We start from the raw sequence: 115,343 nt of genomic DNA on the forward strand, positions 1-115,343 counted from the left end.
ACCAGCCTAATTTAACTCCGTTATCGATATATTCCTGCATTTTCGCTTGCGTTTCTCGCAAACTATCGCTTGGTGACATTAACTCTAAAACAAAATCTGGTGCGATCGGCGGGAACTTTTCTTGTTCTTCGGGTGTGAGTGCATTCCATCTCTCTTTTCTGATCCAAGCTACATTAGAAGAACGGTTTGCACCATTGGGAAGTTTAAAGCAGGTGGAAGAATCGAAGCCAACTCCAAGTTTAGTTTGGCGATTCCAAATTACAAAATCTGCCGCAATTTCAAAATTGCGATTTCCAGTTTCTCCGCCTGTAGGTGGCATTATCAGTAGTTTTCCCTCTGCATTGCGTTCAAATTTGACTTCTGGGTTTTCCCGACAGAGTTGATAAAATTGGTTGTCGGTGAGTTGGATGATGGGGTTCAAGTTGACGGTGATAGCTGTCATGGGGATTATTTTGAAGATGACATTTTTAAACCAGTAGAGTAGCTTTTTCTTAAATTCTACTAACCAAGCAAATAACCGTGTTTGATTACCATTTCCCAAACACTGGCAATACTTAAGCAATTATCATTATTTTCAATTTGGTTTTGCAAGTTATTACTAATTCTTGGGTGCTTTCAGCCGCGCTAGTAGCGACTGTCAAATTTCAGAGTCAAGCGTTGGCTAGCAAATACCCCAGGCATCGCTCTTTGATGCCATTTTTTCAGATTAGCTGTGCGATCGCTTAATTATAAAAACTCATTGCCACCAAAGCAATCTCTGAGCGTTGCGTTGGCTAGCAAATACCGCAAGCATCGCTGTTTGATGCCATCTTTTCAGATTAAATGCAGAGTTGACGGGAGTGACTACAGGGTTGACGAAAGCCACTACAGGGTTAACGAGAGTGACTACAGGGTTGACGAAAGTGACTACAGGGTTGACGAAAGTGACTACAGAGTTGACGGGAGTGACTACAGGGTTGACGAAAGTCACTACAGAGTTGACGAAAGTCACTACAAAGTTGACGGGAGTGACTACAGGGTTGATGAAAGTCACTACAGGGTTAACGAGAGTGACTTCAGGGTTGACGAAAGTCACTACAGGGTTAACGAGAGTGACTTCAGGGTTGGTTTTTGTTTGGTGCGATCGCCTAATTATAAAAACTCATTGCCAGCAAAGCAATCCCCGGAAAAAGCGATCGCTATTTGATACCATTTTTTTAGATTAGCTCTGCGATCGCTTAATTATCAAACTCATTGCCAGCAATGTTCACTTAGCTGGTTCTGGTGATAACCCAAGTTTGGCACGAAAATCCTCGTCATATATTGCCTTCTCCCAATTTTTAGCAGCTTTCACTTGCTCAGAGGTCAGGTTTCTGATACTGCGGAAGTCGGCATCTTGGAGGTTAGCACCACTGAGGTTAGTATTGCTGAGGTCAGCATTGACGAGGTAGGCATTGCTAAGATTGACATAGCTGAGATTGGTCTGGCGGAGTTCAGCATCGCTAAGGTTGACATAGCTGAGGTCAGCATAGCTGAGGTCAACACCGTTGAGGTAACTAGTACTTCTGAGGTTGGTACCTCTGAGGTTGATACCCTTAAGGTTGGTATTATTATCAATTAGATACATTTGTTTGTCAGCAGGATTGAAATCGTCGCTAAACTTAGTTGACTTAGTATAAACAGCACGTATAAGGTAAGCACCACTGAGGTTAGCACCAATGAGGTAAGCACCACTGAGGTTAGCACCAATGAGGTCAGCATTGCTGAGATGAGCACCACCGAGGTTAGCACCATCGAGGTTAGCAAAGCTGAGGTCGGCAGCTTCGAGGTTAGCAAAGCTGAGGTCAGCACCACCGAGGTCAGCACCACTGAGGTCAGCATTAGAATCAATCAAATACATTGTTTTATTAGCAGGATTGAAATTCTTAGGAAACTTAGTTTCCTTAGTATAAGAGGCACGAATAAGTTCAGTATTGCTGAGGTTAGCGTTGCTGAGGTTAGCACCACCGAGGTTAGCAGCTTCGAGGTTAGCGTTGCTGAGGTTAGCACCTTCGAGGTTGACCCCCCAGAGACATGCACCAGCCAGTCTAACTCCAATGAGGTTGGCATGACTGAAGTTGGCATAGTTCAAGTTCTGGGGGAGGTTGGCATGGCTGAGGTTGGCATGACTGAAGTTGGCAAATTCCAGGTCAGCATCACTGAGGTTAGCACCACTGAGGTTAGCACCACTGAGGTTAGCACCACTGAGGTTAGCACCACTGAGGTAGGTACGGCTGAGGTTGGTATTGCTAAAATCTCGGTTAGTTAGACTCTCACCAGCTTTTACCAGCTTTTCAAGTGCTTGATTTCTGGCTTGACTATACTCTTTACCCTTATTAGCATCGACGGTTTGCCAAAGTTCCCTTACCCTAATCTCTTTCTCCGCTACAATGCCTAAATATATCGATAAACCTAGCGGAATAATTGAGAAAAAAACTATTGATTTAAAGCGATTACTCCACCTTTGCCTGATGCTTACTTGAATAAAATTAATAGCTAGGTTGGATAATATCAAATTTTTAGATTGTTCTTTCTGAAAAACCTTTGCTTCTGTTAAACGTTTTCCCTGAAGCAAATAATCTTTTACCTTTCTCCTATCTCGCCATTCAATAGCTGCCGCTTCAATTTTCCGCTTTTGTCGCAGTATGTCCCGACTTTCCTCAATCCATTTGCGTAATAGTGGCCAATGGCGAATTAGTGCTTCATGTGCCACATCCACCACAGCAATTTGATTAGATAAGGTACTGGTGACAATTAATTTCTCATCAGCTAACCGTTGAATTATTCTATCAATCACAACTTCTGGATGCTGTGAACTAACTAAATCTTGTTGCACAACCTGTCTACGCGTATCTTCTGTTCCTTCTCCCAACTGCGTCAGTTCTAAAAAAATTTGCTTTGTTGCTTGCTGTTCCTCTAGTGATAATGACTCATAAACTTCTGTAGCGCGTGTTTGCAGGGTTCCCCTGACTCCACCTAGTTTGCTATAGGTAGTCAGGGTTAACCGTTCTTCAGTTCTTTGCTGCCATAGTTCTGTCAGCGTGTACTGCAATAACGGTAAACTCCCCGGTGAATCTTCTACATCTGCAATCATCTGAGAAACTAATTCCGGTTCTACGGCTAAGTTCACCTGTTGGGCAGGTTTGATAATTGCTGTTTCTAATTCCTCCCGAATCATCGGTGTTACTGTTACTAAATGCTCTTGAATTTTCTTAGCTAGTCCGCCATACTCTTGTTCCAGACATTTGCCAAAGAAATCAGCCCGCATTGTGATTATTAGGCAGAGTTTATTATCATTACGCTGCAAAGCACCTAGCACACATTCAAAAAACTCCTGTCGTTTTGTAATGTCTTGACATTGAGTAAAAGCTTCCTCAAACTGGTCTACCACTAGCACTAGGCGCTGAGTTTGACTAGCACTAATCAACTGTCCTAAACCAACTGCGCCTTTAGCAATTAATTCTTCAGCTTTCGCTAATTGAGATGCGCGTTCAATATCTGATAATTCTGATTCTACAAATGTCAGTGCTAAATTTTGTAAGGGGTTAATCCCTGGTCGAAATATTTTAAACTGCCAAGTTTCACTACCCGATAACCTGCGTCCTAACTGTAATTGATAAAGTAAACCGGCTCTGACAACACTAGATTTACCACTTCCTGATGCTCCCAACACAGCGAGGAAATTACCCGATCGCACTTTTTCTAATAATTCATCAGTTAACGCTGTTCTGCCATAAAATAAGTTGGCATCTGCTTCTGTGCAATCAAAATAAGACAACCCTTTGTAAGGACAAATTGCTGATACTTGTACTGTGGGGTTAACAACAGAGGAATTCCATTTGCGGGTGAGATTAATTGCTTCACCAGAGTTAGCAAAAATGGGACGCTGGGGGAACGGGTGATGTTCTTGATTGAGCAAGTCTACTAAAGTGTAGTTACTCACCCAACGGTCTTGTTTTGGTTCCAAACCTTGAAGCAGTGCAGCAGTGAGAACGCTGTGTTGGCTGTTAATATCTTCAAAAGCAACTTCAAAATCACGAGAAGCCGCAATAAAACACCTGTCTCTGCCTTTACCGCGATCGCCTGGATCTGCCTCTGCAAAATTTAGCACTTCTCCGCTATAGCAGCAATCCAAAATCACAATTTGTTGTCTTACTTCACTTTCTTGCAACAGTCGCCGCAGCCATTGCAAAGATAATCCCCAATTACCTGTGTCAGGGTTGACTTCACTTGTCGCTAAAAAACCTTCCTGAATCCCTAGATTTTTCCGCAATCCATGACCAGAAAAATACAGCAGTGCTGTGTCTGGTGGCTTACCGTCTGGCTTAAACAATTGGACGATCGCTCTTTCTAACTGAGTTAAACTAACTTTAGTTTGCTTACCAATGCGAATTGTCTGGTTTTCCTTATCTTTGACCGCTGGTAGCCGCGTTACCCGAAATTCACCATATTGTTGTAAGATTTGAGCGATCGCTTCACCATCGGCAGCAGGCGCATTAAGACTCTTTAAGCGGTCATACGTATTAATTCCCACCACCAAAGCGTCTCGACTCATCCTGCAAAGCCCTATGATAGTTGTGCCGAATTATTTCCAGCTTCTACAAGAAATTTACTGCATTTTCCGTAAAATTTTGTAGATAAGCACTGCTGGACTACCCTAGACGCAATTCTTTTAGGCGAGATTTATCCCATGACTCAACTCACACCTATTTATTTAGAAGATGGCACGATTATTTACATCGAAGCCACAAATAATATAGATGTACCACCAGTTAACATCGAAGTTTCCCCAGAGGGAGAAGAAGCACTAATTGATAAGGGATGGGATGCTGATACTGCACAAAAACAGATAGTGCAAAATTTTCAAGCAATTGAAGGTACAATTCGGGCTTACACTGTTTATTCACTTAATGCTTTTAAAAGAATCCCTGTTGCTAATATTGATAAAGTCACTTTAGAATTTGGCATCAAAGTTGGCGGTGAAGCAGGTATACCTTACATAACTAAAGGCACGGCTGAAAGTAATCTTAAGGTAACGGTAGAGTGTTCGTTTTCTGACCAACCGGAAAATAAAACTCAGCAATCATGAGTGAGAGTACTGGTGCTGCCAAAATTTCTATTATTATTCCGGCTATTAATGAAGCGGGGAATATTAAAAAAGCCATTGCTACTACTCAAGCCAATCTACATATAGAAGTCATTGTAGTTGATGGTGGCTCTAGTGATGATACTGTAGCGATCGCTCAGTCTTTAGGTGTCAAAATTATCTCATCATCTCCCGGTCGTGCTGTGCAAATGAATAGGGGTGCTGTAGCTGCTAGCGGCGAGATTCTGCTGTTTCTCCATGCAGATACCTGTTTACCGACTGGGTTTGATGACATGGTTCGCACGGCACTACAACAGCCTGAGACTGTAGCTGGTGCATTTAAGTTGCAGATTGATGCATCACTTTTAAGTTTACGATGGGTGGAGTTGGGTGTAAATTTGCGATCGCATTTTTACCAAATGCCTTATGGCGACCAAGCAATTTTTTTAACAAAAGCAGCATTTCAGCAAATTGGCGGTTTTCCTGAATTGTTTATCATGGAAGACTTTGAACTCATGCGTCGTTTAAAACGCATCGGACGGATTGTAATTATTCCCACACCAGTTGTTACCTCAGCCCGGAGATGGTTAAAAAAGGGAGTGTTTAAAACCACGCTGCTTAATCAAATAGTAATTATTGCTTATTTACTTGGCGTTTCACCTAAGCGAATTCGTTGCTGGTATCGCCAAGAAAAATTTAAGAGAATTTAAGCTGTTTCTAATATGGCTAGTATATCTTAGGGGCAATTGGATTTAAGGTGTAAGTTACAACGTCGAGCCTCAGAAGGTCAAAGTTGAGCCTCAGAAGGTCAAAGTTGAGCCTCAGAGGGTCAAAGTTGAGCCTCAAAAGGTCAACATCGAGCCTCAGAAGGTCAACATCGAGCCTCAGAAGGTCAAACTCATAAAAATGAAGAAGCGTTTGTTAAATTCCAAACTCAAACTATTACTCTTAAGTTGCCTAATTGTCACTCTGATAATTGTCGCTAAACAATTCAACTTTCAGGGACTTTTACAAACCTTAGTGATTTGGGTTAAGAGCCTTGGCGTTTTAGGGCCTATCGCCTACATAGTAATTTACAACTTGGCAACATTACTGTTTATACCCGGTTCCCTCCTAACGTTCGCAGGTGGTTGGCTGTTTGGAGTATTTTGGGGGTCAATATATGTGCTAATTGCTGCAACAGCCGGAGCAACCTTGGCTTTTATCATTGGACGCTACCTTTCACGGGATTGGGTTTCTCGACAAATGGAAAAACATCCTAAATTTAAAGCGATTGATTTAGCAGTTGCCAAAGAGGGATGGAAAATTGTCTTGTTGACTCGCCTATCTCCCATTTTTCCTTTCAATTTATTGAATTATGCTTTTGGAGTAACACAGGTTTCTCTCAACGATTATATATTGGGTTCCTTTGGCATTATTCCCGGTACTGTGATGTACGTTTATATTGGTTCGTTAGCTGGTAATCTTGCCATGATTAACACCTTTTATCAACCAACTACTCCAGAAACTCAAGTCTGGCAATGGGTAATGCGAATAATTGGGTTGATTGCTACCGTTGCTGTGACTGTGTATATCACAAAAGTTGCTCAAAAAGCATTAGCTCAAAGTGTGGCATTAGAAGAAATAACAACCCATGACAAAATTAACAATAATTCAGATATTTAAAAGTATTAATACTAGAAAATTACAGAAGTTTTTTAGGCTAACTGGATTAATATTACTAATATTAGCGAGTGTTTTCGCATTAAACACAGACCCAGCTTTAGCACAAGAATCTACAAATCCAAATTCTTTCAATCCCCAAGCCATTTTACGAGACTCGTTGCAATGGATTGATAGTCTGGATGCGCTGGGAGCCATAGCTTTTATTGCTCTTTACATTATCGCTAGCATCGCTTTTTTCCCAGGTTCTATTCTCACCTTGGGGGCTGGTGTGATTTTTGGTGTAGTTTGGGGTTCTCTCTACGTGTTTATCGGTGCAACCCTTGGCGCTACTGCTGCTTTCCTTGTGGGACGCTATTTAGCAAGGGGCTGGGTTGCTCGGAAAATTGCAGATAACAAAAAATTTGCCGCCATTGACCAAGCGGTTGGTAGAGAAGGATTAAAAATTGTCCTGTTAACGCGACTGTCCCCAATATTTCCTTTCAATTTATTAAACTATGCCTTTGGTATCACAGGAGTTTCACTTAAAGATTACTTCATCGGCTCTGTAGGCATGATTCCTGGAACTATTATGTACGTTTATATTGGTTCCCTTGCAGGTAATCTTGCCATGATTGGTACTGAAACTCAACCTACTAATCCAACTTTACAATGGGCAATTCGGATTTTGGGTTTGATGGCTACAGTAGCTGTGACAGTTTATGTCACCCGGATTGCACGCAAAGCTTTAGAAGAGGAATTGTAGAGACGTACAACAACTGTGCATCCTGACCAAAGAGGCTCTTGAGCAAGCAGCGCTTTGTAGGGGGAGAAAAATTCTGGAATTACCCTAGCTTTTAGGGTTTCAGAGCAAATAAATTTATTTATGGGGTTCTCCTCCCTGCCCCCCGCCCCCTGCCCCTTGTCCTCTTCTTTGACTGTGGTCTATTTAACTGCAAGTTGCTCTAAATTATCAATTGTTGAAATGTTTATACAGGAAAGCTTCAATTGTATCTGTCAATTCCCAAACGGACAAAATAATTCAAAGGCTGTATTCCTTATTAAACAAGCATAAAAAATAAAAGACTGAGCCGCCTAAATTCATTAGGATTCTTAATTTTTAATTTTGAATTTCCCTAAAAGCCAATTGAATTTAGTATTTTCAATTCTTAAAAGAGGTTTTGCTAATGACCAATTCAGATTTAGAGAGAGTTACAGTTCGCCCAACGGATGAGTATAACCAAAAGTTGGTGTCTTACGTTCATCCACCAAATTGGGTTAATCCTCAACCCGCAGATGTTTACGATTTGGTAGTAATTGGGGCTGGTACGGCGGGATTAGTAGTGGCTGCGGGTGCTGCGGGTCTGGATTTGGGTTTAAAAGTGGCGATAATTGAAAAGCATCTCATGGGTGGAGATTGCTTAAATGTTGGTTGCGTACCATCTAAAACTATTATTCGGTCTGCTCGCGTTGTTGGCGAAATTTGGAATGCTCAAAACTTGGGTGTTAATATTCCCCAACATAATATTGATGTTGATTTTCCCAAAGTCATGGCAAGGATGCGGCGGATAAGAGCTGGTATCAGCCCTAATGACTCGGCGGAACGGTTTCAAAACTTGGGTGTTGATGTCTTTTTGGGTAGCGGCCGATTTGCGAGTAAAAATACTGTAGAAGTTGGCGACAAAACCCTCCGGTTTAAAAAAGCTGTAATTGCTACTGGCGCAAGAGCCGCGCAATTGGCGATTCCGGGAATTGAAAAGGCGGGTTATCTAACTAATGAGACGGTTTTTTCACTGATTCAACGACCGGAACGTTTAGCGGTGATTGGTGGCGGCCCTATTGGTTGCGAATTGGCGCAAGTTTTCCGGCGCTTAGGTTCTGAGGTAGTACTTATCCATAGCGGTTCTCATCTTCTGAATAAAGAAGATGCTGAGGCTGCTCAAATTCTCCAAAAGGTTTTGATTAGCGAAGGAATTCGTGTGGTGCTGAATTCTAAGTTGGAAGAAGTGGTAACTGTTACCGAGGGAAAACGACTTTACTTTTCCTCTAATGGTCATCGAGATTCGGTGACAGTAGATGAAATTTTAGTCGGTGCGGGGCGATCGCCAAATGTTGAAGGTCTAAATTTAGAAGCAGTGGGTGTAGAATATGACAAGCGCCAAGGTATAAAGGTAAATGATTATCTCCAGACGACGAATCCCAAAATTTATGCAGCTGGCGATATCTGCATGAACTGGAAGTTTACCCATGCTGCTGATGCTGCGGCGCGAATTGTGATTAAAAATACGCTGTTTTCTCCCTTTGGCATAGGACGCTCGAAACTCAGTAGTCTGGTGATGCCGTGGGTAACTTATACTAATCCAGAAATTGCCCATGTAGGCTTGTACGAGCACGAGGCGCAGAAATTGGGTATTGAGGTGACGACAATTAACATACCTTTTAGTAGTGTAGACCGAGCGATCGCAGATGGTGAAGAATCAGGATTTCTCAAAATCCACCATAAAAAAGGGTCTGATGAAATTATCGGTGCAACTATTGTCGCTAGTCACGCAGGTGAGATGATTTCAGAAGTAACTACAGCAATGGTGAATAAAATCGGTTTGAGTAAGTTAAGCAGTGTAATTCATCCTTACCCCACTCAAGCCGAAGCGATTAAAAAAGCTGCTGATGCTTATCGTCGAACTCTCCTGACATCAAATACTAAAAAATTGTTGGGATTTTTAACAAAGTTATCCTGAATTGGGCATGGGAAAGAGGACTTGGGGACAAGGGGACAAGGGGACAAGGGGATGGGAAAAGAATCTATCAAGAGTCATGAAGATTTAGAGGTTTATCAACTGGCGTTCTCCGCAGCAATGAAAATCTTTGAAATCTCGAAAAAATTTCCTGTTGAGGAGCGATATTCCTTAACTGACCAAATTCGCAGATCATCTCGCCCCGTGTGTGCTAATTTAGCTGTTCGCGCAGCGTTCCCGAAGGGTAGCTTGGCGCAAGCGAAGATATGAGGCAGCCTTTATCGCTAAACTAAGTGATTGTGTTCGCGGAACGTGTCGTAGACAAGCAGAGGCGGCAGAAACTCAAGTCTGGCTAAAGTTTGCGGTTAAATGTAATTATTTAGATTTAGAACAAGGCCGAGAATTGTATGGACTTTATAACCGAGTCCTTGGAGGATTGGTGAGCATGATTAATAACCCTTCTGTTTGGGTAATTCGGCGATAAAGCATACTCCCCTTGTCACCTTGTCCCCCTGTCCCCCTGTCCCCTTGTCCCCTCTGCTTCCCTCACTCCCCCTACTTTCCCACTCTAAACAGGTCGGAAGCGATCGATCTCACCCCCGGTCAAGTTTGCATAGTACAAATTACCATCCTTTCCAGTGGTAATTTGTACAGGAACTCCTAAATTTGGTCTGTCTGCTTCAGAAGCAAACCGCTTAACTGAGACAATTTTGCCCTGATTATCGAATTTCAAAGCATCAATAGTTCCTTGACTGAAATCACCAACGAATAAAGCACCTTGATAGATTGAGGGAAAAGTATTGCCTGTGTAAAAGTCACCCATAGTAATCGAATTAGAACTAAAATGCTTATAAGTGTAAGCTGGTGCTGTAACAGTTTTGTCACTACTATAGAAGGCTTTCGCTGCATCTAAAGTAGAATACTTTGGTTGTTTCAGATTGACGATATTGCCATTTGCATCAAGACCACCTTCATAGAATGGCCAGCCAAAGTTAGCTCCTGGTTTTCCGATATTGACCTCCTCGTAAGAATCGAAGCCAACATCACCAATTACAGGGGTATTGGTGTTTTTATCAATTGTAAAACGGAAAGGGTTACGCAAACCTAAGTTATAAACTTTGGAACGATTGCTATCAGGATCGCCGTTATAAAAAGGATTACTTGATAAGCCTTGACCAGTAATTGCATCAATCCGCAGAATCTTGCCGGACAGATTATTGACATCCTGAACACGAATTGCTCGTGGATCTATCCCATTGTAAGAAGTACCATCTCCGAAGCTCACAAACAAAGAACCATCGGTGCCAAAGCGCACAGAACCAACTGAGTGAGATTCACTATCATTAGCTATAAAGTTTTGGACATTTTGGACTTTATCAATATTATTGAGATAATCCTGTAAGCTGGTAAACGGCTTACCAGTATCTTTGTTGAGAATTCCTGATGGTGCCAAGCCAAGTGAGACACTTGTGCTATTTCCATCTGGGTGGCTAATATTCTCCCAAGTGCCATTAGTACCTAGCAGCACAACTTCACTGCCAGCAATAGCAGTAGTGTAATTAGTCTTGGGGTCAGCTTCTACCCTAATTAGCCGTGCAGTCCGATTCCCATTCTGATCTGGATTGTCTAATGTGGTATTGGGATTGTTTTTAGAATTGTTTGGATTGGTTTCTGGTGGATCGTAGGTATACAACAGGTAAACATAGTTTTTGGGGTTTGTGGCTTTGCCAAAATCTGGATGTACGGCAATGCCTAAAAGACCGCGATCGCGCGTATCATTAACCTGTCCAGAGATGTTGATGAATGGTGTTGATAATAGAGTGCCATTGTTCAAGACTCGCACCACCCCATTTTTCTGGGCAATGAACATGCTTTTACCGTCAGATGTCCAGTCAAAAGCTGTAGGTTGATTTAAACCAGAAGCTATAGTTTCTAAAGCAAAGTTACCAGCGTCATCATCAATAATAGTGATAGTTGTCTGTTGAGTATTTAACTGTACTCCAACTGCGTTACTGAACTTCAAAGTAAATGTTTCATTTTCCTCGCTAACAGTGTCATTCTTAAGGGCGATAGAAATGGTTTTACTGGCTTGTCCTGCTGCAAAGGACAAGGTTCCAGATACAGCCTGGTAGTCAGATCCAGCTTTAGCAGTCCCATCCCAGGTTATGTAGTCTAGGCTAGCAGCCCCTGAACTGTTACCCCGTGTAACTGTCACTGTAGCAGTACCGTCATTCTCATTAACTACTGGCTTACTGAAATCGAGGCTAGAGTGATCGTTATCTTGAATTGTAATTCCCAGAGTTCTTTGAAGTCCTAATGTTGCTCCCTCTGTCTGATCGATGACAAAACTAAAGGTTTCATCTGCTTCTACTAAGGAATCGTCATTAATTGGAATGGATATCTGTCTGCTGCTTTGTCCTGGGGCAAAAATAAGTGTTCCAGCGCTTTCGGTGCCTTCACTTCCGTAGTCAACTCCTGCTGTGGCTGTACCAGCTAAGGTTGCATACTTGACTGAAGATGTGCTGCTTAAATCACCAGTTCTCAACAACGTTAAGGTCACATTATCAGCACCTTCGTTGACTGTCATGGAAGATGATCCTAATGTGATAGCGGTTTGAATATTTGGTGAATATAGTTGTGATTGAGGAATAATTTCTTTGGTCTGAGAAGAACTTGACCAAGATAGTTGAGAAACTGCATAGCGTGTATTGTCGTAGTACTCAAGTTTAATATCGTACTTCTGACCTGCAACCAGTGCGATCGCGCCACTGTATTCTGTAGCAGATTGATTGACAAATTTATTGATGATTTGCTGACCATTCACCCACAGTCGCACACCATCATCACTTGTGGTGTAGAAGTTGTAAGTCTCACTGTACTTGGCTTGCACCTGACCCGTCCAACGCACTGAGAAAGTATCTGCACCGATAGATGGATCTGGAGACCTCTCACCCCAGTTAAAGTTGACTGTCGGATCTGTGCGAGTTTGCTTCAAGTTAGTGAAGTCGATGTTGTCGTAGTACTCTGCTTTGAGTCCGTTGCCATTACCAACTGTGCTGACATTACTATAGAGTTGCGATTGGGGAATGATTTCTTTGGTCTGAGAAGAACTTGACCAAGATAGTTGAGAAACTGCATCGTATTTATTTTCGTAGTACTCAAGTTTAATATCGTACTTTTGACCTGCAACCAGTGCGATCGCGCCACTGTATTCTGTAGCAGATTGATTGACAAATTTATTGATGATTTGCTGACCATTTACCCACAGTCGTACACCATCATCACTTGTGGTGTAGAAGTTGTAAGTCTCACTGTACTTGGCTTGCACCTGACCCGTCCAACGCACTGAGAAGGTATCTGCATCAATAGATGGATCTGGAGACCTCTCACCCCAGTTAAAGTTGACTGTCGAATCTGTGCGAGTTTGCTTCAAATTGGTGAAGTCGATGTTGTCGTAGTACTCTGCTTTGAGTCCGTTGCCATTACCAACTGTGCTGACATTACTATAGAGTTGCGATTGAGGAATGATTTCTTTGGTTTGAGAAGAACTTGACCAAGATAGTTGAGAAACTGCATCGTATTTATTTTCGTAGTACTCAAGTTTAATATCGTACTTCTGCCCTGCAACCAGTGCGATCGCACCACTGTATTCTGTAGCAGATTGATTAACAAATTTATTGATGATTTGTTGACCATTCACCCACAGTCGCACACCATCATCACTTTTGGTGTAGAAGTTGTAAGTCTCACTGTACTTGGCTTCTACCTGACCCGTCCAACGCACTGAGAAGGTATCTCCATCAACAGATGGATCTGGAGACCTCTCACCCCAGTTAAAGTTGACTGTCGGATCTGTGCGAGTTTGCTTCAAGTTGGTGAAGTCGATGTTGTCGTAATACTCTGCTTTGAGTCCATTCCCTTGAGATAATACGCGATCAATGCTTTGTAGAGATGATTGAGGAGTTATTGGACTTAAAGATGTTGACAAAAGTTGATTTTGTGAATCAGTCATTGAGATATATGCCTCACAATAGTACTAAAAGTAATTCCATAACAAATGTTCTAGAATCAGCTTGATATTGAATATTTTTTAAAAATATATACCTTTTTTAGATATCAATATTATTAGCGCAAATATATAATTAGCTGATTAATATACTTTTTAATTTCAATCTTTTTCCATTTAATTACTGATACAACTTTTTCTTACCTATCTAGTGTTTTGCTAAGTTACTTTATTAGCATCTATACTGTTTATTGAGATAAAACTTATAACAAGACAGTATAAAGTTATATACCTTGCTTTATCTTCCTTAAAAGCAGATATATATAAAAATGTGTATGACAAAAAAATCAAAGATTACTTTAAGGATGTATTAGTTCTTACAAATCTTTGTTTTATTTCGACAATTTCCTAACTTTTGATAGATGGAAATATAAGTTTGATGAATTTAATCAAAAATTATAGATCACCTCCCTGAGAGCTTCTAATCTCACTTATATACAGGTGTATGAAGTTGAGATCAAGCAACCCTAATCGCGGCGGATACCCATCTAACTAGCTAAACTAATATCTTTACATATTATTACTTAAGTATTTTTATGGAATCAATTAATTTACCATTTGACAATAGTTTAGGGGCTTCTGTCCATCTTCTTCATGGAACCTTGTTTAAAGATTCATATTGATTTATCTTTTTTAAAGGAATATAAAAGTTTTGATGATCTTAAAATAAAAATTCCTGATCTACCGGATGAAGTTTTTGTTTTGTATTTACATAGTTTTTACTTACATAAAATTTAGATAAAGAAGATATTTAATATTTAAAGATTTGAAGAGGTCTTGTTTATCTATGCTTCATAATTGAGTGTTAATTCATATCTTTGTTATAAAACCCAGCAGAGAATAAGCTAATCAGCATTCAGTTGCATAATCAGGATGGGCAAGATACCAACTCTACAAAATATTGATAAAATTTTGATATGCGAATTAGATGTGTTTTAACTTAGTATTAAACGTCCAGTAGAGAATAGTACTAACAAGTAAAAAAGTGATTTTGCAAAAGCTTTACCACTCTATGTATTTAAGATAGAAAACACAATCTGTTGGAATTAAGAGATTATCGTACTTTTCGAGTAAGCTTGTTGTCGGTGGACTATCCAGGGAATAGTTACACGACAACTTCTCTACGTTCCCTGCGGGACGCTGACGCGTAGCTTGCTTCCTTGGAGGAGTACGCGTAGCGTGTCGTAAACTAGACGCTTTGCGTAGCACAATCCCCTACAGAGTAGGTTGAACGTAAGGAATTATCAGCGTTTGAAACTCTGATTATTTACTTATTTACAAAAGTTTTCAATTTATTTAAAGTCAGAAAATCACAAGTTTAGCCCTGCACATTCCCACTTTCCCCTAGACTAAGGGCAGCAACCTTGTTCAAACTGGCTAAGGAAAGTGGACTTTGACTGAGACTAACAATTTTAACTCTACCATTCAGAATGTCTCACGCAGGGAATTGCGAGATTTAGTGCGGACTCAGCTGCAAATGCTCCTAGAAGCGGGAGACTTGCAGGGAGCAAAAGCTATTCTCGTGCCTGTGCAGCCTGCCGATATTGCTGAAGCGATTGAGGGTTTGCCAGAAGCGATGCACGCTTTGGCTTTTCGCTTGCTTTCTAAAGATGAGGCTATCGAGGTTTATGAATATCTCGACTACAGTGTTCAAGAACGCTTAATTGAGGAACTTAAAAGTCAGGAAGTCCGCGATATTGTCGATGAAATGTCGCCGGATGACCGAGCTAAGTTATTTGATGAATTACCGGCAAAAGTCGTTAATCGTTTGCTAGAACAACTGAGTCCAGCAGAACGCCAAGCTACAGCCCAACTATTGGGTTATGAAGCTGATACTGCTGGGCGAATTATGACGCTAGAGTTAATCTCGCTGAAAGAAAACTTTACAGTGTCTCAAGCTCTAGAGCGAATTCGCAACCTAGCTAATGCTAGTGAGATGATTTATTATCTTTATGTCATGGATGCCCAAAGGCGTTTAACGGGGATTGTATCGTTGCGGGAGTTAGTTACATCTCAGCCTGAGCAAATTATTGGCGAAATTATGACCCGTGATGTGGTGTTTGTCCACACTGATACAGACCAAGAAGAAGTTGCTAGATTAATCCAAAGATATGACTTTCTAGCTGTGCCAGTGGTAGATCGAGAACAGCTTCTAGTAGGTATTGTTACCGTCGATGATGTAATTGATATTCTGCAACGCGAAACCACCGAAGATATCTACGCCTTGGGTGGTGGTGTGCAGTCGGGGGGCGACAACTATTTTCAGATGAATTTACTGGAAATCGCTCGGAAGCGGGTTGTATGGTTGTTGGTTTTACTTGTAACTAATACTATTACAGGAACGATTATTAAGTCACAAGAAAACCTTTTGGCACAAGTGGTGACACTGACGGCGTTTATCCCTTTACTGACTGGTACTGGTGGTAACGTGGGTGCCCAGTCTTCCACAGTGGTGATTCGCGGGATGAATACCGATGAAATCCGATCGCTTGGTGCATTTCAGGTAATTGGCCGAGAGGCGATCGCAGGGGTATTATTAGGAGGAATGTTAGGTACGATCGCTACTGTCTGGGCTTATTTTCTGCAAGGACGATTAGAAGTAGCGATCGCTGTTGGCACTAGTCTGGTAGCTATTTCTCTTTTAGCTTCTATCTCCGGTTCAGCACTGCCATTTCTATTTCGCTACCTCCGTTTAGATCCGGCATTAATGTCAGCACCATTCATCACTACAGCAGTTGATGTCGTGGGCGTTTTGATTTACTTCAATTTGGCACGGGTAATTTTAAAGTTATGAAAAAAGTTATTAGTCATTAGTCATTAGTGAAGAATAAAGTACAAATGACTAACTTTTACAATTCTGTTTCTGTATCTGGAGCAACAATTTCGCCAGTACCTAATTGCAATATCGAGTCCTGGTCAGTAATCAATCCACTAAGTTCTTTTACTTGTAAATTCATGTCTTCACAAGCTTGTCTAAGTTCTTTGGCAAATTTGTTGAGGTCTTGACCATAGCCACATTGATAAGCAGCAGTTTCAATTCCTTGCTGGGCATTTGCTCTAGCACAATCTACTAGTTCTGTGCCATTCAGTGGTGTAGGAGATGCCATAGACGTACTTATTATTTCTTAAATGTTTGCTGCTAGATAGAGTATCAATATTCCCGCATTTACTCATCCCTCCAATGGAAGACCATCAGGGTAGAGTTACAAGTAATTATTTTTTGTCATTAGTCATTAGTCCTTTATCCAAAGTGAACAACCAATGACCAATAATTAACTATTTCACTTAACCATTGACAACATCTCCACCATTGACGTGTAACACTTGTCCAGAGACATAAGAAGCATCATCAGAGGCTAAATATACATAGCTAGGAGCAACTTCTTCTGGTTGTCCGGCTCGTTGCATCGGTACTTGTTTACCAAACGTTTCAACTTTTTCTTCAGGGAAAGTTGAGGGAATTAAAGGTGTCCAAATTGGGCCGGGCGCGACAGCATTAACGCGAATTCCTTTAGATACTAAATTTTTTGATAAGGAACGAGTAAAAGCAACGATCGCACCTTTTGTAGAGGAATAATCTAGTAACTGTGGACTACCTTTATAAGCTGTTACCGATGTGGTATTGACGATAGAACTGCCTGCTTGTAGATGCTTGAGTGCAGCTTTAGTCATGAAAAACATCGAGAATATATTAGTGCGAAAAGTTCGCTCTAGTTGTTCTTCGGTAATTTCTTCGATACTTTCTTTGGGATGTTGTTCGGCGGCGTTGTTTATAAGAATATCCAGTTTGCCAAATTCCCCAACTGTTTGTTGAATAGCTTGCTGACAAAAACTTTCATTGCCAATATCACCTGCAATGGTTACTGCACGACGCCCTTGTTTTTCTACCAACTGTTTTGTTTCTTTGGCATCATCGTGTTCATTGAGATAAAGAATTGCTACATCTGCACCTTCTTTAGCAAATGCGATCGCTACAGCACGACCAATACCACTATCTGCACCTGTAATCAATGCCACTTTATCTTGTAACTTGCCACTACCCCGATACTGGGCATCATCTGCCTTGGGTTTTGGCGTCATTTCTGATTCAACACCTGGTGCTTCTTGCTGCTGTGGCGGTTGTAATTTTTGCTCTTTTTGGTCTTTTTTCTCTTTTGATTTAGCCATAGGTTTTGTCTCGCTAGTTTAATATTGATTGAATGTAATTGGATATCGGGAAAAGCCGTTTCCAATCATCTACTTCCCATTTCAAAACTAAACCTTGGATCGAAACTTCAACCCAAGGTTTAATTTTTGTTTTGGCTTCTACTAGCCATTGCAACTTTAGGCGTTTATACCCACGACGCTTACCAAACTTACTTATAACTGGCAATTGTACGCGGCTGACATTATTTCTCCTCACACCTGACTCACACTATTCACCGACCACGAAAACCAAGTACATAACTCTCAATACAATGAAGAATTTCTGCTTCTCATGTGCTTTTAAGTTAACTATTATGTCGCTGTCCTTTATCACTCCATAGAGGTAAAACAAGCTGAAATTTGCTCAACCTTAAGACATAGAATAAATTAAATAAATTAGAGTTACTGAAGTAGTCTATAATTAATAGACATTTATTGTGCCTCAATAATTAAGCCATTTTCGCTAAATGAAAATTAAGATTTATACTTGATCACTTAGTGGTTAACAAAAATACTTACATAAATACCATCCATTTTTGTTAATGTTAATATTTATTTAGACTGATATTTGCATAGTTGCTTTCTTGCAGACTAAAAGGTATCTGACGACTAGTTTGCATAATAGCCCAAAAGCCTGCATGGTGCGCTACATTGAGATTATTAGAGGGTAGGGGTTATGGCAACACTAAATATTTCTGAGTCAGAGCAGGTTGAAAAGTTTCACCACTTACAATTAACCCTGAGCGATCGCTGGAAAACGAGCGAGTCATTTGACAATAATGAAGCGGATATTTTAATTATTCCCTCCCTGAGTCTCGACCAGCGCGAACTCCGAAAGATTGAAGGCTGCGAACATTATGAAGAAAGATTACTATTTTCCTTAATTCGGTTGCAAAATCCCCGGACTCGGCTGGTTTATGTAACATCAGTACCATTGCATCCTAGTATCATTGATTATTACTTGCAACTGTTGCCAGGAATTCCCTTTTCTCATGCTCGCAATCGGTTGCTGCTACTTTCTACTTACGATTCCTCTCTTAAACCCCTGAGTCAAAAGATTTTAGAACGTCCCCGCCTGCTTAAGCGGATTCATGAAGCTTTGAGGCTAGATAAATCATTTATGATCTGCTACAACTCTTCGCATTGGGAAGGCGAATTGTCTGTAAAATTGGGTGTACCTTTGTATGCTGCCGCACCAGATTTACAAATTTGGGGGACAAAAAGTGGCAGTCGGCAAATCTTCGCTGAAAGTGGAGTACCGCATCCAGATGGCAGTGAAAAAATTTGGAACCATACAGATTTAGCAGAAGCTACCAGCGATTTGTGGGAACGACAACCCACATTAAAACGGGTAGTAGTGAAACTCAACGAAGGCATTTCGGGAGAGGGAAATGCATTGCTGGATCTTAGACCAATTGAGAATCTAGCACCGGGTAAAGGTACTCATGACGAAAGGGTAGCAGCAATTAGCGATCGCTTCTCAACAATGCGCTTTCAAGCAAAGCAAGAAACTTGGGATAATTTTTCGGGAAGAATCCCTGAGTTGGGAGCAATTACCGAAGCATTTGTAGAAGGGGAAATTAAGCGATCGCCCAGCGTCCAAGGAAGGATCACACCCACTGGTGAGGTGGAAATCCTTTCAACCCACGACCAAATTCTTGGAGGCCCAGACGGTCAGATTTATCTTGGTTGTAGCTTTCCGGCTGATGAAAGATATCGATTGCAATTACAGCAATTGGGGTTACAAGTTGGCAGAAAGTTAGCAGAAAAAGGCACTTTAGAGCGATTTGGTGTAGATTTTATCGCCGTTGACAAAGGTAATGGAGATTGGGATATTCAGGCGATTGAAATTAACCTGCGTAAAGGCGGTACAACTCATCCATTCATGACCTTGAAATTATTAACGAATGGTCGCTATGACCTTTCCACGGGTTTATTTTATAGTCAACAAGGTCGTCCAAAATATTACATTGCCACTGATAATCTGCAAAAAGAGCGCTATCAAGGATTATTACCAAATGATTTGATGGATATCATTGCTCATCACAGACTGCACTTTGACAGTGGTACTGAAACAGGTACAGTGTTTCATCTGATGGGTTGCCTTTCCCAGTTTGGCAAATTGGGATTAACCAGCATCGGAGATTCTCCACAACAAGCACAAGATATTTATAACAAAGTCGTCAAAGTTCTGGATGAAGAAACCCGTAGCGAAAATCGTGATTTATCGGCGATTTCAGATTATTCTTTTCCCGTGGCTTGGGATGAGTATAGTTAAAGAATATTGTTTGCAATATTCTTTTATATTATGTCCGGGTAATTAGTTCTGATTCCTGTAGTCATTGCACCCTACCCCGCCAAAGCTATGCTTTATTTCCTCTAAGAGCAGGCGGGTAGGGCGATCGCGTTTCAATATGTATTCTTTTGCCGTTAACCTGACTTGCTCAATTTCTTACAGAGAAATTGAGCAAGTCAAAATGTAAAGTCTTGTAAAAATAATTCATTTTTGCATAAAACTCGCCTAATTAAACCAGAGATAAAAATAGAGGGAAAGTAAACTTCTGGAGTGCTAAACATCCTTTCAAGCATTCAAGTTTGACTTCAAACAGCATTAACAGCAACTTGAGAATTGAATTGACTGTAAAAGTAGTGAAATTGATTTAGTTAGGTAAAAGTTATGGCAAATATCATTGGAACCAACGGTAATGATCGCTTGGATGTTGGAGGTTCATCTGACAATAACCTGCTCGATGGTGGCGATGGCAATGATGCTCTCTTAACCCTTGGCGACAACGCCTATTATTACTTTTATCCCTCTTTAGGCAATAATACCCTCAACGGTGGCGCTGGTGATGATTACTTGAATATTGACTTTTCAACAGGCAATAACCTGCTCAATGGCGGCACTGGTGATGATAGCTTGGATGCTAAAGGTTCAGAAGGCGATAACCTGCTTAATGGTGGCGCTGGTGACGATACTCTTGACGCCAGTTACAAAATCATAGGCGATAGCGGTCCACAGGCTATTCCCTCCGAAGGTAATAACACCCTCAACGGTGGCGTTGGTGATGATCGCTTGAATATTAACCTTTCATCAGGCAATAACCTGCTCAATGGTGACGATGGTGACGATTCTCTCTTTAGTTATACCTCCTTTGATAGCCTGTATTACTATTACTATTCACATAACGTTCCTGGCAATAACACACTCAACGGTGGCGCTGGTAATGATACGTTAGATATTGAGTATTCAACAGGTAATAACCTACTCTCTGGAGGCGATGGTAAGGATACGTTGGATATTGGCTATTCAACAGGTAATAACCTACTCTCTGGAGGCGAGGGCAATGATTCTCTTAGTGCCTCTGGCTACTACGAAGACGACAACTACCAACTATATCTTAGGGCATCTGGCAATAACATCCTCGACGGTGGCGCTGGTAATGATACGTTGAATATTGACAATTCAACAGGCAATAACGTACTTTCTGGAGGAAATGGTAATGATTATCTTAGTGCCTCTGATGCGTTAGGCAATAACACCTTCAACGGTGGTACTGGGAATGACACCCTAATTGGAGGATCTGGTACTGATACCTTTGTTTTCAATAATTTCAATGAAGGCATTGATAGTCTTTATGGCTTCAACGCTACTAATGAAGTTATTAAAGTATCGGCTACTGGTTTTGATTGCAGATTATCAATCGGTTCACTTAAAGCAAGTCAGTTTACGATTGGAACATCTGCAACCACTTGCACTCAACGATTTATCTATGACTTCACCACAGGTGCGCTGTACTTTGACCGAGATGGTAGTGAGGGTAGTTTTACTCAAATACAATTTGCACAACTGTTTGGTGGAGTTTCACTAACTGAAAACAATTTTGTGGTTGTTTAATTACAGCAAAATTTAGAATTCAGAAGTTAGCACAACTTGAAGCGTTTCTTGCCAACCTAACTGCAACTTTGAGTAAGCATTGCCACTATTAATGGCAATTTCTATCCATCCGTGACTACCAACTAAAGCTATTATCTCTCCCACCTTGACATCACTGTAAGTTTCACAGCCTGGTATACTCAATCCAGCAGCTTGCACAGACCAAGTTTTGCCTTGTACATAACTTCCTGCAATGTTGCTCACTAAGTTGCCAAAGTGGTCAATATATTGAATGCAACCCACTACACCAGTGGTTGTTTGCTGGCACTCGCCTATATGCAGTTTTACCAAACTTGCTGGATCAATTTCTTTTCCTAGCTCTTTAAGGGAGACACCACTAGCAAGATTAGCTCCCACTGGTGCAAAGATATCTCTACCGTGAAAAGTCTTGCTTGGTTGAGGACGCCAATAGTTAAGATTTGTAAGTTCAACAGCTGCGATCGCTGGACTTTGACTGAGTACGCCGCTAAAAATACCATTATCTGGGCCTACGAGAAACCCTTGAGCAAATTCTACTGCGATCGCTCGTCGCTTGCTTCCCACACCCGGATCTACTACTGCCACATGTACTGTCCCAATTGGGAAATAGGGGTAAGCATTCATCAAAGAAAATCTGGCTGCGGCTATGTCTTGCGGCAGAATTTGGTGCGTTAAGTCTACTACCGTAAGTCTGGGGTTGATTTGGGCTATGACACCCTTCATTATGCCTACATAAACATCGCGATCGCCAAAATCGCTCAGTAAAGTTAGGAGTTGTTGTTGGCTTATCTGCTTCTTAGACATATTTTTGATAAAATATATATTAAGTTAGAAATTTCTGTAGCAACAGCTACAAAAATTGTGTTATGTTAAGAATGTAAGACATAAAGCAAAAAATTAAAGAAGGTAATCACTATGAATCAAAATAGACTACAAAGTGGCAGAAAAGCACAAGAAGCTCACAGAGAGAATATTCAAAAAAGCCTAGAACATCGCTTGCAAGTAGCCAGAGCAAAGGGTGACGAACAGCTGATTCGTCAACTGGAAGCTGAAATGAGGTATTCCAGCTAAATCAAGTTTTCAATGTTCTTAGTTTGTTGTGTAACCCGCTATGGCGGGTTTTTTTTGTTTTGAGGAGGTTTCCTAGCAATTTCGTTCTTACAGCGTTTTTCAATTAATTGAATTAGCCCACTCCCCACCCTCATACTTCTGGCTCAACACCCAAGGCTCGTAACTGTGCCGCCAAGCGTTCAGATCGTTGCAGAGCAGTTTCTTTATTAGCTTCTCGCTCAAGTTCGGCTCGTAAACGTTCTTGTTCAGCTCGTTCTGCACCAGTAGGAATTACATTACCCGTAGTGTCACACCACCTCAGCCAAACATCCCGCTTACCTTCATACGCACCTTCCCACAAACATAAACCTAGCTCAACTTCAGTCAGCCATTGCTCACTCATGGGTATATATTGCCGCCCACGCAACTCGTATATCTGTAAAACTTCACCACCAAGTTGTCGAGTTGGATCAAAGATAATGTAGTATATTACCCGCATCCTGGCATACTCTAAGATTTTTCGTCCTGTTTCATTGCCTTCTCGATTTGAAACAATTTCAATCACTACCTCTGGCGGTTTACCAAAATCCCAGAAAAAATAAGAGCGATGCCGTCTTTCCCACCAGTTATCAGCTACTTGTACATCCAGGCTCAAAAATACATCAGGTACAATCGGCGGTTGTTTGTTACTGGGAAACAACCCTACATTGGACAGCCACAAGAAACCCTTGGGCATTACTAGGCCCGTTCCAAGAACTGTAAAGTGTTTCTGCCAGCAGGCGTTGTTGTTTTTCAGATGGCAGATTATCCAAGGGTTCATCGTCCTCTGTCACCAGATGGCTAACATCTGGTAACAAATCTTCTGGTAATAAGCCAGCGTCTGTCAAGATGATAGATTCACTCATAAATAATTCTGGAGGTAGCAGCTTAATTCTATTGTGACAGCAGCATTAATCCCTTTCATCCTACCAGTAGATTTTCTACACCTATTGTTGTCGTAGTTGCTACCTGAATAATCTACCTTATTGCGATCACTACTGTAATGCATTAGAAATTGTTAGATAGCCAATTTCTGGCAGTTGCTGCAAAATGGAGAAAAAGAACACTTAGAGTGTTTAGAGCTTCCCTTAGAATACAGTCCATCAATTAATGAAAGGCAAAGGGAGCATAATAAACAGAACAGAAAAGTTAAAAAGGAATTGAGCTATAAAAGCTTACTTTAACTGTCTGTACTCCCCTTGCGCTTTGTTAAGACTTTGGTTTATAAGTTGAAGCAACGTGCAATTCTTTCAACTGTTTAGCATCTACACTCGAAGGTGCATCTGTTAACAAACAACGTGCTTGTTGTGTCTTCGGAAAAGCAATTACATCTCGAATAGATTCTTCTCCAGCTAGCAACATTACCAAACGATCTAAACCGTAGGCGATGCCACCATGCGGTGGTGTACCATATTCAAATGCTTCTAAGAGAAAGCCAAATTTACTTTGTGCTTCTTCAGGAGATAAACCAATCGCTTCAAATACTTGCTGTTGAACTTCTCGCTGATAAATCCGCAGACTTCCGCCGCCAACTTCTACGCCGTTGAGTACTAAGTCGTAAGCTTGAGCGCGTGCAGTTTTTAAATCGCTCAAATCATCAGGATGTGGTGCTGTAAATGGGTGGTGCAGTGCTTCTAAACGTTTTTCGTCAGCATTCCACTCGAACATCGGGAAATCTGTAATCCAGAGTAAGTTGATTTTTTCTGGATCAATTAAGTTAAATTCTCTAGCGATCGCTTGCCGTAATCTATCTAATGTTTTATTAACTGTAGCAGCTTCCCCTGCCCCAAATAACAGCAAATGTCCAGAAGAAGCACCTGTGCGGCGTAAAATTTCTCCTTTTTGTTCCTCACTTAGGTTATCTTTAATCGCGCCAATGGTGTCAATTTCGCCATCATCTCTGACGCGGATAAAAGCTAAACCCCTTGCACCGGCTTCACTGGCTTCTTTAAATAAATCACCGCCTGGTTTAATACGGACATTAGAAATTACATCGTTACCGTTGGGAATGGGCAGGATTTTGACGATACCGCCATTGGTAACAGTGTCTCGAAAGACTTTGAAACCAGAGTCTTTGACAATATCTGATACATCAACTAATTCCAAACCATAGCGAGTATCTGGTTTATCACTCCCGTAGCGTTCCATCCCTTCTGCGTAAGTTAGCCGGGGGAAAGGACGCTGTAATTCAATGCCTTTAACTGTTTTGAAGATATGGCAAACTAAGTTTTCATTCAGTTCGATAATTTCTTCTTGAGACATGAAGCTCATTTCCATGTCCAACTGAGTAAATTCTGGTTGTCTGTCGGCGCGTAAGTCTTCGTCACGAAAGCAACGGGCAATCTGATAATATCTATCTAAGCCGGATACCATCAGCAATTGTTTAAATAGCTGGGGTGATTGCGGCAAAGCATACCACTCCCCAGGATTGACGCGGCTTGGTAGAACATAATCCCGCGCCCCTTCTGGGGTAGAACGGGTAAGTATTGGGGTTTCGACTTCAATAAAACCTTCCAAATCTTCCAGATAACGACGCATGGCTTTGACAATTTGATGACGCAGTTGCAAATTTTGCGCCATGCGTTCGCGTCGCAAATCCAAATAGCGATATTTCAACCGCAAATCTTCCCGCACTGTCTCGGTGTCAGCTACAGAAACTTGGAAAGGTAACTGTTTGCGAACAGCATTCAGGAGTTGAATTTTATCGGCGTAGATTTCTACCTCGCCTGTTGGGATGCGGGTATTCAACGATTCATCGGGACGTTGCGTTACCCTACCAGTGATTTCGACAACATATTCATTTCGTAGGGCATTCGCCTGTTCGTAAGAATCTGGGGTGCGTTGCGGATCGCTGACGATTTGGACAATTCCAGAGCGATCGCGTAAATCTAAAAATATCACACCACCGTGATCGCGGCGACGGTCTATCCATCCGTAAAAGGTAACAGTTTCTCCAATATGTTCTTTTCGGAGTTCGCCGCAATAGTGAGTTCGCATAAGTCTTAGTTATTGTTTCCGGGCTAGATTGGCAAGCAAATGTCAAAGCTTTCCCATTATCTAGCATCAATAGTAATTGTAGTAGTTCTACTTGAAGAAAAAATGGAATAATCTCATATTATATATAGGAGAATCCATGACATCAGAAGGGTAAATTTTACCTATTTTTACAATAGTTCCCGGAATTCATCACGGCTGATCTGACAGTCACGGAGTATCTGTGCTAACAAACCAGAACCAATTGTTTCACCAGAATGCACTGGAACAACAGTTCGACGACCATCACTGTGTATCAAAAAATGGTGACTACCTCGGATTCTTGCTACCTCAAAACCTGCTTTTTTTAAAGCTGTAATTACTTACCGTCCAGTCAAACTCGGTAGCTTGCTCATACTTGAACAGAAACCCTCTGCACACCAATAAACTCTAGTGCTTCGGCGTTTTCTTGTTCAACCTCTAAACAAAGTTCAATAGCTTCTTTAATCCGCTCTATAAGTTCGTCTAGAGATTTGGCTTGGGTGTGACATCCAGCAAGATTAGGCACGGAGGCAACAAAATACCCCTCAGAGTCGCGTTCTATAATGACGTTAAATTCTCTGGTCATCTGGAGGTTGTTGTTTGGTGGGGTAATCTAATTTTAGAGTAATTGAGTAGCTGCGAGCAATTATCGCTGATGCAACCCACAACTTTAATCAATAAATGACCGTTTCTCTGACTTTCCCATGCTTTCTAATTCTAAAAGCAAATGCTCCCAATCTATATCATTAAAACGATGTTCTTTAATCTGCTCAATAAGGCTTTCTCGCCACAGATTAAAATCTCGTTCGTACAGTTGATTGTTCATATATAGCAATCCTCAAAAAGGAAACGGTAAACAGGAAACTTTAATCAGGCTTTTAGCGGTAATTTTGCTCTTGAGTTTAACAATTCTTTAGCGCATAGTCTGACGAACACCGTCTTAATCTTGAGCAATCATTTTAGTTAGAGTTCTAGAGTTAAAACCTTTTAATAGCATACATAAACTGGGTGTTAGTGAGTAACATTGTAAGGGAAACCGCTCCCATGAACCCGAAGACCGCTACAGTTGTAATATTGATACCGACAGCTTAAATATGGTGTGCAGCAAGTCGTTGGAATGCCGACGGTGCTGGAATATCTGCGAGGTGCTTGCGTATCACCTCGGCACATGCACCAGGGCTTAATAACGAGGTATCGACTTCAAGATCATAGATGCCAGGGATGTGGACTTCACGTTGCCATAACTCAACCGGATGTGGCATTAACAAGTCGGCTGCATTTCCCACTTTTCTCCTCGTCTTTTGTCGCCGTTCCATAATGATTTCAATGGGGCAACGAACACCTACGAACAAAACCGGCAATCCGTTTAAACGCCGCGCACTATCGGCCAGAATGCCCCGTGGGATTGCGTAGGCATCATGGTGTCCGACATCAACCACGACATTCACACCCAGGCGGCTATGGGCGGCGATGGACTCATACATGGCGCTGTACAGAATGGGAACAAGGGGTTCGATGTCCTGGCGTTCTCCCCCTGGCCGCAGACCGATCCCAGGCAGGTATCGTGGGGGAGTCATTTGCATAAACCTATCGACACCCAAGTTCATCCACAGACCATCAAATGTCTCCTGGATTATTGCAACAATGCTCGACTTGCCTGATCGTGGGGCACCATTCAGGATGATAATCTGTCCTAGCTCCTGTGTCTGCCCCATGATCACTCCTCGCGTCTTTAATATATAGTTAGCAGTTCCACGTTAAGGCTAAAACGTTGAATCGGCAATTGAAAATACTTCTACCTCAGCCAATGCCTCATGGCTGAGGTAGAGATTTAATTATGAGTGCAAGCAGCACATTGCAAGGAAGACCGCTCCCGTCACGAGTTAGACCGCTCCCGTCACGAGTTATATTGCTCCTGTCATGAGTTATACCGCTCCCGTTACGAGTTAGACCGCTCCCGTTACGAGTTAGACCGCTCCCGTCACGAGGTAGACCGCTCCCGTCATGAGTTATACCGCTCCCGTCACGAGGTAGACCGCTCCCGTCATGAGTTATACCGCTCCCATTACGAGGTAGACTGCTCCCGTCATGAGTTATACCGCTCCCGTCACGAGGTAGACTGCTCCCGTCACGAGTTAGACCGCTACAGTTGCAATATTGATAACTACAGCTTAAGTATGGTAACACCAACTTCAATATTGCTGATGATAACTTAAGCATTCAAAGGTGAGGGCGGACAGGTATGCTCTTAGGTGAATTCTAGTAATAAATTTACCATAGCCGTTGGTTTCGACTTCGCTCAACCAACTGAGTGGTCGAGAGTTGAGCGAAGTCGAAACTCGTTAACACAGGCATTTTTTTCATCAGATTTCCTTATTTTGCCAAAATCCGAAATATTGCACAGCAAACTTGTATAAAATCTCAGTAATACTAATTCTCTAATATCCGTCACCAAATTCAAAGCCCCAAACCCAGATTTAATCTGACTTTCTGAATTACGAATTACGAATTACGAACTTGTATTGAGCGCAGTCGAAATATTACGAATTAGTACGCCATTATGCCGCCAGACTACTCCGGTCAAAATCTCCGAGGCCGCTCTTTTAAAGGTCAAAACCTGACTGGGGCAAACTTTAGCAAGGCGGATATTAGAGGAGCAAACTTTACCAACGCAATTCTTAAAGATACTGATTTCAGAGGTGGTAAGGCTGGACTACAGCGACGTTGGACTATTGGGTTGCTTATAGCCTCATGGCTGCTATCGGGAATATCAGGGTTTTTCTCAATCTTCGTTGGTGTATTTGTCGCATCTATTTTTAATACCAAAAACACTGGAAACTTCATCACCGGGATAGTTTCCCTAATTGTGATACTGGTTTTTTTTATTATTACTATTCGTAAGGGTTTAACAGCAGGTTTAGGAGCCTTCGCCGTAGCCTTAGCCGGAGCCGTAGCCGGATACGTAGCCGTAGCCGGAGCCTTAGCCGGAACCGGAGCCGCAGGCGGAGCCGTAGCCAGAGCCGCAGCCGTAGCCATAGCCGTAGCCGTAGCCGTAGCCGCAGCCGCAGCCAGAGCCGTAGCCGTAGCCGCAGCCGCAGCCGTAGCCGGAGCCGCAGCCGTAGCCGTAGCCGTAGCCGTAGCCGTAGCCGCAACCGCAGCCTTTTCTGGAGCCGGAGCCGGAGCCGTAGCCGGAGCCGGAGCGTTTACATTATTTAGCGCTTACATTGGCTGGCGTAGTTTAACGGGAGATGAAAAAGATGCTTGGGTGCGCTCATTTGCTCTTGCCTTTGCTGCGACAGGTGGTACAAGTTTTCGTAATGCTGATTTAACTGATGCTAATTTTACTGGTGCAATTTTAAGAAATACAGATTTTAGAAAGGTTAACCTCACACGTACTCGTTTTTATGAAGCTAAAAAATTGGACTTTGCTAGAGTAGACCATCCGATATTAGCTAACCGAGGTGTTCTCAATTTGCTAGTAACTGGCAATGGTAGAGGAAAATCTTATACTGGTGCAAATCTGAAAGGTGCAAACCTGATAGGTGCAGATTTAAAAGAAGCGAATCTAAAAGACGCTAATATTACAGAAGCCACCTTCCAAGGCGCTTGTTTAGAGCGGGCAAACCTAACTCTAGCTCAAGCTGTAAGTACTAACTTCACCAGCGCCCAAATGACAGGTGCTTGTGTCGAAGCGTGGAATATTGAAAGTACAACCAAATTAGATAATATAGATTGTCGCTTTATCTATCTTTTAGAACATCCCAAGCCTGAAACAGACGACCGCGAACGCCGTCCCAGTAGTGGCGATTTTCAACCAGGAGAATTTACTAAGCTATTTGAAGAAGTTTTAAACACTGTTGATTTAATTTTCCGCAATGGCATAGACTGGAAAGCTTTTGTTAACGCCTTCCAAACAGTGCAAGACCAAAATGAAGACACAGAATTAGCCCTACAGAGTATTGAAAATAAAGGTGATGGCGTTGTTGTCGTTAAAGTCGGTGTACCTGTTGATGCCGATAAAGAAAAGATTCATAGCGATTTTACGCAAAGTTATCAACTAGCACTGCAAGCTGTAGAAGAAAAATATAAAGCACAATTACAAGCTAAAGATGAGCAAATAGTTATCTATCGCCAACAAAGTGGAGAGATGGCAGAGATTGTAAAATTACTAGCTAATAAGCCGATTAATGTTCAAGTTGATAATAAAGTTGAGAATAAAAATATGACTAACAGTAATGATGCCAGCCGCAAAATTGAAATTGGCAGTGTTGGCAGAGATTTTAATGCTAGCGGACAAGCTTTAAATTTAGGTGATATTAGCGGTACAGTAACAAATACTATCAACCAGTTACCAGCGTCTCTCGAACCGGAAAAACCGGGAATTAAGGAATTGTTGACGCAATTGCAAGCAGCGATTGAGGCTGATACAAATTTACCGCAAGAAGATAAAGCTGAGGCATTAGAGCAAGTGAAAGCTTTAGCAGAAGCCGGGAAAAATCCTCAAGAGGGCGCGATGCAAAAGGCCGCGAAAACGGCTATAAAAATTTTAAAAGGGACGATCGCTAGTTTACCCAGTGCCACAAAGTTGGTTGAACAGTGCAGCAATCTATTGCCGTTAATTTCAAATTTCCTGGGTTTAGGGTAGCGTATCTAAGACCCGGCGAATGAAATTTGCGGCTATACAAACAAGAGCTTTCCTCGTGGCTAAGAGAAAATTAAGGTTTTTATTTAACCCGCGCAGGCGGGTTTTGCCTGTGTAGACTCAGTTTCTAACCGCTTTTTTATCTGCGATGCCTGCGGCGGGCTACGCCTACGCACCCTTCATGCCATTCAACTTAGAGATTAAGGTAAAATTATAAGTAAAAGTATTAAGAATTTTAAAGAAGCTAATCAATGTCCAGCATTTCTCTTGACAAAAGTAACTCTCATGTCGTCGTTATCGGTGCGGGAATAGGTGGACTGACTGCTGGAGCATTATTAGCTCATAAAGGTTACAGCGTCTTAATTTTAGATCAGGCTCTTGTACCAGGAGGCTGTGCTTCGACGTTTAAACGGCAGGGATTTACCTTTGATGTGGGCGCAACTCAGGTGGCGGGGTTGGAACCAGGGGGAATTCACCACCGCATTTTCTCAGAATTAGACATAGATTTACCACCAGCAACGCCTTGTGACCCTGCTTGTGCGGTCTATTTACCTGGGGAAAGCACACCGATTAATGTTTGGCGTAACCAAGAGAAATGGCAAGAAGAACGACAAAAACAGTTCCCTGGTAGCGAACCGTTTTGGCAATTGATGGCAACTTTATTTGATGCTAGTTGGGAATTTCAAGGACGCGACCCGGTGTTACCACCACGTAATTTATGGGATTTATGGCAACTAGCGCAAGCAGTGCGTCCCAGTACATTAATTACCGTACCCTTCACTTTGTTTACGGTAGGAGATGCTTTACGGTTATGTGGGCTGGGAAATAACCAACGATTGAGAACTTTTTTAGATTTGCAATTGAAGCTATACTCCCAGGTGGATGCAGAACAAACAGCATTACTTTATGCAGCTACAGCATTGAGTGTATCCCAACTGCCCCAAGGATTGTTTCACCTCCAGGGAAGTATGCAAGTATTAAGCGATCGCTTGGTACAATCCTTAGAAAGAGATGGCGGCAAATTGTTGATGCGCCACACTGTAGAAGAAATCAAAGTAGAAAACGGCAAAGCTACTGCTGTAGTCATTAGAAATCAGAAAACTGGCGAAGTTTGGACTGAAGCCGCCGACCACATAGTTAGCAATGTCACCGTGCAAAACTTGGTGCAATTGTTGGGAAAACAAGTGCCATCTGGATATAAAAACCGGGTGGAAAAACTACCCCAAGCATCGGGTGCGTTTGTAGTCTATTTGGGTGTAGATGCCAGCGCGATTCCGGTTGGGTGTCCTCCGCACTTACAATTTCTGTACGATGCCGATGGCCCCATTGGCGAAAATAATTCTCTATTTGTTTCCGTCAGTCATCCTGGAGATGGTCGCGCACCGGAGGGGAAAGCGACAATTATTGCTTCTTCATTTGTCGATCCTGCACAGTGGTGGCAGACTGATAATTATGAAGGACTAAAAGAAAAGTTTACCCAAGAAGCGATCGCTCGTCTTGCTCAATACTTCTATCTCAAACCAGAAACGATTATTCATCAAGAAGCGGCAACACCGCGCACTTTTGCCCATTTTACAGCCCGCGATCGCGGTATAGTTGGCGGTATTGGTCAAAGGATTCCTACTTTTGGCCCCTTTGGGTTTGCTAATCGTACACCCATCCAAAATTTGTGGTTAGTTGGTGACTCCACCCATCCAGGCGAAGGTACGGCTGGGGTAAGTTATTCGGCGCTAACGGTAGTCAGGCAAATTGAAAAAGAGGCAAGGGGGCAGGGAGCAGGGAGCAAGGGGGATAAAAAAGAATTGGGATTCTAACCACACCTGTTGCATTAGCTTCCCGCTTTTTACGAGAACCACTGGTGCAAAAGTGGAGTCATTTCCCCCTGCTCCTTCGTTAAAAAGTCTTCCCTCCTTAGCACGGCAAGTCATACTTGTAACCGATGGCAAAGGGGACGAAAAACTGGTCAAATTAAGTTATTGTTGCGAATGCTGGAGTAATGATAGACAGCGTTTTAATTCTTGGTGGACGGGGGCGGATTGGTAGCAGTGTTGCTCAGGATCTTGCTACCCATACGCAGGCTCAAATTACGATTACTGGACGTTCTGCGGAGTTTGGGAAGGCTGTTAGCTTGTCTTCGGGAGGACAAGTGCAGTTTTTAGTGTTGGACTTGGCAGAAGTTGACAAGTTGCGAGATGCGATCGCAAACTCTAACTTAGTCATCCATTGTGCTGGCCCATTTCACTATCGAGATACTAATGTTCTCGAAACCTGTATTGCTCAACGCGTTAACTATATAGATGTTAGTGACCATCGTTCTTATACCAGCAAAGCCCTCAATTTTAGTGAAAAAGCTGCTGCCGCCGGAGTGACAGCAATTATTAATACTGGCATTTTTCCTGGTATTTCAAACAGCATGGTACGTCAAGGTGTTGAACAATTTGATAAACCAGAAAAGATCCATTTAAGTTATTTAGTTTCCGGTTCTGGCGGTGCTGGCATTACAGTGATGCGGACAACTTTTCTGGGGTTGCAGTATCCTTTTGAAACTTGGATAGATGGAAAATGGAAGATAATCAAACCTTATAGTGAAAGAGAGTTAGTTGAGTTTCCACCGCCTTATGGACGCACCGGAGTTTACTGGTTTGATATGCCAGAAACTTTTACACTGCCTACAGCTTTCCCATCAGTAAAAACTGTAATTACTAAGTTTGGCTCTGTTCCTGATTTTTACAATCACCTAACTTGGATTGCGGCACATATTTTTCCCAAGTGGTTAATGCAGCGTCGTTACATGATTGAATTTCTGTCTCATGTCAGCCATTCAATGACAGATGTCACTAATAATTTTACTGGGATTGGTGTAGCAGTTCGTTCAGAAGTTACAGGGCAAAAAGATGGTGAAACCGCCGTTTATTGTTCAACTGTAGTGCATGAAAACACAGCCGTGGCTTCTGGTTGCGGTACAGGTAGTATTGCCCAGTTATTGCTAGAAGGTAAACTCAAGAAACCAGGTGTTTTTCCTGTTGAAGAAGCACTACCAACAGATTTATTTGAAGAAGTAATGCAAAGCCGAGGAATAAAAATTAATCATACTTGGTTATAGGTTAATACGCTTGGGTTAAGCACACTGGATAGAAATTTCATTAGATTTCACGAAATATTCAGATATGGAGGTAAGGGCGTACAAATGTACGCCCTGACTATAAGCAAAAATTAATATACCTTGCGATAGAAGTAAAAACTGTACCTAAACATTTAGGATGCCTGTGAGCCTGAAATATTGAATATATTTATACATCACCACGGCTCATAAAATAAAAACAGGAGCGTTTTTTTGTGCAAAAAATTTTATTAACTTTAAAGCAAGCGTTACGTTCAAGCTTTTTGGTCGTTGGTTTAATTATTTTCATTAGCTTATCAGGTTCTTTCATTTTCGTTCAGCAACCTAGTTATGCAACTACTCTTGAAGAATTAAAGCTAATACCGTCAGAGTATAAACCAAATTCTGAAGAGAAAATTAATCGCGCTAACGAATTTGACCCAGGTGTTGGCACTCAAGAAGAACAACGACAAGAAGCTTATGAGCAAGCAATAAAAGATTCAAAAAACCTTAATACTATAGAAAAGACTTATGAAAGAAATTTGAAAGCTGAACAAGGACAAAATCCCTCAGAAAGCTTTGGTGAAAAAGCGAAAGAAGTTATTGAAAAGGTGACAGGTAAATAGGAAATATACACCGAACCCACAACCCCTTCTCTTGCTGGGAAGGGGAGTAAGATTCAAAACCTCTCACAGGTTTAAAAAATTAAATTACTTTTACTCAAATTCATCTATTGTGGCGGGAGGATTAGCCTTTATCTTATTAGCAATATTGCGCTCATACCACTTCATTAATGGAGTTGCACTGATGCCATGTATAATTACAGAAGCTACAATAGTAGTGTAAGTTATCCAAGCAATTTGTTCGGCAGCTTCACCTTTTAAACCATTACCAAAGGCATAGGCTAGATAATATAAAGAGCCGACACCGCGAATACCAAACCATCCAATCAACCATCTAGTTCCTGGATGAAAGGTTCGGCGGTGTGATTCTACAGGACGTTTGCCTATTGTGCTAATCCAAACTCCTACAGGTCGGATTATGAATAATAATAAAATTATCACTAATAAAGATTGCATAGCATAATTGAGCATTGGCTTGAATAACAATATTGATCCCAATAGTAAAATTGTTCCAACTTCCAGTAGTTTTTCAAGTTGCTCAACAAATTCCAACTGTGCTAGTGGTTTTTCAGTATTTCTGTAACTGCGTTGGACAACTAAGCCAGCAACAAATACTGCCAAAAATCCATAGCCATTCACCATTTCTGTTAAGGAATAAGTTATTAAAATTGTGCTGATAGCAATAAAATCTTCCATTAACTTATCAGCACGACGGCGTTTTTGAATTCTTTTTTCAATCCAAACTATAGATTTTGTTACAACAAATCCCATAACAATGCCAGCTGCGATCGCCCAAATTAAATCAACCGCAATCCACTGTTTAAACCAGCTTTCCCAGTTATCATCTTTTAATGCATGAAGTCCAAAATAAACGAAGGGAAAAGCTAAAGCATCATTTAACCCACCTTCAGAAGTTAAGCCAAATCTCAACTCATCTTGGTCATTTATATCGGTTAGTTGTACTTCAGATGCTAATACTGGATCAGTAGGTGCAAGAATTGCTCCTAATAAAATCGCTTCTCCCCAATTCATCCCTAAAAATAATTTACCCACAATAGCCAGAGCAAGAATTGAAATTGGCATCAGAAATACAATCAATCGCGCCGTAATGCCCCAAGTCCCCAATCTTAGAGGGCGAACAATTCTTAAGCCGCAGCTAAACACAGAAATAATTACTACAAGTTCTGTTATTTTTTCCAGCACTTCGGCATTAAAAACGTCATCTCGACGAAATTGAATCAGCCCAAAGGCATAAGGGCCTAGCAAAATACCAACTACTAGATAGATAAGAGCAAAAGAAAGAGGTAAACGAGCAATCCAACCTGACCCTAATGTGACCATTAACAGAAGTAGACCAATCACAAATAGGTCAATAATATAGATATCTACCATATAGCGATTTTTATAAAAATTAAGCGTTACTCTGTAAGTTTAGTTGTAATAGCTTGGTGTTATAAATTACCTATGGGCTGATTTTCTGTAATTGGAGATTGCCGATCCACACTCGCTATCAAATTGAATAGATAAGATCGCGCTTTGATTATTTGCGTCTAGATTACAACACAGCCCTTAAAGTAATGGGGAATATGGCTAATACACAGTAACTTTCTTCTATTTATCTCTACTAAAAGACTGAGTGAAACTGTCATATTTACCGACATCCCACCCAGAACTAAAGTTTAGGGCTATGAGACTCGGAATTCATTTCGAGGTGGGATAGAAACGCATTACGAGATTTCTTAATAAAGATATGACCAGTCGGGGCAAGGCTTGTGTGTACACTGGAGCCTGAATACACCTGTACGCTCCTAGTAGTCTGCCAACCCAAAAATGCTAAGTGAGGGCGCAGGAATTGGGGAAAGGTTAAAGGAGTAAACATCTTTTCCCTTTCCCCCTTGCCCTTTACCCCGCCAAGTTTCCTTGGCGAACTACTAGTAATGGCCTATATTCTCTACTTTCTCACTCAGATATCGCCTATTTAGTACAAATATACTATAATATATATAGCGTCCACAAAGCCTAGCCAAACATATAACGGCTGTGTGAAAACCTTCTGGAAGATGGATTCAAGGGTTAGTTCGATGATGAAGCATTACATTCTCAACCTCAATCCGACTGCCAAGCATGAATGGGATCGGTGTATTTTACGTGACCCGTTGACTGCCAAACGCCCAGACATTGCCAAATTAATTTCTGAAGCGGTTGGTGCTGATACAGGCAGTTATTTAGTGAGCGTAAATATCGAAGTTCAAGTTTTGGAGCAAGCCGCAGTCCCTCAAGCCGAACAACTCTCGCTTTCATTTCCAGAAGTGAGTGTGCCGTCACAACCACAACTGCGGGAAGCGGCTTGAGCTAAAGTGCAGAGTTTAGCAGAAAATAAAGCCTGCATAAGCAGGCTGACTTCGTGTAGCCGCAGATTTCAGTCTGACGGCTAACGGAATCATGAGTATATTTGATTCTGAGAGGAAAATTATTAAATGATGCAACTGAGTCATTATCCAGCTGCAATCGCACAAGCTGCCCAACGGGCTAATGAAATAGACTCTCAGTTGATGGCAGTGCAGCACCAAATTAACCGATTTGAAGGCAATGCGGATCGTATCGCCGCCTTTGAGATGGATTTGAAAAATGATGCTCAACGCAAGGCACGTCGCTTTGAAGTGCTGCTTGTGAATCATGAATATCAAAAGGCAATAGACACCCAAATTCGATTAACTCTCGATAAAGCAAATGCCATTGCTCATTTGGAATATCTGCGTAACCAGTTTAGTGTAGGTAAGTTAGAAGCAAGATTAGCAATCGCTCAACAACTCTCTGATTTTGAATCTCGTGAATTAGTTGGTTTGTAATCACACCTGAACCTTAGTCTGATTATACAACTGCTAAGGAGGCTAAGTTACCCTTGTAGCAACTAATCTCAATCACAGCATCCGTGAGGGCAGAGAATCCATTAGTGTTATCGTTGAGTGCCAGAAAAGTCTGCTCCTTATTGCCTGTACCAAGGGTAAAAGTTGCCGCACCTTTAGCTACAAAAGCAGTTGCAGTCAATATCTGTTGTATATCTGAGAGATTTAGACTTGCAACTTTGCCAAGTTGAACTAAATTAGCCGCGCTAACTGCATACAATCCATCAATTTTATCTTGACAAATGTTCAAGTCAGTTATTTTATCAAAGCTAGACAGCAGGGAATCACTCAGACTGTTGAACACAAATTTATCAGCGCCATAACCGCCTGTGAGGGTATCACGCCCAGCGCCACCATTAAGGATGTCATTACCACTACCACCAACTAGTTTGTCATTTCCGGCTAATCCAAAGAGTTTATCGTTGCCGTTTTTGCCAGAAATTTGATCATTACCAGCCCCACCACTGAGTTCATCTGCACCGTTACTACCTTTTAAAGTAATCTTTGGCACATTTTCGTCTGTAGTGGTTTTGCTGATTAATTGACCATTGGTATCATATAGATAAGTGGCAACTGCATCAGTAATGCCATCACTGTTGTTGTCAATATCTGCGGAAATTAGTTTGCCGTTGCGATCGTAGTTGAAAGTGGTAATCTCATCAGGGATGCCATCATTATTTTTGTCAGCTAGCTGTGCAGTCTGTTTGCCGTTAGCGTCGTAACTATAAGCGGTGACTTCATCAAAGATGCCATCATCATTATTGTCAATTTTTTGTGATTTCAGGTTGCCGCTCAAATCGTAGCTGTAGATGCCAACTGCATCAATTACACCATCATTGTTGAAGTCGTAGCTGGCAGATGCGCGTCCATAAGTAGAGGTTTCGACATAATCAACTTTGCCGTCGCCGTTGTTGTCACGGCTATTGGATGTCAGGTTGCCCTTGGCATCATAAGTAAAGGTTTCGACATAATCAACTTTGCCGTCGCCATTGTTGTCACGGCTATCGGATGTCCGGTTGCCCTTGGCATCATAAGTAAAGGTTTCGACAGAATCAACTTTGCCGTCGCCGTTGCTGTCAAGGCTATTGGATGTCTGGTTGCCCTTGGCATCATAAGTATAGGTGTTGACATAATCAACTTTGCCGTCGCCGTTGGAGTCAACGCTATCGGATGTCCGGTTGCCCTTGGCATCATAAGTATAGGTTTCGACAGTATCAACTTTGCCGTCGCCGCTGTTGTCAAAGCTATTGGATGTCAGGTTGCCCTTGGCATCATAAGTATAGGTGGTGGCATAAATAGGTATGCCGTCGCCGTCGGTAAAGCTACTAAATGTCCGGTTGCCCTTGGCATCATAAGTATTGGTTTGGACATAATCAAGTTTGCCGTCGCCCTTCAAGTCAACGCTATCAGATGTCAGGTTGCCCTTGGCATCATAAGTATAGGTTTCGACATTACCAACTTTGCCGTCGCCGTTGGCAAAGGTAGTAGATGTCCGGTTGCCCTTGGCATCATAAGTATAGGTTTCGACATCATCAACTTTGCCGTCGCCGTTGTAGTCAGAGCTATAGGATGTCTGGTTGCCCTTGGCATCATAAGTATAGGTGTAGACATTATCAACTTTGCCGTCGACGTTGTTGTCAAAGCTATCGGATGTCACCTTGCCCTTGGCATCATAAGTAAAGGTTTCGACAGAATCAACTTTGCCGTCGCCATTGTTGTCACGGCTATTGGATGTCACGTTGCCCTTGGCATCATAAATAGAGGTTTCGACAGTATCAACTTTGCCGTCGCCGTTGTTGTCAATGCTATCGGATGTCCGGTTGCCCTTGGCATCATAAGTAAAGGTTTCGACATAATCAACTTTGCCGTCGCCATTGTTGTCAGAAGTAAAGAATGTCCGGTCATAGCGGTAGGTAATAACTGAGTCTGTTATTCCATCACTGTTGTTGTCTGTCCTCTCAGATATCACTTTGCCATCGACATCGTAAGTGTAAGTTGTGGTTGAGGTCATAAAATTAGTGTTCTTTATCTGCTTTGATTCCACTTGTGTACTGCTATGTGTTTTCGTCACACATCGCTATGTTCTGCAAAATCTTTTTATCTACCAAGTCTGATTAGTTAAATTTATTTTTGCTGCATCAGTCACAAAATATGATATAGTATATAGTTTTTTAAGTCAATCTTGTTAATGACATTATTGCTAACTTAACCAACTTCGTATACTCATTCCCAGGGAAAGGCAAAGTTTTTAAATTCCATTCGCTGGAAACTTATCCCCCAAGCGTGGAGAGGCTTTGAAACTTAGTAGGTAGGGGCACACAAAGCTAGCTGTGCTACCCTACGAATTGTCTGTACTCCACGCAATTTAAAACCGCTATATGTCTATTTAAGCGGACGTGATATGAGACAGCAGTTGGGCAATTTGCTGATTAATAATTGCGACATCAAAACGCCGAGTAGCAGAAGTCTGGGCATTATTAGCTATAGTTGCAGTTATTTCCGTCTCCTGAAGACAGGTGATAATTATTTGTGCAAGTTCGTGGGGTTCTCCTGGTGTCACTAGAAAACCATTAAGTCCATGTTCTACTAATTCCATTACACCGCCAGCTTTGGGTGCAACTACAGGTTTTCCACATAGCATCGCCTCTACAATGACTCTACCAAAAGGTTCTGGGGAAATAGAGGTATGTGCTACTAAGTCACAAGCTGCCATTAACTGAGGAATATCAGAACGAAATCCTAAAAATTTAACGCGGTTTTCTAATCCTAGTTCAGCAACTTGTCGGTGTAACTGTTGGACGTAATCTTGTTCCCCAAATAGTGCATCACCCACTAAAATTGCTGTCACCTCTGGCGGACATTTGGCAAGAGCATCAATTAAAATATGCTGCCCTTTCCAAGGTGCAAGACGGCTAAAGTGTCCGACTACAAATTTTCCTTGCAATCCTAACTGTTGCTGTAATTTATTAATGTCAGACTCATCAGTTTGATATTTTTTTGTTTCAAAGCCGTTATAGACAACTTCGATAATATCTGGGCGGCCTCCCGCTTGTACAAAGGCTATTTTACTAGCTTGGGAATTTGCAATTACTAATGATGCAAAACGATTAGCTAAGTTAACAGCAATGTGAAGATTAGTTTGGCTAAAATGTTCTTTGGAAAGAATATCATGTAAATGATAAACCAGAGGACGACGACTGAAAAAACTTGCTAATGCTCCGACAACTAACGCTTTTTGAGTATTGGCATAAATTAAATCGTATTCATGCGCTATTTTAATTACTTTAGTAATTAAAGGCGCAAGTTGTACCAAACTCTTTAATCCTTGCACCAAACTGCTTTCTTTGCGAACTTGGATTGCTTGAGTTGCAAGAACTTCTACTGGGATATGATTTTGCTGCAATAAATCTTTAAACGGCCCATCTGCAAATAAACCGACTAAAGCACTATTACCATAAGGTTTAGCAATATCTATTAAACATAATTCTGCGCCGCCTGGTTTACCACTTTGGTCTAGAAAAAAAACTCTCATTAAACCTCTATTTTAGCTAATTTTACTCACTTAGCACCCTTAATATCTATTACAATCAATTATTTAAGCTAATAAAATTTTCCGTACTTGTTGGGCGATTTGATTCCAGTCGTAGTTTGCGGTGGCGTACTGGCGACAAGCTTCTCGTGAAGGTATAGGGCTATTTCCCAAAAGTACTTGCTCTAGTTTTTCAGCAATGGCTGAGGCTTCTGTTGAAGTAGTAATTAAATCGGGTGAAAATCCTGATAAAATTTCTGGCATTCCTCCAACTGGGGTACATAAAACAGGAGTACCACACGCTAGAGACTCAATTATTACTAATCCAAATCCCTCAAAAGATTGGCTAGGCATAACAGTTAACTCAGCAGCTTGATAAGCTATAGGCAATTGCTCATCAGGTAGAAAACCTAAAAACTTAACGTTGTCGGCTAGCCCTAATTCTATAGCCTGTTGTTGTAGTGCAGCTTGGATGTGACCACGACCTGCGATCGCTAGCCAAACATCTGGTATTCTGGGCTTAATTATAGCCAGTGCCTGTAATAATTTGTCTACTCCGGTTCGATGTACTAAGCGGCGTGATGTAAATATGATCCGGCGATTAGTTGGCCAGCCTAGCTTTGTACAAGCCTCTTGGGGTGATAAATTTGGTTGAAACCAGTTAATATCAACTCCACCAGGAATAATATTAATTTTGCTCCACGGTACTTGATATTTATCATGTAGAATTTTACCAAATGCTTTGCTCAAAACAATAAAGCGATCGCACCGATTATAAGTATTTCGTTCTATTAACCAGTGCTTGATTAAAAGACTAAGATTTTTATTAACTACTTCTTGCTGACTCTCAGAAGCCCAAGGGCCATGAAAGTTAAAAGTAACTGGTACTCCCTTTGGTAAAATATCTAAAATAGGAAAGCTATATAATGCAAAGTGCAAATTAATAGCATCTGGCTTGCCTGCTCTTGTTTTCTGAAAATTAGTGCGAATAGACCATAATCTTTGCCAAATAGCACTGTCGGGACTTGCCAAATTAGTCAACTTAATCGGTAAATTTACTTCAGCTTCTGGTAAACCGATTCCGCATAATTCAATCTGGTCTTTATTTGCAGCTAATTTATGAGTTAATTCATAAATATACCTTTCTAATCCTCCTGGACTTTTGGGAAACCAGCCTAATCCAAGAGTGAGAATAGATGCAGATGATGAAGCAAAATTTTCTGATTTATTTTCCACTGAGATATCTCCTATAAATATATTAAAACAAGCGCATAGATATGTGCTTCTACATCTGTATCTAAACCTGAATTATTAAAATTTATGAATTCACTTACCAATAAGATTTTTTGTATAGAACACCAATTTATAAACTATTTATACGTCAACGTCAACAAGGAATGAAAATTGTGTTTTTATTGACTAAATAACACCGATATAGATATATATGATACTTGCTAATTAAGAAAGCTGAATGCTATATAGAGAAAGAAAAGACTGATATCAAGTAATAATTATATAAACTATTTTGTATTAAATTTTACCGCTAAAATCGAATAATAAGTAAATATTAATACCTCAAATATATTAGCTGTAAATTTAAAGAATCATGTGAGCTTGATAAAACTTATGTAAAACTTGCTATTAAATGTCATCTCTATACATAGCCTGTATCTTAAGCACTTCAAAATAGTTATATTTTTTGCGGATTACCGAAAAAACCATTGTATATAAATAATTAAAAGCTTAAAAAGTATATGAAAAATAAATTACTGACGCGGTTAATACAACTCCGTCACCAACTCAACCAGTACCTCAAAAAAATATTTAAGATTAGATATATACAAAAAAGTAAAACTTTTAAATTTTTACTCAGTCTGACTATTGGAGTAATTGTTACTACTCTTGGAATTACAACAGACTGGGCAACAACTGGAACACGCACGCTTATCTACAAAACATCATCCATAAGTAATACTATTGGTGCTAAAAACCTTACGATACAAAACAATACTGAAACAGCCACGCTTACACACAAAAAATTATCGACAAGTAATACTATTGCTAGTGAAAATTTGCAAGTAAAAAACAATACTGAAACAGCCACACTTATACATAAAAAATTATCGGCAAGTAATACTATTGCTAGTGAAAATCTACTAGTAGAAAACAATACGGGAACATCCACATCTACCTATAAAACATCGTGGATAGGTAATACGATTGGCAGTGGAAATCTGCGGATACAAAACAATATTGAGGCAATGTATGTTGCCCCTGATGGCACAGTTTATACTAACAGCCATTGGGATGAGGCAGGAATGGAAGCAGCCATTTATAAGGATGGTAAAGTTGTTGGTGCTATTGGAGATACTCACGGCTGGAGTCGTGGTGGTGGCATAGCTGTAACAGCAAATAGTAAATATATTTACCTTGCCATGACTCAGGGATCGAAGGGTAAAACCGATGAAGATTACCCAGCAGAAGGAACAACTTGGCATTGCGTTAGACGCTATGATTTATCGGGAAAACCTGCGCCTTTTCCTAATGGGCGTGGCTGGGATAAAAGTATGCTGATTGCCAGTACTAAAAATGAAGTTACTGGATTAGCAACTGTGGGAAGCGAGTTGTATGTGAGTGATTTTGCTACTAATCAGATTCGTGTCTATGATACTAATACGATGAAGGAACTCCGCAGCTTTACCGTTGCTAATCCCGGAGCAATAACTATTGATCCACAAAAAAATCTGTGGATTATTCAAAGCAAAAATGGTAGTAAGCCTGCCAAGATTTTACATTATTCGCCGAGTGGAAAGCAGTTAGCCCAACAGATTGCAGATATTATTGAACCAACTGCGATCGCAATTGATCATCAAGGTAAGTTATTAGTGGCAGAAAATGGGCCACGTCAGCAAATGTTGGTTTATGACATTAAAGATAAGCCGACGCAGGTGAGTAGTTTTGGTGTTAAAGGCGGTATCTATGCAGGAGTTCCTGGTGAAGTTCAAGATTTGAAACTTTATGGACTTACCGGAGTTGGTACAGATGCTTTAGGCAATATCTATATAAATAGTAATGGTTTCAACAAATCAGGCACAGATTTGCGGAAATTTTCGCCATCGGGAAAACTAATATGGCGATCGCTAGGATTGATATTCGTCGATAATGCAGATGCAGATCCGAAAACTGATGGTGTAGATTTATTCACCAAACAAGAACACTATCTCATGGATTACAGTAAGGCTGCTGGTAAGCAATGGACTTACAAAGCCTATACTTTAAATCCTTTCAAATATCCTCAAGATCCACGTCTGCATACATCGCCAGATGGAACCTTTGTTCGCCGCATCCAAGGAAAGCCGTTTTTGTTCCTCACAGATATGTATAACAGCTTTCTGCAAATATATCGTTTTAATCCAGCTACAGATGGTAAAGTTGCTATCCCAGCCGGAATGTTTGTTGGCAGCAATGATAAACCATTTCTTAAGGGAAATTGGCCACCGAATCAACCAAAACAAGGGGAATGGATCTGGCGCGATCGCAACGGAAACGGCAAATTTGAAAAGAACGAATATGATACTAGCAAAGATTATCCCTATATCGGCGGCTGGTGGGTAGATAGCAAAGGAGATGTTTGGAAAGCTTTGCGAACAGAAGATGGCATCCGACACTATCCTTTACAGAGAATAGATGCTAAAGGCAACCCCATCTACAGCTATAGTTCGATGGAAAAGCAAACTACTCCCAAAATATTTAACGACTTGCGACGAATCGAATATTTCCCCCAAACAGATACTATGTATTTGTCAGGCTTTACAGGAGATCACCCTGCATTCGGTGATGATACTGGAGTTGCTGGATCTGAAATTGCCCGTTTTGACAATTGGAGTAAAGGAAATCGTACTCCCCGTTGGCGGATTGTGATTCCCTACGACACCACTGGTAAACGCGAAGTGTCTACAGCTGCAATCAGTGTGACGGGAGACTATGTATTTGCCGTGACAGTCAAAACCGCAGAGATATATGTCTATAATGCTAAGACGGGAGCGCAGGTACAACAGTTAAAACCAGGCCCAGAAGTTGGCAGCGAAAGTGGCTGGATTGATATACCTTACGGTATCCGCGCTTTTCGTCGTTCAAATGGTGAACATCTAGTATTTGTGGAAGAAAATTGGAAAGGAAAAGTAATTATCTATCGGCTGCCGAGGTAAGCGTTTAATATCGTGTGCGCTTAAAAACTTATCATCAGGTTTAGAGAATAGCTATAGCAATCCTATCTGATTTGTAAAAATTTACGGTGTTTAGCTCCACGACTTATCAAATAAGTTGTGGAGCTAACTTTTCACGAATGATTTAGGATTGCTATATGTAGGGAGATATGTGATTAAATGTATCGCAAGTTGAATAAATTAAGCATAATGATTCATGCGCCGAGACTCCATTTTTTATAAACTATTTCAACAATCTCCCACTTTGCTATTTGAATTATTGACAAATCCGCCCACAAACGCAGATGCTTATCGATTTGATTCAGTAGCTATTAAAGAACCTAAATTTGAGATAGATGGGGTATTTCTTCCACCAGAAAATGAAGGTGCAGGTGTTGTATATTTCTGTGAAGTACAGTTTCAAAAAGATGAACAGCTTTACGAAAGAGTATTTGCAGAATCTTCACTATATTTCTACCGCAACCGAATTAGATTTAGCGACTGGCAAGCAGTGATAATTTATCCATCTCGCAGTATTGAACAAAGGGATATTTATCCCCATCGCTCATTGCTGAATGGTGAGCAAGTACATCGAGTGTATTTGGATGAATTAGGGGATATTCGCCAATTACCTTTATGGTTAGCCCTAATGGTGTTAACTACTGTGGAAGAAGAACAAGCACCACAAGAAGCTAGATATTTACTTGAGCGATCGCGCCAAGAACAACCTCAACCATCAAGTAGCGTCATAATGGAATTAGTGACAACGATAATGGTGTACAAGTTTGAACAATTAAGCCGAATAGAGGTAGAGTCTATGCTAGGAATCACGCTCAAGGAAACAAGGGTTTACCGCGAAATTAAAGAAGAAGGCCGAGAGGAAGGACGAGAAGAAGGCCGACGAGAAGAGGCTGCTAACCTCATTATTCGACTGTTGACTAAGCGTTTTGGAGAACTCTCTGAAGAAATACGCTCCGCAATTTCTGGTTTAACCCTACCTGTTCTAGAAGATTTGAGCGAAGCAGTGTTAGATTTTACCAGTTTGGCTGATTTACAAGCTTGGTTAGTGGCAAGATGAAACCAATTCGCAATGGGCTAACGCCCGGCTCCGCTAACGCAATGACGCTCCTACGGACGCTTGTTCCTCGCTACCGCTTCGCTAACGCTAACGCAATTAAATCAAGCCACCCACAAAAAGCGAGGTTTTTACTTTTTTCCTTCTTGATAAAAGTGCGTTAACGAGATCGCGCAGCGTTCCGCAGGAGAGCTACGCGTAGCGTATCGGAGAGTAGGCATTGCTTCTGTAGTTGATCAACCAAAAATCATACCGGGATTTCCATGATAAATTCTGTACCTTCACCGAGAACTGAGTTAAAACTTAATTTTCCGCCGTGGGTTTCTTCGACAATTTGACGAGCGATCGCAAGTCCTAACCCCGTTCCTTTCCCAACAGCTTTTGTAGTAAATAAATGATTAAATATTTTTTCTTTTACTTCTTCATTTATTCCTTTACCATTATCAGCAATAGCTATTTTAACTAGATTACTTTCGACTGAGGTTGTAATTGTAATGCAGTTAGGATTATTCTTAATTTCCTCAAAACTTCGTTCTTGATTAGATTCATCTAAAGCATCAACGGCATTCGCAAGCAAGTTCATAAATACCTGATTTAATTGACCAGGAAAACATTCTACTTGAGGTAAATTATCGTAGTTAGTAACAACTTCAATCGCGGGACGTTGTTCATTTGCCTTCAAACGATGTTTGAGAATGAGAATGGTACTATCAATACCTTGGTGAATATTAAATGGTACTTTGTAATCTTGATCGGCACGAGAGAAAGTGCGTAAACTGGTACTGATGTTTTTGAGCCTGTTGCACGCCATAGACATAGAATTAATCATCTTGGGCAAATCTTCTAAACTATAATCTAAATCGATTTCTTCAGCGTGCTCAATAATTTTCTCACTCTTGTCAGGAAAAATTTCTTGATAAAGTTTCAAGTGTTCAGTAATATCAGCAATGGTAGGTTTAGTTTGTTTGAGACTGGCAGAAATAAAACCTAAAGGATTGTTCATTTCATGGGCTACACCTGCTACAAGATTGCCCAGTGCAGACATTTTTTCACTTTGCACCATTTGTAATTGTGCTTGTTGCAGATTTTGTAAAGCAGTTTCTAGCTCTTGTGCTTTTTGTTGGAGTTGGACTTCGGCAACTTTGCGTTCGCGTAGCGCAGCTTGCTGTTCTGTAATATCATCTGCTAGAGAAGCAACTCCGATTAACTGGCCATCTGCACTTACAAGCGGATTATTATACCAAGCACAAATGATAATTTTACCATCCTTAGTCACATTTTCATTGATACTGTAATTACCGCCCTCCTGCGATATAATTTCGACGCTAACTTGCTCCATTTCTGCTTGAATTATTTGAGGAATGATGAATTGAAATTGACAACCTAAAGCCTCCTGTTTGGTGTAGCCAAAGATTCTTTCTGCTGCTGGGTTCCAATCCTTAACATGAAAATTAGTATCCCACTCTATGACTGCTAGTGGAGTTTGCTGAACTAATAGCTGGAGTCGTTGCTGGGATGCTTGCAAGCCAGACTGTGCGGCGCTTAACTCCTCAAGCGATCGCTCTAGCTGTTGAGCATGTTGCTGCGATCGCTCATAAAGTTGGGCATTTTCTATAGAAATTGCCGCTTGAGCGCACAGCAAGTTCAGCAGTTCGACGTGATCGCTCGTAAATGCTCCAGTTGCTAGATTGTTTTCTAGATACAACATGCCAAGCAACTTACTTGCATGCAAAATTGGGCTACACAAGATACTCTTGGGCTGCTGTTGCCCAATGTAAGGGTCATGAATTAATTGCGGATGTATACTAGCATCAACAATAATGGCAGGTTGTAAGCTGCGTTTGACTGTATTAATTAAGCCAATTGGTACGTCAATAGACTCTTCAAATGGCTGGGGATTGGTCAGTATTGGAGAAAAATTAACTTTGGTATTTCCATTATTCTGTAGTTTTAAGTTTGCTAATGCCCGAACCAGCAAATTACCTGACTCTGCAAGCATTAACACACACTTATCAGCTCCTGCATTTTCAATGACGATATGCAGTAATGATGAAAGCAGTTTTTCAAATTCGATTTCGCTTGAGATAGTTTGGGAAGCTTTGAGAATGGCAGCTAAATCTAAAGCAATAGAAACGCTGCTACTGCTAGATGTGGCAAAACTGTTGGAGGTGACACTTTCCAAGGCAAAGATAGTGTCATTAGTAGAGAAGGAAGAACGGATTTGCTCAAGGATAGGAGTAAGGAGTTGAGGATAACGTTTTTCCAAGTCGGCAACTTTGGCTTTAGCACCCCAACGGGAATAGGCATAGTAGGCTTGGATTATATATTCCCCAGCGATGCGCTCTTTAGTCCATTCTAGGTAAAATTTTGCTGCTAGTTCATTGGCTAAGGCTTCATCGTTGATGAACTGATGTTCTTTGGCAAGAGTTATGGCTTTGTCATAATACTCAATTGCCGCAATTTTTTCACCCAAAATTCGATAACGTTCAGCTTCAACTAAATACCATTTATGCAAATGATTCATTGGGGTATTTTGTGCCCATTGATGCAAAATAGTTTGATGAGTTTGTGCGAGAGCAAGAATTTCGGCTTGTTCAATTTCTGGCTGGGTGCATAAAAAAGCGAGGTGCGTTAGCGCAGCATAAAAATGAAAAATGGGAATATAAATCGTTCCCGATAGGGTCATCAAATATAGGTTGGCTTGAGCAATATAGTTGCTTGCATCTGTATAATTACCAAAATAGTAGGCAAGTAGCAGTTTGTATATGTAGAGTTCTGCGATCGCTGTTAGATCGTTATCCTGCTGGTGCTTAGGAAGCATCACCGTTTCATTGTAGGAATTGCCAATTAAGTTATGTGGTTGACTGGCTAGTTCAATCAAGTTTTCTGCCATTTGTTTTCCCAGATCCACATATACTTGAGCAGAATATTGTTTCACCTGAGCCAATGCCACACTATAATCAGCCATATCTTGAGCAAAACTATTCAGTTCTGCACCACTAAAAAACCTGGCATTACTGTGGGTAGCCAAAGAAAAACTAGCATGTAAGAAATTACCAGTTTCTATCCCAGTATGGTAAGCTGCTTTCAAAATAGGAATTGTGGCACTCAATCGCTCTTGATGGTGCTGAATAAAGCAGCCAAACAAAAACATAACGACGGTCTTAACTTCTTGTATATTAAGTTTTTCAAGTAAATTTAGAGCTAATTTACCAAAAGCATAGCCTGAGACAACATCTCCCAAGAAAGCAGACATCACCATACCATGAATCGCATACCCAGTTATTGATGCCACAGTATTACCAGATTGCAGAGATAAACTCACCATCGTTGAACTCAGTAAGGGTAATAAACCGGGCATCCCTTGGATAATTGGTGCAAACAACATTCCCATCACTTGCATTGCAGCCTGAGTGGTGGCATCATTTGTTAGTGGTAGATTGAGTAATTCTTCAACTTGTCTACCTTCAAGTTGGGTAGCAACGGTTTGTAGTGCCTTGCTAATCTTAGCTTCGTCAGGTTCTGAAGGCAGTTCAACCCCCAATTGGCATAAGGCTTTTCTGCCAACTGCGATCGCTTCCAACACATTACTTTGTAAAGTTTGCGCTCCAATTTGAATTTCGTAGATTTTAACTTTATCTAAAATCATCTGAGCTTCTTGCAACACTATTGTTGCTATCTGTTCCATAGCATCAAAGTCGCCATTCAAATAATTGGCTTCAGCAGATGCAACGTAAAGGTTTAGGGTTAATTCATACTGTTGAACCCAACAGTTTGTCTGTAGTAGTTCGATACCTGTTTGTAAATAGACTCTTGCTGCCGTGTATGCTGTAGAATTTTTAGCCTTACCTGCGGCTTTTAAGTTGAGTTCAGCTAATATTTCTTGTTCTCTTGGCTGAGTGATTAACTCCTGTCCTTTGTTCAAATGCCCGACAATATCAAACAATTTTTCTTCTTGCTCTATCTCTGATAAATTTTGTTGAAGTAATCGCCCTATTTTAAGATGAGTTGCTTGTTTTTCGTGAGCAGGAATCAGCGAATAGGCTGCTTGTTGTACTCGATCATGTAAAAATTTATATTGTGCTAATTGTTTACTGTTATTAACATTCTCTATTGTAAATTTATCATTATGATCTCCTTGATAAAATTTATAAACATCACTAATCGGTAAAATTAGTCCTTCTTGTAAAGCTTTCCATAATTCAGCAGCAATTTCAATTTCTGATTGTTCTGAAACAATTACCAAAGTTGCTAAATCAAACTGATTACCAATACAGGCAGCTAACTGCAATACCTGTTGGGTTGACTGAGGCAATTTCCGTAATTGCAATGCCATAAAGACAAGAACATCATTTGTAATCGCTAGCTGATTCACCTGGGCAATATCACATTGCCAAAATCCTGAATCAAAATTAAAGTTAATTAACCTATCTTGATATAATAATTTAATAAACTGTATAGTAAAAAACGGATTACCTTGAGTTTTCTGATAGACAAATTGAGAAAGAGGCAATGCTAATTTTTCTGTACATTTAAGTGTGTCAGCAATTAACTGATTTACTTGCCCTTGGCTAAGTGGTTTTAAAACAATTGTATTAATGGTTGCTTGGCTTTTTTGAATATCACTCAAAGTCAACATTAATGGATGCGCTGGGTTGACTTCATTATCACGATATGCACCAATTAATAAAAGATGACCTGTATCAGCCATTAATAGCTGCATTAACTTAAGTGATGCTGAATCTGCCCATTGCAAATCATCTAAAAATATCACTAATGGATGTTCTGCACTGGTAAAGACTTCGGTAAAATTTTGAAACAATAAATTAAATCTATTTTCGGCGGCAGTTCCTAATAGCTTGATTGCAGGTGTTTGTTGACCAATAATTCTTTCTAGTTCAGGAATGACTTCAATAATTACTTGTCCATTTTCTCCAAGGGCTGATAATATTTTGTTCTTCCATTGCTGAATTTGTGTATCACTTTCTGTTAATAACTGCCCCATTAAATCTCGAAATGCTTGGACAAAAGCCGAAAAGGGAATATTGCGTTGAAATTGGTCATACTTCCCTTTAATAAAATAACCGCGTTGCCGCACAATCGGTTTATGAACTTCATTGACAACCGCAGTTTTCCCAATTCCAGAAAACCCAGCTATCAACATCATTTCTGTTACGCCAAGGCTGACTCGCTCAAATGCTTGGATTAGGGTTTCAACCTCGCTTTCTCGTCCATAAAGCTTATCAGGAATGATGAAGCCATCACACACATCTCTTTGGGCAATTTTAAATTTGTTAATCTTACCAGTTTCTTGCAGTTGAGTTAGACAAATTTCTAAATCATATTTTAATCCTAATGCGCTTTGATACCGATCTTCTGCATTTTTAGCCATCAATTTATTGATAATATCTGAAAATACATACGGTATTTGTAGGTTATTTCTATGTACTAAGGGTACTGCTTTAGCAATATGACAATGTACCAACTCCATTGGATCATTTGATTGAAATGGTAGTTCTCCGGTGAGTAATTCGTAAAAAGTTACACCTAAAGAATAAAAATCAGTCCGATAGTCAATTCCCCGATTCATTCTGCCTGTTTGTTCTGGGGAAATATAAGATAATGTCCCTTCTAACACATTGGGATTGATCAATATTTGTGTTTCCCGTGGTAGTAAAGATGCAATACTAAAGTCGATTAATTTAACTTCTTTTGTTTCGGGATTAATTAAAATATTGGCAGGTTTAATATCTTTATGAATAATGCGCGAACGATAAAGTACATTTAAGGTATTGCATAGTGCGATCGCTATCTCTAAAAACTCCATTAGAAATTCTACGCTTCCCCCCATTCCCCACTCTTTTAAAGAAATTCCCCCAAAGTGTTCCATCACCAACGTATAACCATTCTGATAGGCTTGGAGGCTGTAGGTTTGGACAATCAGAGGTGAGTTAAGATTTTTAGTAATAGTGTACTGATTGCGAAAAGACAAGAGTTCGCTGAAACTTGGATAAGGATTTTTTAGCAGCTTAATCACTACTGGTAATAAGTCAGTCTCTCTATACCCTCGATAAACCAGCGTTCTGGAACCATTGTATAGTTCTTCACTGATGCGATATCCGGGAATACTGGGAAAAGTACTAACCATATTGCTAAATCCTGAAAACTTCCAGATTTAGTATTCCCAGATATATTAAGTTTTTTATAAACAAAAGCAAAAATTTACACCGGAATTTCAATGATAAATTCTGTACTCTCTTCTGGTACGGAAATGCAGCTTAACTGACCCCCATGTTTTTCTACCACAATCGAATAGCTAGTTGATAATCCCAAGCTTGTACCACTACTACTAATTAAACTATCTCTTGTTGTTTTTGACTTAGATGCATTGCAATTCCTTTTTCGTAGTAAGCTGCTTCATTAATAAAAATAGGATAAACAGTAGACTCTCCCTCATAGAAAATGTCTTTTCCTTCAAAAGTTATAAACATTGGATCGCCTGGATTCAAAGGTTCATAATCTCTAAACTGGAGTTGAGGGTGAATCATGGCTTTAATCTCGCCGCGTTGGTGCAGCCCGCCGTAGGCATCGCTTCTTGGATAATCGACAGATTTAATGTATTGATAGAATGTCAGCGTATTATTTATCTGCGGAATATTCCCTTGGTTGCAGCCTTCAAAATAGTCTAAAATTCCATAGATAAGCTGCTCTGTTTGTTGAAATAATTCTGCGTTTAAGATATTTTGAGCCACAGCACCAACTTCTATAACAAAACCCAACTCACACAGAGAACGGAGAAATCCACCTTCTCTAGATTGTTGATTTACAAAAACCTTTACCATCGGATTTATAGAACTTAAATAAGCACCTAATCGAAGTAAAAAAGGATGCATGTTACAAAAAATCAGACTTAACCCCATATTGGCAGTTGTGCTATGCAAATCAACAATTACATCTACAAAGGGCTGATTTTGCGGTTGTAATATCTGTTGAATTGCTTTTGCCCGCGTATCTTCATAACTTGAGAGTTGAAGATTTTGTAAGCCTTGATTAGTAAAGCAACGATTTAAATCCTTATCAATGTATCTTTTACCTTCTTCAATAGCTTTGAGATTACCAAGTAATGCCAAAGTTTTAAAACTTTCTCTGTCGATTAAATTTGGATACTGCTGAAACTTTTTGACAAGATGTACTCCGGTTAACTCATTACCGTGGCTTCCTCCAACGATCGCAACTCGTTCAATCTGACTCATAACAACCTCATCTCTAAAAAATTACCCTACGGTTATTGAGAATGGTGCAAGATACAAGATAGAAGTATACCTGCTGCTGACTAAATCTTGTAAAAGGCTGACGCGATATCTACGACGGGCTACGCCCAATACTGCACGCTTTGTGCATTTTCAACTCGGCATTGAGTTTGGGGAAAAGGTTAAAGGTTTTTCCTTCCCCCTTCCCCTTTTCCCCTTAACCGACAAGTATTGGGGCTACGCCTACGCTCCATATTAGAGCCAAAATATGATAACTGTTAAGCTGTTGGTTTTAGCACGAAAGGGAAGAAAATTTATGGACTATAATTTTCAAGCACTCGCTGAACTTTACAAAAACGCTCTCCTCAACGATGTCCTCCCCTTTTGGGAAAAATATTCTCTCGATTGGCAGCAAGGCGGCTATTTCACCTGTCTTGATCGCTACGGCAAAATTTATGATACCGACAAATTCATTTGGCTGCAAAACCGCCAGGTGTGGACTTTTTCCATGCTTTACAACCAGCTAGAAAAACGCGAAAACTGGTTAAAAATTGCTAGCAATGGCGCTAATTTTCTCGCCCAACATGGCAGAGATAGTGATGGTAACTGGTACTTTGCCCTCACTCGTGAAGGGAAACCACTGGTTGAGCCTTACAATATCTTTTCTGACTGCTTTGCAGCAATGGCATTTAGTAAATATGCACTCGCTGGCGGCGAAGAATGGGCAAAGGATGTGGCGATGCAGGCTTATAATAACGTATTACGCCGCAAGGATAACCCCAAGGGCAAATATAATAAAACCTATCCCGGCACACGCCCAATGAAATCGTTGGCTGTACCAATGATTTTAGCCAATTTGACTCTAGAAATGGAATGGTTGCTACCAAAGGAAACACTAGAGAATGTCTTAGCTGAGACTGTCCGCGAAGTGATGACTGATTTTCTCGACCAAGAAAGGGGGTTAATGTACGAAAATGTTGCCCCTGACAGTTCTCACATAGATTCTTTTGAGGGAAGGCTGATTAATCCAGGCCACGGTATCGAAGCTATGTGGTTTATCATGGATATCGCGCGTCGTAAAAATGACACTAAAACTATTAACCAAGCCGTTGATGCGGTGCTAAACATCCTGAATTTTGCTTGGGATAGCGAGTACGGCGGATTGTATTACTTTATGGATGCAGATGGTCATCCCCTACAACAATTGGAATGGGATCAAAAGCTGTGGTGGGTTCACCTAGAATCGTTGGTTGCATTAGCAATGGGTTATCGCTTGAGTGGGCGTGAGGAGTGCTGGGAGTGGTATCAAAAGATGCACGATTACGCCTGGTCACACTTTGCTGATTCAGAATACGGTGAGTGGTTTGGCTACCTCAATCGACGTGGAGAAGTATTGTTGAACCTTAAAGGTGGCAAATGGAAAGGATGTTTTCACGTACCGCGTGCATTGTACCTTTGTTGGCAGCAATTTGAGGCGTTATAACCCCTGCGACGGTAAACAACGCAGTCAGTTTGAAATCAATTAGAAATTACGATTATTTAGAAACTGCAAAATATATTGAGATGTGATTTCTGGCTGTTCAACTTGAGGAGCATGACCACAATTTTTGAGTTTTATTAATTTAGAATTGGCAATGGATTGCTGAAATTTTTCTGCATCTTCAGGTGGGAGCATTCCATCAGCTTCTCCCCATAAAATCAGTGTTGGTTTTTCAACTTTGGCAATTCTATTCGCCAAGTTTCTATAACCCCCCATTTTGACATAAGAAATCATAGCATCATGCCAACCAGGCATTTCTTGATGTAGCATGGCGCATTGAATAGCCAAAAGTATTTTGGTATCTAAATTAGGTAATTTACTACATAAATTTAATGCCAAGATGTGACGTTGACGTAGATATTCCACAGCCAAAAAGTCAAAAGGAGGAAACAAGTATTTGGTAAAGGGGGGAGAATTAGTGTAACCTAAACTATTAATCAATACTAGTGATTTTACAACTTGAGGATAAGTAAGAGTAAAATCAATTGCAGTTGCACCTCCCATTGATGCACCTACTAGTATTATCGGTCTGTTGATTAAAGTTCTCCAAAAATCGTAAAGGTGAATTTTGATTGTAGTTGGACTATAATTTATTTCTTTTTGCCTTTGTGTAAAGCCAAAACCTAACAAATCTACTGCCCATGTTTCATTTTGAGTAGCAAGTAATGGCAACAGAAAACGGAACTCTAGGATGGAACTGTCGAAGCCGTGTAGCAGCAGAATTGGTGTGACTCCCCTACCTTTGTGAATGTAGGTTGTGAGGATTGGGTGTTGGCTTAGGGAGGTTGTAAGGGCAATTCTCTCAATACTTTGAACAAAAGCGATCGCTTTTGGGTCTGTTAGCTGATTAACTTGTGCTGGTAGAAAATTAGGAAACATTACTATTCACTTCAAACTAATTTTCCACAACCCTTCTAGTAGATTGTTGCAATTGACTATAGTAGACGACTTTGCAGTACTTCTAGAACTTACCCTTGGTACGCAAGGTTATTCCTCAAAAATATATTAGTATCATTTTTGCAATTATTGTTGCGGTTATTACTGCCGTATTTCAGTGTTGAGGAGTGATTAAAAAATTTAAATTATACAATAATATCCGGAAACAAAAGGTGAAGTTAGGAAAATAGTGAAGATATGATTGTAACTTTCTTTTCTTGAGTTAATATAAAAGGCTTTCACAATGGTTACTACTCCTGTATACTATTTGCAAATTCTGGACAATCCGAATATTGAGATTTCTCAAGATGAGTTGCGATCGCTTTTAGGAGAAATAGAAGTACAACTGCATCGTAGCGGAGTTTATCGACGTGCTTTAGCGATTGTGCAGAAGTTAATAGGTTCAGAAACAGACCAAGCTCAAGATTTATTAAAAGCCGTAGGTAGAGAAGCGATTGGGTTAGCATTTCGACAATTTGCCCAACAATCTCAAAAAGTTGAAACAACTACAGATACCAAGCAAGCCACAGAAACAGTCAATTCTTCACCAGAGATACAGCAAGAGCATTGCACTCTTCAGGAGGAACCCTCTAAAAATACAGCAGAAAATTCGCTGTGGAAAAAACCACTACAATTGCTGAATCATCAGAGAATTTCTCAAGCAAAACTCGCTCAAAAAGCCGAACTTGCAGCCCAACAACGCATAGTGTGCCTACGTCAAATCGGGCAACAACTCCAAAAAACCCGTCAGTCCAAAGGGCTTTCTTTGGATCACATCCAGCTTTCCACTCATATCCGAACAGAGCTGATAGAGGCATTAGAAAACGGCAACTGGAAAGAATCATCAGATGACATTTTTATCCGTGGATTTATCCGACGTTATGGAGATGCTTTAGGACTTAATGGTGTTGCTTTAGCTGCCTCTTTGCCATTCCTAGCAGCTACACCAGTAACTCAGCCCTTTTTGGATCAATCTAAAAAAGGAATGGGATTGGAAATTCGTCCGACGCATTTATATGTAGGTTATACAGCTCTTCTTGCTGGTGCAATGGGAGGATTAGCTTTGATATCCCAACAACAAGCAAATACTAATATATCAATTGAGCAAGATAACTCTTCCTCTGTTTTACAATCGTTAAAACAACAATCCCCTACTGTTAAACCAGGGATTAAATCTACTAACACTGGTGTGACTGTCGGATCTGATATTTCCCCACCAGAAGGATTATATTAACGAACTGCGCCTACCTGATAACTTGTGTACTTCAGCAGGCTACTAATTTCCACTTACATTATGATGAGATTAAGAAGACGAAAGAGGAAAAAACTATGTCAGTGAAACTTTTACCCGACCTTGGAGATTTAGTGGAAGGATTAGGAGTCACAGGTATTGTAGGGATAATTCTTTTACCAGTATTCTTGCCAGTAATCGGTGGTGCTGGTAGGCCAATAGCTAAAGCGCTTGTCAAAAGTGGAATCGCTTTTTATGACAGAAATAAAAAAGCTTTAGCCGAATTGAGCGAAACTTGGGACGATATTATCGCAGAGGCAAGGGCTGAGGTCGGTGAAGAACGGATGAAATCAGCTGAACCTATGGATACTTAGACTGAATGCTGGAAAAATAGTGGTAGTAGTCTCAATGTTTTTCCAAATTCGACTACTTCCACAGCTTAATGTAGAAAATCAAGATAGCGGTAATGATAGCTCCTGCGATCGCAGTTAAAATTATGCCAGTTCTCTACGATGGCTTCATGTTGCTAATGTTGTCACAATATTAAGAAAACATAATCTTAATCCCACTGAACATTTACTATATCTGTACCTGAAACCTTTACAAATTAGGACTTACACACGGGTAACGGAAAACGTAGACGCATTAACGAAGCGGTAGCGACAAAGGAGCGTCAGTGGCTTGCCGTAGACTACCACAGAGAAGCCAGTGCGTTGGGCGGTGCCGACTTGTACCCCTACGGGGAAGCAAGCTACGCTCTTAGCGTTCCCGCAGGGTAGCATCTGGCGCGGCACAGAGGTCACGGAGGAATCAGAGTTTTAGAGGGTTTTTGCGTAAGTCCTATAAATAATGAATTTGCCCTAATCAAGCGTACTATTTAGATATAAACTTTAATTCTTAAAATTCTTAACTGATAAAGTTAGCTGTGTTTCCCTGCACTAAATCTATACTCTAATTAACGTGTAATTCAAACCCTATGAGCTGCGAACATTTAGATAGTCTGACTGCGGAGACTCTGATTTCTAAAGCAAACTACCCAGTATTTCGTTGTGAAGAGTGTATCTTGATAAACAGTCGCTGGGTGCATCTCCGTATTTGTCAAAGTTGCGGCAAGATGTTGTGCTGTGATTCTTCTCCTCATCAACATGCCCGGCAGCATTATGAGGAAACTGGACATTCAGTAATTAGCTCGGCTGAGTTAGGAGAACAATGGTTATGGTGTTTTTTGGATGAACAGGCAAAAAACTATTAAAGTGAGGCGAACACAGGAGCAAAAGAGTGCAGGAAGCTTACAATAAAAAAGTAATCAATCGCTGTGTAGGCAGGAGAGCAGGAAGAGAAAGAAAATATATATTATTTGAGTAAATTGGATAATTTATTTTCTGGAAGTCCCTTAACTTTGAAACCTTCAACTCATACCATTTCACGAAAAATATGATATAGATGCAAACCTTGAAAGCATTGCTGTATCTAATTTTTTTAATTGCGTTAGCGTAGCGGTAGCGAGCCTGCGAGCGTCATTGCGAATTGCGAATTGCGAATTGCGAATTGTGAATTGGTATCATCCCACGGCTACGAAAACATTTGACATGCTCTTGCGATCGCGACACTCATAGACTCGTTAACGCTCCGCTATCGTTTTCATAAAAAGCCGTGAGAAAATCTAGTCATTAGCTATTAGTACCAGTGACTAATGACTAATGACTAAATCCAACGATTTTTGTTCAGTAACCTGCTCAATTATATTTGCTGCCTGTTTCACGCCGCCTGAAAGTTCAATTGACTGCTGAATTCTGCGGGCATTTTTTTTGTAAGAATTTTTCGTCAACACTCGCTTAATTGCCCTTCGCAAGCTGGAAATATTTAGTTTTTGTAGAGAAATCACTTCTCCTATTCCTGTGGAACTAATTCTTAAATAGTAAGCTAATCGGCATTTAAATTGCATAAAAGCAGGGCTGAAGCCCTGACTACAAGCGAATCATTCTGGAAAAATGAATGACGATTAGCTTATCAGGCTGTTGTCGCTGCGATCGCTTTAGGTACATCTTGCAAAAAGTTCAAATTTCAGCGATCCACAGCATAAATATAGTGCGGTATGTCGCGCCAGAGTGTTTTCTGAACAACCTTGAGTCCGTTCTTTTGGGCTACGCGCCGAGAGGGGATGTTTTCTGGGCGAATCAAGGAAATGACGCGAGCGCAACCCAGCACGTTAAAGGCGTAGTCTTGGCAAGCATACGCGGCTTCGGTGGCGTAACCCTGCATTTGTTGGTCGCGGCGGACATGATAACCAATTTCGAGTTCTCGAAGTCCCTCGACTTCTTGCCAAACCAGTCCGCAGTCGCCAATTACCTCGCCCGTTGCTTTAAGAACCATTGCCCATAAGCCCACGCCATGCTGTTCGTAGTTGCGGCGATGTCGGTCAATCCATTGTTCCACCATCTCGCGGTCAAAGGGCTTTGGGTAGTAGCGCATCGACTCTGCATCGCCGAGGACAAGCAGTAGCGCGTCGAGGTCAGAAAGCGTCATTTCCCGCAGGAATAGGCGTTGAGTTTCCAATATCATTAGTGAATCCTCGTTTAGCCATTGTCCAGTTTATCTTTGTCTGGTACATAGTAAGGACTTCAGTGCTTATAGGGCTTTTCAAGTAATTAAACTAGACTAGTTCCCGCCTGATTGTGGTCTAAATACCTGAAAATTGCTATGAGACTTCTACCAGTGCCGATACCTGTTTCATAGAATTTTGTTTCTGCTGTTGCTGAAACTAGATTCAGGATAAAATCTGTGATTTGCTCGGAAATCTCAGGCGGTAATCCTCGTGTTGCATCGTAGATATCAGAAACGCGATCAAATGAAATGGTTGCAGTCATTTGTCTCTTATCCTTTAGTGAAGTTATTGACAAAAGCAACTCTAGCCTGATGACTAAGAAAATTGCACTTTATCAAGTTTTTTTAGAGCCAAAAATAATGAACTAATATGTAATGTTTGCAGCAGTATACCTTCATCAATACCTCCAATGAGCTTTTTTAAAGGTAATAAAACTACATCAATTTGTTCGGTTATGTCTAACTTTAAATTAGCTACATATTCCACATCTTTTGCTAAAAAACAATGGGTTAAATTGGTATGAGTAGCTGGATTTGGTGATAATATACCAGTTTCAATAAAATGATTGCTAGTGTAACCAGTCTCTTCCAATAATTCGCGTTTTGCAGCTTCCACTGGTAAAATATCTTCAATCTCTACAGCACCACTGGGCAACTCTAAAATTGTTTTTTTGAGACCGTGGCGATATTGCTTTACTAAAATAACTTCCTGATTTTTGGTTAAAGCTACAACATTTACCCATGTTGGATATTCCAGAACATAATAGGGGTCAACTATTGTTCCATTAGGCATTTGGCAAGTATCAGACCTGACTGAAATCCATTTATCTTTTACTAAATGTCTAGATTTTAATACAATCCAATCAAATGAATTTTTCATATTTAAACCTCTATTTGTCTGCTTTTTACAGTAATTATTTCATTGAATGCATGTTGCTAGAATTACTGAATTTTTTGCCGTCACGCGAATTTCTGTGGCAACAATCTGAGGATCTTTGAGCCAAAATTCCCTAATTGGATCTGTGCGTCCGTACCATTCTGGAGGCCAGTATTCTTCGGGTGTGAGATCGTCTAGTAAGATGAAGCCTCCAGGTTTGAGTGCTGTGATTAATGTCTGAGGTTCTGTAAGTTTTGCCTTTCCGCCATCGGCAAATAACAAATCAAAGGGAGCGTAGGTGAGCAAGTCGCGCCAGTCGCCTTGAAGTGCGCGGACATTAGACTTATCAGCAAATAGCTGTTGCACAACTTTGGCACAATCGCGATCGCTTTCAATAGTAATGAATGTACTATTTGGCTGTAATGCACTCACAATCCACGCTGCACCAACTCCACACCCGCTACCAATCTCGCCAATTTGACCCTGTGTGATGTGGCTGGTGAGGACGTGCAATAGGCGACCAACTTCTGGGAGTGAGGATTGGGTAAACTCAAGTTGTGCAGCTAGAGATTCGGCCTGCTGCACTAATGATGGACTTGAGGCAATAGGATAAGTGGTCATATCTACTTCTTCACCAAAACTTCTCGCAACACAACTGCTAAATCCTGCAATGCACGTTCACCATCTCCCACAAACGTTGAACCATGCATTGTCGCCAGTGTACGCGGCTTGAGAGCTGCTAATTCTTGGAGAATGCGATCGGTATGTGTTGTATATGGTATGTAATTGGGAAAAGGACTGGCTTCATAATTGACGATTGTTTGACGGAACCGTTCAATCACATCAGACTCAGTTATTGCTTCCACATCTCCAAACTGGTGGAAAAGGTCTGAGCAAAATAAGGTTTTATGATTAGTTTCCAAGAATAATCCTGCATCCCAACCGTGAGGAACTTGTGGTGTATGGTGAAACTGAAAACTATATTTACCAGTATTTAAAACTTCAGCGTGTTGCATAATTTTGGATGGGCGAATTGCAAAATCATCTACACTCACAAAGGCTGCTATAGGGCTACAAACTGTCTGAGCATTTGGCGCAATGGACAGCCATTCATTTAGCGATCCACATTCATCAGCTTCAAAATGGCTAAAGCCAATCCAGCGAATTTGTGATGAATCAATAATCTTTGCCACTGCATCATGTACTAGTGAAAACATCCCCTTTAAACCCGTATGAAATAATAATGGTTCTTCATCCTTCACTAAAAACTGGATGAATTGCATATCTATTTTTGGGTCATAGGTTGAGATGCGATAGATATCTGGGGCAATTTCGGTAATGCTAGTCACGTCGCTTCGCTCCGAATTCAAAATTCAAAATTCAAAATTCAAAATTAATTTTTAAAATTCACACTGGCAATAAGGAAACATGGGCTGAAACTACCTTCCAGCCTTCGGTAAACCTGTACCAAGTCTGGCTTTGTCGCCCGAAACGCTCTACACCATTGATAATCCGGCGAAATTCTAAAGTCACTGTTGCAGCATCTTTCCCAAAGGTAACAACCTTGAGATTCGAGATTTCTCGCTCTATTTTCGGGTTGGGTCGATTCTGACGAAAGTTACGAATTTCATCGCTACCATAGAGGTTTTCTGTGATTCCAAAGCGCACGACTTCAACCGCATCCCAAAACAAGCTATCCATCACCTCCAAATTGTTATTAGAAAGGGCTTCTTCGTATTTGAGGTACAAATCGGTTACTTCAGCTACAACAGCAGGGTCATTTATAGTAGTCATTATTGTTACCAATTTTTGATGTTATGGTTGATTATGCACTCTTTTAAATCGTCAGAGCTATTTTTCTTTTAAGCTCCTTCAGTACGTAAATTCAGACGAATCAAATCGCGGAAAGTAGAGATTTGCTGCATAAAGAAAATTGAGCCTGCAATACAAATACTTGCACCAAGGATGACAGTATTGCTACTACCAATTTTGCTTGCTAGTGCGCCAGCTATTAAGTTGCCGATAGCAAATGCGCCTGTAGATGCCATAACGTAAAGACCTGTAATTTGCCCGCGATTTTCATCGCTCACCAATAACTGAAGCAAAGTGCGTCCGGCAATTATCTGCAAAATAAAGCTGAAACCAGCTGCTAATAATGAGAGCAGCGAAAGCCAGAATACACGGGATAGGGCAAAGATAATTAAGCTTATTCCCATAAAACCTATACCCAATGCTAGAACTTTACCCGATTCCAGTACATTGCTATGCTTAGTTAAATAAATACCACCTGCTAAGGTTCCCAAACTGGAAGCTGTCATCAAGAAGCCGAAGGTGTTAGGGCCACCTTGCAAAATCTCCTTGGCAAAAATCGGCCCCAAAGCTAAATAAAATCCCCACACGCAGCAGACTAAAGCCGAACCAATCAAAACTGAGCGAATTGGCAAAAACCCGAAAGCGTAGTTAAAACTAGTTTTCAATTCTTCTAAGGGTTTCCGTGTGGAAATAACGACTTTTTTGGGGGCAAGGTGCATTGCTAGGAGGGCAATAATTACGGCAATGTAACTGATAGTATCAATTAGGAAACAAGCGCCTGAACCAATGGCCGCAATTAACAAGCCTGCGATCGCAGGCCCAACCATAAGTGAAACGCTGACAAGGGAGGAGTACAAGGCGGTCGCATTGCCGAGATTTTCCTTACTGACCGTTTCTGGTAAAAATGCCTGCCGGGTGGGAATATCGAAGGCGTTGATTATCCCTTGCAGTACACCAAGAAATCCAATCTGCCAGACGTTAATAGTACCGCTCAAGGCCAGCCAAGTCAGAGCCAAAGACTGAAGCATCCCCAGAATCTGGGCAACAAGCAGAATGCGGTGGCGGTTCGTGCGATCGGCAATGATTCCACCCAGAGGAATCAATAGAAGTGTGGGAATTTGGCTAACAAAACCCACTAAACCTAGTAACCAAGCAGAATCAGTGAGGCGATACACCAGCCAACTTGTAGCCACTTGAGTCATGGACGTACCAATCAAAGAAATTGCCTGACCTATGTAGTACAGGCGAAAATTTCTGGAACTAAAAGCACGGAGCATGACTTGTGATTTTTTTGATGCTTCCATATATCACTCCTGAGTAGTTCCCAGTTATTAACCGTGAATAAAAAAGTAGGCAGTCATGCTGAAGGCAACAATCATCACGAATTTCCGAATTAAGTGCGGTTCAAGTTGACGAGCATAATGGGCACTTAAGTAACCACCAAGAGAGCCACCGACAGCCATCAAAATAGCTTGATGCCAAGCAATTACACCTGCAAAAATAAATGGAATAATAGCAATACCATTGATACAACTCCCTAAAAATGTCTTGAAAGCATTCATTTTGTGAATACTTTTTATACCTAAAAATGTCAGAGTTGCCAGCATTAAAATCCCTAAACCTGCGCCAAAGAAACCGCCATAGATTGCGATCGCTAGTTGAGCCAGTACTAAATTAAACAACGGTACAGATTCCGGTGATGTATTCTGGTTTTGACGCTGTAACCATTTTTTGAACGGTTCGCCAAAGGTAAACACAACTGTTGCTAGCAGTAACAGATAGGGAATCAGCTTTTTAAAGACATCTGGCGATGTATACAACAAAGCGATGGAGCCAATCATGCCACCAAATAAACTGACGCCACATAAAAGTAAAAAATCTCGCCGCTCGATGCCCAAATCTTGACGGTATGCTCCAGCACTGGCTAGGGAAGCCACCCAAATTGCAGTATTATTGGTGGCGTTAGCTGCGATCGGGGGTACACCCGTAAAAATAAGAGTTGGAAAGGTGATAAAACTTCCACCACCCGCTACAGCATTTAAGCCGCCTGCAATGAAAGCGGTACTAAACAGAAGTAAGCTATGGAAAAGTGTTAAAGATGGTGGCATTATTACTGAATGCAACTAGTAATACTAGGTTTAGGATCTGTCAAAGTCCCGTCGAGATCAAAAAGGATAGCAGAGAAAGGCATATCTTAATTCCCAATTCAACCCCTAATTTTGAGCGATTTCAAAAAGCCTTCTGCACTAAGTAACGCGATCCCCAATGTAACAACACCAATCCCTATACTCTGAATCACGTTTAAAGTTTCGTTAATGGTTATCCATGCCACTAACGCCGTCAATGCTGGACTGCTAGAGCCGATTATGGAAGCGGTAGATGCGCCAACCATCTGAATCCCCACATTGTTTAAAGTGTGTCCGAGAAAGCTGACAAGACCCGAAAATATGCTACCAATCCATAAAGGTGTCCAGTCAAGTTGAGCGCTTTGACCTGGCCAGAATACTAAGCTAATACCGGAGAGCAGTAGAGTGCAGGCAAAACTGATCCACGTAAAGGGAACTGGATGGAATTTTTCTAAACATTTTTGAGCAATGATGCAATAAAAGGCGTAAACAATCCCAGCGCCAAAACTAGCGAAAATACCGATCGCAATGGTATGACTGCTGTAGGTAGCAGATGATTGGGGAATAGTGAGAGCGCTTCCCACCAGAATAATAGCCATTACCAGCCAACGGAACAATGTGGGGCGATCGCCAAAAAACCTCCAAGATAGCAGTGCTGTAAATACGGGATAAGTAAAGAAGAGGGTCAAGGCAATGCCAGTAGGAATCAAGCCAATAGCAATGTAGAGTGAGGCAATATATACAAACATCAGCACTCCACAGCCGAGAGCTTGGATTAGAACATCTCTGCGCTTGTGGGTGAACAAGTCTTGAAATTCTGTCCAAGCAGATGGATACAGCTTAAATGACAGAGATGCCATGAGTGGAACTACCAGCAGCATTCGCATGAACATCAGCAAGAAGGAATTCTGCAAATCCGGTTTAACGTATCCACCGAGTAAAAATAAACCTAGTACGAGATGTTCTGAAAACAAAACTCGGACAGTAACGTTGTGAAACGTCAAAACAAAGGAGGATAGAAGAACCGTCAGGATGCCCAACACGATAAAAAGTTTCCTTAGAGACGACTCGATTGTATTGTTAAAATCACTGGAATAACAAACCAGATGAAGTTTGAGGAAATCAAAGCCGTCGCTTCAGAAACGCTGCCAGTTGTTCAACCAAGACTATGCAAAGGAACCAACGCTCACAGGTTCAGGAGCAGTCTTTGTAATGAACTGGTTCACGGGACGGGGCAAACCAAGATTTTCGCGTAAAGTACTACCTTCATATTCAGTACGAAATATTCCTCGGCGTTGCAGTTCGGGAATTACCAAGTCCACGAATTCCTCTAAACCTCCAGGTAGCCAGGGCGGCATAATGTTAAATCCATCAGCCCCACCATTGACGAACCAATCTTCTAACTGATCGGCAATGTGTTCTGGTGTTCCGCGAATCGTTCGATGTCCCCGCGCTCCTGCAATCCACAAATACAGTTGTCGGATTGTTAAATTCTCTCTGCGGGCAAGATCGGTAATCAGCTGCAAGCGGCTTTTGCCGCCGTTAGTATCTGGCAGATCCGGCAGCGGCCCATCTAGGGGATACTTGGACAAATCATGGCCACCCACTAGCCCAGAAAGCAGCCCTAATCCAACCAAGGGATGAATCAACTCCTGAAGTTGCTCATATTTATCCTTAGCTTCCTGCTCAGTCTTACCAATTACCGGGAATACCCCTGGCATAATTTTGAGATGGTCAGGGGAACGTCCGTATTTAGCCAATCTCCCCTTGACGCTGCTGTAGAAAGCTTGAGCTTCTGCCAATGTCTGTTGTGCAGTGAAAATCGCCTCTGCTGTTTGGGCAGCTAAATCCTGTCCAGCCTCGGAAGATCCAGCTTGTACGATTACTGGATATCCCTGTGGTGGACGCGCCACATTGAGCGGGCCGCGCACCGAGAAATATTTACCCTTGTGGTGGGGAACATGCAACTTTTCTGCATCAAAGTAAATACCTGACTCCTTATCGTGGAGAAAAGCATCGTCTTCCCAACTGTCCCAAAGTTTAGTGACAACATCCACAAATTCTCTCGCCCGTTCATAGCGCAGTGAGTGTTCTAGGTGCTTTTCTTGGCTGAAATTTTGCGCTGCGGCTTCAGCAGCAGAGGTTACAAGATTCCATCCAGCACGACCACCGCTTAGATAATCTAATGACGCAAACTTGCGGGCAAGATGAAACGGCTCATCATAAGTCGTTGATGATGTCGCCACCAACCCGATATTTTCTGTCACCGCAGACAGAGCCGACAATAAAGTTAAAGGTTCAAAATGGACGCTGAATTGTCCCGAACGGCTAAAAGCCTCAGCCCCTTGTCCTCTATCCCAGACAGCTAAACCATCTGCGAGGAAAAGCATATCAAATTTACCCCGTTCAGCTGTTTGTGCCAGCTGCTTATAATGTTGGAAGTTCAGACCTCCATCAGCCGGGGTGTTGGGATGTCGCCATGCTGCAACGTGATGTCCACTACCGGGTAAAAATGCTCCGAGTTTAAGTTGTTTTTTTGTACTCATATTTGTATTTGCGAGGGCGTACTTATGCTTTTTTCGTTCTCTTGTTTGGAATAAGAAAATGTTAGTTATTAAAACTCTGGTATTGTTGCTTGCATGGAAGATCGTTTTTGGATTTTAGATTTTTTCTTCAATCCAAAATCCAAGTTGCGCTATAAGCGCACCAACGGTGCGACTCAAAATCTAAAATTGGTAATATCTGCTGACTTCTGGCTCATTTAAGCTGCTAAACACCAGGAGTAGAGCCACCATCAACGATAATCTCTGTTCCTGTAATTGATGCAGCTAAATCAGATACTAAAAATAACGCCAGCGCGGCAATTTCTTCTGGCTGGGCAATTCTTTTTAAAGGAATACTTTGGATGTTTTGCGCCTTTACTTGCTCGACGGTGATCCCTTGCGCTTGGGCGTTCTGCCGCGCTAAAGTCTCGGCACGCTCAGTAGCTGTAGCACCGGGCGATATGGCATTAATGTGAATGTTATACTCGGCTAACTCTTTAGAAATGCCCTTTGTGAAATTCAGCAAAGCAGCATTGCTTGTACCACCAGCTAAAAAGTTAGGGCGAGGTGTGCGTCCTGCACCACCGACTATATTGACAATCCGCCCATCACCGCGACTTTTTTGATGTGGGACGACAGCTCTAACTAAGCGAATATAGCCCAATAATTTTAAGTTCCAAGCATCCAAAAATAAATCATCAGTGGATTCCAGGAAAGATCCAGCACGGGCTGAACCTGCATTGTTAATCAAAATATCAATCTGATTAAATTGGGCTAATGTTGTAGAGACAACTTTCTCAACATCCTCTGCTTTAGTTAAATCAGCGCTGATGGCAATAACTTTAGCGCCTAGCGTGGGTAAGGACTGGATGTCTGCTACAGCCTGATCTAAGCGTTCTTGATTGCGGGCTGCGATCGCTACATTCACACCTTCACTATAAAGTGCTTTGGCAGTGGCTAAACCAATTCCTGCACTTCCTCCTGTGACGATCGCTGTTTTACCTGATAATCTTAGTTCTAAACTCATACAACCTTACGCTCAAAAATGTAATTTACTTGCGAAGCAATAATATTGCCGATTGAGAGCCTGTATTGTGAATATCCAAGATGACTCGACTCTCTTCAGATGTACAACCCAGAAGTATTTTGATTTCTGTATCTCGCTTTTCCAGATCAACACCACAAATGACGGCAGTTACTGTTTGACTAGACAAACTACCTATCCAAACATCAATATCATTTCCATCTCCAGAGCGAGTGTCTTGCAAATATCCATAGTCAAGTGGATAAACTAAGGATGGATAACGTGGATGTGATGTCCCTTTTGGGCGTTCTATCTTGAGATTGCTAGCGGCTACAAGCTGATCTAGTTTGAACCAGAAGTCAGTACTATCCTCCATGCCATCTACTAATACTCAATTGGAAATGTGCAATACAGCTTTGCCAGGAAAACGCCTGTCGAGTAATTGTTGGGCTACATCAGCTATTTGTGTCCAAGAAGCTTCTAAATCAATGTGAGGACGCAACTGACCTGCTTCTACTAAACTTAAAAGCCGTTTTAGACCAACTGATGCTGATTCAAATCTCAATTCATCAAACAGACGTAAACCATACAGACTCACGCCACCAGTCCCGAAAAATTGGGCAGCGTTGAATGTCACTTCTGCTCCCCCAGATACTCCATACAGCACAGTTTTTCCATCCTGTGCCAATAAGCCAAGGGCTACCCCCAAAGTCTTGCCACCTACTGACTCTACAATTAGATGATAAGGGCCATACTCGCTGGCGGGTGAGAGGTCTTCGCCAATCACCACCGATTGTGCGCCTGCTTCTCTAACTAGAGTTTCATAGCTACCTTGACGAATGTATGCGACAACGTGCGCCCCTGACAGCCGCGCTAATTGGATCGCAAAGTAACCAACACCTCCTGATGCACCTGTAACCAAAACTGGGCGACCTAATAACGAACCACCTTTTAGCAGAGCATGATACGCGGTTAAACCTGCTACAGGCAGCGTGGCAGCTTGAGCAAAAGATACCGATGGCGGCACTTCTGCTAAGGTGTTGGTAGAAACAGACACAAGTTCTGCCCAAGCGCCAGCGCGGCGCAAGCCAACGACACGCGTCCCTTGGGGAGGGCCCGACCCATCAGCAGCAGAGGTTTCCACTACACCTGCCAAGTCCCAACCAGGCTGCCAACCAGCCTCAGCAGAAGTTGAACGTTTCACCTCTCCCCGATTGAGGGAAATCGCCGCCACTCTGACTAGTGCCTCATCTGGGGCAGGCTTCGGTGCAGTCACTTCACTCAGTGCCAAACGTCCAACCACATTCGGATCAACAATCACAGCACGGATTTTACTCATAGAGAATGCCCTGGCTTAGAGATGAATTTCTAGAGCGGTGGTTCACGATGTACTGCCTACAAGAATAAAATCGATAGATTTAGCTAGTCCTTCTTAACCCAAATCTCTACAACTAGGTTAATGATATTTAATAAACTACGGTAATTTGATGGGTTTATAGTATTTTTTAGGACGTAGAAAGAAAAGTATCACAAGATAGACAAAAGAATCAAGCACCCAGCAAAAAGATTTGTTTCATCCATGCTTGCATTTATTGCTACGTTGTAAGCTAGTCGCTGTCTATCTCCTACTCTATGATAAGCCGCCTTGCAGGCATCTAGAGATATTACTACGTACTAGGGGAGTATTTAAAAGCAATAATTTTATCTTATGAAAATCAAGCGTTATTTATGGATCGCTATTTTAACCATAACTGCATTATTAGATATCATTCTTCCAGGTAACACTCAGCAAAATACCTCATCAAAAACTCTGTTTCAAACATCTACATTTACTGCTTTGTCAATAGGTCTTTATGAGGGAAATACTAATTTTAAGCAGTTGAAAAAATACGGGAATTTTGGTTTGGGGACAGTAAATTATCTTGATGGAGAAATGATTGGATTAGATGGCAAATTTTACCAAATAAAAGCTGATGGAGTTGCCTCTGTGATTCCTGATTCGATGACAAGCCCTTTTGCTACAGTCACCTTTTTTAAACCACAAATATTAATTAATCTAGAAGGGCAGATTAATTATCAACAATTGCAGCAATTATTAGATCAGCGTTTACCAACTAAAAATTATCCTTATGCTATTCGTATTCATGGTGATTTTCCTTATCTAAAATTTAGAAGTATTCCCAAACAAACACCGCCCTATCGTCTTCTGACAGAGGTGGTTAAAGAACAATCATCAATTTTTGAGTTAAGGAATGTCAATGGTACTTTAGTAGGTTTTCGGACACCCAAATATATGCAAGGAGTAAATGTTAATGGCTATCACTTTCATTTCATAACTGAAAATCGGAAAACTGGAGGACATATTTTAGATGGACAATTTCAAAATGCTAAAGTAGAACTTGATACTTTATCAAACGTTGAGATAAATTTGCCCAAAACTGCTGAATTTGACCAAGCTGATTTGGGAGATGGCAAACCTGCTGAAGCCAACAGAGTTAAACGGTAACTAAAGATTTTTGGATTAAACCTATGTCACTACCAGAGACTATTGCACAAGAAAAAGATATGCGTCCCCCGGTGGCGATTGGGCATGTGAGATTATATGTAAGTAATGTACCAGAGGCTAGGGATTTTTTCGTTAGGATAGGGCTGCGCCCGATCGCTCAATCAGAACAATTAGCTGTTTTAGAGTTACGGGGAGGAACGCATTTAGTTTTGAGAACAAGTTCAGAGACGATCGCTCCTGGAATTAATGCACCTTTTGATCTGATGGTAGACGATGTTTTTGCCACAAGAGATACTTTTAAGAAGTGGGGGCTGACTGTTTCTGAGATTGAAACAGGCAGAATCCACAGCTCATTTACTTTGACTGGGCCAGACGGCTATCTATTAACGTTAACTTCCTCACATACAGGCGGTAGAGAAGTTTAACAAAAAAAGAAGAAAGGTATTAGCCGTCAGAATGGGGCATGAATTGGAGTCCGGCTTAGGTGTAGGTGCATAATCAAGGCGATCGCCATTCATGAAAATGGATAAAGTCGAGCTAAATGGTCATAGCTGTCAGAGTATTTTACATTTTTCAACACCAGGTTTGCACAACATGACCCTTGATTTGTTGTCCTAGCCAAGGTGTATTTTGTGAAAGTGTATAAAGACTTTTTCGTTCAACTTTCCAAATTTGCTGGGGATCAAATAAAGTAAGTTCTGCTGGTTGATGAGGTAGAATCGCACTGACTTTTTGCCCCAAACACTCTGCTGGACTAGTACTCAATGCCCGCCATAATTCTAAAGCTGTAAATTCTTCGGTTTCAACAAGATATTGCCACAGTAAAGGTAATGCTAACTCTAAACCAATTGCTCCTGGGGGTGCTTCGGCAAAGGCTTGGACTTTTTCTTCGTAGCTGTAGGGTGTGTGATCAATAGCGATCGCATCTATCACACCTGCACGCACCCCTGCACGTAACGCCGCGACATCACTAGAATTTCCTAACGGCGGGTCTAAATGCAAGCTAGTGTTATAACTCTTAATCGCTTTTGTATCAAGTAAAAGATGCATCCAGGTGGTGCTAGCGGTGATGGGTAAACCAGCAGCCTTAGCTGAAGCGATGAGTTCCACGCTGCGAGATGTAGAGACGCGCATAATATGGACTGGTGTACCGATAGCTGCAACCAATTCTAATAAAGCTGCGATCGCACTAGTTTCGGCGCTGGCGGGTATTGGGGGTAAACCGAAACGCAGAGCATCTACCCCTTCTCTCATTACACCATTTGCTGATAACTGGCGATCGCTAGGCCAAAATGCTACTGGTTTACCCAACGGCTGGACATACTCTAACACTCGCCGCACCAGCGCCAAATTCTCCAAAGGCTCACCATCGCTAAAACCAACAACTCCAGCAGATGCTAAATCTGCCAATTCCGTCATTTGCTTCCCAGCAACATCTAGGGTGATAGCACCCCAGATATGAAGCAGGGGGAGAGGAGAAGACAAGGGAGAAAAATTATCCCCTTGTCCCCCTGTCCCCTTGTCCCCTTGTCCCCTTATCCCCTTGTCCCCTTGTCCCCTTGTCTCCCCTCTCCTCTTCTGCAACTGTGCCACAAGTGCAGGGTTATCAATAGCTGGGGATGTATCGGGTAAGATGCTAATTCTAGTAAAGCCGCCAGCAGTAGCAGATTGTAAGAGAGACAACAGAGTTTCTCGTTCTTCAAACCCTGGTTCACCGGAATGGCTGTATAAATCTACTAACCCCGGCCCGATAACTAATCCCCGACAATCTCTGATTGAAGCATCGGGGCTGATGTCAGTAATGTGCGAAGCCACTTCTTGAATATAACCATCAGCAATCAGCACATCAAAAAGTTCATCGATTTTAGAAACTGGGTCAATTACTCGTACTTTTTGCAGTAGTTCAGTCATAAAAGTTTTTAGTTATAAGTCAGGGGTTAGGAATTATGAGTTATTTGTTCCTCAGTCATTGCTTCTAACCTTAATTCCTCACTTCTAATTCCTTACTTCTAACTTTATTCCTCAGACACGATTAATCAATCGTGTCTCTCTTGGCAGACGCGATTAATCACGTCTCTTTGTCTCTTTATCACAACGCCCCTGCTGCTGTTTTATCTAGTACGCCTCCACCGAAGTGAGCGGTGATGTTCATCGCTTGCAATACTGGTATACTATCGATTCCACAAGGATAGTCGATAACACTAACTGCGCCATTACCCTGACGGAAATTCCAGAAATTTTCTAGCGATAAACCTAGAACGTGACAAAGTAAGGTTTTATTAGTTGCATCATGAGCTACTACTAATACAGTTTTGAATTGATTAGTTGATGCAGTTTCTACAATTGATTGCCAAGCTGCAACGCTACGTTCCCACACCTCTTGCAAATTTTCTCCTTCAGGCATTTGCACTTGGGCTGGCACTAACCGCCAACGCTGCAACTCTCCGGGAAATTCTTGCTCTATTTCGGTCTCAAATTTTCCTTCCCAGAGTCCGTGGCTGATTTCTCTTAAACCATCTTGCAAGTCTAACTTTACATTAGGATGTTGTTTTATGATGATCTCTGCTGTCTCTTTAGGACGCAGCATTGGGCTACTGACAGCATAATCAATCGCTACATCTTGAAGAAATTCGCTTGCTTTTTGTGACTGTTGTCTACCGTTGTCGTTGAGGGGGACATCAATTTGCCCTTGAAACCTGGTTTGGCGATTCCAGTCAGTTTCACCGTGACGCACCAATAATAACCGTATTCCTTGATGATCCGGTCGCAATGAGGGCAGACTTTCTCCAGTGTGTTGTGTCTGATTTAAGGATTCTAGCTGAACTGGTTCCCCCAATCCTCCAGCAAAATTTAGTACGCTGATACCACAGTTAGATTGCTGTATTGAATGGTAGCGACTTGGAGGGATTCCTAAAGCTGTGCTAATCAGGGCGCGATTAATGCCGTTATGTCCCACTATGAGAATAGTTTCGCCTTGATGTTGAGACAAAGTTTCTTGCCAAAAGTGCCGCGCTTGTTCGTATAAAGCAAGAACAGGAAAATGTTCTCTTGTGCCTTGTGCATCATTTAGCAGCATCCGCAGTTCGTCGGGGCGTTGATGCCAAGTGCGGTAGTCTTCGGCAAATTTCTGCTTAACTTCAGCAGTCAGCAGTCCTTCCCATAGAGGTAAATCAATTTCTAGCAGCAAATCAGAAACTTGGATTACAGCAGACTGTTCAGGATGAGTAGCTAACTCACTATGAATAATATCTGCTGTGTGTTTGGCTCGTTGCAGGGGACTGCTGTAAATTGCATTAAATAAAATATTGCTGAGGGCTTTGCCAACAATACTGGCATCGTTACCACCTTTCTCGGTTAATGTTGACGCATCAGTGCGTCCCTGAATACGCCGCTCGGTGTTATAACCGCTTTGACCGTGGCGCACAATGATGACACGAGTCATCTAAAAGCCCTCCTCTTATCTAGACGATTAATTTTACTGCAAAATGATTGCACATTTAGCAACTCAGGAAGGCTGATTTAGTTAGATAAGAAACTTTATGCTTGTGGAGGACGTATTACGAGCAGCTAAAATTGCTGCTGTATTAATAATATTTCCTAACAAAACTATTTTGATTCAAGCAGGAATATTTGGTCTGATACTATTGACAAAAATTTTGCAACAGATGAATAGTAGGGGACTTTAACGTAAAAGTTGTGTCCTGCAAGGCATTGAAATTCCTTGCTAATAGCTAAAGTCATCTGAAGATGACTAAATATAGTTAAAACTCTTTATACCAATTCTTTATGAAGATGCATAGAATTAAAAACGAACCGCCAAGAACGCCAAGAGCGCCAAGAATAGAGGGTTAATCATTTTGTGCAGCTTCACATGAAATTGATATTAGTCTACTTCAGTATGACTTTAGCTGTTAGCCTGGAACTTTAAGGGACTTCAAAAAATCAATTATCTAATTTTTGGAATTAAAACGATTTTTCTTCTCCCTGTTCCCTGCTCCAAATTATTCTCTTCCTATATCTAACTGTACTTGCAATCCATCATTGTCACTCCCAGACTGAGCTGGTGCTAATAAAACAGAGGTGTCTGGCTGTGATAATGATTCGTTAAAGTTGATTTTGACTGGAGTTTTATTGTCTCTTCTATTATTGTTGGAAAGGCTTGCTGGATTAGTTTGCTCAAAAAAGCTTTTAAAGTCTTCTTGAGCTGTTCTTTGATCAATTCCAACGAGAGAATTACCAGTTGATCTGTGTTGTTGTAGATTTGAACTTGATGTTGGTGATTGTGCGTATACTTGGCTTCCTAAGCTTGCAAAGGCTGCCGTAATCCCCAAGAAAGCAATAATTTTGGTGTTCATCTGTTTTATCCAAATTATCTTTAATATTGCTTGTGTTTATTTTCTGGGCAAATTATTTTGATTAAGCGCCATCGTTAGGCTCTACAACAATAATTTTATTGCGTATCTACTTAGAACGTCAATGATTCCGGCTCTATCTAAAGATACTTATATTGTTATCTTATTGCTTAGATTTGTACAAGTTAGACAGTAGGGTTATCTGGTTCAGTTTTCACGCGATCGCAGTTAACTTCCTTGAGACATACCAGGATGACATCAGCAATATTATCAGGTAAATTAAGCGATCGCCTGAGTTTAACGACAAGCCAAAGAAGCATCTACGTATCTACTCAGGGACTTGCACACTGTGAGCGATGGCATTTCCCAAACGAGTAAAGTGATTTGGATTGAGGGTCAACAGAGCATCTACTTCTGCTTTTAAAGCAGCTTGAGCAATTAAAGCATCAAAAATACCGCCACCTGGAAGATTTAAGGCTGCCATTTGAGCGATTGCAGCTTGATAATCATTGAAAAGCAGTGGAACTCCCTCTAAATACTGAGACATATCTACAATAATCATCTCAGCTTGTTGGGGACTAATACGCGGTTGAATGGGTAAGCGTGTGATGACAGAATATGTTTCAGCTAAACTGTGAGTTGAGATAAACCCTTGAGTTTGCCCAGATTTTGCAGCTTTAATCTTGGAGAAGCAAACAGAATGTTGTGGGTGATTGACAATGAATGCAGGAACTAAGACAGAAGTATCAAACAAGACTTTCATTAAGTTGTTTGATCCTGAATGCGTTCTTCTCTCAACTCATCTATAAAAACATTAATATCAAAGGTTTCTGGTAATTCTGCCTCTACAACTAAAATCCCTTCTTTTCGGTAAATGTTTGCTTGGTTAAGGGGCAGTATATTGGTTATTTCAGAGTTTTGTTGAGTATGTTCTTCAGTGACTTGCTGACTCAGTGTGTCAATTTTTTCTGCAATAGCTTGCAAAACAAACTGCTCAGTCGAAATTCCCTGACTGTTCGCCCATTTTTCAATCTTTTGTTGGAGTTGGGGAGGAAAGTTCATAGACGTAAATACAATTAACACTCCAATTGTAAAAGGCGATCGCCTACGATGGTCACTGAGCTTGCCGAAGTGCGGGCTACGCTTACGCACCTTCGTTGATGAGAAAATAGCGATGCCTTCGGCAACGTCTTCTCTACGAGACGCTACGCGTAGCTTGCTTCCACGAAGTGGTACGACGAACGCTCTAAACTACTAGATTGCAAATATCGCCTAGACTCGCTCTTTTAATTACGAATTAATTTTTTAGCCCATCGCCACAGTAGGGAAAAGGGTAAAATTAATATCGCCTTTAACGTATACACAGTAGCTCGGTTTCGCAGAGAAATTTTGAATCTTACTCCCCTTCCCTTGTAGGAAAGGGGCTGGGGGTTAGGTAACACGCTAACTTTTCCTAATAATTTAAAAAGACATATTTTCAATATTACCTGTCCCACCTGGCATAACTACCTGACCAATTTTATCTGCTAATTTTTCTAGGTTAGGCATAGCCAGAATTTCAGCCAATTTAGGATTTGGTTCTGCTTTAGCTGCTGCGGCCAGTTCCTGCATAGCTTGAGCTACTTCATGATTAGCTTTAGCAGCTGATTGCACCTCTAGTACAGCTTTACCATAATCGAGTGGTTGCTCTGGTGCTTTCTCTATAGCCACTACAGTCTGGGGAGACTGTCTTTTAAGGGTGACAAGAAACTTGCCAATCTTATCCACTAAAGTTTCTGTTACCTTTTCAGTTGTTTTTTCTAAGGCTTTGGTGGCTATTATAGTACCAACAGCGATCGCCGCAGTTTCAAGTATCATATCCTATCTTGACTAGGTGTATCCTATCTACTTCTTAACACACCGCTTTTGTTCTAAAATTTCGCAACAAACTTAAAAAATTTAGACTTAGCTGGGTTTTCATCAACAAAGACATCTTTTTCGTTAACAAGAACATCTTTTTCGTTAATAAAGACATCTTTTTCATTAACAAGAACATCTTTTTCGTTAATAAAGACATCTTTTTCATTAACAAAAACATCTGTTCTGCGATAAACACTGACATACACGCTATATTAAATACTAAATTATGAGGATACTACTGAACTAAAACACAGCTTTAGTAAGGCAAACTAGCTTTAAAGCAGAATGAAAGGGATATATTTATGCCTAGTCACAAACGTACATACCGTGTGTTAGAAAAAGCTGAATTAAGAGTAGCGGGACTGAAAGCAATTGATCCTAGTATAGATTTTGGGGATACTCGCAACTTGCAAAACATGACACAATTAATTGAGCAGTATCGTAACAAGATAGACGCTTATAATACTGCTTTAACCGTGATCAACTCTTCTAGAACTGAGATGGACGAATTGGAGAAAACTTTAAGTGACCTCACAGAAAGAATGCTAATTGGAGTGGCTTTTAAATACGGCAAAGATAGCCGTGAATATGAAATGGCGGGTGGTGTTCGCAAAAGCGATCGCATCCGCAAAAGCACAGCGACACGTTTAAAGACGACTTCTAAAGAAGCATCTAGTGAAAATACTAAAACTGCATTATAGTTTAATACGCTTGGGTTAATACCAATTCACGAAAACCCTGATATATATAGATATATCGTAAAGGATGGCATTGCCTATTAGTGTCAACTTAAGCAAAAACTCAGCATAAAATTTAATCTAAGAATATCAAACTAGATGTTCTTAGATTACATCATAAGTAAAAAACGTTAGCATTTAAATATTTTAATCAAATAGCGATCGCTATTTTAAATAAAGTTTAATTCTCCAACTAATATCATGTCCGCATAATTAGTTATGCTAACCACAGTCATTACACCCCACCCCCAACCCCTCTCCGCTCTTCGGGCTACAGTGTACACATAAGTCAAACTACCCCCCTTAATCCCCCCTTATAAAGGGGGGAAAAACAAATCTAGTTCCCTCCCCTTTATAAGGGGAGGGTTAGGGTGGGGTAAAACCTTGGTTAATCAGCTATTTCAAACTTGTGTGTACACCGTAGCGCTCTTCGGAAGGGGAGACAAAGCGTAGCTTTGGCGGGGTGGGGTTCTTCGAGTTTAATAAGCAATTAAGCGGACATGATATGATATCTATCTGATCTGAGAATTTCACTTCATACTTCAATTCACCAACGCTTGAAATTAAGCTGTTAAATTATATTTTCAATTGCCTCTGCTTGGAAATGATGAGTATCATCAAGGCTCCAGCTTAGGAGTTCGCCAGCTTTGCCGTTTTGAACAGAAACTATTATATACGAGTATCCTTGCCAAGCGTATAGGCGATCGCATTCTGAAGGGATAGCAGCATGATCTGGGTGGGAGTGAAAAATGCCAATAATGTTGAGCGATTTATTGCGTGCTTCCCTTTGTGTTTTTAACATAACTTCGGGTGCGATCGTGTATTGCCGTCTTTTACTATCTGCTGTGTATTCCCCTGCAAACTCAGCCGCCGCTTCTGTATTCCAGGCATTTTCTGTTGGTATGACTTCTACCACAATTTTATCCCCATTAGCCTGATAGCCCAAAATCATACCACAGCACTCATCTGGATAGGTGCTTTCTGCATGGGTGCGGATAACTTGCAAGTGTTCTTGGCTAAATCGAATCATCTCTGCGTTTGTAATTTTAGTAACCTATAACGATTTTTGCACAGATATAAGATATTGCTAGGCATAGGCTAAGAATAATCGCAGCGATCGTACTATTCAAATACGTATTTTGTAACACTCATTTAAACATTTGCCTACTGCTTTCTAAAAATTATTGCCTAGAAACTAAAACAATATGAAGAAGAGACAAAGTTCAGTATCTCTATATACATTTATTGGCAAGTAATGTGAAGAGTATACGAAGACGTTCATTTAAATATAAACATCTAAGTAAAATGTTGACTATGTAATTATTTTGAGGCTACCTATTTCTATTCAGATGTTCTCTGTTTTCAATCTAGACACCTGCGGAGATAGGTGAATATGTACAAGACTTTTCATAAAGTGAATCTTCAAGAGTGGCGTGTAAAGTATGCCGAAAAGGTGAAATTTTATGCCTAAAAACAACATTAAACTCAAGGTTGAGAACTGAAGTTACTGAAAAAATCGATTTAAGTAGGTAAAAATCATGGCAGATATTATTGGAACCAACGGGAATGATACCCTCCTGGGCACTAACAGCGCAGACACAATTAAGGGTCTTGCAGGCAACGATACCATTAGAGGGAACGAAGGCAACGACACCTTAACTGGTGGTGGCGGCAAAGATACATTTGTTTACGACTTCGGCAAGGACATATATTTAAACCTTGGCATAGATACCATCACCGATTTCGGTGGCGTAGGTAAAGGAACAAACCCAACAGCAGCAGTTACTTCCGAAGTGGACACCCTAAAATTTCAAGGTACTCCCTTCACTCCTCAAAATCTGCTGCTCACCCAGAATGGTAGCAATCTAGAAATCACCTTTGAAAACGACTTTTATAATACCAAAGTCATCCTGCAAAACTTTGCTCTAGAAAACTTGGATAACCTGAGCAAATCTACAGGAGCCACTGTAGACTTAGGCAATATCCTTTTTGATGGGCAAACTACTGTTAGTGATAGCTTTGATGTATTCAATGCCAACTCTACCCAAAGCACTATCTTCAATAAGAACACAGTCACCTTTCTTAACGACCTCGACAATAATGTTAGCGGCTTTGACAACTCAAATGATGTCATAAATGGTCAGGGGGGTGATGACATCATTGATGGCAAAAGTGGCAACGATTTACTGCGGGGTGGCGCGGGCAATGATACCCTTGACGGTGGTACTGGTGACGATACATTAAATATTAACTATTCAACAGGCGATAACCTGCTCAATGGTGGCGATGGCAATGATTTTCTTAGTGCCTCTAGCGACGAATACAAATCTTTCAAGGACGGTTCCGGCATTCGCAGTTCCGGCAATAATACCCTCAACGGTGGCGCTGGTGCGGATAACTTGAATATTAACTATTCAACAGGCGATAACCTGCTCAATGGTGGCGATGGTAATGATACTCTTACAGCCTCTGGCTACCTGAATAGCTATGGCTATTCTATTGGTGTCTCTGGCAATAACACCCTCAACGGTGGTACTGGTAATGATTACTTGACTGCTGACAATTCAACAGGCAATAACTTACTCGATGGAGGCGTTGGTAATGACACCTTGAATATTGACGCTTCACAAGATGATAATCTGCTCGATGGTGGCGATGGCAATGATTATCTATCCGCCTCTGGCTATGGTACTAGATACGATATTGTTCGCTCTTCAGGCGATAACACCCTCAACGGTGGTGCTGGTAACGATATATTTAATATTGACTATTCAGAAGGCAATAACCTTCTCAATGGTGGCGATGGCAATGATTCTCTTTCCGGTTCTGGCTCCTTTGAATTCTACGGAGGATTCTTCGGCGCTTCTGGCAAGAATACCCTCAATGGTGGCGCTGGTGACGATACATTGAATGTTAACTCTTCACCAGGTAATAACCTCCTCAATGGTGGCAATGGCAATGATTCTCTCTCCGGTTCTGGCTCTTATTATAATGTTTACGTAGGATTCGTCGCCGCTTCTGGCAATAATACCCTTAATGGTGGCGCTGGTGACGATACATTAAATGTTAACTATTCAAAAGGCGATAACCTCCTCAATGGTGGCGATGGCAATGATTCTCTCTCCGGTTCTGGTTCCTTAGAGGATTACCAATTGTTCAACGGTTCTGGCGGCTACTTGGAGGTGCACGAATTCTTCGCCGCTTCTGGCAAGAATACCCTCAACGGTGGTACTGGTGACGATACATTAAATATTGACTATTCATCAGGCAATAATCTGCTGTCTGGAGATGATGGCAATGATACTCTTAGTGCCTCTGGCTATAAGTATGACAAACAGGGCGAGTCAGGCAAAGGAGTCTATTACAGAACATTAGGAAATAATACCCTCAACGGTGGCGCTGGTGCTGATAACTTAATTGTTGATTATTCAACAGGCACTAATTTGCTTTTAGGGGGCGATGGTAACGATACTCTTAGTGCTTATGGCGCATTAGGTAATAACACTCTTAATGGTGGTTCTGGTGACGATACGTTAAATATTAGCTATTCATCAGGTAAAAACCTGCTCGATGGTGGCGATGGCAATGATTCTCTTTATGCCTCTAGCGGCTACGATAGCTTTACCATTGGCGTCCTTGGCAATAATACCCTCAACGGTGGCGCTGGTGACGATAACTTGAGTGTTGACTCTTCAACAGGCAATAACCTGCTCAATGGAGGCGATGGCAATGATTCTCTCTCCGACTCTGGCTTCCAGTACTATAATGTCATTGGTGCTTCTGGCAATAACACTCTTAACGGTGGTGCTGGTAATGATTACTTGACTGCTGACTATTCAACAGGCAATAACTTACTCGATGGTGGCGTTGGTAATGATACCTTGAATATTACCGCTTCACAAGGCGATAACCTACTTAATGGTGGCAATGGCAATGATTATCTCAATGCCTCTGTTAATATTACTAGATACGGCATTGTTAGCTCTTTAGGCGATAACACTCTCAACGGTGGATCTGGTAATGATACCTTGAATGCTGACGGTTCAAAAAGCCAGAACCTGCTCGATGGTGGCGATGGCAATGATTATTTATTCGCCTCTGGCTCTTACGATTATTACGAAGGATTCTTTGCCGCTTCTGGCAATAATACCCTCAATGGAGGTGCTGGTAACGATACCTTAAATATTTACTTATCAACAGGTAATAACTTTCTAAATGGAGGCGATGGTAATGATTCTCTCTCCAGCTTTAACTTAGACGAGTACGACGACTTGTTAGACGAGTACGACGACTTGAGGCAATCTGGAGTTTTGGGCACTATTTTCACATCAGGGAATAATACTCTCAATGGAGGTACTGGTAACGATACCTTAAGTGTTTACTTATCAACAGGTAATAACCTTTTAAGTGGAGGCGATGGTAATGATTCTCTCTCCAGCTTTAACTTAGACGACTACTTGAGCCACCCTGAAGTTTTGGGCAATATTTTCACATCAGGGAATAACACCCTCAACGGTGGTACTGGTAACGATACATTAAATATTGACTACTCATTAGGCAATAACCTCCTCAATGGTGACGATGGCAATGATTATCTCTTAGCGTCTGGCTTCCAGTACAACAAATACAACAAGAGCAATATTGTCACATCAGGGAATAACACTCTTAACGGTGGCGCTGGTGACGATACATTGAATATTGACTATTCATCAGGTAAAAACCTTCTCGATGGTGGCGATGGCAATGATTTTCTTAGTGCTTCTAACAGCTCTGATCGTAACACCCTCAACGGTGGTGATGGCAATGATCTCCTCACAGGTGGCAAGGGCAATGATCTCCTCACAGGTGGCAAAGGTAATGATACCCTGTATGGAGGGGATGGTGCTGATAGGTTTGCTTTCAATAGTTACAATGAAGGCATTGATAGACTTTATGATTTCAACCCCACTAATGACCTGATTCAAATAGCCTATAATTTTGATTCCAATAGTTCTGATTACGGATATTCATTATCAGCTACTCAATTTACCATCGGCACATCTGCAACCATTAGTGCTCAAAGATTTATCTATGACAATGTTACAGGTGCATTGTACTTTGACCAAGATGGCAGTAACTCTGCATTTACTCAGGTACAATTTGCCCAACTATCTGCTGGATTATCACTAACCGAAAAGAATTTTGTATTTAGTTACTGAAAAAATCGATTTAGGAAGTTAGGAATTATGGCAGATATTATTGGAACCGACGGGAATGATACCCTACTGGGCACTAACAGCGCAGATACAATTAAGGGTCTTGCAGGCAACGATAGAATCACAGGGAACAAGGGCAACGACACTCTTCTACCTGGTGGCATCTACGACTTCCACTACTCCCATAACATTGATACCATCACCGATTTCGGTGGCGTAGGTAAAGGAACAAACCCAACAGCAGCAGTTACTGCCGAAGTGGACACCCTAAAATTTCAAGGTACTCCCTTCACTCCTCAAAATCTGCTGCTTACCCAGAATGGTAGCAATCTGGAAATCACCTTTGAAGACGACTTTTATGATACCAAGGTCGTCCTGCAAAACTTTGCCTTGGAAAACCTGGATAACCTGAGCAAATCTACAGGAGCCACTGTAGACGTGGGCAATATCCTTTTTGATGGGCAAACTACTGTTAGTGATAGCTTTGATGTCTTCAATGCCAACTCCACCCAAAGCACTATCTTCAATAAGAATACAGTTACTTTTCTTAACGACCTCGACAATAATGTTAGCGGCTTTGACAACTCAGATGATGTCATAAATGGTCAGGGGGGTGATGACTTTATTGATGGCAAAAGTGGTAACGATTTACTGCGGGGTGGTGCGGGCAATGATACTCTCATTGGTGGTGTGGGAAATGATACACTCTTTGCTGGTGTGGGGAATAAGCTCCTTAGTAGTATTCATGACAATAACTTGAGTGCTGACTATGAGTATTTTGAAGGCGATAATAATCTTCTCTCTGGTGGCGATGGCAATGATTTTCTCTTTGCTTCTGGCGACAGCAAATTATACGACCTAGCATTATACAGTACTGGTCATGTTTATGATTATGTTTCTGGCAATAATACTCTCAACGGTGGTGCTGGTAACGATACGTTAAATATTAACTATTCAACAGGCGATAACCTGCTCGATGGTGGCGATGGCAATGATTCTCTCTATGCCTCTAGCGGCTACGACAGCTCAAGCATTAGCGTCCTTGGCAATAATACCCTCAACGGTGGCGCTGGTGACGATAACTTGAGTGTTAACTCTTCAACAGGCGATAACCTGCTCAATGGAGGCGATGGCAATGATTCTCTCTTAGCGTCTGGCTTCCAGTACTATCTTGGTGGCAATCTTGGTGGTTCAGGCAATAACACCCTTAACGGTGGTGCTGGTAATGATTCCTTGACTGCTGATTATTCAACAGGCAATAACTTACTGGATGGTGGCATTGGTAATGATACCTTTATTGTTGCCGCTTCACAAGGCGACAACCTACTTAATGGTGGCGATGGCAATGATTATTTCAATGCCTCTGGTGCGAGTCCCAGAGTCGGCATTGTTAGCTCTTCAGGCGATAACACTCTCAACGGTGGAGCTGGTAATGATACGTTTGATATTAACTTTTCAGAAGGTGATAACCTACTCAATGGTGACGATGGCAATGATTCTCTCTCCGGTTCTGGCTCTTATTTTGATGTTTTCTTTGGGAGTTACGGATTCTTAGCCGCTTCTGGCAATAATACCTTTAATGGTGGCGCTGGTGACGATACATTAAATGTTAACTATTCAGCAGGTAATAACCTCCTCAATGGTGGCGATGGCAATGATTCTCTCTCCGGTTCTGGTTCCTTGGAGGATTACAAATTCTTCAACGGTTCTGGCCCCTCGGAGGCGCACGGATTCTTTGCCGCTTCTGGCCAGAATACCCTCAACGGTGGTGCTGGTGACGATACATTAAATATTGACTATTCATCAGGCAATAATCTGCTGTCTGGAGATGATGGCAATGATACTCTTACTGCCTCTGGCTATGAGTACGACAAACAGGGCGAGTCTGGTAAAGGAGTCTATCGCAGAGCATCAGGAAATAATACCCTCAATGGTGGCGCTGGTGCTGATCACTTAATTGTCGATTATTCAACAGGCACTAATTTGCTCTTAGGGGGCGATGGCAATGATACTCTTAGTGCTTATGGCGCATTAGGTAATAACACTCTTAATGGTGGTTCTGGTAATGATATCATCACAGGTGGCAACGGTAATGACATCCTAATTGGAGGGGATGGTACTGATACCTTTGCTTTCAAGAGTTACAATGAGGGCATTGATAATCTTTATGACTTCAACGCCACTAATGAGTTGATTCAGGTATCGGCTGCTGGTTTTGGTGGCAACTTAGCAACACCTTCACTTAAGCCAAATCAGTTTACCATCGGTACATCTGCAATTACTAATGCTCAACGATTTATCTATAACAATGTTACAGGTGCATTGTACTTTGATCAAGACGGCAGTGCATCTGCATTTACTCAGGTAAAATTTGCCCAACTATCTGCTGGATTATCACTAACCGAAAACAATTTTGTGGTTGTTTAATTGTGATACGACTTACGCAAAAATCCTCTAAAACTTTCATTCCTCCGTGACCTCTGCGCCGCGCCAGATGCTACCCTGCGGGAACGCTAAGAGCGTAGCTTGCTTCCCCGTAGGGGTACAAGTCGGCAGAGCCGCCCAACGCACTGCCTTCTCTGTGGTAGCCTGCGGCAAGCCGCTGACGCTCCTTTGTCGCTACCACTTTGCTAATGCGTCTACGTTTTCCGTTACCTGTGCGTAAGTCCTATGTAATTAGCGTTCCATTACTTTAGGCAGGGATTGCGAGGTGTTAAAAATAGCAATCTGGGAGTCAGAGTCTCCTATGAATAATATAAATGGCGTGTTTCAGTCGGGGTTAAATTCCGACTGCTTTCAACGAGTAACTGTTTACTGTTTTACTTTCAGTATGTGTATGAATGATTGCTACTCAACTGAAAAAATCGATTTAGCTAGGTAAAAATTATGGCAAATATCATTGGAACCAACGGGAATGATACCCTACTGGGCACTAACAGCGCAGACACAATTAAGGGTCTTGCAGGCAACGATAACATCACCGCTAAACAAGGCAATGACACCCTGATAGGTGGTGGTGGCAAAGATAGATTTGTTTACGACTTCGGCGATGACATATACTCAAACCTCAACCTCGGCATAGATACTATCACCGATTTCGGTGGAGTAGGAAAAGGAACAAACCCAACAGCAGCAGTTACTGCCGAAGTGGACACCCTAAAATTTCAAGGTGCAGGCTTCACTGCCGAAAATATGCTGCTCATCCAGAATGGTAGCAATTTGGAAATCACCTTTAATGGCATAAATTCTACCAAGGTGATCCTGCAAAACTTTGCCCTAGAAAATCTGGATAACTTGAGCAAATCTACAGGAGCCACTGTAGACTTGGGCAATATCCTGTTTGATGGGCAAACTACTGTTAGTGACAGCTTTGATGTCTTCAATGCCAACTCCACCCAAAGCACCATCTTCAATAAGAACACAGTCACCTTCCTTAACGACCTCGACAATAATGTTAGCGGCTTTGACAACTCAGATGATGTCATAAATGGTCAGGCAGGTAATGACATCATTGATGGCAAGAGTGGCAACGACTTTTTGAGAGGTGGCATGGGGAATGATACTCTCATCGGTAGTGCAGGCGATGATACTCTCATTGCTGGTACGAGCAGTAATAGCATCTTTGCTGATACTCCTGATACTGATGACGAGAACTTGAATCTTAACTATTTAGAAGGCGATAACCTTCTGTTTGGTGGCGATGGCAATGATTTTCTCTTTGCGGCTGGATTACAGAAAGTCAACAGTGATTATAATTATGGCTATTATTATGTTTCTGGCAATAACACTCTCAACGGTGGCGCTGGTAACGATAACTTGAGTGTTAAGTATTCAACAGGCGATAACCTTCTCAGTGGTGGCGATGGCAATGATTCTCTTTATGCCTCTAGCGACAACAACAGCTTTACCATTGGCAGCTCTGGCAATAATACCCTCAACGGTGGCGCTGGTGACGATAACTTGAGTGTTGACTCTTCAACAGGCAATAACCTACTCAATGGTGGCGATGGCAATGATACTCTTACTGTCTCTGGCTTGCAGTATCAAGACATCTTAGGTGCTTCAGGCAATAATACTCTTAATGGCGGTGCTAGTGATGATTACCTGAATGCTAACTATTCAACAGGGAATAATTTACTCGATGGAGGCATTGGTAGTGATACCTTGAATGTTAACGCTTCAACAGGGAATAACCTACTTAATGGTGGCAATGGTAATGATTATCTTACTGCCTCTGGCAAGGAAGATGCTATCAGAGCAAGCATTCCTCGTTTAGGCAATAACACCCTCAACGGTGCTGCTGGTAACGATACCTTAAATATCGACTCTTCACAAGGGGATAACCTACTCAATGGTGTCGATGGCAATGATTCTCTCTCCGGCTCTGGCTCCTTTGAGTATTACGGTGGAGGATTCCTCGCCGCTTCTGGCAAGAATACCCTCAACGGTGGCGCTGGTGAGGATACGTTGAATATTAACTATTCATCAGGCAATAACCTCCTTAATGGTGGCGATGGTAATGATTCTCTCTCCGCTTCTGGCTACTACGAAGACGACGGTTACTACTACGGTTTTAACATTTTGTATCGTGTCACATCAGGCAATAATACCCTTAATGGTGGTACTGGTGACGATACATTGAATGTTAACTATTCATCAGGCAATAACCTCCTCTCTGGTGACGATGGCAATGATTATCTCTCCGGCTCTGATTTTCAGTACAACAAATACAACAATAGCAATATCTTCACATCAGGCAATAACACCCTCAACGGTGGCGCTGGTAACGATACATTAAATATTGACAATTCAACAGGTGATAACCTTCTGTTTGGTGGCGATGGCAATGATTCTCTAAGTGCCTTAGAAGCGTCAGGTAATAGCACGCTCAACGGTGGCGCTGGTGATGATTACTTAATTATTGATGGGTTTACTGGTTCTAGCTTCCTTAATGGGGGTGATGGCAATGATTCTCTTAACGTCTCTGGCGCTTCTGGTAGCTACACTCTCAACGGTGGTAATGGCGATGATTATCTTTTCGTCTCTGACGCCTCTTATCGCAACACTCTCAACGGTGGTAATGGCAATGATACCCTCACAGGTGGTTACAATGATAGCCTCACTGGCGGTAACGGTACTGATACCTTTGCTTTCAATAGTTATAATGGGAGCATTGATAATCTTTATGACTTCAACGCGACTAATGAGTTGATTCAGGTATCGGCTACTGGTTTTGGTGGCAACTTAGCAACACCTTCACTTAAGCCAAATCAGTTTACCATCGGCACATCTGCAATCACTAATGCTCAACGATTCATTTATAACAATGTTACAGGTGCATTGTACTTTGACCAAGATGGCAGTGCGTCTGGGTTTACTCAGGTACAATTTGCCCAACTATCTGCTGGATTACCACTAAGCGAGAACAATTTTGTGGTTATTTAATTGGCATTAGCGCTCCATTAGTAAGCGAAAAATCTTGAGAATGCCAGGTGCTTAGTACCAATTCTCCAAAAAAGATCATTTATCAGTTTTATATCAAGTCTGAACCACTTATGATTACCGCATCTGTGCAAAAATCAGAAAAACCTCTTTCCCCTTGCTCCCAGCAAGAACCCCCCCTGCGGTCTTAATGATAAGTCTTTTGCCGGACATGATATTACTAGTTAATTTGGGCTATGTCTCCATTGTTACACTTATGTACTCATACTTATTATTACTTAAAAAGTACATTACCACATAGTTTCTTTATCTTACTCACTGGGTAAACGTAGCCTAACCTAAGCGATCGCTGCGATTAATTCTATATTTTTTTATGCTTATTTCAAGCATCTAACAAGTTTTATCCCTTGAAAGCCTTGGCACAAAGCACTTTTTGTCTATTGCTTTGTGGAAATAAATTCTGACTAGAACAATGTTAAACATACGTGAGTATAAGTATTTATATATACATTGTTAGTAAGTAATATGAAGAGTATACAAAGATGTGTTTTAACTATGGACATCTCGGTAAATATTCATATATGGTTATTACAGATGGTTATTAGAGTGTTATTTAAATGTTTTCTATTTTAAATTAGACACCCACGGGCAATAGTCCACAATCAGAGTATTAAATATAAGTTTCAGGCATTTAAGCTTAATTTGCCGACTTTTTTCAGTGATTGAGATCAATCAAAGATGATTATAAAAAGCCTGAAACGACTTATTCGAGTTGATACACACAATCATGAATTTGGACAGTGTGTGAAACTTTAATACTTAGATAAGTGCTATTTGTAAGCTTGTTAATAGGATAAATTTTCGATAATAATTACTGTTCCTCAACAGTTACATAAAAAAACTTGCCGAAAGTTTTAATTCTCGGCTAGTTAGTTGTGCGCTAAAACAACACTTAGAACTAAAGTTACTCTAAAAATTGATTAAATAAGGTAAAAATTATGACAAATATTATTGGAACCAACAGTAATGATACCCTCATTGGTGGTGCAGGGAATAACACCCTCGTTGGTGGTACTGGCAGCGATTACTTAGATGTTAATTCTTCAACAGGCAATAACCTTTTAGATGGTGGCGATGACAATGATACTCTCTCGGCTTTAGGTGACTACGATGTGGTGTCTGGTAATAACACCCTCAACGGTGGCGCTGGTAATGATAGCTTGAGTGCTGACAGTTCAGCAGGCAATAACCTACTGGATGGTGAGAATGGCAATGATTATCTTAGCGTCTCTGGTAGCTACTATGACCCAGAAGTATCTGGTAATAACACCCTCATCGGTGGTGTTGGTAATGATAGTTTGAGTGCTTTCTATTCAACAGGCGATAACTTTTTGGATGGTGGCGATGACAATGATTATCTTAACGTCAATCTTGCCGATGGTAATAACACCCTCAACGGTGGTCTTGGTAACGATTCTTTGAGTGCTAACATTTCAACAGGCAATAACCTGCTCTCTGGTGGCGATGGCAATGATACTCTTTGTGCCTCTAACTTCGAGGGCTACAGGTTTGATAACACCTCTGGACAAAATACCCTCAATGGTGGCGCTGGTGACGATTACTTGAATGTTAACTATTCACGAGGCGCTAATCTGCTCAATGGTGGCGATGGCAATGATACTCTCACAGGCTCTAGCTACGGCTACGGCTACGGAGGAAGGTGTTATACTTGCACTGGCAAGAATACTTTTAACGGTGGTGCTGGTGACGATAACTTGAACGTTGACTATTCATCAGGCCATAACCTGCTCTCTGGAGACGATGGTAATGATATTCTTAGTGCCTCTGGCTATGAGTACGACGAACAGGGCGATTTTGGCAAAGGAGTTTATCGCAGATCATCAGGAAATAACACCCTCAACGGTGGCGCTGGTACTGATAACTTGATTGTTAATTATTCAACAGGCACTAATTTGCTCTTAGGGGGTGATGGCAACGATACTCTTAGTGCTTATGGCGCATTAGGTAATAACACTCTTGATGGTGGTTTTGGTAATGATATCATCACGGGTGGCAACGGTAATGACACTCTAATTGGAGGAGATGGTACTGATACCTTTGCTTTCAATAGTTACAATGGGGGTGTTAATAATCTTTATGACTTCAACGCCACTAATGATTTGATTCAGGTATCGGCTGCTGGTTTTGGTGGTGAGTTAGTAACACCTTTAGTCTTTGCAAATCAGTTTAGCATCGGCACATCTGCAACCACTGCTACTCAAAGATTCATCTATGATAATGTTACAGGTGGACTGTTCTTTGATCAAGATGGCAGTGCCTCTGCATTTACTCAGGTACAATTTGCCCAATTATCTGCTGGATTATCACTAACCGAAAACAATTTTGTGGTTGTTTAATTCTAATTAGCACTCTATTACTTTAAGCACGGATTGCGAGGTGTTAAAAATAGCATCTCGCACTTAATTTATTAATAGACATCTTTGAAAACTGCATAAGTATCTCGGTGACTAATTCATGGAGTGCGATCGCCTAAATCTTTGTCAATAAATAAAAATTTAGATTCTATTAACAACAAACTGTTATTATTTACATGACGCAGCCACCTTGGTAATAATATGAAGAATATGTAAACTTATTATTTTCAACATAAATATTTAAGTAGCACGTTAGTATGTAATTATTGTCAAGTTATTTAGATTTTTCTTAAATCATTTGGCAAGTAATACTTACAAGCCTTTTTATATGCTGAATCTTCAAATATAAAGTGTTATCCCTTAACGGTGAGATAAAAGTATACCTAAAACTTAAATTTTCGGCGGCTTTTTGGTGTCCGAAAACAGTACTAAACTCAAGGTTGATAATTTAAGTTACTGAAAAAATTGATTTAGTCAGGTAAAAATTATGGCAAATATCGTTGGAACCGACGGCTACGACTTGCTACAAGGTGGAACTGGCAATGATACTTTCATTGGTGGTCAGGGGGATGATACGCTGACTGGTGGCGGTGGCAAAGATATTTTTATTTACAACTTGGGCGACGGCACTGATACCATCACTGATTTCGGTGGGGTAGGTAAAGGAACTAACCCGACAGCAGCAGTTTCTGCCGAAGTGGACACCCTAAAATTCCAGGGTGCAGGCTTAACTGCTTCAAATCTGTTGCTTACCCAGAATGGTAGCAATCTGGAAATTACCTTTGAAAACGACTTTAATAATACCAAAGTCATCCTGCAAAACTTTGCCCTAGAAAACCTGGATAATCTTAGCAAATCTACAGGAGCCACTGTAAACTTGGGCAATATTGTGTTTGATGGGCAAACTACTGTTAGTGACAGCTTTGATGTCTTCAATGCCAACTCCACCCAAAGCACCATCTTCAATAAGAACACAGTCACCTTCCTTAACGATCTCGACAATAATGTTAGCGGCTTTGACAACTCAAATGATGTCATTAATGGTCAGGGGGGCAACGACCGAATTGATGGCTTGAGTGGCAACGATTTGCTGCGGGGTGGTGCAGGGAATGATACTCTCATTGGTGGTGCAGGAAATGACACCCTCATTGGCGGTACGGGTAATGACTCACTCGATGGCAATAACCTGCTTTCTGGGGACGATGGCAATGATTTTCTTTCTGTCTCTGGCTACACAAGCTTCAGCTACCCAGACGACGTATACGACTCTCGCTCATCTGGCAAGAACATCCTCAACGGTGGCGCTGGTGACGATAGCTTGAGTGCTGAGGGTTCAACAGGTAATAACCTGCTATCTGGGGATGATGGCAATGATTCTCTTAGCATCTCTGGCTACTACAAAGGAAATGACTACCAAGACTACGACTCTCGTTCGTCTGGCAATAATACCCTCAACGGTGGTATAGGTAAAGATACCTTGAGTGCTGGGGGTTCAACAGGCAATAACCTGCTCTCTGGAGGTGATGGCAATGATTATCTCTCCATCTCTGGCTACTACAGCTACACTCCCAGCGACCCGCTTTCACCCCGCGACGTCTCCATCACATACGACTCTCGCTCCACAGGCAATAATACTCTTAACGGTGGCGCTGGGGACGATAACTTGAATGCTAGCAATTCAAAAGGCAATAACCTACTGGATGGTGGCGCTGGCAATGATTATATTTCCGCCTCTAATGCCTCTGGTAAGAACACAATCTATGGTGGTACTGGGAATGACACAATCTATGGTGGCAGTGGGAATGATATCCTTGCAGGTGGTTTTGGTAATGACACTCTCTATGGTGGCAGTGGAAATGATACTTTTGTTTTTAATAGTTTCAATGAAGGCATTGATAGACTTTATGACTTTAACGCCACTAATGAATTGATCCAGGTATCGGCTGCTGGTTTTGGTGGCGGATTATCACCAGGATCACTTAAGCCAAGTCAGTTTACCCTTGGAACATCTGCAAGTACTAATGCTCAACGATTCATCTATGACAATGCTACAGGTGGACTGTTATTTGACCAAGATGGCAGTGCGTCTGGGTTTACTCAGGTGAAATTTGCACAATTATCTGCTGGATTATCTCTAACCAACAACAATTTTCTGGTTGTTTGATGGTGATTAGAGTTTCATTTCTTTAGGTAAGTATTGCGAGGTGCTGAAAATTACACCTCGCATTTGGTAAATTAATGCAATTCAGTGCTAACAGAGAATAGATGTTGGGTTTAGTTTTTCAACTTTCGGTATGTGTGCGGATGATTTGCAAGTGTTCTTGTCTCAGGGTACGACAGAGCTACGTGACCACCGCAGGCATCGCTGCCATCAAAAAGGAAATGTGTATTTTTTCTGACTCGTTTAAACATTTGCCTACTGCTTTTTGCTTTCTTATCGTCTAGAAGCTAAAAGAATATGAAGAAGGTATAAAGCTCGACGCTTGTATATACATGTTGTCGGCAAATAAGGTGAAGATTATACAAAGATGCTTAGTTAAATATATAAATTTAAGTAAGATACTGACTGTGTAATTATTTTGAAAATATTCAGTCAGATGTTTTCTATTTTCAAGCTAGACATCTAAGAAGAATAGCCCAAAAGGAGGGCAAAAAAATATTTTTACCGCTCAATAGTCAACTGTTGACTATTTTATTTTCTAGTAGAACTTAGATTTGGCAAAAAACTAGATATGAAGAATGGCTTTTAGACATTTAATAGTCAGATTTTTTTATCATTATTACTCATTATAAATCGCTGAATAACGATGATGAAAAAGACTGAAATGGCCTATGATACCGAATGTACATGCTCATTAATTTGTACCATCATTAAAACTTAGATAGTCTAAGATAACTAGACAAATGCTACCTGAAAGCCTTTTTATATTGGGAATCTTCGAGAAATATTACTGATCCTCAAAGGTGACGGATAAAGTATGCCGAAAACGTCAAATTTCGATGATTTTTTTGTGTTATAAAACAGCACAAAAAGCAAATTGGCAACTTAAAAATTACTGAAAAAATCGATTAAGGTAGGTAAAAGTTATGGCAAATATCATTGGAACCAACGGTAATGATACTTTAGCGGGTAGTTACGAAGCGGACACGATTAACGGCCTTGCAGGCAACGATACTATAAAGATCATATATGGTAACGGTGGTAACGACACCTTGACTGGTGGAGGCGGTCAGGATAAATATATTGACAACGACGACGCTGACTATAATTCCCAGCGTAATAATATCATCACCGATTTTGGTGGCGTAGGTAAAGGGACAAATCCGACAGCAGCAGTAATTGCCGAAGTGGACACCCTAGAATTCCAGAGCGATGGTTTCACTGCCCAAAATTTGCTGTTGACCCAGAATGGTAACAATCTGGAAATCAGCTTTGAAAGGTATCCTTATCAAAGGAGGCTTTTTGGTGCAAAAGTCATCCTGCAAAACTTTGCTCTGGAAAATCTGGATAACCTGAGCAAATCAACTGGAGCCACTGTAGACTTGGGCAATATCCTGTTTGATGGGCAAACTAGCATCACCGACAGCTTTGATGTCTTCAATGCCAACTCTACTCAAAGCACTGTCTTTAAAAAAAACACAGTCACCTTCCTTAACGACCTGAACAATAACGTTAGCGGCTTTGACAACTCAGATGATGTCATCAATGGTCAAGGGGGCGATGACATCATAGATGGCAAGAGTGGCAATGACCTGTTGCGAGGTGGTATGGGGAATGACATCATAGATGGCGAGAGTGGCAATGACCTGCTACGAGGTGGCATGGGGAATGATACTCTTGTTGGTGGTGCTGGAGATGACACCCTCGTTGATGATACGGGCAATAATTCCCTTGTTGGTGGTATTGGTAACGATCACTTCGATATTCAATTTTCAACAGGCGATAACACCCTCAACGGTGGCAGTGGTAACGATACCTTGAGTGCTGAGGCTTCAAAAGGCAATAACTTACTCTTGGGGGGCGATGGCAATGATTCTCTTAACGCCTCTTACTATTTAGAAGGATACGACTATATTGACTCCACAGGCAATAACACCCTCAACGGTGGCGCAGGTGACGATTACTTGAATGCTGAGTCAACATCTGGCAACCTACTCTTTGGGGGCGATGGTAACGATACCTTGAGTGCTGGGGCTTCAAATGACACCCTCAACGGTGGCGCTGGTAACGATAGCTTGAGTGCTGGGGTAACATCTGGTAATAACTTACTCTTGGGGGAAGATGGCAATGATTTTCTCTCCACCTCTGGCTATTTCTACTCAGATAGAGGTGGCGATGGTTATGTGTCCTCCAAGGGCAATAACACCCTCAACGGTGGCGCAGGTGACGATACATTGCGTGCTGAGTATTCAACAGGCTATAACTTACTATCTGGGGGCGATGGCAATGATTCCTTCTATTTAAGCCCCACAGATACTGCCCTCTCTTCTTTAGTAACTCAAACGGTAGATGGGGGCAAGGGTGACGATTTGTTGTCCGTCGATTACACCTTAGCTAAAGGAGGTATCACAACGACCATCAATGCCACTACTAACATTGGCTCAATTACGGCGGGCGCGTATCAGGTTAGCTACAAAAATATCGAACGATTAAATATCTCAGGCACACAATATAATGACTTGATTGTTGGCAACGATGGCAACGATACGCTCTCCACGGGCAATGCTGGTAATGATACTATCGATGGGGGTAAGGGTGACGATGTGTTGTCCGTCGGCTACAAGAATTCTACAGAGGGTATCACAACGACATTCAATGTAACTACTAATATTGGAGAAATTACGGCGGGCACGAATCGGGTTAGCTACGACAATATCGAACGATTAAATATCTCAGGTACACAATACGATGACTTGATTGTTGGCAACGATGGCAACGATACACTCTCCACAGGCAATGCTGGCAATGATACGATAGATGGGGGTAAAGGTGACGATGTGTTGTCCGTTAGTTACAGCAATGCTAGCGGGGGTTTGACTTCGACTTTTGATGCTACTACGAACATTGGCTCAATTACGGTGGGCACGTATCGGGTTAGCTACAACAATATCGAACGATTAAATATCTCAGGTACACAATACGATGACTTGATTGTAGGGAACAATGGCAATGATACGATAAATGGCGGCTATAATAATGATGTGATTATTGGCGGTGCAGGTAATGATATCCTAACAGGTGCGGCTGGTAACGACACCCTAACTGGTGGCGCTGGCAATGATATATTTGTTTACAACCCGGCAGAGGGCACTGATATTATCACCGATTTCGGTGGCGTGGGTAAAGGCTCAAATCCGTCAGCAACGGTGATTACCTCCTTAGACACCTTGCAATTTAAAGATACTCCCTTCAGTGGCTTCCTTGGCTTCACTGCTCAAAATCTGCTATTAACTCAAAATGGTAACAACTTAGAAATCACATTTGAAGACGCTAATGCTGGTAATACTAATAATAAAGTCATTCTCCAAAACTTTAAATTAGAAAACCTGGATAATCTGCCAGCAACTTCTTCACAACCAGCTATTGGCAATATACTGTTTTATGGACAAACCAGCATCGCCGATAGTTTTGATGTGTTTGATGCTAATTCCACTCAAACTAGTCTGTTCAAAAGGAACACTGTTACCTTCCTCAATGACCTATCCAACAACATTACGGGTTTTGACAACTCCAATGATGTCATCAATGGTCAGGGGGGTGACGACATCATCGACGGCTTGAGTGGTAATGACCTTTTGAGAGGTGGTGCGGGAAATGATATTCTCATTGGCGGTGCAGGAAATGATACTCTCATTAACCGTGCAGGCAATGATACCCTTTACGGTGGTACTGGTGACGATAGCTTGAATGCTAGCAGTTCAATAGGCGATAACTTGATCTCTGGGGGCGATGGCAATGATTCTCTTGACATTTCTGGCCTCTACAGGTACAACGGCTCCTCCTTTGACTCTCGCTCTTTAGGCAATAACACCCTTGACGGAGGTGCAGGTAACGATAGCTTGAGTGCTAGCGGTTCAAAAGGTGATAACTTGCTCTTTGGGGGCGATGGCAATGATTTTCTTGACCTTTCTGGCGGCTCCGGCTCCGATTTCGGCTTCTTTGACTCTCGCTCTTTAGGCAATAACACCCTCAATGGAGGTGCAGGTAACGATACATTGAGTGCTAGGGGTTCAACAGGTGATAACACTCTTAACGGTGGCGTTGGTGACGATTCCTTGGATGTTGGTAATTCACAAGGCAATAATCTGCTCTCTGGGGGCGATGGTAATGACTCTTTTGCTGTACAGCCTTCATCTACTGCCTTATCTTCTTTAGTGACTCAAACAGTGGATGGGGGTAAAGGTGATGATTTCTTGTCCGCCGATTACACCAATGCTACTGGAGGAATCACTTCGACATTCAATGCTACTACTAACATTGGCTCAATTACGGCGGCCAATAATCGAGTTAGCTACAACAATATCGAAGGATTAAATATTATAGGTACAAAGTACAATGACAACATTGTAGGGAGCAATGGCAACGATACGATAATTGGGGGCAATGGTGGCAATGATACGATTATTGGCGGTGCAGGTAACGACTTCCTTTCAGGTGGGTATTTAGGTAATAATACCCTTTATGGTGGCGATGGCAATGACATCCTCTCAGCTAGTTTTGGTAATGACACTCTCTATGGAGGAGATGGAACTGATACCTTTCAATTCCAAATTTACAATAAAGGCATTGTTAATCTTTATGACTTCAACGCGACTAATGAATTGATTCAGATATCGGCTATTAACTTTGGTGGCGGGTTATCACCAGGTTCACTTCAGCCAAGTCAGTTTACCCTTGGAGTATCAGCAACCACTGCTGCTCAACGATTCATCTACAACAATGTTACAGGTGGACTGTTCTTTGACCAAGATGGCAGTGCGTCTGGGTTTACTCAGGTAAAATTTGCCCAATTATCTGCTGGATTATCACTAACCGAAAACAATTTTTTGTTTAATATTTAATCGTGGTTAGCGTGCCATTATTAAGGATCACGGCTTACGAGGTGCTATTTTCAGCACCTCTCATTTGATGAATCAATGCAATTGGCTAAAGTTGATTCCGGGCTTTAAGTTGCAGATATCGCTCAACTACCTGATCGGCAATTTGATTTGCTGGTGCATCTAGTACTAATACACCTTTTTGCTTCAATTGAGCATAAGCTACTTGTCGTTGCATTAATAAATCTAGTGCCACTGCACGGGCATAAGCATCTGTAACATCATCTGTGAAAGTGTGTGCTAAACGATCAACTTGCGGATCTCGCAGAGTCACACAAAAGGGCAGATAGCGGGGTGCTAGTTTGGAAAGTGCAGCTAAGAGTTCTGTAGAAGCGGTGACATCAATTAAGTCGGTAATCACCACTACCAGCGCCCTGCGAGTTTGACGCTGCACAACATTTGTCACTGCCCCCAAATAATCAGATTCAAATAATACTGGTTGAATTGGTGTTAGGCGATCGATTAGCTGATTTAAATGATGTTGACCGCGTTCTGGGGGAATCCACGTATGCATCTGGCGGTCAAATACACCAACACCGACGCGATCGCCTCGATGCAACCCCGCTAATGCTAAGGATAAAGTTGCATTCAAACCCCAGTCAAATCGCTGCAAATTCTGCACCTTTGCTGTCATTAATCGCCCGCGATCGAGCAAAATCAGTAAAGTTTGTTCCTGTTCGGGTTCTAAAACTCTCACCAGTGGCGTTGCATTATTATATGCCCCAACCCGACGGGCGGTAGCTTTCCAATCAATAAACCGCAAATCGTCACCAGTGCGATAGTTCCGCAGTTCGGCAAACTCTGTACCAATACCAGTTTTGCGAGATTGGCGGATTGATCCTGATGATTGCAATGTTAAACGAATTGTCAGCGATCGCAACCCAACCAAATCAGGATAAACTTTCACCGGCAAACTTTGGCTAATTTGCCAATCATCCCAAGCTAATCCCCAAATTCCTAACTGTCGAACTTGAATATTTCCCCAAGGAAACTCGCCGCGCTGTGTTGGGTTGACGGTATATGTCAATTCTTGAGTGGTATTACTGGGAATAATAGCGGTGAGTGTGGGTGCAGATATGCCAAACCCTGTTGGGTAGTAATCGCAGATTTCAATTAGGGCGTTGGCATTTGGCGATGTTACTTTTAGCACCACTGGATTATCCCGCCCAATAGATAATCGTGAGGGTAATTCGCGGGTAATTTGCACGCGAGAACGGCGTACCTGCAAACCATCTATAACCATCAATCCGAGAACGATCGCATCAAATAGCAAAATGATGGCGATCGCTGCTTTAATGTTGAAAAAAAGGCATAGAATCGGGGCGATTGCTATACCTAAAACCAACAATAAATAAACTCGTCTGGAAGGAACCATTTTTTAGAATGAAAACTTAGGAAAAGATTAGCTTAACCTACGTCATCATGGGCAAAGCGATTAAAGAGGAAATCTAAGGCATAATTACGTAGTTGGTAGTATTGTGGATCTTCCATAATCCGGGCGCGATCGCGGGGACGAGAAAAAGGAATTTCCATAACTTCGCCAATTTTTGCATGAGGCCCATTGGTCATCATTACCAATTTATCTGCTAAAAATAGTGCCTCGTCGATGTCGTGGGTAATCATCAGCACTGTACAACGGTTATCGCCCCAAATTTTCAGCAATTCTTCTTGTAATTCTTCTTTGGTGATAGCATCCAGCGCCCCAAAAGGTTCATCTAAAATTAAAACTTTCGGACGAATCGCCAAAGCACGGGCGATAGAAACCCGTTGTCTCATCCCGCCGGACATTTGCATTGGTTTCTTTTCCATTGCATCAGCCAATCCCACCATTGCTAAATGATCGCGCACGATCGCTCTTTTTTCAGCTTGTGGTTTGTTAGGATAAACGGCGTTAACAGCTAAGTAGATATTTTCAAAAGCAGTTCGCCAAGGTAGCAAAGCATAGTTTTGGAAGACAACCATCCTGTCTGGGCCTGGCTTGGTGATTGGTTCTCCTTCAAGTAACACTTGCCCGGAGGTGGGAAAGTTAAAACCGGATACCATATTTAATAGTGTCGATTTGCCACAGCCAGAGTGACCGATGACGCAAATAAATTCGCCCTGTTCTACGTTGAGGTTAACGCCGTCGAGTACGGTGAAGGGGCCTTTCTTTGTCGGATAGACTTTGGTAACGTCTTTAATTTCTAGGAAAGGTCTGTGATTGGTGGTTGTAGCGACGAATGGTTTTCCTAATGTGTTTGTAGCTGTAAAGTTACGATTTTGCATGGTATTTGGGGATTAAAAAGCTTAATGTGAAAGTTCAAAGATTCGTTGACTCAGAATTTGCATCAGTTCCCACGACCGCCTCAGAATGAATTCTGAGGCTTATAGCTAAAGTCTTCTAAAGAAGACTAAATGAAAGGGAGTGGGGGAACTAAGCCGCTTAATATCGAATGGAGTAAGGTTTTAAGCTGTTCGTCATCTAGTTTTACAAGGCAATCTAAGGCAGTAAAGTGGTTCAAGGCGCTAAATTATCAAATTTAAATGCGCGTCAGCTTAGTCCACTTAAGTGGACTTGGGCTATTAGCCTGAGAATTTATTCTCAGGCGATCGTAGGGACTGATGCAAGATATAACTTAACGGAGATAAAAGGTGGATTCATCCAGTTCAAAGACTCATTAACGGAGTTCAAAGGTGGATTCATCCAGTTCAGAGGTTTGCGCGTGATGTGCTACTTCTCCCACTCCCTCTTTCTCTCACCATTGTTTTATGATGCGAGTCTCCTTCTTGGTGCATCAAGAATAACTTCCGCGACTGAAAAATCACGTTTAATTTTCAAGTTGTTGAGATAAGCGATCGGATCGTCGGCGTTAAAGGGAGTACCATCGAACAGTTGAATCGGTTGGCGAATATAGCTAATATCCAAACCTAATTCTCGTGCGGCGGTGCTGAAAACACGCACTCGACACACCCGTTCCACAACTTCTACCCAATTTCTGGGGAAAGGAGTGTCACCCCAACGCGCCAATTGACTCATAATCCAAATTTGTTCGGTGCGACTAGGGCGGTTAATGGCAGACTCAGAATAAAACTGGTGATGGGCATAGTCCCGCAATGGATGATCTAAGTCACAGGTAAGACTATCTGGATCTTCGAGTTGAATGTATTCTAAATCAGTGCTGACATAATCTCGCCCTGCTAAAATTCGGCGAATTTCTTGAGTATTTTCGGGATTTGCACAATACACGCAAGCTTCTAACAAAGCTTTCGTTAAGGCGATATGCGTATTTGGATAATTTTCTGCCCAATCTTCCCGCACACCAAGAACTTTACCGGGGTGTCCCAGCCATACTTCTAAGTCAGTAGCGATGGTAAAACCGACATTTTCCACAGCCGCGCGATAGTTCCAAGGTTCGCCGACGCAGTAGCCATCAATGCTTCCGGCTTTTAGATCGGCTACCATCTGCGCTGGGGGAATGGTCTTCATGTCTACATCACTGTCGGGGTCAATTCCACCAGCCGCTAGCCAGTAACGCAGCAGTAAATTGTGCATAGAAGCGGGATGCACTACCCCCATTGTATGCCGTTGTTCGTGGGTGAGAATCAGGTGATTTCTGAAATCTGATAAGGTTTGCACACCTTGGTCATAAAAGCGTTTTGCCAAGGTAATGGCGTTACCGTTGCGAGTCATGGTAAGGGCAGTGACAACGGGTAGAGGTTGGTTATTATGTCCTCCCAAAGTTAGCCACATCGGCATCCCTGAAGGCATTTGCGCTGCATCTAAATAACCGCCACTTATGCCATCTTCTATACCCCGCCAGCTACTTTCACGCACCAGGTTAACTTCATCTAAACCGTGCTTGAGAAAGAAGCCTTTTTCTTTAGCAACAGCTAAAGGGGCGCAAGCTGTTAGAGGTAAAAAGCCAATTTCCAGGTTAACTTTTTCTAATCCATGACGGGCAACGTCGCCAGTTTTCCGCGCTCGAATTTTCTTGATGCGCTTCTGCTGATTGAGGAAGTAAATCATCTCACTCCGCAAGCTGTAGTAGCTAGGATGTTCTACTACTTCCATGCGCTTGCGGGGTCTGGGAATATCCACTTCTAAAATGTCGCCGATTTTAGATTCGGGGCCGTTGGTTAACATTACGATTCTGTCAGATAATAGCACCGCTTCATCTACATCATGTGTCACCATCACGGCGGTAACTTGATTTTCTTCGCAGATTTGCATCAGTTGTTCTTGCAAATTGCCGCGTGTGAGTGCATCTAATGCACCAAATGGTTCATCTAGCAAGAGTAATTTGGGACGAATCGCTAAAGCGCGGGCGATCGCAACTCGCTGCTTTTGTCCACCTGATAACATTCCCGGTTGTTTATCAGCATGAGGACGCAAACCCACCATATTTATATGTTTTTCGACGATGGCGTTGCGTTCGGCTGCGGATGAACCTTTCATTACTGAGTCCACAGCGAGGGCAATATTTTCTCTAACTGTTCGCCAAGGTAATAAGGAATAATTTTGGAACACCACCATCCTATCTGGGCCGGGTTTGGTGATTTTTTGTCCTTCGAGAGTGACAATACCTTCTGTAGGCAAATCTAAACCTGCAATCATATTTAATAGGGTAGATTTGCCGCAACCGGAGTGACCAATCAAAGAAACGAATTCTCCTTTTTTAATTTGGAGGTCGATTCCTTTGAGAGCGATATATTTGCCACCACCAGTTAATTCAAAAACTTTTTCAATTTGATCTACAGCTACGAACATAAGAGATAGGGAGTAGGGAGTGGGGAATGAGGGATGGGGGATGGGGGGATAGGGGATGGGGGATGCGGAGTGGGGATTAGAGATTAGGAAAATTCATTCTCTGTCCCTACTCCCTACTTCCCATTCACTATTTTTGCTCTGCTGGTAAAATCTTGTTTTGCAGCCAACCCATTGCTTTATCTAAGAGCAACCCAACAACGCCGATATAAACTAGAGCTAAAATAACTTCGCTGACGTTGTTATTTTGATAAGCGTCCCAGATGAAAAAGCCGATGCCGACAATACCAGACATGACGATTTCGGCAGCGATAATTGCTAACCAAGCTAAACCGATCGCAATTCTCAAACCGGTAAAGATGTAGGGTAATGCCGCAGGAATCAAAATATTAGTGAAATATTCTTTGCGGCTAAGTTGGAGAACTTTGGCGACGTTGTTGTAATCTTGGGGAATTTGGGTTACGCCGACAGCAGTGTTAATTAAAATTGGCCAAATGGCGGTGATGAAAATTACGAATAATGCTGCGGGTTCATTTTGTCGTAAAGCTGCTAAAGAAATCGGAACCCAAGCTAGAGGTGGTACTGTCCGCAATAGTTGAAAAATGGGGTCTAAAGCTTTGGACATGGTTTTATTAACCCCAATTAAAATGCCCAAGGCAATACCAACGATCGCAGCTAAGGTATAACTGATAGCAACTCGTTGCAGACTAGCGAGAATCTGCCAAAATAGACCTTTATCAATGCCACCCCGGTCATAAAATGGCCAGAAAATCAACACCCAAGTGTCTTGGATAACTTGTATTGGCCCTGGTAATGTGGCTCCTGGAATCCAAGCGAAAAGTTGCCAGAGAACGAGGAAGATGGCGATCGCGATCGCTGGTGGTATCAGGTCAGGAAACTGCTTTTTCAGGCTGGATATAAAGCCATTACTCAATCTAGGGCTTGCAGGACGTTTTTGAGCTATTGTCATGATGTTGTATTCTCCGCAAATTTTATTGTTATTTGTTTTAGACGCGATGAATCGCGTCTCTACAAGAGTTTAATGGTGCCTCTAAATACTGACTTTTTTGATTTTTAAACTCTTCAAATATTCTTCTGGTTTTTCAGGGTCAAATTTTATGCCATCAAAAAACTGTTCTACACCACGGGATGTATTTGTAGGAATATCAGCAGCAGCAATGCCAGCTTCTTTGGCAGCTTCTTTCCAAATATCTTCACGGTTGACTTTGTTGATAAGTTCTTTAGCCTTAGCAGCATTATTGTCTACGTAATCTTTTGGTAAGAATCCCCAACGAACGTTTTCAACTATGAACCATAAATCATGACTTTTATATGGATAAGAAACATTACCTTTTTCATCTTTCCAGTAGTAAGCAGCCATTGATTTATCATCAATTTTGCGGCCATCACCCATGTCATATTTGCCTGCGTATGGGTCTGCTAGGATTTCCGGTGAAGGAAGATTGAAATAATTTCGTCCAGCCAAAATCTGAGCCGCTTCTTTACGGTTATCAAAATTATCTAGCCACTGTTGGGCTTCCATAATTCCTTTTAAAATTGCTTTGGTAGCCTTAGGATTTTTATCAACCCAATCGCCTCTCATGGCAAGATATTCTTCAGGATGATTCTTCCAAATTTCTGCGGTTAATGCTGCTAAGTAGCCGATTTTGTCTTGAACAAGGCGATAAGGCCAGGGGTCGCCTGTACTAAAGGCATCCATCGTTCCTGTTTTCATGTTGGCCACAGTTTGCGCCGCAGGTACTGTGAGCAACTTGACATCTGCATCTGGATCTAAGCCGCCTGCTGCTAACCAGTAGCGAATCCACAAATCTTGGTTGACGTGGGGAAAGGTAAATGCAGCTGTGAAAGGGGTTGAAGATTTTAATTCTGTAAATAGGGACTTAGCGCTGGCAAGTTGTAAGCTGATACCTTTACCTTGATGCTTGTTTGCGATCGCAATTCCATTTCCATGTGTAATTAATTGACATAAGACATACATGGGAATTTTTTGATTGCCTTTGGTAATAAAACCTTCTGTAATTAAATGTGGCATTGGCATCTGCCATTGACCACCATCTATACCACCACCAGCAGAACCAATTTCTACGTTGTCCCTTGCTGAACCCCAAGAAGCTTGCTTGGAAAGGTCAACATTAGTCATACCATACTTGGCAAAAAAGCCTTTTTCTTTAGCAATAATTAAGGGAGCCGCTTCTACAATAGGAATATACCCCAGCTTGACTGTAGTAGTTTCTGGTGCTTGTTCCGAACTAACATTAGCAACCGACTGAGCAGTTGGTTGTGATTTAGTGTTTCCACCAGTTAAGTTTTCAGGGGGATTACCTAAACAGCCTTTAAGAAATACAGCACTCGCCGATACTCCAGCTGTGAAAATGAATTTGCGGCGGGAAATTTGATTAAAAAATTCTGTCATAATATTCTCCTGAAAACGTAAATTTTATTTTTATAGCTATGGCAATTTAGACAATAAACGTTATGTTTATTGCGCTATTAATGATTAAGCTATATTTTGCAAAGCAACGGCAGTCATTGGATCAATGACAGAGCTACCTATATAAAAACTCGGCTAATTTATTGGCTCTGCTCTAGTGTGGTGCAGAGGTCTCATTCACCTTGTTGAAATCAGTTTACAGCCTTTCAAGTTCAATTTGTTCACTTGGAGTCTGGATTTATTAAACAAATATTAAATTGGATGTATAAGGAAAAGGTTATGTATTTTCCTTAACTATATGAATAATTTTTAATGTATAAGATTTTATCTATGGAGACTATTACTTTTATCTTATGATTTGTTTTTTTGCTTATTTTGCAGCTTAATATTAGTAGTATTTACTAATATATAAACTTTTATTTATGAAGACTATTATGTTGGCACTATGATTTAGAGTAGCACAGCTAGCTCTGCTACCCTAAAAACGCATTTGTATCAACTTGAAAGGAGAAACGGTATACCTATAAAGAAGATTTTAAGTAGTGTATTCGGCATTAATCCTCACGTAGTCATAACTCAAATCACAACCCCAAGCTTTACCTGAACCATGACCATTGCCAATGTTAACGGAGATTAATACGGTATCCTCTTGGAGATAAGCACCTACCACTGCTTTTTTCAAATAAGCGCTCGCTGCTACACGGTCGAATTGTAGAGGTTGCCCATTTTCCAGCATTAAGAAATCCCCTAGCTTAATTTGCAAGTTTTCTTGTTCAAAGGGTACACCTGCACGTCCGGCGGCGGCGGCGATGCGTCCCCAGTTAGGATCATGCCCAAAGATTGCAGATTTAACTAAGGACGAACCAGCGATGGTTTTGGCTATTTGTCGGGCTGAAATTTCATCATGGGCCCCTGTTACTTCTACTTCAATTAGACAAGTTGCGCCTTCACCATCACGAGCGATCGCTTTTGCTAAATGCTGACAAACTGCTGTTAACATCGCCTCTAATTTCTCTGCTTCTGTGCCCCATTCTGTAATTGCTGGGGTACGAGATTGACCATTTGCCAAGGCGATTAAGCTATCGTTGGTGCTGGTATCACCATCCACAGTAATGGAATTGAAACTTTTATCGGCTGCCCTTGCCAACATCTGTTGCCAAAGAGCTGGCGAAACCACAGCATCACAAGTAACAAATGCCAGCATGGTTGCCATGTTAGGGTGAATCATACCGGAACCCTTGGCAATACCACCAATTCGTACCGGACGGTCGCTTATAGTTGTCTCTAGGGCGATGGATTTTGTTACCAAGTCTGTAGTGATAATCGCTCCGGCGGCGGTATCTGAGCCTGTTTGTGATAGTGCTGCTACTACCTTGGGAATCCCACTTCGCAAAGCATCCATCTTAACTCTTTGACCAATCACGCCAGTGGAAGCCACTAACACAGATTCAGATGGGATGTTTAGTGCTTGACCTACTGCCATAGCAGATTCTAAAGTATCAAGGTAGCCTTGACTCCCTGTAGCGGCGTTTGCTTGTCCGGCGTTGCAAAGGATGGCACGAGCGCTCTGTTTAGCTTGTAAGCGTTGGCGACAATATTCTACGCAGGCGGCTTTAACTTGACTAGTGGTGAATACACCAGCTGCGATCGCTTCCACCTCTGAGAATATCAAAGCTAAATCTGGCAACCCCGAAGGTTTCAACCCTGCGGTAATTCCCGCCGCTTGATACCCCCTTGGTGCTGTGATACCACCTGTGATTTTTTGCCAATCTGCCATTATTCTTCCTTAAACTATCAGGTTGGATAGGTCAATTTGTGCTTTGGAAAAGTGCTTTCAAAAAGTGCTGAGTTAAGAGTTAGAAGTTAGGAGTTGAAAGTTATTAGTTTTTTCCCACTTCCCCTAATCCTTACTCTCCTCTCTCTTTTTTATGAGTTTATTTGCTGATGGCAATAATAATCCACTAGTTGGCGATTAGCATAATTGTTTTTACCTTTCTTATGAAGAAAGACAAAAGCAGAAAAAAAGAGCCACTTGGGTCACTCCCCAGATCATTACGGTGCATCTTTTTCTGACACTATATCATCTATGATCTAAGGGTTAATACTTATATATAAAATGGGTTCTAAAAATTTTATGAAGCATTTACGTAAATACCACAGAAATCCAATAAAAAAGAGAGCCACTTAGGCAGCTCTCCAGATCATCAGGGTGCATCTACTTACCACAGCATAGCATTTTAGGTATGGGGGCTGTCACCAGTTTTTATATGAAGATTTTGTAAAGAATCACCGGGAAAATACGTAGTTGGGGATTGGGGATTGAGCATTGGGCATGGAAAAGAGGAATTGGGGACAAGGAGAATTGGGGACAAGGGGAAAGACTTGTTGGAAGTTCTAAACTTTTGTCCCCTCCGCTCCCCTGCTCCCCTGCTCCCCTGCTAGGCGTTCAGTTTTTTCTCCACCAATTCCGTAGTTAGCTTAGGATCGGCACGTTTGCCTGTTTTTTTCAGAACTTGTCCGACAAAGAAGCCTTTGATGTTGGTGTTACCGTTGCGATATTTTTCTAGTTCTTTGGGATTGGCAGCTATGACTTCATCAACGATAGGTTCTAGTACACTAGGATCGCTGATTAACTCTTGACCTGCAAAGGCTTTTTCAGGAGAAATACCAGTGAGTAAATCTGGCAACTTTTCTTTAGCTTGAGCATTGCTAATTTTGCCCGTTTCAATGCGAGTGATGATATCAGCTAGATTGGTGGGAGTTAGGGCGATTTGAGTAATACTGAGTTTTTGCTTATTGAGGTGGGCGGTGATATCTTGAGTAATCCAGTTTGCAGCAGCTTTGGGATTTGCTCCAGATGCGATCGCAGTTTCAAAATATTCCGCTATTGAACGATCTTCTGTCAGCACTCGCGTATCGTAAGCCGAAAGCCCCAACTCACTTTCATAACGATGGCGTTTGTGGGCTGGTAATTCTGGTAGTTCGCTACGCCATTGATCTAATTTTTCATCTGTCACCTCAATTGGTGATAAATCTGGTTCGGGGAAGTAACGGTAATCGCTAGAACCTTCTTTCACCCGCATACTACTTGTGCGTTGAGCGCCTTCTTCCCACAGCCGAGTTTCTTGGATAATGCGATCGCCTGCTTCGATGGCTGCGATTTGACGTTCAATTTCATAGTCAATTGCCCGTTGGATGGCGCTGAACGAGTTCATGTTTTTAATTTCTACCTTCGTGCCAAATTCCTTTCGTCCCACTGGACGCACAGAGATGTTGACATCGCAGCGCAGAGATCCTTCTTGCATATTACCGTCACTTACGCCGAGATACCGGACAATCCGGCGCAACTCTTCGGCATATTCAGCAGCTTCTAATCCAGAACGCAAATCAGGTTCCGAGACAATTTCTACTAACGGTACACCTGCGCGATTGTAGTCTACCAGAGAATAGGAAGAACCGGAGAGGCGATCGCTACCTGCGTGTACCAATTTTCCAGCATCTTCTTCCATGTGCAGACGTGTGATGCCAATGCGTTTACGAATCGGATTCCCCTCAGCATCTACCAACTCAATTTCTAACCAACCATGTTCTGCGATCGGTAGATCATATTGAGAAATTTGGTAATTTTTGGGTAAGTCAGGATAAAAATACTGTTTCCTGTCAAATTTGCTATATTTAGCGATTTGACAATTCAATGCTAAACCAGCCTTGACGGCGTATTCTAATACTTTTTCATTGAGTACAGGTAAAACCCCAGGTAAACCCATACAAACCGGGTCAATGTTAGTATTGGGGTCAGCACCAAATGCTGTAGAACTATTAGAGAAAATCTTGGTATTTGTACTCAGTTGACAATGGGTTTCTAGCCCAATAATCGCTTCATACTCAGTTTTTACGGTTGTAGCAGTGGTCATAATATCAATATTTGGGCATAATCCTTCTTAGGGTACTATTGTAGCGGCGTATTGAGTTGTCCTGAAGACGGTTATTTGGGTGAGCAATGCTTACCCTTATGAGCTTGAAAAGGGAGATGCAAACACAAGGTGAAGAAAATCTTAATTATTGGTTCTGGGGGTGCTGGTAAATCTACCTTAGCCCGCGAACTGGGAACCATTTTAGGCTTAGAAGTGATTCACTTGGATACTTGGTATTGGAATCCTGGCTGGGTTGAGACTCCAAAAGCTAAATGGCAGAGCATAATTCAAGACCTAACCCTACGAGAATCTTGGATTATGGATGGTAACTACAGTGGTACTCTCGACATTCGTTTATCGGTTGCAGATACGGTAATTTTTTTGGATTTTCCTCGGATTTTGTGTTTGGCGCGAATTATTAAACGTCGCTTCATGTATGCTGGACAATCTAGGCCTGATATGGCATCAGATTGTCCTGAAAGATTAAATTGGGAATTTCTCAAATATGTATGGTCATACCCAATTATTCGTCGTCCTGAAATTATCAAAAAACTTAGTCAATTAACAGCAAATCAGCAAGTTATTATTCTTTGCGAACCAACAGAAGTCAGAAATTTTTTAGAAAAAGTTTCCCACTATTAAGATTTACATAATTGATTTTTATTAAATTAACTGAAAAAATCGGTAAAGTCTGTATTACTACTTATGTGCTAATTTTTGATAATATTGGTTGATTTGTTGACAAACTTCTGTGTTGTTCATATTTTTGAAGTTACTTCTCTAATTCTGTCAACTTTTTTTTAGCAAACTTCCGCACTTCCTCATGTGGGTCATTCTCTGCCTTGTCGCGCAACAGTGGTAAAGTCTGGGAATGTTGAGGAAATTGCTTAATAATTATCTCCAGTGCAACGCGCCGAGGGTTGGGATGAAATGGGGGATCATATCTACCCTCAAAGGAGTCATTCACAGCGCAGTTGTAGTAAATTTCAAACAACTCAGGCTGATTTCTGAAGTGTTTAGATAATACTTGAATGGCTGCACATCGCACATACCCAGAATTATCAGCAGTAGCGCAGTCTTTGAGAATCGAGTGGGTGTCCGAGTCATTTTTGAAATTGCTAGCTAATGCTTGGATGGCTGCATATCGCACATCCTTATCATCATCAGTAGTGGCGCGGTCTTGGAGAATCGAGCGGGTGTCCGGGTCTTCTTTGAAATTGCTGGCTAATGCTTCGATGGCTGCACGTCGCACATACCCATAATCATCAGTAGTGGCGCGGTCTTTGAGAATCGAGTGGGTGTCTGGGTCATCTGGGAAATTGCTGATTAATGCTTGGATGGCTGCACGTCGCACATCCCCTTCATCACCAGCAGTGGCGTGGTCTTTGAGAATCGAGCAGGTGTCCGGGTCATTTGGGAAATTACTGGCTAATGCTTCGATGGCTGCAACTCGCACATTCCATTCATCATCAGCAGTGGCACGTTCTTTGAGAATCGACCGGATGTCCGGATCATCTTTGAAATTACTGGCTAATGCTTGGATGGCTACACCTTGCACATACGCTTCATTATCAGCAGTGGCGCGGTCTTTGACAAACAATCGGGTGTCCGGGTCATCTGAGAAATTGCTGGCTAATGCTTTGATGGCTGTACCTCGCACATCCCATTCATCAGCAGTGGCGCGGTCTTTTAGAATCGAGCAGGTGTCCGGGTCATCTTTGAAATTACTGGCTAATGCTTCGATGGCTGCACGTCGCACATACTCATGATTATCACCAGTGGCGCGGTTTTTGAGAATCGTGCAGGTGTCCGGGTCATCTTTGAAATTGCTGGCTAATACTTCGATGGCTGCACGTCGCACATCCTTATGATTATCAGTAGTGGCGCGTTCTTTGAGAAACAAGCGGGTACCCGGGTCATCTGGAAAATTGCTGGCTAATGCTTGGATGGCTCGAACTCGCGCGACCCATGTATCATCAGCAGTGACGCGTTCTTTGAGAAACGAGCGGGTGTCTGGGTCATCTGGGAAATTGCTGGCTAATGCTTGGATGGCTGCACCTCGTACATCCTTATCATCAGCAGTGGCGCGGTCTTTGAGAAACGAGCGGGTGTACGGGTCATCTTTGAAATTGCTGGCTAATACTTTGATGGCTACATCTCGCACATACCCAGAATTATCAACAGTGGCGCGTTCTTTGAGAAACGAGCAGGTGTCCGGATCATCTTTGAAATTGTTGGCTAATGCTTGGATGGCTGCACGTTGCACAAACTCATGATCATCAGCAGTGGCGCGATCTTTGAGGCAGTGTAAGGTATCACGCTTATCTTTCCAAATTACGGCAATTGTTGCAACTGCTTGAATGCGAACTTTTAGAACTAGTTTCATTTCTTCTCCATTTAGGTTATGTGGTCTGTAATAGTACCAGGGGTCATATTTAGTTAAGTCTTTTACCTTGCCAAATAATTTATTAGCCACTGACACAATTACCGACCGATTTCTCACTTCTGCAAGACACTTAGCCGCTAAAAACAAGTTGATAAATTTTTCTTCTTCGCCATCTTGCACCATCAAGTAATCAAGAATTTCACCAACAAATTTCGCATTAATCATTCCGGCAATTAGCCGCAATACCTCATGCCAAGTTTCATCTTGCCAGTGTTTGCCAAAAACTTCAGTTTTGAGATCCTCAATTGAAATACTGCCTTCCTTCTCAAACTGCCAGACAAACTCCCAAGCACAGAAATATTCTAAAAATTTCCGATGCAGAAAGGCATTGCTTGCTATCCAGCCAATAAACCATTCCAGCATAATACTCACGCCTGCTAAGTGCTTGACTACGAGTATATCCACCTGCCAGAGAAATTTTTTCAGATTTCTAGGTTTTTAGGGAGTGCGAGTCTATATCCAAAACTTAAGATTACTGAATTTATATGCTGCGATCGCACGATGTAAACCCTGAAGATTTGTTAAAAATAACTATATACTATGCATGGATATTAGGAATACTTTTATGGTTCTACAAGTTAACCCTATCCAAAAAGAACCAACTGTTACTTGGGAAGCACTTCCAGCCGACTTCATTTTACCAGACGATCCAGTGGAAAATATTCAACAACCCGCGATCGCTGCTGCGCTTACCGATGCTTTAGGAAGCACAGGACGCATCCAACCCCAGATGCTGATTGGCTCTAATTTTGGACTTGTAGCCACAGTTAACAAAAAAATCGTTGTCAAAGCACCAGACTGGTTTTACGTTCCTCAAGTGCAGTCTGTGGGAACAAATGTAGTTCGTCGTAGCTATACCCCGAATTTAGAAGGTGCTGCTGTAGCTGTGGTGATGGAATTTCTCTCAGATACAGAAGGTGGAGAACTATGAGTCTGTTCAACTCCACCCTACGGTAAACTCTATTATTACGAAAAGATTCTCCAAGTTCCAACCTACGTAACCTACGACCCTTACGAACCAAGCATAGAACTACGCTGCTTGCAAAATGGACAATATACCTTGCAGCAAGCAGACGCTAATGGACGCTTTTGGATTCCTGAGTTAGAGTTATTCCTCGGAATTTGGCAAGGTGAAAGATTATGCCAAACCATGAACTGGCTGCGCTGGTGGGATAGAGAAGGAAATTTGCTGTTGTGGAGTAGCGAACAAGCCCAACAAGAACGCCAACGTGCCCAACAGGAAAGCCAACGTGCTGAACAAGAACGGCAGCGTGCTGATATATTAGCAGCTAAGTTACGTGAGCTAGGTATTGACCCTGATGCTTAGGCGTAGCCGACACTTTGTCAACCTACTTCGACTCCTTTCGACTTTGCTCTTACTTCGACGCCTCCCTTCAGCTACGCTCAGGACAGGTTCAAGGCAAGTCGCTCAGTACAAGTCAGTGACCATCGTAGACATAGCATAACCTGAAGAAATGCTGGGAATAATAATTTTGGGACATTAACACCAAAATTCTATGAAAAAGCAAAAAAATCAGTTCAGTCATCTTACTGCGATCGAAAGAAATTATCTATCATTTCCAGCACAGCTTTTATTAAATCAAAATCTTTTACAAGGCAAAATACTAGATTTTGGTTGTGGCTTTGGTAATGATGTTAAAGTATTGCGCCAAAAAGGTTTTGATATTACAGGTTATGACCCTTATTATTTTCCAGAATATCCTGATAATAAATTTGATACAATAATTTGCTTTTATGTTTTAAATGTTTTATTTCCTGAAGAACAAACTAATGTCCTTATGGAAATATCCCACTTATTAAAACCAGGAGGTAAAGCTTATTACGCTGTAAGAAGGGATATCAAAAAAGAAGGTTTTAGAGAGCATTATGTCCACAAAAAAGCAACATACCAATGTATCGTCAAACTTCCTTTTATTTCAATTTGTTTAGATGAATATCGAGAATTATATAAGTATGTTCACTATAATCATCAGCGAAATTCATCTAATTATTGTATATTCTGTAATCCCAATAGAACTTTAAAACTATTAACGGAATCAGCGACTGCTTATGCTATATTTGATGGCTATCCTATAAATAAAGGTCATGTTTTAGTTATTCCTAAACGTCATGTAAGCAATTATTTTGAACTACCATTTAAAGAGCAATCTGCTTGCTGGTTTATGGTAAATCAAGTACAAAAAATTCTCACAACAGAATTTGAGCCTGATGGTTTTAATGTAGGAATGAATATCAATCGAGCCGCAGGTCAAAATATTATGCACGCTAGCATTCATATCATCCCTCGTTACAAAGGTGATACTGTCTCTACTAAAAGTGGAATCAGGAACGTTATTCCTAAAAAACAATAGTTTTTCTGTAATAATTCAGGTTCATAATTCTGTTGTAACTTGACCGTTTTAAAGTAATTATGAAAATTGCTGGAACCTCATGACTTACTCAAACTTATCTTATAATGATTCTTCACCATGTTTTTTCAGTACAATCTCTACATTGTTATCCTGAGTGCCTAGCCTTTCATTTTGATGATGCTAGCGATCGCTGGATACGCTACAGTTGCAGCAATGGAATCAACAGCAATTATCCTCCGAAAAAAAATATTTTGGTCAAAGCTAGAGTATATCTGCTCAGGTAGTGTCTTATACATTTCCTGATATTTACTTCAGTTAAGCCAGATTATCTGGATCTATTCCCAGCGCTCTTAATTGTTCTGTCAATTGTTGCACTCTTTGTTCTGCAACTTTAGCGCGTTGTGCTTCTTGTTGAGCGCGTTGTGCTTCTTGTTTTATTTGTTCTGCGGGTGTGAGATACCGTTGTCCTTGCTCATCATACCAATACAACCATTCTCGCGTTACACCGCAATAATTTCCCCTTTCGCAACCAATTCCTAAGCCAATTTCTGGCAGCCAAACGGGGTTTCCCTCTTGCAATTCATACCTACCATTAACTAACTTATGTACTTCTAAATGCGGTTTGCGGCGACGACGAGACGAATAAATCACGTAATAAAGTACACCTAAAGCCTCATATTCAACCAATTTAGTAGTGTATTCCTTGCGATAATTTTGGGAAACTACTTCTAGGACGAAAATCGGTACAACATTTTCATCCCACAGCACATAACTCGGACGCAGTTCTTCATCATAAAATCGCTCTACCCCTAAGCTCAAAAACCCATCTGGAACAATGGCCGGTTTATCGGGGTGATAATAAATACCCATATCTATGCCAAAGAGCCAATCCATACGCTCTGACCAAAGTATCAGCAGGATCGCTTTCAGCAAGCCTGGTATTAATTCTTGTAGTTCATTATCCACAGGTGTTTCATCAGAGTCTGGTAGTTCTTCGGCTGAGGGCAAGTACCTGGGCAAGTTGTACTCTAACATGGCTGGTTTCCCCAAAACTCAAAGGATATTTGGCTCTCTTTGACTCACCAGAATTATAGCGATTTATCCGCAACTATATCATTAGTTTACTAATATATATTAGGTACTCCGCTGATACTAACTGACAGCTTTTAACTACTAGACAATCTTAAATCTGCCAGAATCACGAACAAGAAAATTTATTTGATGCCTAGATTCTAACTGTCACAATCCGATTATCTTAATAATGTAATGTTTTGCTTTGACTAAGGGATACCACTTGTGGTATTGAGAAATAGTCAAGATTCCACGGATATAATAGTTACTAGCTTGTTTGTTGGTAGTGCAGAACATTGCCGAAGCTAAAGTTGCAGCCCAGTCAAGAATGCAGGCATTTCTACTTCAATAAGTAAGTTGCTTAAGATGATAAAATTTTGGTAACTCTTAACTATTAATAAATATATAGGTACTAAGTGCTATTAATGCTTTATATTTAGCGACAGGGTGGTGCAAACTGCCACTCATGTTCCAATACTTAGGAGGCAGTACCGATTGAGAGCAACTTATGCTTCGATACCATTACCACGCAACGTAAGTAAAAGTTAAGTTGATATTAAAACGAATAATTTTTGCTGAATTGTGACAGATAAAGACTAAACTAAAAAGTCTTGTGCAGCAAAACCTGTAGCTTTAAATGAAGTAATCATGTCGAAGGTTCTTGTCTCAGATTCTATTGACCAAGCTGGAATTGACATTCTTTCGCAAGTTGCTACCGTTGATGTCAAACTAGGTCTAAAACCAGCAGAACTGATCGAAATTATTGGTGAGTATGACGCGCTGATGATTCGCTCTAGTACGCGTGTCACCCAAGAAATCATTGAAGCTGGCACTCAGCTAAAAATCATCGGTCGTGCTGGTGTGGGTGTGGATAATGTGGATGTTCCGGCTGCCACTCGCCGGGGA

At 41.5% G+C, this 115,343-nt stretch carries 86 protein-coding genes and 4 pseudogenes (2 of these 90 running past the window's edge); 37 read left to right on the plus strand and 53 right to left on the minus strand.

Annotated features, from left to right (window positions below; genetic code table 11):
- From RMZ43_RS22875 to RMZ43_RS22885, 3 genes are all read right to left on the minus strand, one after another.
- Positions 1 to 442, minus strand: partial view of a Uma2 family endonuclease gene (locus RMZ43_RS22875; protein ID WP_322653024.1) — the 5' portion only. It extends 137 nt beyond the left edge of the window; only the first 442 of its 579 coding nucleotides appear in the window; it begins with the start codon at positions 440 to 442; the stop codon falls past the left edge of the window.
- Between the two features lie 294 nt (positions 443 to 736).
- Positions 737 to 1,075, minus strand: coding sequence for a hypothetical protein (locus RMZ43_RS22880; RefSeq protein ID WP_428850918.1), 339 nt, complete (start codon positions 1,073 to 1,075; stop codon positions 737 to 739).
- A 171-nt stretch (positions 1,076 to 1,246) separates the two neighbouring features.
- On the minus strand, positions 1,247 to 4,573 hold the full coding sequence (locus RMZ43_RS22885; protein WP_322653022.1) for a pentapeptide repeat-containing protein: 3,327 nt from the start codon (positions 4,571 to 4,573) through the stop codon (positions 1,247 to 1,249).
- A 135-nt stretch (positions 4,574 to 4,708) separates the two neighbouring features.
- Here RMZ43_RS22885 and RMZ43_RS22890 point away from each other — a divergent pair, with 135 nt between their 5' ends.
- The 6 genes and pseudogenes from RMZ43_RS22890 to RMZ43_RS22915 all read left to right on the plus strand — a co-directional run bounded on the left by RMZ43_RS22890 (position 4,709) and on the right by RMZ43_RS22915 (position 9,964).
- A complete protein-coding gene (locus RMZ43_RS22890) occupies positions 4,709 to 5,107 on the plus strand; it encodes a CU044_2847 family protein (RefSeq protein ID WP_322653021.1) in 399 nt (132 codons plus the stop codon).
- Positions 5,104 to 5,814: a TIGR04283 family arsenosugar biosynthesis glycosyltransferase gene (locus tag RMZ43_RS22895; RefSeq protein WP_322653020.1), complete on the plus strand. Its 711-nt coding sequence runs from the start codon at positions 5,104 to 5,106 to the stop codon at positions 5,812 to 5,814. The genes RMZ43_RS22890 and RMZ43_RS22895 overlap by 4 nt, the downstream gene beginning before the upstream one ends.
- 196 nt (positions 5,815 to 6,010) lie before the next feature.
- Entirely contained in the window at positions 6,011 to 6,769 is a 759-nt protein-coding gene (locus RMZ43_RS22900) for a TVP38/TMEM64 family protein (RefSeq protein WP_322653019.1), read from the plus strand.
- The gene (locus tag RMZ43_RS22905) at positions 6,738 to 7,511 is read left to right on the plus strand and encodes a TVP38/TMEM64 family protein (RefSeq protein ID WP_322653018.1); all 774 of its coding nucleotides are present in this window, start codon (positions 6,738 to 6,740) and stop codon (positions 7,509 to 7,511) included. The genes RMZ43_RS22900 and RMZ43_RS22905 overlap by 32 nt, the downstream gene beginning before the upstream one ends.
- Before the next feature lie 421 nt (positions 7,512 to 7,932).
- Positions 7,933 to 9,483 (plus strand): mercuric reductase, encoded by a 1,551-nt coding sequence (locus RMZ43_RS22910; protein ID WP_322653017.1) that lies wholly within the window; start codon positions 7,933 to 7,935, stop codon positions 9,481 to 9,483.
- Between the two features lie 51 nt (positions 9,484 to 9,534).
- Positions 9,535 to 9,964: pseudogene (locus tag RMZ43_RS22915) on the plus strand (four helix bundle protein).
- 84 nt (positions 9,965 to 10,048) lie between these two features.
- On the opposite strand, the gene RMZ43_RS22920 reads toward RMZ43_RS22915, so the two are convergent.
- Positions 10,049 to 13,492: a PA14 domain-containing protein gene (locus RMZ43_RS22920; protein WP_322653016.1), complete on the minus strand. Its 3,444-nt coding sequence runs from the start codon at positions 13,490 to 13,492 to the stop codon at positions 10,049 to 10,051.
- Between the two features lie 1,447 nt (positions 13,493 to 14,939).
- Here RMZ43_RS22920 and mgtE point away from each other — a divergent pair.
- Positions 14,940 to 16,340 carry a magnesium transporter gene (gene mgtE, locus RMZ43_RS22925; protein ID WP_322653015.1) on the plus strand — a complete coding sequence of 467 codons (1,401 nt, stop codon included), beginning with the start codon at positions 14,940 to 14,942 and terminating at the stop codon, positions 16,338 to 16,340.
- A 55-nt stretch (positions 16,341 to 16,395) separates the two neighbouring features.
- On the opposite strand, the gene RMZ43_RS22930 is transcribed toward mgtE, so the two are convergent.
- Together RMZ43_RS22930 and RMZ43_RS22935 are read right to left on the minus strand one after the other, a co-directional pair.
- Positions 16,396 to 16,653: a hypothetical protein gene (locus tag RMZ43_RS22930; protein ID WP_322653014.1), complete on the minus strand. Its 258-nt coding sequence runs from the start codon at positions 16,651 to 16,653 to the stop codon at positions 16,396 to 16,398.
- A gap of 178 nt (positions 16,654 to 16,831) precedes the next feature.
- Entirely contained in the window at positions 16,832 to 17,713 is an 882-nt protein-coding gene (locus RMZ43_RS22935) for an SDR family oxidoreductase (RefSeq protein WP_322653013.1), read from the minus strand.
- 694 nt (positions 17,714 to 18,407) lie between these two features.
- Between RMZ43_RS22935 and RMZ43_RS22940 the strand changes: the two genes are divergently transcribed.
- Together RMZ43_RS22940 and RMZ43_RS22945 are read left to right on the plus strand one after the other, a co-directional pair.
- Entirely contained in the window at positions 18,408 to 20,009 is a 1,602-nt protein-coding gene (locus tag RMZ43_RS22940) for a peptide ligase PGM1-related protein (protein ID WP_322653012.1), read from the plus strand.
- A 399-nt stretch (positions 20,010 to 20,408) separates the two neighbouring features.
- A complete protein-coding gene (locus RMZ43_RS22945; RefSeq protein ID WP_322653011.1) occupies positions 20,409 to 21,629 on the plus strand; it encodes a calcium-binding protein in 1,221 nt (406 codons plus the stop codon).
- A 12-nt stretch (positions 21,630 to 21,641) separates the two neighbouring features.
- On the opposite strand, the gene RMZ43_RS22950 is transcribed toward RMZ43_RS22945, so the two are convergent.
- Entirely contained in the window at positions 21,642 to 22,451 is an 810-nt protein-coding gene (locus tag RMZ43_RS22950; RefSeq protein ID WP_322653010.1) for an SAM hydrolase/SAM-dependent halogenase family protein, read from the minus strand.
- A gap of 111 nt (positions 22,452 to 22,562) precedes the next feature.
- Here RMZ43_RS22950 and RMZ43_RS22955 point away from each other — a divergent pair, with 111 nt between their 5' ends.
- The gene (locus tag RMZ43_RS22955) at positions 22,563 to 22,718 is read left to right on the plus strand and encodes an arginine synthesis PII-interacting regulator PirA (protein ID WP_167755997.1); all 156 of its coding nucleotides are present in this window, start codon (positions 22,563 to 22,565) and stop codon (positions 22,716 to 22,718) included.
- Positions 22,719 to 22,848: 130 nt separating this feature from the next.
- On the opposite strand, the pseudogene RMZ43_RS22960 reads toward RMZ43_RS22955, so the two are convergent.
- The 6 genes and pseudogenes from RMZ43_RS22960 to RMZ43_RS22985 all read right to left on the minus strand — a co-directional run bounded on the left by RMZ43_RS22960 (position 22,849) and on the right by RMZ43_RS22985 (position 27,466).
- A pseudogene (locus tag RMZ43_RS22960) lies at positions 22,849 to 23,602 on the minus strand (Uma2 family endonuclease).
- Between the two features lie 343 nt (positions 23,603 to 23,945).
- Positions 23,946 to 25,733: an aspartate--tRNA ligase gene (aspS, locus tag RMZ43_RS22965; protein ID WP_322649185.1), complete on the minus strand. Its 1,788-nt coding sequence runs from the start codon at positions 25,731 to 25,733 to the stop codon at positions 23,946 to 23,948.
- A gap of 167 nt (positions 25,734 to 25,900) precedes the next feature.
- A complete protein-coding gene (locus RMZ43_RS22970) occupies positions 25,901 to 26,089 on the minus strand; it encodes a type II toxin-antitoxin system HicA family toxin (RefSeq protein WP_322653063.1) in 189 nt (62 codons plus the stop codon).
- A gap of 32 nt (positions 26,090 to 26,121) precedes the next feature.
- Positions 26,122 to 26,337 carry a type II toxin-antitoxin system HicB family antitoxin gene (locus RMZ43_RS22975; RefSeq protein ID WP_100900333.1) on the minus strand — a complete coding sequence of 72 codons (216 nt, stop codon included), beginning with the start codon at positions 26,335 to 26,337 and terminating at the stop codon, positions 26,122 to 26,124.
- An 84-nt stretch (positions 26,338 to 26,421) separates the two neighbouring features.
- Positions 26,422 to 26,577: a DUF29 family protein gene (locus RMZ43_RS22980; protein WP_322653009.1), complete on the minus strand. Its 156-nt coding sequence runs from the start codon at positions 26,575 to 26,577 to the stop codon at positions 26,422 to 26,424.
- 262 nt (positions 26,578 to 26,839) lie between these two features.
- On the minus strand, positions 26,840 to 27,466 hold the full coding sequence (locus RMZ43_RS22985; protein ID WP_322649183.1) for a chloramphenicol phosphotransferase CPT family protein: 627 nt from the start codon (positions 27,464 to 27,466) through the stop codon (positions 26,840 to 26,842).
- A gap of 126 nt (positions 27,467 to 27,592) precedes the next feature.
- On the opposite strand from RMZ43_RS22985, the gene RMZ43_RS22990 reads away from it, so the two are divergent.
- The 5 genes from RMZ43_RS22990 (at position 27,593) to RMZ43_RS23010 (ending at position 34,119) form a co-directional block, all read left to right on the plus strand.
- Entirely contained in the window at positions 27,593 to 27,967 is a 375-nt protein-coding gene (locus tag RMZ43_RS22990; protein ID WP_322653008.1) for a hypothetical protein, read from the plus strand.
- A gap of 344 nt (positions 27,968 to 28,311) precedes the next feature.
- Complete coding sequence (locus tag RMZ43_RS22995; protein WP_428850919.1) at positions 28,312 to 30,396, plus strand: pentapeptide repeat-containing protein; 2,085 nt, start codon at positions 28,312 to 28,314, stop codon at positions 30,394 to 30,396.
- Positions 30,397 to 30,644: 248 nt separating this feature from the next.
- A complete protein-coding gene (gene crtD, locus RMZ43_RS23000) occupies positions 30,645 to 32,207 on the plus strand; it encodes a C-3',4' desaturase CrtD (protein WP_322653651.1) in 1,563 nt (520 codons plus the stop codon).
- A 182-nt stretch (positions 32,208 to 32,389) separates the two neighbouring features.
- Complete coding sequence (locus tag RMZ43_RS23005) at positions 32,390 to 33,496, plus strand: saccharopine dehydrogenase family protein (protein ID WP_322653650.1); 1,107 nt, start codon at positions 32,390 to 32,392, stop codon at positions 33,494 to 33,496.
- Between the two features lie 233 nt (positions 33,497 to 33,729).
- Entirely contained in the window at positions 33,730 to 34,119 is a 390-nt protein-coding gene (locus RMZ43_RS23010) for a hypothetical protein (RefSeq protein ID WP_322653649.1), read from the plus strand.
- Positions 34,120 to 34,209: 90 nt separating this feature from the next.
- Here RMZ43_RS23010 and RMZ43_RS23015 read toward each other — a convergent pair whose 3' ends face one another.
- Positions 34,210 to 35,508 (minus strand): cation:proton antiporter, encoded by a 1,299-nt coding sequence (locus RMZ43_RS23015; protein ID WP_322653648.1) that lies wholly within the window; start codon positions 35,506 to 35,508, stop codon positions 34,210 to 34,212.
- A 689-nt stretch (positions 35,509 to 36,197) separates the two neighbouring features.
- Here RMZ43_RS23015 and RMZ43_RS23020 point away from each other — a divergent pair.
- Both RMZ43_RS23020 and RMZ43_RS23025 read left to right on the plus strand, forming a co-directional pair.
- The gene (locus RMZ43_RS23020) at positions 36,198 to 36,467 is read left to right on the plus strand and encodes a hypothetical protein (RefSeq protein WP_322649176.1); all 270 of its coding nucleotides are present in this window, start codon (positions 36,198 to 36,200) and stop codon (positions 36,465 to 36,467) included.
- A gap of 126 nt (positions 36,468 to 36,593) precedes the next feature.
- Entirely contained in the window at positions 36,594 to 36,965 is a 372-nt protein-coding gene (locus tag RMZ43_RS23025) for a hypothetical protein (protein ID WP_322649175.1), read from the plus strand.
- Between the two features lie 22 nt (positions 36,966 to 36,987).
- Here RMZ43_RS23025 and RMZ43_RS23030 read toward each other — a convergent pair whose 3' ends face one another.
- The 3 genes from RMZ43_RS23030 to RMZ43_RS23040 all read right to left on the minus strand — a co-directional run bounded on the left by RMZ43_RS23030 (position 36,988) and on the right by RMZ43_RS23040 (position 41,787).
- Positions 36,988 to 39,033, minus strand: a complete 2,046-nt coding sequence (locus RMZ43_RS23030) for a bluetail domain-containing putative surface protein (protein WP_428850920.1) — start codon at positions 39,031 to 39,033, stop codon at positions 36,988 to 36,990.
- 375 nt (positions 39,034 to 39,408) lie between these two features.
- Complete coding sequence (locus tag RMZ43_RS23035) at positions 39,409 to 40,554, minus strand: glycosyltransferase (protein ID WP_322653644.1); 1,146 nt, start codon at positions 40,552 to 40,554, stop codon at positions 39,409 to 39,411.
- A 63-nt stretch (positions 40,555 to 40,617) separates the two neighbouring features.
- Positions 40,618 to 41,787: a glycosyltransferase family 4 protein gene (locus RMZ43_RS23040; RefSeq protein ID WP_322649172.1), complete on the minus strand. Its 1,170-nt coding sequence runs from the start codon at positions 41,785 to 41,787 to the stop codon at positions 40,618 to 40,620.
- Positions 41,788 to 42,305: 518 nt separating this feature from the next.
- On the opposite strand from RMZ43_RS23040, the gene RMZ43_RS23045 reads away from it, so the two are divergent.
- Together RMZ43_RS23045 and RMZ43_RS23050 are read left to right on the plus strand one after the other, a co-directional pair.
- Positions 42,306 to 44,759, plus strand: a complete 2,454-nt coding sequence (locus RMZ43_RS23045; protein ID WP_322649171.1) for a hypothetical protein — start codon at positions 42,306 to 42,308, stop codon at positions 44,757 to 44,759.
- Between the two features lie 214 nt (positions 44,760 to 44,973).
- The gene (locus RMZ43_RS23050) at positions 44,974 to 45,834 is read left to right on the plus strand and encodes an Rpn family recombination-promoting nuclease/putative transposase (protein ID WP_322649170.1); all 861 of its coding nucleotides are present in this window, start codon (positions 44,974 to 44,976) and stop codon (positions 45,832 to 45,834) included.
- A gap of 244 nt (positions 45,835 to 46,078) precedes the next feature.
- Here the strand turns inward: RMZ43_RS23050 and RMZ43_RS23055 are convergent, their stop codons facing one another.
- Complete coding sequence (locus RMZ43_RS23055; protein ID WP_322653643.1) at positions 46,079 to 51,979, minus strand: trifunctional serine/threonine-protein kinase/ATP-binding protein/sensor histidine kinase; 5,901 nt, start codon at positions 51,977 to 51,979, stop codon at positions 46,079 to 46,081.
- A gap of 205 nt (positions 51,980 to 52,184) precedes the next feature.
- Positions 52,185 to 53,084 (minus strand): aspartoacylase, encoded by a 900-nt coding sequence (locus RMZ43_RS23060; RefSeq protein WP_322653642.1) that lies wholly within the window; start codon positions 53,082 to 53,084, stop codon positions 52,185 to 52,187.
- A 313-nt stretch (positions 53,085 to 53,397) separates the two neighbouring features.
- Here RMZ43_RS23060 and RMZ43_RS23065 point away from each other — a divergent pair, with 313 nt between their 5' ends.
- A complete protein-coding gene (locus RMZ43_RS23065; protein ID WP_322653641.1) occupies positions 53,398 to 54,564 on the plus strand; it encodes an AGE family epimerase/isomerase in 1,167 nt (388 codons plus the stop codon).
- A gap of 39 nt (positions 54,565 to 54,603) precedes the next feature.
- Here the strand turns inward: RMZ43_RS23065 and RMZ43_RS23070 are convergent, their stop codons facing one another.
- On the minus strand, positions 54,604 to 55,500 hold the full coding sequence (locus tag RMZ43_RS23070) for an alpha/beta fold hydrolase (protein WP_322653640.1): 897 nt from the start codon (positions 55,498 to 55,500) through the stop codon (positions 54,604 to 54,606).
- Between the two features lie 301 nt (positions 55,501 to 55,801).
- Between RMZ43_RS23070 and RMZ43_RS23075 the strand changes: the two genes are divergently transcribed.
- Positions 55,802 to 56,791 (plus strand): helix-turn-helix domain-containing protein, encoded by a 990-nt coding sequence (locus tag RMZ43_RS23075; protein WP_322653639.1) that lies wholly within the window; start codon positions 55,802 to 55,804, stop codon positions 56,789 to 56,791.
- 95 nt (positions 56,792 to 56,886) lie between these two features.
- Positions 56,887 to 57,162 carry a DUF5132 domain-containing protein gene (locus tag RMZ43_RS23080; protein WP_322649164.1) on the plus strand — a complete coding sequence of 92 codons (276 nt, stop codon included), beginning with the start codon at positions 56,887 to 56,889 and terminating at the stop codon, positions 57,160 to 57,162.
- Positions 57,163 to 57,402: 240 nt separating this feature from the next.
- Here the strand turns inward: RMZ43_RS23080 and RMZ43_RS23085 are convergent, their stop codons facing one another.
- Positions 57,403 to 57,591, minus strand: coding sequence for a hypothetical protein (locus RMZ43_RS23085; RefSeq protein WP_322649163.1), 189 nt, complete (start codon positions 57,589 to 57,591; stop codon positions 57,403 to 57,405).
- Positions 57,592 to 57,764: 173 nt separating this feature from the next.
- Here RMZ43_RS23085 and RMZ43_RS23090 point away from each other — a divergent pair, with 173 nt between their 5' ends.
- Positions 57,765 to 58,040 carry a UBP-type zinc finger domain-containing protein gene (locus RMZ43_RS23090; protein ID WP_322649162.1) on the plus strand — a complete coding sequence of 92 codons (276 nt, stop codon included), beginning with the start codon at positions 57,765 to 57,767 and terminating at the stop codon, positions 58,038 to 58,040.
- A 438-nt stretch (positions 58,041 to 58,478) separates the two neighbouring features.
- Here the strand turns inward: RMZ43_RS23090 and RMZ43_RS23095 are convergent, their stop codons facing one another.
- The 14 genes from RMZ43_RS23095 to RMZ43_RS23160 form a co-directional block, all read right to left on the minus strand.
- Positions 58,479 to 58,733, minus strand: coding sequence for a hypothetical protein (locus RMZ43_RS23095; RefSeq protein WP_322649161.1), 255 nt, complete (start codon positions 58,731 to 58,733; stop codon positions 58,479 to 58,481).
- 119 nt (positions 58,734 to 58,852) lie between these two features.
- Positions 58,853 to 59,350: a GNAT family N-acetyltransferase gene (locus tag RMZ43_RS23100; RefSeq protein ID WP_322649160.1), complete on the minus strand. Its 498-nt coding sequence runs from the start codon at positions 59,348 to 59,350 to the stop codon at positions 58,853 to 58,855.
- 86 nt (positions 59,351 to 59,436) lie between these two features.
- Positions 59,437 to 59,655 (minus strand): hypothetical protein, encoded by a 219-nt coding sequence (locus RMZ43_RS23105; RefSeq protein ID WP_322649159.1) that lies wholly within the window; start codon positions 59,653 to 59,655, stop codon positions 59,437 to 59,439.
- A 53-nt stretch (positions 59,656 to 59,708) separates the two neighbouring features.
- Positions 59,709 to 60,272 carry an NUDIX hydrolase gene (locus RMZ43_RS23110; protein ID WP_322649158.1) on the minus strand — a complete coding sequence of 188 codons (564 nt, stop codon included), beginning with the start codon at positions 60,270 to 60,272 and terminating at the stop codon, positions 59,709 to 59,711.
- Between the two features lie 39 nt (positions 60,273 to 60,311).
- Positions 60,312 to 60,890, minus strand: a complete 579-nt coding sequence (locus RMZ43_RS23115; protein ID WP_322653638.1) for an O-methyltransferase — start codon at positions 60,888 to 60,890, stop codon at positions 60,312 to 60,314.
- Between the two features lie 2 nt (positions 60,891 to 60,892).
- A complete protein-coding gene (locus tag RMZ43_RS23120) occupies positions 60,893 to 61,618 on the minus strand; it encodes a hypothetical protein (RefSeq protein ID WP_322653637.1) in 726 nt (241 codons plus the stop codon).
- Between the two features lie 58 nt (positions 61,619 to 61,676).
- Positions 61,677 to 62,063, minus strand: a complete 387-nt coding sequence (hpxZ, locus tag RMZ43_RS23125) for an oxalurate catabolism protein HpxZ (RefSeq protein WP_322653636.1) — start codon at positions 62,061 to 62,063, stop codon at positions 61,677 to 61,679.
- A 68-nt stretch (positions 62,064 to 62,131) separates the two neighbouring features.
- Entirely contained in the window at positions 62,132 to 63,385 is a 1,254-nt protein-coding gene (locus RMZ43_RS23130) for an MFS transporter (RefSeq protein WP_322653635.1), read from the minus strand.
- Between the two features lie 27 nt (positions 63,386 to 63,412).
- The gene (locus tag RMZ43_RS23135; RefSeq protein WP_322653634.1) at positions 63,413 to 64,189 is read right to left on the minus strand and encodes a sulfite exporter TauE/SafE family protein; all 777 of its coding nucleotides are present in this window, start codon (positions 64,187 to 64,189) and stop codon (positions 63,413 to 63,415) included.
- A gap of 98 nt (positions 64,190 to 64,287) precedes the next feature.
- Complete coding sequence (locus RMZ43_RS23140) at positions 64,288 to 65,250, minus strand: DMT family transporter (RefSeq protein ID WP_322653633.1); 963 nt, start codon at positions 65,248 to 65,250, stop codon at positions 64,288 to 64,290.
- A 123-nt stretch (positions 65,251 to 65,373) separates the two neighbouring features.
- Entirely contained in the window at positions 65,374 to 66,753 is a 1,380-nt protein-coding gene (locus tag RMZ43_RS23145; protein ID WP_322653632.1) for an LLM class flavin-dependent oxidoreductase, read from the minus strand.
- A gap of 223 nt (positions 66,754 to 66,976) precedes the next feature.
- The gene (locus tag RMZ43_RS23150; RefSeq protein WP_322653631.1) at positions 66,977 to 67,777 is read right to left on the minus strand and encodes an SDR family oxidoreductase; all 801 of its coding nucleotides are present in this window, start codon (positions 67,775 to 67,777) and stop codon (positions 66,977 to 66,979) included.
- Between the two features lie 25 nt (positions 67,778 to 67,802).
- Entirely contained in the window at positions 67,803 to 68,150 is a 348-nt protein-coding gene (locus RMZ43_RS23155; protein ID WP_322653630.1) for a hypothetical protein, read from the minus strand.
- Positions 68,151 to 68,165: 15 nt separating this feature from the next.
- Entirely contained in the window at positions 68,166 to 69,113 is a 948-nt protein-coding gene (locus RMZ43_RS23160; protein WP_322653629.1) for a zinc-binding dehydrogenase, read from the minus strand.
- A 369-nt stretch (positions 69,114 to 69,482) separates the two neighbouring features.
- Here RMZ43_RS23160 and budA point away from each other — a divergent pair, with 369 nt between their 5' ends.
- Both budA and RMZ43_RS23170 read left to right on the plus strand, forming a co-directional pair.
- Positions 69,483 to 70,280, plus strand: a complete 798-nt coding sequence (budA, locus tag RMZ43_RS23165) for an acetolactate decarboxylase (protein WP_322653628.1) — start codon at positions 69,483 to 69,485, stop codon at positions 70,278 to 70,280.
- 23 nt (positions 70,281 to 70,303) lie between these two features.
- Positions 70,304 to 70,705, plus strand: coding sequence for a VOC family protein (locus RMZ43_RS23170; protein WP_322653627.1), 402 nt, complete (start codon positions 70,304 to 70,306; stop codon positions 70,703 to 70,705).
- A 148-nt stretch (positions 70,706 to 70,853) separates the two neighbouring features.
- Here RMZ43_RS23170 and RMZ43_RS23175 read toward each other — a convergent pair whose 3' ends face one another.
- The 8 genes from RMZ43_RS23175 to RMZ43_RS23210 all read right to left on the minus strand — a co-directional run bounded on the left by RMZ43_RS23175 (position 70,854) and on the right by RMZ43_RS23210 (position 76,737).
- Complete coding sequence (locus tag RMZ43_RS23175; RefSeq protein WP_322653626.1) at positions 70,854 to 72,191, minus strand: dihydroorotase; 1,338 nt, start codon at positions 72,189 to 72,191, stop codon at positions 70,854 to 70,856.
- A 178-nt stretch (positions 72,192 to 72,369) separates the two neighbouring features.
- The gene (locus tag RMZ43_RS23180; protein ID WP_322653625.1) at positions 72,370 to 73,722 is read right to left on the minus strand and encodes a histidine phosphatase family protein; all 1,353 of its coding nucleotides are present in this window, start codon (positions 73,720 to 73,722) and stop codon (positions 72,370 to 72,372) included.
- Positions 73,723 to 74,281: 559 nt separating this feature from the next.
- Positions 74,282 to 74,635, minus strand: a complete 354-nt coding sequence (locus RMZ43_RS23185) for a hypothetical protein (protein ID WP_322649141.1) — start codon at positions 74,633 to 74,635, stop codon at positions 74,282 to 74,284.
- Positions 74,636 to 74,817: 182 nt separating this feature from the next.
- Complete coding sequence (locus RMZ43_RS23190) at positions 74,818 to 74,952, minus strand: hypothetical protein (protein ID WP_322653624.1); 135 nt, start codon at positions 74,950 to 74,952, stop codon at positions 74,818 to 74,820.
- 8 nt (positions 74,953 to 74,960) lie between these two features.
- Complete coding sequence (locus tag RMZ43_RS23195; RefSeq protein WP_322653623.1) at positions 74,961 to 75,395, minus strand: type II toxin-antitoxin system VapC family toxin; 435 nt, start codon at positions 75,393 to 75,395, stop codon at positions 74,961 to 74,963.
- The gene (locus tag RMZ43_RS23200; RefSeq protein WP_428850921.1) at positions 75,395 to 75,694 is read right to left on the minus strand and encodes a hypothetical protein; all 300 of its coding nucleotides are present in this window, start codon (positions 75,692 to 75,694) and stop codon (positions 75,395 to 75,397) included. The genes RMZ43_RS23195 and RMZ43_RS23200 overlap by 1 nt, the downstream gene beginning before the upstream one ends.
- Positions 75,695 to 76,093: 399 nt before the next feature.
- On the minus strand, positions 76,094 to 76,489 hold the full coding sequence (locus RMZ43_RS23205) for a hypothetical protein (RefSeq protein WP_322653621.1): 396 nt from the start codon (positions 76,487 to 76,489) through the stop codon (positions 76,094 to 76,096).
- Positions 76,490 to 76,542: 53 nt separating this feature from the next.
- Positions 76,543 to 76,737 (minus strand): hypothetical protein, encoded by a 195-nt coding sequence (locus RMZ43_RS23210; protein WP_322653620.1) that lies wholly within the window; start codon positions 76,735 to 76,737, stop codon positions 76,543 to 76,545.
- 96 nt (positions 76,738 to 76,833) lie between these two features.
- Between RMZ43_RS23210 and RMZ43_RS23215 the strand changes: the two genes are divergently transcribed.
- A complete protein-coding gene (locus RMZ43_RS23215; protein ID WP_322648455.1) occupies positions 76,834 to 77,232 on the plus strand; it encodes a hypothetical protein in 399 nt (132 codons plus the stop codon).
- A gap of 607 nt (positions 77,233 to 77,839) precedes the next feature.
- Here RMZ43_RS23215 and RMZ43_RS23220 read toward each other — a convergent pair.
- A complete protein-coding gene (locus RMZ43_RS23220) occupies positions 77,840 to 78,298 on the minus strand; it encodes a M67 family metallopeptidase (RefSeq protein WP_322653619.1) in 459 nt (152 codons plus the stop codon).
- 508 nt (positions 78,299 to 78,806) lie between these two features.
- Between RMZ43_RS23220 and RMZ43_RS23225 the strand changes: the two genes are divergently transcribed.
- The 6 genes and pseudogenes from RMZ43_RS23225 to RMZ43_RS23250 all read left to right on the plus strand — a co-directional run bounded on the left by RMZ43_RS23225 (position 78,807) and on the right by RMZ43_RS23250 (position 97,402).
- Positions 78,807 to 82,466, plus strand: coding sequence for a beta strand repeat-containing protein (locus RMZ43_RS23225; protein WP_322653618.1), 3,660 nt, complete (start codon positions 78,807 to 78,809; stop codon positions 82,464 to 82,466).
- A gap of 27 nt (positions 82,467 to 82,493) precedes the next feature.
- On the plus strand, positions 82,494 to 84,890 hold the full coding sequence (locus RMZ43_RS23230) for a beta strand repeat-containing protein (RefSeq protein WP_322653617.1): 2,397 nt from the start codon (positions 82,494 to 82,496) through the stop codon (positions 84,888 to 84,890).
- A gap of 459 nt (positions 84,891 to 85,349) precedes the next feature.
- The gene (locus RMZ43_RS23235) at positions 85,350 to 87,908 is read left to right on the plus strand and encodes a beta strand repeat-containing protein (protein WP_322648451.1); all 2,559 of its coding nucleotides are present in this window, start codon (positions 85,350 to 85,352) and stop codon (positions 87,906 to 87,908) included.
- Positions 87,909 to 88,903: 995 nt separating this feature from the next.
- Complete coding sequence (locus tag RMZ43_RS23240) at positions 88,904 to 90,322, plus strand: calcium-binding protein (RefSeq protein ID WP_322653616.1); 1,419 nt, start codon at positions 88,904 to 88,906, stop codon at positions 90,320 to 90,322.
- A gap of 505 nt (positions 90,323 to 90,827) precedes the next feature.
- Positions 90,828 to 92,504 (plus strand): annotated as a pseudogene (locus tag RMZ43_RS23245) (calcium-binding protein); the annotation flags it as partial.
- A 923-nt stretch (positions 92,505 to 93,427) separates the two neighbouring features.
- Positions 93,428 to 97,402 (plus strand): beta strand repeat-containing protein, encoded by a 3,975-nt coding sequence (locus RMZ43_RS23250; RefSeq protein ID WP_322653614.1) that lies wholly within the window; start codon positions 93,428 to 93,430, stop codon positions 97,400 to 97,402.
- 85 nt (positions 97,403 to 97,487) lie between these two features.
- Here RMZ43_RS23250 and RMZ43_RS23255 read toward each other — a convergent pair whose 3' ends face one another.
- The 7 genes from RMZ43_RS23255 to gatB all read right to left on the minus strand — a co-directional run bounded on the left by RMZ43_RS23255 (position 97,488) and on the right by gatB (position 108,548).
- Positions 97,488 to 98,813 carry a DUF58 domain-containing protein gene (locus tag RMZ43_RS23255; RefSeq protein WP_322653613.1) on the minus strand — a complete coding sequence of 442 codons (1,326 nt, stop codon included), beginning with the start codon at positions 98,811 to 98,813 and terminating at the stop codon, positions 97,488 to 97,490.
- Between the two features lie 32 nt (positions 98,814 to 98,845).
- Complete coding sequence (locus RMZ43_RS23260) at positions 98,846 to 99,703, minus strand: nitrate ABC transporter ATP-binding protein (RefSeq protein WP_322648446.1); 858 nt, start codon at positions 99,701 to 99,703, stop codon at positions 98,846 to 98,848.
- Positions 99,704 to 100,184: 481 nt separating this feature from the next.
- Positions 100,185 to 102,185, minus strand: a complete 2,001-nt coding sequence (locus tag RMZ43_RS23265; protein ID WP_322653612.1) for a nitrate ABC transporter ATP-binding protein — start codon at positions 102,183 to 102,185, stop codon at positions 100,185 to 100,187.
- 127 nt (positions 102,186 to 102,312) lie between these two features.
- Positions 102,313 to 103,152 carry a nitrate ABC transporter permease gene (ntrB, locus tag RMZ43_RS23270; RefSeq protein WP_322648444.1) on the minus strand — a complete coding sequence of 280 codons (840 nt, stop codon included), beginning with the start codon at positions 103,150 to 103,152 and terminating at the stop codon, positions 102,313 to 102,315.
- 81 nt (positions 103,153 to 103,233) lie between these two features.
- Positions 103,234 to 104,616, minus strand: a complete 1,383-nt coding sequence (locus RMZ43_RS23275; protein WP_322653611.1) for a CmpA/NrtA family ABC transporter substrate-binding protein — start codon at positions 104,614 to 104,616, stop codon at positions 103,234 to 103,236.
- Between the two features lie 553 nt (positions 104,617 to 105,169).
- A complete protein-coding gene (gene argJ / locus RMZ43_RS23280) occupies positions 105,170 to 106,411 on the minus strand; it encodes a bifunctional ornithine acetyltransferase/N-acetylglutamate synthase (protein WP_322653610.1) in 1,242 nt (413 codons plus the stop codon).
- Between the two features lie 661 nt (positions 106,412 to 107,072).
- Complete coding sequence (gene gatB / locus RMZ43_RS23285) at positions 107,073 to 108,548, minus strand: Asp-tRNA(Asn)/Glu-tRNA(Gln) amidotransferase subunit GatB (protein ID WP_322653609.1); 1,476 nt, start codon at positions 108,546 to 108,548, stop codon at positions 107,073 to 107,075.
- A 129-nt stretch (positions 108,549 to 108,677) separates the two neighbouring features.
- Between gatB and RMZ43_RS23290 the strand changes: the two genes are divergently transcribed.
- The gene (locus RMZ43_RS23290; protein WP_322653608.1) at positions 108,678 to 109,190 is read left to right on the plus strand and encodes a DNA topology modulation protein; all 513 of its coding nucleotides are present in this window, start codon (positions 108,678 to 108,680) and stop codon (positions 109,188 to 109,190) included.
- 130 nt (positions 109,191 to 109,320) lie between these two features.
- Here the strand turns inward: RMZ43_RS23290 and RMZ43_RS23295 are convergent, their stop codons facing one another.
- Complete coding sequence (locus RMZ43_RS23295; RefSeq protein ID WP_322653607.1) at positions 109,321 to 111,399, minus strand: HEAT repeat domain-containing protein; 2,079 nt, start codon at positions 111,397 to 111,399, stop codon at positions 109,321 to 109,323.
- 160 nt (positions 111,400 to 111,559) lie between these two features.
- Here RMZ43_RS23295 and RMZ43_RS23300 point away from each other — a divergent pair.
- From RMZ43_RS23300 to RMZ43_RS23310, 3 genes and pseudogenes are all read left to right on the plus strand, one after another.
- Positions 111,560 to 112,321 (plus strand): annotated as a pseudogene (locus RMZ43_RS23300) (Uma2 family endonuclease).
- 190 nt (positions 112,322 to 112,511) lie between these two features.
- Positions 112,512 to 113,366, plus strand: coding sequence for a bifunctional class I SAM-dependent methyltransferase/HIT family protein (locus RMZ43_RS23305; protein WP_322653606.1), 855 nt, complete (start codon positions 112,512 to 112,514; stop codon positions 113,364 to 113,366).
- A 213-nt stretch (positions 113,367 to 113,579) separates the two neighbouring features.
- Entirely contained in the window at positions 113,580 to 113,669 is a 90-nt protein-coding gene (locus RMZ43_RS23310) for a hypothetical protein (protein ID WP_428850924.1), read from the plus strand.
- A 12-nt stretch (positions 113,670 to 113,681) separates the two neighbouring features.
- Here the strand turns inward: RMZ43_RS23310 and RMZ43_RS23315 are convergent, their stop codons facing one another.
- A complete protein-coding gene (locus tag RMZ43_RS23315) occupies positions 113,682 to 114,401 on the minus strand; it encodes a Uma2 family endonuclease (RefSeq protein WP_322653605.1) in 720 nt (239 codons plus the stop codon).
- Between the two features lie 684 nt (positions 114,402 to 115,085).
- Between RMZ43_RS23315 and serA the strand changes: the two genes are divergently transcribed.
- Positions 115,086 to 115,343, plus strand: the start of a protein-coding gene (serA, locus tag RMZ43_RS23320; RefSeq protein WP_322648431.1) for a phosphoglycerate dehydrogenase. 1,323 nt of this gene lie beyond the right edge of the window; the window shows 258 of its 1,581 coding nt (coding positions 1-258); its start codon is at positions 115,086 to 115,088; its stop codon lies beyond the right edge, outside the window.

Source organism: Nostoc sp. CmiVER01 (genome assembly GCF_034531135.2).
GTDB lineage: Bacteria > Cyanobacteriota > Cyanobacteriia > Cyanobacteriales > Nostocaceae > Nostoc.

Bases quoted from the DNA above. Each gene is read 5' to 3' on its own strand.
- RMZ43_RS22895 (WP_322653020.1), top strand. From the start codon at position 5,104: ATGAGTGAGAGTACTGGTGCTGCCAAAATTTCTATTATTATTCCGGCT.
- RMZ43_RS23260 (WP_322648446.1), bottom strand. From the start codon at position 99,703: ATGCAAAATCGTAACTTTACAGCTACAAACACATTAGGAAAACCATTC.
- RMZ43_RS23240 (WP_322653616.1), top strand. From the start codon at position 88,904: ATGACAAATATTATTGGAACCAACAGTAATGATACCCTCATTGGTGGT.
- RMZ43_RS23105 (WP_322649159.1), bottom strand. From the start codon at position 59,655: ATGACTGCAACCATTTCATTTGATCGCGTTTCTGATATCTACGATGCA.
- RMZ43_RS23095 (WP_322649161.1), bottom strand. From the start codon at position 58,733: ATGCAATTTAAATGCCGATTAGCTTACTATTTAAGAATTAGTTCCACA.
- RMZ43_RS23015 (WP_322653648.1), bottom strand. From the start codon at position 35,508: ATGGTAGATATCTATATTATTGACCTATTTGTGATTGGTCTACTTCTG.
- RMZ43_RS23185 (WP_322649141.1), bottom strand. From the start codon at position 74,635: ATGAACACCAAAATTATTGCTTTCTTGGGGATTACGGCAGCCTTTGCA.
- gatB (WP_322653609.1), bottom strand. From the start codon at position 108,548: ATGACCACTGCTACAACCGTAAAAACTGAGTATGAAGCGATTATTGGG.
- RMZ43_RS23060 (WP_322653642.1), bottom strand. From the start codon at position 53,084: ATGAGTCAGATTGAACGAGTTGCGATCGTTGGAGGAAGCCACGGTAAT.
- RMZ43_RS22905 (WP_322653018.1), top strand. From the start codon at position 6,738: ATGACAAAATTAACAATAATTCAGATATTTAAAAGTATTAATACTAGA.
- RMZ43_RS23315 (WP_322653605.1), bottom strand. From the start codon at position 114,401: ATGTTAGAGTACAACTTGCCCAGGTACTTGCCCTCAGCCGAAGAACTA.
- RMZ43_RS23175 (WP_322653626.1), bottom strand. From the start codon at position 72,191: ATGACTGAACTACTGCAAAAAGTACGAGTAATTGACCCAGTTTCTAAA.
- RMZ43_RS22980 (WP_322653009.1), bottom strand. From the start codon at position 26,577: ATGAACAATCAACTGTACGAACGAGATTTTAATCTGTGGCGAGAAAGC.
- RMZ43_RS23055 (WP_322653643.1), bottom strand. From the start codon at position 51,979: ATGGTTAGTACTTTTCCCAGTATTCCCGGATATCGCATCAGTGAAGAA.
- RMZ43_RS23250 (WP_322653614.1), top strand. From the start codon at position 93,428: ATGGCAAATATCATTGGAACCAACGGTAATGATACTTTAGCGGGTAGT.
- ntrB (WP_322648444.1), bottom strand. From the start codon at position 103,152: ATGACAATAGCTCAAAAACGTCCTGCAAGCCCTAGATTGAGTAATGGC.
- RMZ43_RS23220 (WP_322653619.1), bottom strand. From the start codon at position 78,298: ATGATTCGATTTAGCCAAGAACACTTGCAAGTTATCCGCACCCATGCA.
- RMZ43_RS22920 (WP_322653016.1), bottom strand. From the start codon at position 13,492: ATGACTGATTCACAAAATCAACTTTTGTCAACATCTTTAAGTCCAATA.
- RMZ43_RS23200 (WP_428850921.1), bottom strand. From the start codon at position 75,694: ATGAACTTTCCTCCCCAACTCCAACAAAAGATTGAAAAATGGGCGAAC.
- RMZ43_RS23080 (WP_322649164.1), top strand. From the start codon at position 56,887: ATGTCAGTGAAACTTTTACCCGACCTTGGAGATTTAGTGGAAGGATTA.
- RMZ43_RS22950 (WP_322653010.1), bottom strand. From the start codon at position 22,451: ATGTCTAAGAAGCAGATAAGCCAACAACAACTCCTAACTTTACTGAGC.
- RMZ43_RS23150 (WP_322653631.1), bottom strand. From the start codon at position 67,777: ATGAGTTTAGAACTAAGATTATCAGGTAAAACAGCGATCGTCACAGGA.
- RMZ43_RS23265 (WP_322653612.1), bottom strand. From the start codon at position 102,185: ATGTTCGTAGCTGTAGATCAAATTGAAAAAGTTTTTGAATTAACTGGT.
- RMZ43_RS23050 (WP_322649170.1), top strand. From the start codon at position 44,974: ATGCGCCGAGACTCCATTTTTTATAAACTATTTCAACAATCTCCCACT.
- RMZ43_RS23115 (WP_322653638.1), bottom strand. From the start codon at position 60,890: ATGACCACTTATCCTATTGCCTCAAGTCCATCATTAGTGCAGCAGGCC.
- RMZ43_RS23275 (WP_322653611.1), bottom strand. From the start codon at position 104,616: ATGACAGAATTTTTTAATCAAATTTCCCGCCGCAAATTCATTTTCACA.
- RMZ43_RS23155 (WP_322653630.1), bottom strand. From the start codon at position 68,150: ATGGAGGATAGTACTGACTTCTGGTTCAAACTAGATCAGCTTGTAGCC.
- RMZ43_RS23005 (WP_322653650.1), top strand. From the start codon at position 32,390: ATGATAGACAGCGTTTTAATTCTTGGTGGACGGGGGCGGATTGGTAGC.
- aspS (WP_322649185.1), bottom strand. From the start codon at position 25,733: ATGCGAACTCACTATTGCGGCGAACTCCGAAAAGAACATATTGGAGAA.
- RMZ43_RS23045 (WP_322649171.1), top strand. From the start codon at position 42,306: ATGAAAAATAAATTACTGACGCGGTTAATACAACTCCGTCACCAACTC.
- RMZ43_RS23230 (WP_322653617.1), top strand. From the start codon at position 82,494: ATGGCAGATATTATTGGAACCGACGGGAATGATACCCTACTGGGCACT.
- RMZ43_RS22940 (WP_322653012.1), top strand. From the start codon at position 18,408: ATGGCAACACTAAATATTTCTGAGTCAGAGCAGGTTGAAAAGTTTCAC.
- RMZ43_RS22985 (WP_322649183.1), bottom strand. From the start codon at position 27,466: ATGGGGCAGACACAGGAGCTAGGACAGATTATCATCCTGAATGGTGCC.
- budA (WP_322653628.1), top strand. From the start codon at position 69,483: ATGAAAATCAAGCGTTATTTATGGATCGCTATTTTAACCATAACTGCA.
- RMZ43_RS23070 (WP_322653640.1), bottom strand. From the start codon at position 55,500: ATGTTTCCTAATTTTCTACCAGCACAAGTTAATCAGCTAACAGACCCA.
- RMZ43_RS23145 (WP_322653632.1), bottom strand. From the start codon at position 66,753: ATGAGTACAAAAAAACAACTTAAACTCGGAGCATTTTTACCCGGTAGT.
- RMZ43_RS23225 (WP_322653618.1), top strand. From the start codon at position 78,807: ATGGCAGATATTATTGGAACCAACGGGAATGATACCCTCCTGGGCACT.
- RMZ43_RS22945 (WP_322653011.1), top strand. From the start codon at position 20,409: ATGGCAAATATCATTGGAACCAACGGTAATGATCGCTTGGATGTTGGA.
- RMZ43_RS22955 (WP_167755997.1), top strand. From the start codon at position 22,563: ATGAATCAAAATAGACTACAAAGTGGCAGAAAAGCACAAGAAGCTCAC.
- RMZ43_RS22995 (WP_428850919.1), top strand. From the start codon at position 28,312: ATGCCGCCAGACTACTCCGGTCAAAATCTCCGAGGCCGCTCTTTTAAA.
- RMZ43_RS23130 (WP_322653635.1), bottom strand. From the start codon at position 63,385: ATGGAAGCATCAAAAAAATCACAAGTCATGCTCCGTGCTTTTAGTTCC.
- argJ (WP_322653610.1), bottom strand. From the start codon at position 106,411: ATGGCAGATTGGCAAAAAATCACAGGTGGTATCACAGCACCAAGGGGG.
- RMZ43_RS23195 (WP_322653623.1), bottom strand. From the start codon at position 75,395: ATGAAAGTCTTGTTTGATACTTCTGTCTTAGTTCCTGCATTCATTGTC.
- RMZ43_RS23205 (WP_322653621.1), bottom strand. From the start codon at position 76,489: ATGATACTTGAAACTGCGGCGATCGCTGTTGGTACTATAATAGCCACC.
- RMZ43_RS23030 (WP_428850920.1), bottom strand. From the start codon at position 39,033: ATGACCTCAACCACAACTTACACTTACGATGTCGATGGCAAAGTGATA.
- RMZ43_RS23025 (WP_322649175.1), top strand. From the start codon at position 36,594: ATGATGCAACTGAGTCATTATCCAGCTGCAATCGCACAAGCTGCCCAA.
- hpxZ (WP_322653636.1), bottom strand. From the start codon at position 62,063: ATGACTACTATAAATGACCCTGCTGTTGTAGCTGAAGTAACCGATTTG.
- RMZ43_RS23170 (WP_322653627.1), top strand. From the start codon at position 70,304: ATGTCACTACCAGAGACTATTGCACAAGAAAAAGATATGCGTCCCCCG.
- RMZ43_RS22900 (WP_322653019.1), top strand. From the start codon at position 6,011: ATGAAGAAGCGTTTGTTAAATTCCAAACTCAAACTATTACTCTTAAGT.
- RMZ43_RS23110 (WP_322649158.1), bottom strand. From the start codon at position 60,272: ATGAAAAATTCATTTGATTGGATTGTATTAAAATCTAGACATTTAGTA.
- RMZ43_RS23075 (WP_322653639.1), top strand. From the start codon at position 55,802: ATGGTTACTACTCCTGTATACTATTTGCAAATTCTGGACAATCCGAAT.
- RMZ43_RS22975 (WP_100900333.1), bottom strand. From the start codon at position 26,337: ATGACCAGAGAATTTAACGTCATTATAGAACGCGACTCTGAGGGGTAT.
- RMZ43_RS23020 (WP_322649176.1), top strand. From the start codon at position 36,198: ATGATGAAGCATTACATTCTCAACCTCAATCCGACTGCCAAGCATGAA.
- RMZ43_RS23135 (WP_322653634.1), bottom strand. From the start codon at position 64,189: ATGCCACCATCTTTAACACTTTTCCATAGCTTACTTCTGTTTAGTACC.
- RMZ43_RS23035 (WP_322653644.1), bottom strand. From the start codon at position 40,554: ATGAGAGTTTTTTTTCTAGACCAAAGTGGTAAACCAGGCGGCGCAGAA.
- RMZ43_RS23065 (WP_322653641.1), top strand. From the start codon at position 53,398: ATGGACTATAATTTTCAAGCACTCGCTGAACTTTACAAAAACGCTCTC.
- RMZ43_RS23215 (WP_322648455.1), top strand. From the start codon at position 76,834: ATGCCTAGTCACAAACGTACATACCGTGTGTTAGAAAAAGCTGAATTA.
- RMZ43_RS23235 (WP_322648451.1), top strand. From the start codon at position 85,350: ATGGCAAATATCATTGGAACCAACGGGAATGATACCCTACTGGGCACT.
- RMZ43_RS23100 (WP_322649160.1), bottom strand. From the start codon at position 59,350: ATGATATTGGAAACTCAACGCCTATTCCTGCGGGAAATGACGCTTTCT.
- RMZ43_RS23190 (WP_322653624.1), bottom strand. From the start codon at position 74,952: ATGCTTCTTTGGCTTGTCGTTAAACTCAGGCGATCGCTTAATTTACCT.
- RMZ43_RS22935 (WP_322653013.1), bottom strand. From the start codon at position 17,713: ATGGCTAAATCAAAAGAGAAAAAAGACCAAAAAGAGCAAAAATTACAA.
- RMZ43_RS22885 (WP_322653022.1), bottom strand. From the start codon at position 4,573: ATGAGTCGAGACGCTTTGGTGGTGGGAATTAATACGTATGACCGCTTA.
- RMZ43_RS23180 (WP_322653625.1), bottom strand. From the start codon at position 73,722: ATGACTCGTGTCATCATTGTGCGCCACGGTCAAAGCGGTTATAACACC.
- RMZ43_RS23305 (WP_322653606.1), top strand. From the start codon at position 112,512: ATGAAAAAGCAAAAAAATCAGTTCAGTCATCTTACTGCGATCGAAAGA.
- RMZ43_RS22930 (WP_322653014.1), bottom strand. From the start codon at position 16,653: ATGGCATCTCCTACACCACTGAATGGCACAGAACTAGTAGATTGTGCT.
- RMZ43_RS23160 (WP_322653629.1), bottom strand. From the start codon at position 69,113: ATGAGTAAAATCCGTGCTGTGATTGTTGATCCGAATGTGGTTGGACGT.
- RMZ43_RS23310 (WP_428850924.1), top strand. From the start codon at position 113,580: ATGGAATCAACAGCAATTATCCTCCGAAAAAAAATATTTTGGTCAAAG.
- RMZ43_RS23255 (WP_322653613.1), bottom strand. From the start codon at position 98,813: ATGGTTCCTTCCAGACGAGTTTATTTATTGTTGGTTTTAGGTATAGCA.
- RMZ43_RS23090 (WP_322649162.1), top strand. From the start codon at position 57,765: ATGAGCTGCGAACATTTAGATAGTCTGACTGCGGAGACTCTGATTTCT.
- RMZ43_RS22890 (WP_322653021.1), top strand. From the start codon at position 4,709: ATGACTCAACTCACACCTATTTATTTAGAAGATGGCACGATTATTTAC.
- RMZ43_RS22910 (WP_322653017.1), top strand. From the start codon at position 7,933: ATGACCAATTCAGATTTAGAGAGAGTTACAGTTCGCCCAACGGATGAG.
- crtD (WP_322653651.1), top strand. From the start codon at position 30,645: ATGTCCAGCATTTCTCTTGACAAAAGTAACTCTCATGTCGTCGTTATC.